The organism is Pseudomonas sp. PF05 (assembly GCF_056521845.1).
The window spans coordinates 172,894-272,369 of the sequence record NZ_JBWLPW010000010.1 but is presented as its reverse complement, the minus strand read 5'-3'; the positions used below and the strand labels follow the sequence as shown (position 1 = coordinate 272,369).

General features: G+C 62.5%; 89 protein-coding genes (1 of these 89 running past the window's edge). 60 read left to right on the top strand and 29 right to left on the bottom strand.

From position 1 onward, the window contains the following. Positions 1 to 89 precede the first annotated feature (89 nt). Entirely contained in the window at positions 90 to 1,583 is a 1,494-nt protein-coding gene (locus tag AC09SL_RS18600) for a CoA-acylating methylmalonate-semialdehyde dehydrogenase (protein ID WP_058542944.1), read from the bottom strand. A 70-nt stretch (positions 1,584 to 1,653) separates the two neighbouring features. After that, on the bottom strand, positions 1,654 to 3,003 hold the full coding sequence (gene aptA, locus AC09SL_RS18595; protein WP_058542945.1) for an omega-aminotransferase AptA: 1,350 nt from the start codon (positions 3,001 to 3,003) through the stop codon (positions 1,654 to 1,656). A 121-nt stretch (positions 3,004 to 3,124) separates the two neighbouring features. Here aptA and AC09SL_RS18590 point away from each other — a divergent pair, with 121 nt between their 5' ends. The 6 genes from AC09SL_RS18590 to AC09SL_RS18565 all read left to right on the top strand — a co-directional run bounded on the left by AC09SL_RS18590 (position 3,125) and on the right by AC09SL_RS18565 (position 9,522). After that, on the top strand, positions 3,125 to 4,045 hold the full coding sequence (locus tag AC09SL_RS18590; RefSeq protein WP_058542943.1) for a LysR family transcriptional regulator: 921 nt from the start codon (positions 3,125 to 3,127) through the stop codon (positions 4,043 to 4,045). Positions 4,046 to 4,152: 107 nt separating this feature from the next. Beyond that, on the top strand, positions 4,153 to 4,803 hold the full coding sequence (locus AC09SL_RS18585) for a TetR/AcrR family transcriptional regulator (protein WP_058542942.1): 651 nt from the start codon (positions 4,153 to 4,155) through the stop codon (positions 4,801 to 4,803). Between the two features lie 7 nt (positions 4,804 to 4,810). After that, on the top strand, positions 4,811 to 5,392 hold the full coding sequence (locus AC09SL_RS18580) for an IMPACT family protein (protein ID WP_064107022.1): 582 nt from the start codon (positions 4,811 to 4,813) through the stop codon (positions 5,390 to 5,392). A gap of 532 nt (positions 5,393 to 5,924) precedes the next feature. Continuing rightward, positions 5,925 to 7,478, top strand: a complete 1,554-nt coding sequence (locus tag AC09SL_RS18575; protein WP_058545032.1) for an ABC transporter ATP-binding protein — start codon at positions 5,925 to 5,927, stop codon at positions 7,476 to 7,478. A gap of 11 nt (positions 7,479 to 7,489) precedes the next feature. After that, positions 7,490 to 8,596 carry an ABC transporter permease gene (locus AC09SL_RS18570; protein ID WP_058545033.1) on the top strand — a complete coding sequence of 369 codons (1,107 nt, stop codon included), beginning with the start codon at positions 7,490 to 7,492 and terminating at the stop codon, positions 8,594 to 8,596. Continuing rightward, positions 8,596 to 9,522, top strand: coding sequence for an ABC transporter permease (locus tag AC09SL_RS18565; protein ID WP_058545034.1), 927 nt, complete (start codon positions 8,596 to 8,598; stop codon positions 9,520 to 9,522). Before AC09SL_RS18570 ends, AC09SL_RS18565 begins: the two co-directional genes overlap by 1 nt. Positions 9,523 to 9,663: 141 nt before the next feature. Here the strand turns inward: AC09SL_RS18565 and AC09SL_RS18560 are convergent, their stop codons facing one another. Beyond that, positions 9,664 to 10,086: a hypothetical protein gene (locus AC09SL_RS18560; protein ID WP_064107021.1), complete on the bottom strand. Its 423-nt coding sequence runs from the start codon at positions 10,084 to 10,086 to the stop codon at positions 9,664 to 9,666. A gap of 81 nt (positions 10,087 to 10,167) precedes the next feature. Here AC09SL_RS18560 and AC09SL_RS18555 point away from each other — a divergent pair, with 81 nt between their 5' ends. The 3 genes from AC09SL_RS18555 to AC09SL_RS18545 all read left to right on the top strand — a co-directional run bounded on the left by AC09SL_RS18555 (position 10,168) and on the right by AC09SL_RS18545 (position 12,744). Then, positions 10,168 to 10,518, top strand: a complete 351-nt coding sequence (locus AC09SL_RS18555) for a MerR family transcriptional regulator (protein ID WP_058545036.1) — start codon at positions 10,168 to 10,170, stop codon at positions 10,516 to 10,518. Positions 10,519 to 10,543: 25 nt separating this feature from the next. Further along, positions 10,544 to 11,230, top strand: coding sequence for an SDR family oxidoreductase (locus AC09SL_RS18550; protein WP_058545037.1), 687 nt, complete (start codon positions 10,544 to 10,546; stop codon positions 11,228 to 11,230). 155 nt (positions 11,231 to 11,385) lie between these two features. Next, positions 11,386 to 12,744 carry an 8-oxoguanine deaminase gene (locus AC09SL_RS18545; protein ID WP_058545038.1) on the top strand — a complete coding sequence of 453 codons (1,359 nt, stop codon included), beginning with the start codon at positions 11,386 to 11,388 and terminating at the stop codon, positions 12,742 to 12,744. A 97-nt stretch (positions 12,745 to 12,841) separates the two neighbouring features. Here the strand turns inward: AC09SL_RS18545 and AC09SL_RS18540 are convergent, their stop codons facing one another. Continuing rightward, positions 12,842 to 13,933: a calcium:cation antiporter gene (locus AC09SL_RS18540; protein ID WP_058545039.1), complete on the bottom strand. Its 1,092-nt coding sequence runs from the start codon at positions 13,931 to 13,933 to the stop codon at positions 12,842 to 12,844. Between the two features lie 377 nt (positions 13,934 to 14,310). On the opposite strand from AC09SL_RS18540, the gene AC09SL_RS18535 reads away from it, so the two are divergent. The 3 genes from AC09SL_RS18535 to AC09SL_RS18525 all read left to right on the top strand — a co-directional run bounded on the left by AC09SL_RS18535 (position 14,311) and on the right by AC09SL_RS18525 (position 17,542). Continuing rightward, the gene (locus tag AC09SL_RS18535; protein ID WP_064107025.1) at positions 14,311 to 15,393 is read left to right on the top strand and encodes a BMP family ABC transporter substrate-binding protein; all 1,083 of its coding nucleotides are present in this window, start codon (positions 14,311 to 14,313) and stop codon (positions 15,391 to 15,393) included. A 146-nt stretch (positions 15,394 to 15,539) separates the two neighbouring features. Next, complete coding sequence (locus AC09SL_RS18530; protein ID WP_058543900.1) at positions 15,540 to 16,505, top strand: 2-oxoglutarate and iron-dependent oxygenase domain-containing protein; 966 nt, start codon at positions 15,540 to 15,542, stop codon at positions 16,503 to 16,505. An 83-nt stretch (positions 16,506 to 16,588) separates the two neighbouring features. Beyond that, positions 16,589 to 17,542, top strand: coding sequence for an adenosine deaminase (locus AC09SL_RS18525; protein WP_058543899.1), 954 nt, complete (start codon positions 16,589 to 16,591; stop codon positions 17,540 to 17,542). A gap of 54 nt (positions 17,543 to 17,596) precedes the next feature. Here the strand turns inward: AC09SL_RS18525 and AC09SL_RS18520 are convergent, their stop codons facing one another. From AC09SL_RS18520 to AC09SL_RS18510, 3 genes are all read right to left on the bottom strand, one after another. Beyond that, positions 17,597 to 18,979, bottom strand: a complete 1,383-nt coding sequence (locus tag AC09SL_RS18520; protein ID WP_058543898.1) for an MFS transporter — start codon at positions 18,977 to 18,979, stop codon at positions 17,597 to 17,599. A 111-nt stretch (positions 18,980 to 19,090) separates the two neighbouring features. Beyond that, positions 19,091 to 19,825 carry an ArsR/SmtB family transcription factor gene (locus AC09SL_RS18515; protein WP_058543897.1) on the bottom strand — a complete coding sequence of 245 codons (735 nt, stop codon included), beginning with the start codon at positions 19,823 to 19,825 and terminating at the stop codon, positions 19,091 to 19,093. A 141-nt stretch (positions 19,826 to 19,966) separates the two neighbouring features. Next, positions 19,967 to 20,896, bottom strand: coding sequence for a LysR family transcriptional regulator (locus tag AC09SL_RS18510; protein ID WP_058543896.1), 930 nt, complete (start codon positions 20,894 to 20,896; stop codon positions 19,967 to 19,969). 113 nt (positions 20,897 to 21,009) lie between these two features. Here AC09SL_RS18510 and AC09SL_RS18505 point away from each other — a divergent pair, with 113 nt between their 5' ends. Both AC09SL_RS18505 and AC09SL_RS18500 read left to right on the top strand, forming a co-directional pair. Continuing rightward, a complete protein-coding gene (locus AC09SL_RS18505) occupies positions 21,010 to 22,023 on the top strand; it encodes a zinc-binding alcohol dehydrogenase family protein (protein WP_058543895.1) in 1,014 nt (337 codons plus the stop codon). Positions 22,024 to 22,241: 218 nt separating this feature from the next. Further along, complete coding sequence (locus AC09SL_RS18500) at positions 22,242 to 22,412, top strand: hypothetical protein (protein WP_165826052.1); 171 nt, start codon at positions 22,242 to 22,244, stop codon at positions 22,410 to 22,412. A gap of 1 nt (position 22,413) precedes the next feature. Here the strand turns inward: AC09SL_RS18500 and AC09SL_RS18495 are convergent, their stop codons facing one another. Together AC09SL_RS18495 and AC09SL_RS18490 are read right to left on the bottom strand one after the other, a co-directional pair. Further along, positions 22,414 to 23,616: a multidrug effflux MFS transporter gene (locus AC09SL_RS18495; RefSeq protein WP_058543894.1), complete on the bottom strand. Its 1,203-nt coding sequence runs from the start codon at positions 23,614 to 23,616 to the stop codon at positions 22,414 to 22,416. An 85-nt stretch (positions 23,617 to 23,701) separates the two neighbouring features. Continuing rightward, complete coding sequence (locus tag AC09SL_RS18490) at positions 23,702 to 23,908, bottom strand: heavy-metal-associated domain-containing protein (protein WP_058543893.1); 207 nt, start codon at positions 23,906 to 23,908, stop codon at positions 23,702 to 23,704. 147 nt (positions 23,909 to 24,055) lie between these two features. Here AC09SL_RS18490 and AC09SL_RS18485 point away from each other — a divergent pair, with 147 nt between their 5' ends. From AC09SL_RS18485 to cueR, 3 genes are all read left to right on the top strand, one after another. After that, entirely contained in the window at positions 24,056 to 24,439 is a 384-nt protein-coding gene (locus AC09SL_RS18485) for a hypothetical protein (protein ID WP_058543892.1), read from the top strand. Positions 24,440 to 24,564: 125 nt separating this feature from the next. After that, positions 24,565 to 26,958 (top strand): heavy metal translocating P-type ATPase, encoded by a 2,394-nt coding sequence (locus AC09SL_RS18480; RefSeq protein ID WP_058543891.1) that lies wholly within the window; start codon positions 24,565 to 24,567, stop codon positions 26,956 to 26,958. After that, the gene (gene cueR / locus AC09SL_RS18475; protein ID WP_058543890.1) at positions 26,955 to 27,356 is read left to right on the top strand and encodes a Cu(I)-responsive transcriptional regulator; all 402 of its coding nucleotides are present in this window, start codon (positions 26,955 to 26,957) and stop codon (positions 27,354 to 27,356) included. The genes AC09SL_RS18480 and cueR overlap by 4 nt, the downstream gene beginning before the upstream one ends. Before the next feature lie 313 nt (positions 27,357 to 27,669). On the opposite strand, the gene AC09SL_RS18470 is transcribed toward cueR, so the two are convergent. Both AC09SL_RS18470 and AC09SL_RS18465 read right to left on the bottom strand, forming a co-directional pair. Beyond that, positions 27,670 to 28,563, bottom strand: coding sequence for a PA4780 family RIO1-like protein kinase (locus AC09SL_RS18470; protein WP_058543889.1), 894 nt, complete (start codon positions 28,561 to 28,563; stop codon positions 27,670 to 27,672). 240 nt (positions 28,564 to 28,803) lie between these two features. Continuing rightward, positions 28,804 to 29,595, bottom strand: a complete 792-nt coding sequence (locus tag AC09SL_RS18465) for an AraC family transcriptional regulator (RefSeq protein WP_058543888.1) — start codon at positions 29,593 to 29,595, stop codon at positions 28,804 to 28,806. Between the two features lie 79 nt (positions 29,596 to 29,674). Here AC09SL_RS18465 and AC09SL_RS18460 point away from each other — a divergent pair, with 79 nt between their 5' ends. Then, positions 29,675 to 30,703, top strand: coding sequence for a bile acid:sodium symporter family protein (locus AC09SL_RS18460; protein ID WP_058543887.1), 1,029 nt, complete (start codon positions 29,675 to 29,677; stop codon positions 30,701 to 30,703). Here the strand turns inward: AC09SL_RS18460 and AC09SL_RS18455 are convergent. After that, positions 30,690 to 31,967, bottom strand: coding sequence for an acetyl-CoA C-acetyltransferase (locus AC09SL_RS18455; RefSeq protein WP_058543886.1), 1,278 nt, complete (start codon positions 31,965 to 31,967; stop codon positions 30,690 to 30,692). The genes AC09SL_RS18460 and AC09SL_RS18455 overlap by 14 nt on opposite strands. Before the next feature lie 256 nt (positions 31,968 to 32,223). Between AC09SL_RS18455 and AC09SL_RS18450 the strand changes: the two genes are divergently transcribed. Both AC09SL_RS18450 and AC09SL_RS18445 read left to right on the top strand, forming a co-directional pair. Continuing rightward, positions 32,224 to 33,576, top strand: coding sequence for a 3-oxoacyl-ACP reductase (locus AC09SL_RS18450; RefSeq protein WP_058543885.1), 1,353 nt, complete (start codon positions 32,224 to 32,226; stop codon positions 33,574 to 33,576). Between the two features lie 2 nt (positions 33,577 to 33,578). Further along, positions 33,579 to 34,433 carry a MaoC family dehydratase gene (locus AC09SL_RS18445; protein WP_058543884.1) on the top strand — a complete coding sequence of 285 codons (855 nt, stop codon included), beginning with the start codon at positions 33,579 to 33,581 and terminating at the stop codon, positions 34,431 to 34,433. 104 nt (positions 34,434 to 34,537) lie between these two features. On the opposite strand, the gene AC09SL_RS18440 is transcribed toward AC09SL_RS18445, so the two are convergent. Genes AC09SL_RS18440 through AC09SL_RS18425 form a run of 4 tightly spaced genes read right to left on the bottom strand, consistent with a single transcriptional unit; the run spans position 34,538 to position 36,785 of the window. Then, positions 34,538 to 35,092, bottom strand: coding sequence for a DUF4136 domain-containing protein (locus tag AC09SL_RS18440; protein WP_058543883.1), 555 nt, complete (start codon positions 35,090 to 35,092; stop codon positions 34,538 to 34,540). Positions 35,093 to 35,112: 20 nt separating this feature from the next. Then, complete coding sequence (locus tag AC09SL_RS18435) at positions 35,113 to 35,721, bottom strand: DUF4136 domain-containing protein (RefSeq protein ID WP_058543882.1); 609 nt, start codon at positions 35,719 to 35,721, stop codon at positions 35,113 to 35,115. Positions 35,722 to 35,733: 12 nt separating this feature from the next. Beyond that, positions 35,734 to 36,483: a methyltransferase domain-containing protein gene (locus AC09SL_RS18430; protein WP_058543881.1), complete on the bottom strand. Its 750-nt coding sequence runs from the start codon at positions 36,481 to 36,483 to the stop codon at positions 35,734 to 35,736. After that, a complete protein-coding gene (locus AC09SL_RS18425; RefSeq protein WP_058543880.1) occupies positions 36,480 to 36,785 on the bottom strand; it encodes a MazG-like family protein in 306 nt (101 codons plus the stop codon). Before AC09SL_RS18425 ends, AC09SL_RS18430 begins: the two co-directional genes overlap by 4 nt. Before the next feature lie 164 nt (positions 36,786 to 36,949). On the opposite strand from AC09SL_RS18425, the gene AC09SL_RS18420 reads away from it, so the two are divergent. Beyond that, positions 36,950 to 37,243, top strand: coding sequence for a hypothetical protein (locus tag AC09SL_RS18420; protein ID WP_003197447.1), 294 nt, complete (start codon positions 36,950 to 36,952; stop codon positions 37,241 to 37,243). 272 nt (positions 37,244 to 37,515) lie between these two features. Further along, positions 37,516 to 38,865 (top strand): MATE family efflux transporter, encoded by a 1,350-nt coding sequence (locus tag AC09SL_RS18415; RefSeq protein WP_058543879.1) that lies wholly within the window; start codon positions 37,516 to 37,518, stop codon positions 38,863 to 38,865. Between the two features lie 3 nt (positions 38,866 to 38,868). Here AC09SL_RS18415 and AC09SL_RS18410 read toward each other — a convergent pair whose 3' ends face one another. The 6 genes from AC09SL_RS18410 to AC09SL_RS18385 all read right to left on the bottom strand — a co-directional run bounded on the left by AC09SL_RS18410 (position 38,869) and on the right by AC09SL_RS18385 (position 45,824). Continuing rightward, positions 38,869 to 39,666 carry a DUF4123 domain-containing protein gene (locus AC09SL_RS18410; protein WP_058543878.1) on the bottom strand — a complete coding sequence of 266 codons (798 nt, stop codon included), beginning with the start codon at positions 39,664 to 39,666 and terminating at the stop codon, positions 38,869 to 38,871. Further along, entirely contained in the window at positions 39,663 to 40,970 is a 1,308-nt protein-coding gene (locus AC09SL_RS18405) for a type VI secretion system Vgr family protein (RefSeq protein WP_058543877.1), read from the bottom strand. The genes AC09SL_RS18410 and AC09SL_RS18405 overlap by 4 nt, the downstream gene beginning before the upstream one ends. 559 nt (positions 40,971 to 41,529) lie before the next feature. Further along, complete coding sequence (gene speA / locus AC09SL_RS18400; RefSeq protein ID WP_058543876.1) at positions 41,530 to 43,443, bottom strand: arginine decarboxylase; 1,914 nt, start codon at positions 43,441 to 43,443, stop codon at positions 41,530 to 41,532. 211 nt (positions 43,444 to 43,654) lie between these two features. Continuing rightward, on the bottom strand, positions 43,655 to 44,026 hold the full coding sequence (locus AC09SL_RS18395; RefSeq protein WP_058543875.1) for a translation initiation factor Sui1: 372 nt from the start codon (positions 44,024 to 44,026) through the stop codon (positions 43,655 to 43,657). A 169-nt stretch (positions 44,027 to 44,195) separates the two neighbouring features. Continuing rightward, the gene (locus AC09SL_RS18390) at positions 44,196 to 44,753 is read right to left on the bottom strand and encodes an NUDIX hydrolase (protein ID WP_058543874.1); all 558 of its coding nucleotides are present in this window, start codon (positions 44,751 to 44,753) and stop codon (positions 44,196 to 44,198) included. Positions 44,754 to 44,756: 3 nt separating this feature from the next. Continuing rightward, a complete protein-coding gene (locus AC09SL_RS18385) occupies positions 44,757 to 45,824 on the bottom strand; it encodes a DUF2333 family protein (protein WP_058543873.1) in 1,068 nt (355 codons plus the stop codon). 284 nt (positions 45,825 to 46,108) lie between these two features. Between AC09SL_RS18385 and AC09SL_RS18380 the strand changes: the two genes are divergently transcribed. From AC09SL_RS18380 to accC, 5 genes are all read left to right on the top strand, one after another. After that, positions 46,109 to 47,779 (top strand): GGDEF domain-containing response regulator, encoded by a 1,671-nt coding sequence (locus AC09SL_RS18380; RefSeq protein ID WP_058543872.1) that lies wholly within the window; start codon positions 46,109 to 46,111, stop codon positions 47,777 to 47,779. A gap of 1,449 nt (positions 47,780 to 49,228) precedes the next feature. Next, positions 49,229 to 49,777 (top strand): methyl-accepting chemotaxis protein, encoded by a 549-nt coding sequence (locus AC09SL_RS18375; protein ID WP_413468846.1) that lies wholly within the window; start codon positions 49,229 to 49,231, stop codon positions 49,775 to 49,777. Positions 49,778 to 50,039: 262 nt separating this feature from the next. Then, positions 50,040 to 50,492: a type II 3-dehydroquinate dehydratase gene (gene aroQ, locus AC09SL_RS18370; protein WP_058543870.1), complete on the top strand. Its 453-nt coding sequence runs from the start codon at positions 50,040 to 50,042 to the stop codon at positions 50,490 to 50,492. Positions 50,493 to 50,539: 47 nt separating this feature from the next. Further along, a complete protein-coding gene (accB, locus tag AC09SL_RS18365; protein ID WP_003197423.1) occupies positions 50,540 to 51,004 on the top strand; it encodes an acetyl-CoA carboxylase biotin carboxyl carrier protein in 465 nt (154 codons plus the stop codon). A 17-nt stretch (positions 51,005 to 51,021) separates the two neighbouring features. Then, the gene (accC, locus tag AC09SL_RS18360) at positions 51,022 to 52,377 is read left to right on the top strand and encodes an acetyl-CoA carboxylase biotin carboxylase subunit (RefSeq protein WP_064107020.1); all 1,356 of its coding nucleotides are present in this window, start codon (positions 51,022 to 51,024) and stop codon (positions 52,375 to 52,377) included. Between the two features lie 80 nt (positions 52,378 to 52,457). Here the strand turns inward: accC and AC09SL_RS18355 are convergent, their stop codons facing one another. Continuing rightward, positions 52,458 to 56,429 (bottom strand): dermonecrotic toxin domain-containing protein, encoded by a 3,972-nt coding sequence (locus tag AC09SL_RS18355; RefSeq protein WP_058544594.1) that lies wholly within the window; start codon positions 56,427 to 56,429, stop codon positions 52,458 to 52,460. A gap of 195 nt (positions 56,430 to 56,624) precedes the next feature. On the opposite strand from AC09SL_RS18355, the gene prmA reads away from it, so the two are divergent. From prmA to AC09SL_RS18315, 8 genes are all read left to right on the top strand, one after another. Beyond that, a complete protein-coding gene (gene prmA, locus AC09SL_RS18350; RefSeq protein WP_058544595.1) occupies positions 56,625 to 57,503 on the top strand; it encodes a 50S ribosomal protein L11 methyltransferase in 879 nt (292 codons plus the stop codon). Between the two features lie 30 nt (positions 57,504 to 57,533). Further along, complete coding sequence (locus AC09SL_RS18345) at positions 57,534 to 58,760, top strand: DUF3426 domain-containing protein (RefSeq protein ID WP_058544596.1); 1,227 nt, start codon at positions 57,534 to 57,536, stop codon at positions 58,758 to 58,760. 185 nt (positions 58,761 to 58,945) lie between these two features. After that, a complete protein-coding gene (gene dusB, locus AC09SL_RS18340) occupies positions 58,946 to 59,953 on the top strand; it encodes a tRNA dihydrouridine synthase DusB (protein ID WP_058544597.1) in 1,008 nt (335 codons plus the stop codon). Further along, positions 59,950 to 60,270, top strand: a complete 321-nt coding sequence (fis, locus tag AC09SL_RS18335) for a DNA-binding transcriptional regulator Fis (RefSeq protein WP_003186237.1) — start codon at positions 59,950 to 59,952, stop codon at positions 60,268 to 60,270. Before dusB ends, fis begins: the two co-directional genes overlap by 4 nt. 83 nt (positions 60,271 to 60,353) lie before the next feature. Then, complete coding sequence (purH, locus tag AC09SL_RS18330) at positions 60,354 to 61,961, top strand: bifunctional phosphoribosylaminoimidazolecarboxamide formyltransferase/IMP cyclohydrolase (protein ID WP_058544598.1); 1,608 nt, start codon at positions 60,354 to 60,356, stop codon at positions 61,959 to 61,961. A gap of 151 nt (positions 61,962 to 62,112) precedes the next feature. Then, entirely contained in the window at positions 62,113 to 63,408 is a 1,296-nt protein-coding gene (gene purD / locus AC09SL_RS18325; RefSeq protein WP_058544599.1) for a phosphoribosylamine--glycine ligase, read from the top strand. Between the two features lie 99 nt (positions 63,409 to 63,507). Further along, positions 63,508 to 66,282: a hybrid sensor histidine kinase/response regulator gene (locus tag AC09SL_RS18320; RefSeq protein WP_058544600.1), complete on the top strand. Its 2,775-nt coding sequence runs from the start codon at positions 63,508 to 63,510 to the stop codon at positions 66,280 to 66,282. Between the two features lie 62 nt (positions 66,283 to 66,344). Continuing rightward, the gene (locus AC09SL_RS18315; RefSeq protein WP_058544601.1) at positions 66,345 to 66,941 is read left to right on the top strand and encodes a MarC family protein; all 597 of its coding nucleotides are present in this window, start codon (positions 66,345 to 66,347) and stop codon (positions 66,939 to 66,941) included. A gap of 17 nt (positions 66,942 to 66,958) precedes the next feature. On the opposite strand, the gene AC09SL_RS18310 is transcribed toward AC09SL_RS18315, so the two are convergent. Next, positions 66,959 to 67,783 carry a hypothetical protein gene (locus tag AC09SL_RS18310; RefSeq protein ID WP_058544602.1) on the bottom strand — a complete coding sequence of 275 codons (825 nt, stop codon included), beginning with the start codon at positions 67,781 to 67,783 and terminating at the stop codon, positions 66,959 to 66,961. Between the two features lie 224 nt (positions 67,784 to 68,007). Between AC09SL_RS18310 and AC09SL_RS18305 the strand changes: the two genes are divergently transcribed. Beyond that, positions 68,008 to 68,655 carry a hypothetical protein gene (locus AC09SL_RS18305; RefSeq protein WP_058544603.1) on the top strand — a complete coding sequence of 216 codons (648 nt, stop codon included), beginning with the start codon at positions 68,008 to 68,010 and terminating at the stop codon, positions 68,653 to 68,655. Positions 68,656 to 68,772: 117 nt separating this feature from the next. Here the strand turns inward: AC09SL_RS18305 and cobJ are convergent, their stop codons facing one another. From cobJ to cobG, 4 genes are read right to left on the bottom strand one after another with little or no spacing between them, the layout of a single operon-like run. Beyond that, positions 68,773 to 70,470, bottom strand: a complete 1,698-nt coding sequence (cobJ, locus tag AC09SL_RS18300) for a precorrin-3B C(17)-methyltransferase (protein ID WP_058544604.1) — start codon at positions 70,468 to 70,470, stop codon at positions 68,773 to 68,775. Continuing rightward, a complete protein-coding gene (locus AC09SL_RS18295) occupies positions 70,470 to 71,201 on the bottom strand; it encodes a precorrin-2 C(20)-methyltransferase (protein ID WP_058544608.1) in 732 nt (243 codons plus the stop codon). Before AC09SL_RS18295 ends, cobJ begins: the two co-directional genes overlap by 1 nt. Beyond that, positions 71,201 to 71,827, bottom strand: coding sequence for a precorrin-8X methylmutase (locus AC09SL_RS18290; protein ID WP_003197389.1), 627 nt, complete (start codon positions 71,825 to 71,827; stop codon positions 71,201 to 71,203). Before AC09SL_RS18290 ends, AC09SL_RS18295 begins: the two co-directional genes overlap by 1 nt. Next, positions 71,820 to 73,139 carry a precorrin-3B synthase gene (gene cobG, locus AC09SL_RS18285; RefSeq protein WP_058544605.1) on the bottom strand — a complete coding sequence of 440 codons (1,320 nt, stop codon included), beginning with the start codon at positions 73,137 to 73,139 and terminating at the stop codon, positions 71,820 to 71,822. Before cobG ends, AC09SL_RS18290 begins: the two co-directional genes overlap by 8 nt. Positions 73,140 to 73,417: 278 nt before the next feature. Here cobG and AC09SL_RS18280 point away from each other — a divergent pair, with 278 nt between their 5' ends. The 24 genes from AC09SL_RS18280 (at position 73,418) to ureC (ending at position 96,385) form a co-directional block, all read left to right on the top strand. Beyond that, positions 73,418 to 74,629, top strand: a complete 1,212-nt coding sequence (locus tag AC09SL_RS18280) for a bifunctional cobalt-precorrin-7 (C(5))-methyltransferase/cobalt-precorrin-6B (C(15))-methyltransferase (RefSeq protein ID WP_058544606.1) — start codon at positions 73,418 to 73,420, stop codon at positions 74,627 to 74,629. Next, a complete protein-coding gene (locus AC09SL_RS18275) occupies positions 74,622 to 75,719 on the top strand; it encodes a cobalt-precorrin-5B (C(1))-methyltransferase (RefSeq protein WP_058544607.1) in 1,098 nt (365 codons plus the stop codon). Before AC09SL_RS18280 ends, AC09SL_RS18275 begins: the two co-directional genes overlap by 8 nt. A gap of 11 nt (positions 75,720 to 75,730) precedes the next feature. After that, positions 75,731 to 76,459: a cobalt-precorrin-6A reductase gene (locus AC09SL_RS18270; protein ID WP_064107024.1), complete on the top strand. Its 729-nt coding sequence runs from the start codon at positions 75,731 to 75,733 to the stop codon at positions 76,457 to 76,459. Between the two features lie 192 nt (positions 76,460 to 76,651). Next, entirely contained in the window at positions 76,652 to 76,954 is a 303-nt protein-coding gene (locus AC09SL_RS18265; protein WP_024617343.1) for a type II toxin-antitoxin system RelE/ParE family toxin, read from the top strand. Positions 76,955 to 76,957: 3 nt separating this feature from the next. Beyond that, positions 76,958 to 77,248, top strand: coding sequence for an addiction module antidote protein (locus AC09SL_RS18260; protein WP_024617344.1), 291 nt, complete (start codon positions 76,958 to 76,960; stop codon positions 77,246 to 77,248). Positions 77,249 to 77,468: 220 nt separating this feature from the next. Beyond that, positions 77,469 to 77,867 carry a DUF2946 domain-containing protein gene (locus tag AC09SL_RS18255; protein ID WP_058543639.1) on the top strand — a complete coding sequence of 133 codons (399 nt, stop codon included), beginning with the start codon at positions 77,469 to 77,471 and terminating at the stop codon, positions 77,865 to 77,867. A 47-nt stretch (positions 77,868 to 77,914) separates the two neighbouring features. After that, positions 77,915 to 78,394 (top strand): copper chaperone PCu(A)C, encoded by a 480-nt coding sequence (locus AC09SL_RS18250; protein ID WP_058543638.1) that lies wholly within the window; start codon positions 77,915 to 77,917, stop codon positions 78,392 to 78,394. A gap of 57 nt (positions 78,395 to 78,451) precedes the next feature. After that, a complete protein-coding gene (locus AC09SL_RS18245; RefSeq protein WP_058543641.1) occupies positions 78,452 to 78,841 on the top strand; it encodes a DUF2946 domain-containing protein in 390 nt (129 codons plus the stop codon). Positions 78,842 to 78,924: 83 nt separating this feature from the next. After that, complete coding sequence (locus AC09SL_RS18240) at positions 78,925 to 81,051, top strand: TonB-dependent copper receptor (RefSeq protein WP_058543637.1); 2,127 nt, start codon at positions 78,925 to 78,927, stop codon at positions 81,049 to 81,051. A 202-nt stretch (positions 81,052 to 81,253) separates the two neighbouring features. Beyond that, a complete protein-coding gene (locus tag AC09SL_RS18235) occupies positions 81,254 to 82,633 on the top strand; it encodes a PepSY-associated TM helix domain-containing protein (protein WP_058543636.1) in 1,380 nt (459 codons plus the stop codon). A gap of 232 nt (positions 82,634 to 82,865) precedes the next feature. Further along, entirely contained in the window at positions 82,866 to 83,654 is a 789-nt protein-coding gene (locus AC09SL_RS18230) for an ABC transporter ATP-binding protein (RefSeq protein WP_058545698.1), read from the top strand. Beyond that, positions 83,651 to 84,598 carry an ABC transporter substrate-binding protein gene (locus AC09SL_RS18225; protein WP_058545697.1) on the top strand — a complete coding sequence of 316 codons (948 nt, stop codon included), beginning with the start codon at positions 83,651 to 83,653 and terminating at the stop codon, positions 84,596 to 84,598. Before AC09SL_RS18230 ends, AC09SL_RS18225 begins: the two co-directional genes overlap by 4 nt. After that, on the top strand, positions 84,595 to 85,605 hold the full coding sequence (locus AC09SL_RS18220; protein ID WP_058545696.1) for a FecCD family ABC transporter permease: 1,011 nt from the start codon (positions 84,595 to 84,597) through the stop codon (positions 85,603 to 85,605). The genes AC09SL_RS18225 and AC09SL_RS18220 overlap by 4 nt, the downstream gene beginning before the upstream one ends. 405 nt (positions 85,606 to 86,010) lie before the next feature. Further along, positions 86,011 to 87,276 (top strand): urea ABC transporter substrate-binding protein, encoded by a 1,266-nt coding sequence (gene urtA, locus AC09SL_RS18215; protein ID WP_058545695.1) that lies wholly within the window; start codon positions 86,011 to 86,013, stop codon positions 87,274 to 87,276. Positions 87,277 to 87,402: 126 nt separating this feature from the next. Next, on the top strand, positions 87,403 to 88,899 hold the full coding sequence (gene urtB / locus AC09SL_RS18210) for an urea ABC transporter permease subunit UrtB (RefSeq protein WP_058545694.1): 1,497 nt from the start codon (positions 87,403 to 87,405) through the stop codon (positions 88,897 to 88,899). After that, positions 88,899 to 89,975 carry an urea ABC transporter permease subunit UrtC gene (urtC, locus tag AC09SL_RS18205; protein ID WP_058545693.1) on the top strand — a complete coding sequence of 359 codons (1,077 nt, stop codon included), beginning with the start codon at positions 88,899 to 88,901 and terminating at the stop codon, positions 89,973 to 89,975. Before urtB ends, urtC begins: the two co-directional genes overlap by 1 nt. Further along, positions 89,975 to 90,847: an urea ABC transporter ATP-binding protein UrtD gene (gene urtD, locus AC09SL_RS18200; protein ID WP_064107023.1), complete on the top strand. Its 873-nt coding sequence runs from the start codon at positions 89,975 to 89,977 to the stop codon at positions 90,845 to 90,847. Before urtC ends, urtD begins: the two co-directional genes overlap by 1 nt. Positions 90,848 to 91,015: 168 nt before the next feature. Next, positions 91,016 to 91,714: an urea ABC transporter ATP-binding subunit UrtE gene (gene urtE, locus AC09SL_RS18195; protein WP_058546576.1), complete on the top strand. Its 699-nt coding sequence runs from the start codon at positions 91,016 to 91,018 to the stop codon at positions 91,712 to 91,714. 31 nt (positions 91,715 to 91,745) lie between these two features. Continuing rightward, the gene (locus AC09SL_RS18190) at positions 91,746 to 92,588 is read left to right on the top strand and encodes an urease accessory protein UreD (RefSeq protein WP_058546575.1); all 843 of its coding nucleotides are present in this window, start codon (positions 91,746 to 91,748) and stop codon (positions 92,586 to 92,588) included. Between the two features lie 277 nt (positions 92,589 to 92,865). After that, the gene (gene ureA, locus AC09SL_RS18185) at positions 92,866 to 93,168 is read left to right on the top strand and encodes an urease subunit gamma (RefSeq protein WP_003197350.1); all 303 of its coding nucleotides are present in this window, start codon (positions 92,866 to 92,868) and stop codon (positions 93,166 to 93,168) included. Between the two features lie 9 nt (positions 93,169 to 93,177). After that, positions 93,178 to 93,711, top strand: a complete 534-nt coding sequence (locus tag AC09SL_RS18180; RefSeq protein ID WP_058546574.1) for a GNAT family N-acetyltransferase — start codon at positions 93,178 to 93,180, stop codon at positions 93,709 to 93,711. A 7-nt stretch (positions 93,712 to 93,718) separates the two neighbouring features. Further along, the gene (locus AC09SL_RS18175) at positions 93,719 to 94,252 is read left to right on the top strand and encodes a GNAT family N-acetyltransferase (RefSeq protein ID WP_058546573.1); all 534 of its coding nucleotides are present in this window, start codon (positions 93,719 to 93,721) and stop codon (positions 94,250 to 94,252) included. Further along, on the top strand, positions 94,249 to 94,557 hold the full coding sequence (locus tag AC09SL_RS18170) for an urease subunit beta (protein ID WP_064107018.1): 309 nt from the start codon (positions 94,249 to 94,251) through the stop codon (positions 94,555 to 94,557). Before AC09SL_RS18175 ends, AC09SL_RS18170 begins: the two co-directional genes overlap by 4 nt. Before the next feature lie 127 nt (positions 94,558 to 94,684). After that, on the top strand, positions 94,685 to 96,385 hold the full coding sequence (gene ureC / locus AC09SL_RS18165) for an urease subunit alpha (RefSeq protein WP_058546571.1): 1,701 nt from the start codon (positions 94,685 to 94,687) through the stop codon (positions 96,383 to 96,385). A gap of 105 nt (positions 96,386 to 96,490) precedes the next feature. Here ureC and AC09SL_RS18160 read toward each other — a convergent pair whose 3' ends face one another. Beyond that, positions 96,491 to 99,476, bottom strand: the 3' portion of a protein-coding gene (locus tag AC09SL_RS18160) for an NEL-type E3 ubiquitin ligase domain-containing protein (protein ID WP_058546570.1). The gene runs 2,066 nt beyond the window's last position; only the last 2,986 of its 5,052 coding nucleotides appear in the window; its start codon lies off the right edge, out of view — the gene reads right to left on this strand; it ends in the stop codon at positions 96,491 to 96,493.

Sequence of the window (99,476 nt, the reverse complement as noted above, 5' to 3'; positions counted from 1 at the left end):
ACCTATTTTCATAATTCTGTCACATCAGCCTAAAAGCCCCGTAAATGCAGAGGCCGGCACCCAAGGGCGCCGGCCTCTTCACTCTCCGTTTACAAGCTGGGGAAAGCGAACTGCGAAGCCTCGTGGCTTGCACGCTGCGGCCAGCGCTGGGTAATGGCCTTGCGACGCGTATAGAAACGCACACCGTCCGGGCCATAGGCGTGCAGGTCGCCGAACAGCGAGCGCTTCCAGCCGCCAAAGCTGTGATAGGCAACCGGCACCGGCAATGGAACGTTGACGCCGACCATGCCGACTTCGATCTCATCGCAGAACAACCGCGCCGCCTCGCCATCGCGAGTGAAGATGCAGGTGCCGTTGCCATACTCGTGATCGTTGATCAACTGCATCGCCTCTTCCAGGCTATTGACCCGGACGATACACAGTACCGGCCCGAAGATCTCTTCCTTATAGATGCGCATCTCAGGGGTCACACGATCAAACAGGCAACCACCGAGGAAGAACCCTTCCTCATGCCCGGTCACACTCAATCCGCGACCATCGACAATCAGCGAAGCGCCAGCCGCCACACCGTCTTCTATATAGCCACTGACCTTGTCGCGATGCTGCCCTGTCACCAACGGCCCCATGTCCAGCCCACAGGATGTACCTGCGCCAATCTTCAACGACTTGATCTGCGGCACCAGCTTGGTCACCAGTGCATCCGCCACCTGGTCGCCGACACACACCGCCACCGAAATCGCCATGCAGCGCTCACCGCACGAACCATACGCCGCGCCCATCAGTGCGCTGACGGCATTGTCCAGGTCCGCATCCGGCATCAGCACCGCATGGTTCTTTGCCCCACCCAGCGCCTGGACGCGTTTGCCGCGCCGAGTGCCCTCGGCATAGATGTACTCGGCAATCGGCGTCGAGCCGACAAAACTCAGCGCCTTGACTTCCGGCGCTTCGATCAGTGCGTCCACCGCAGCCTTGTCGCCGTGCACCACGCTCAATACGCCCTTGGGCAAACCGGCTTCCAACAACAACTGGGCGATCAGCAGCGTCGAACTCGGGTCACGCTCGGACGGCTTGAGAATAAAGCAGTTACCGCAAACGATCGCCAGCGGATACATCCACAGCGGCACCATCGCCGGAAAGTTGAACGGAGTGATACCGGCCACCACACCCAAAGGCTGGAAGTCTGACCAGGCGTCGATGTTCGGTCCTACGTTACGGCTGTATTCGCCTTTCAGGATTTCTGGTGCTGCACAGGCGAACTCGACGTTTTCGATGCCACGCTTGAGTTCACCGGCCGCATCTTCCAAGGTCTTGCCGTGCTCTTGGCTGATCAACTGCGCGATGCGCGACTCGTTCTGCTCCAGCAATTGCTTGAAGCGAAACATCACCTGCGCGCGCTTGGCCGCCGGTGTATTGCGCCAGGTAGGGAAAGCCGCCTTGGCGGCGTCGATGGCCTGCTGGATGGTCGCACGATCAGCCAACGGCACTTTATGGATGGCCTGGCCAGTGGACGGGTTGAACACATCGGCGGTGCGAGCACTGTCGCTCAGCAGTTCGCCATTGATCAAATGCGGGATGAGGCTCATGGGGACTCCAGAATTATCCACAAGCGCCCGTGACCGGACGCCCGTTATGAAAGCTATATAGAAGGACGTATCAGTCGAGCTTGTTCAGCACTTCACCGACCGCGTCGAACAGGCGATCCAGATCCTGCGGCTTGCTGTTGAACGTCGGCCCGAACTGCAGGGTGTCGCCGCCAAACCGCACATAGAACCCAGCTTTCCACAACGCCATGCCGGCCTCGAATGGACGCACGATTGCATCGCCGTCGCGCCCGGCGATCTGGATCGCGCCGGCCAGGCCATAGTTGCGAATGTCGATGACGTTCTTCGCCCCCTTCAAGCCGTGCAATGCGTTCTCGAAATGCGGGGCGATCTCGGCCACGCCCTGTACCAGGTTTTCCTTCTGCAGCAGGTCCAGTGCCGCCAGGCCAGCCGCGCAGGCCACCGGGTGTGCCGAGTAGGTATAGCCGTGGGGAAATTCCACCGCGTACTCGGGCGTCGGCTGGTTCATGAAGGTCTGGTAGATCTCGGAGCTGGCAATTACCGCCCCCATGGGGATCGCGCCATTGGTGACTTGCTTGGCGATGCACATCAGGTCCGGGGTCACGCCAAAGCTGTCGGCACCGAACATCGAACCGGTGCGGCCGAAACCGGTGATCACTTCGTCGAACACCAGGAGAATGCTGTGCTGGTCGCAGATTTCCCGCAGGCGCTTGAGGTAACCCTCCGGCGGCACCAACACACCGGCCGACCCTGCCATCGGCTCGACGAACACCGCAGCGATGTTGGAAGCATCGTGCAGTTCGATCAGCTTCAACAGCTCATCGGCCAAGGCGATGCCACCCTCTTTCGGCATGCCACGGGAATAGGCATTGCTGGCCAGCAAGGTGTGAGGCAAGTGGTCGACATCCATCATGGCCTGGCCGAACAGTTTGCGGTTGCCGTTGACACCGCCGAGGCTGGTGCCGGCGATGTTCACGCCGTGATAGCCACGGGCACGACCAATCATCTTGGTCTTGGTCGCCTGGCCCTTGAGACGCCAGTAGGCGCGGACCATCTTCACCGCTGTATCGGCACACTCGGAGCCGGAATCGGTAAAAAACACATGATTGAGATTGCCCGGGGTCAGGCTGGTGATTTTTTCCGCCAACTGGAACGACAGCGGATGACCGTATTGAAACCCCGGCGAGTAATCGAGGGTGCCCAGCTGCTTGGCGACCGCCTCCTGGATTTCCTTGCGGGTGTGCCCGGCGCCGCATGTCCACAGGCCCGACAGCGAGTCGTATACCTTGCGCCCCTTGTCATCCACCAGCCAGCTGCCTTCGGCAGCGACGATCAGGCGCGGATCACGCTGGAAATTGCGATTGGCGGTGTAAGGCATCCAGTGGGCATCCAGCTTGAGCTGGCTGGCCAGGGAACCGGCAGCGTGTTCGGGCATGTTCATCGACAAAACCTCGCAGGTCATAAGCGATAGGGATCGAAAGCGTTCTTGCAGCTAAGTTGCCACGGCGATAAAGTCGATGAAATCCAACTTTTGTAACCTTCAGTCGGTGGATCACTAAACTATGAGCGTTCGTCGTCCCGATCCACTGGCCCAAGTCAGCGACTTTGATATTCGCCTGCTGCGCATTTTCCGCAGCGTGGTGGAGTGTGGTGGGTTTTCCGCCGCTGAGACCGTGCTTGGCATCGGCCGCTCGGCCATCAGCCAGCAGATGAGCGACCTTGAGCAACGCCTCGGCCTGCGTCTGTGCCAGCGTGGGCGCGCGGGCTTTTCCCTGACCGAGGAAGGTCGCGAGGTGTATCAATCGGCGTTGCAGCTATTGAGCGCACTGGAAAGCTTTCGCACCGAGGTCAACGGATTGCACCAGCATTTGCGCGGTGAATTGATCATCGGCCTGACCGACAACCTGGTCACCCTGCCCCACATGCGCATCACCCACGCCCTGGCTCAATTGAAAGAGCGCGGGCCCGACGTGCAGATCCAGATTCGCATGATCGCCCCCAACGAAGTCGAGCAAGGCGTGCTCGACGGACGCCTGCATGTCGGCGTAGTCCCCCAGGCCAGCGCCCTGTCCGGGCTGGAATACCAACCGCTTTATAGCGAACGTTCGCTGCTGTACTGCGCGGTCGGGCATCCACTGTTTTATGTCGATGACCAGCAACTCGAAGATGCTCGCCTCAATAGCCAGGACGCCATCGCCCCTACTTTCCGCCTGCCAGCCGAGATCCAGGCCCACTACCAGGTGCTCAATTGCACCGCGAGCGCATCGGACCGCGAAGGCATGGCATTCCTGATCCTCACCGGGCGCTACATCGGTTACCTGCCCGATCACTATGCCAGCCTCTGGGTCCAGCAAGGTCGGTTGCGCGCCTTGAAGCCCTGCGCACGTTTCTATGACCTGAGCCTGGCGTCGGTCACGCGCAAGGGGCGTCGGCCTCATCTGGTGCTGGAGAGTTTTCTCCAAAGCCTGGCGGCAACCCGCTAATCCTGTGGGAGCCATCAAGAGGCTTTTAGTGTAATGGCACTTGTCGGATTGATGCCGGTGCGCTATCAACGCATTTGCTTGCCCACAGACCCAGCCCGGAAACGCCCATGACCTTTGAAGTCCCTGCCCACGGTGGCAAGCCCACCAGCCGCATTCGTCAAAAGAACGAAGAGACGATCCTCAAGGCCGCCGAAGATGAATTCGCTCGTCACGGGTTCAAAGGCACCAGCATGAATGCCATCGCCCTCAAGGCCGGGCTGCCCAAGGCCAACCTGCATTACTACTTCACCAACAAGCTCGGGTTGTACGTGGCGGTGTTGAGCAACATCATCGAATTGTGGGACAGCACCTTCAATACCCTCACCGCCGAGGATGATCCGGCCGAAGCCTTGACCCGCTATATCCGCGCCAAGATGGAGTTCTCTCGTCGCCAACCCCAGGCGTCGCGACTGTTTGCCATGGAAGTGATCAGCGGTGGCGAATGCCTGACCGAGTATTTCAACCAGGATTATCGCGCCTGGTTCAATGGCCGGGCGGCCGTATTCCAGGCCTGGATCGATGCCGGCAAGATGGACCCGATCGACCCGGTGCACCTTATTTTCCTGTTGTGGGGCAGTACTCAGCATTACGCCGACTTCGCCACCCAGATCTGTCGCGTGACCGGGCGCAGCAAGTTGACCAAGCAAGACATGATCGAGGCTGGCGACAACCTGATCCGCATCATTCTCAAAGGCTGCGGCCTGACACCAGCCCTATAAGATCGCCATGCCCTTTACCCTTGCCGGCTTTTGCGAGTATCGCGAAGAAATTCGCAAAAGCCGCTTCATCACGTTCGCCGCGCCCATTACCAGCCCCGCCGACGCCCAGACCTTTATCGACCGGCATAGCGACCTGAATGCCTCGCACAATTGCTGGGCCTGGAAACTCGGCGATCAATACCGCAGTAACGACGATGGTGAGCCAGGTGGCACCGCCGGGCGGCCGATCCTGGCCGCGATCGAAGCACAAGCCTGCGACCAGGTCGCGGTGCTGGTGATCCGCTGGTACGGCGGGATTCAACTGGGCACGGGCGGGCTGGCCCGGGCTTATGGCGGGGGCGCGAACAAATGCCTGCAAAACGCCGAGAAAATCGAATTGATCAGTCGCGTGGCGCTGCGCTGTTCCTGCGGATTCGCCGAACTGGCCCTGGTGAAACTGCGCGTCGCCGAATGCGGCGGGCTGGTCAATGAAGAACGCTTTACGGCCAATGGCGTAGACCTTCAACTGGCTGTGAGCCAAGCGCAGATCGAAACATTGCAAACGCACCTGGCCGACCTGAGCCGTGGACGGATTCTGCTGGCACGTTGAGATCAGCGTGCGATCTTTCAGGGCGCCCCGCAAACGTTCAACTTGCCCACATCCACTGTGCACCCGACTGTGGATAACCTGAGCACATCCCTCTGTAACCCTTCTGTCATGCGGGTTTGAGCGGGTTGCTCATTTTTCAGCCAAAGTCCCGCCAAACCGCAAAATCCATCCACAAAACAAACGCTTGCGACGGTTTATCACCTTTAGAAGAAAGCCTTGCACTGCTTATGCCCGAGTTCCCGGCTTGCACACAATAACTGTGGAGCAACCTGTGGATAACCCGTTCATGGCTCCTGCCACCCCAAGAAGGGCATGGCTCGCAGCCGCTTGATCAATTTTTAACCACCCATTTCAGGGCAAACCGATGCCTGCGCAAAACTTGCGCGCTCCAAGCCGGTGCAAAATTTCCTACGGTGGGTGCCCAGACTACATCCAGAGAGCCTTGGCGATGCGGCTCGAGGCGATTTCCTGACCTGATGGCCAGGAAATTGCTTTATCCACAGGTATTCCTGTCCATCGGCCCGAGCCTGTCATGTCCAACCCCGATTCCATCGCGCGCCTGCAATTGCGCAACATCAGCAAACGCTACCCCGGTTGCCTGGCCAACGACGCCATCGACCTGAGCATCCAACCCGGCGAGATCCACGCCCTGCTCGGAGAAAACGGTGCAGGTAAAAGTACCCTGATGAAAATTATCTACGGCGTCACCCCCGCCGATTCAGGCGAGGTGATCTGGCAAGGCCAGCGCGTCAACCTGCGCAACCCGGCCCAGGCCCGCAGCCTGGGAATCGGCATGGTGTTCCAGCATTTCTCGCTGTTCGAAACCCTCACCGTTGCGCAAAACATTGCCTTGGCAATGGGCGCGGCAGCCGGTACGCCGGCGCAGCTGGAACCCCGGATCCGCGAGGTTTCCCGGCGCTACGGCATGGCGCTGGAGCCGCAGCGGCTGGTCCACAGCCTGTCGATTGGCGAGCGGCAACGGGTCGAGATCATTCGCTGCCTGATGCAGGACATTCGCCTGCTGATTCTCGACGAACCGACCTCGGTGCTCACGCCCGTTGAAGCCGAAGAACTGTTCGTGACCCTGCGCCGCCTGGCGAGCGAGGGCTGCAGCATCTTGTTTATCAGCCACAAGCTCGGGGAAGTGCGAGCGTTGTGCCACAGCGCCACAGTGCTGCGCGGCGGGCGGGTATCGGGGCATTGCACGCCGGCGCACTGCTCGGACCGGGAACTGGCGCAACTGATGGTCGGCGAAGCGGCCGGACTGATCACGGACTACCCCAAGGTCAGCGCAGACAAAGCCTTTCTGCAGATCAACAAACTGTCCTGGCACAACCCGGACCCGTTCGGCTGCTCGTTGCGGGATATTGACCTTGAGGTCTGCAGCGGCGAAATCGTCGGCATCGCCGGGGTGGCGGGCAATGGTCAGGACGAATGGCTGGCGTTGCTCAGCGGAGAAACGCAGCTTGCCCGCCGGCAAGGCGAAACAATCCGATTCGACGGGCAACCTGTCGCTCATCTGCGCCCCGACGCTCGTCGCCGGCTCGGGCTGGCATTTGTCCCCGCCGAGCGCCTGGGCCATGGCGCCGTGCCGCAATTGAGCCTGGCGGATAACGCCTTGCTCAGCGCTTTCCAACAGGGCTTGGTCAGCCACGGACTGATTCGACGCAGCAAGGTCGAACACTTGGCCGAAGAGATCATCCGTCGCTTTGGCGTGAAGACACCCGACACCAAAACCCCGGCGCGCAGCCTCTCGGGAGGCAACCTGCAGAAATTCATTCTCGGCCGGGAAATCCTCCAACAGCCGAAGCTGCTGGTGGCCGCTCACCCGACCTGGGGCGTGGACGTCGGCGCGGCGGCAACCATCCATCGCGCCCTGATTGCCCTGCGCGATGCAGGCGCGGCGATTCTGGTGATCTCCGAAGACCTCGACGAACTGTTCCAGATCAGCGACCGCCTCGGCGCCTTGTGCGGCGGGCGCCTATCGGCCTTGAGGCCCACGGTCGAGACCCGGCTCAGTGACGTTGGCGGCTGGATGGCCGGCCAATTCGACGCCCCTCAATCCCCGGCCCCCGCACCGGTTTAACGGAGTTCTACATGCTGCTTTCTCTCGAACCTCGCGGCCAGCAATCGCGCCTGATGCTCTGGTGTTCGCCGCTGCTGGCCGCCGTGTTGACCCTGATCTGTGGCTCGCTGCTGTTTATCGCCCTGGGGCACGACCCGTTGCAAACGTTGTACACCCTGTTGATCGCCCCGATCAGCGATCTGTACGGCGTGTCCGAGTGGCTGGTCAAGACCTTGCCGATCCTGCTGTGCGCCCTTGGCCTGGCAGTGGCCTATCAGGCGCGTATCTGGAACATCGGCGCTGAAGGCCAACTGCTGCTGGGCGCCCTGGCCGGCAGTGCCTTGGCGGTGAACATCATCGACATGCAAAGCCGCTGGGCACTGGTGCTGATCCTGCTGACCGGCACCCTGGCCGGTGCCGCCTGGGCCGGGCTCACGGCGTGGCTGCGCACGCGCTTCAATGCCAATGAGATCCTGACCAGCATCATGCTCAATTACATCGCCCTGAACCTGTTGCTGTTTTGCGTTCACGGGCCGTTGAAAGACCCCGCGGGTTTCAACTTCCCCGAGTCGGCGATGTTCGGCGAGGCCAGTCGCCTGCCGTTGCTGCTGGAGGATGGTCGGGTCCATGCCGGGCTGTATTTCGCCCTGCTGGCGCTGGTGGCGGTGTGGGTGTTGCTGCAGAAAAGCTTCGTTGGCTTTCAGATCAAGGTGCTGGGCCTCGATGCCCGCGCCGCCGGTTTCGCCGGTTTTCGCCAGAAACCGTTGGTGTGGCTGGCGTTGTTGATCAGCGGGGCACTGGCCGGGCTGGCCGGCGTCTGCGAAGTGACCGGGCCGATCGGCCAACTGGTGCCGCAGGTGTCGCCGGGCTACGGCTATGCGGCGATTACCGTGGCGTTCCTGGGTCGCCTCAATCCCATTGGCATTCTGTTTTCCAGCCTGTTGATGGCGTTGCTGTACATCGGCGGCGAGAGCGCGCAGATGTCGCTGAACCTTCCCCAGGCCATCACCCAACTGTTCCAGGGGATGATGCTGTTTTTCCTGTTGGCCTGCGACGTGCTGATCCTTTACCGGCCACGCCTGAACCTGCGCTGGGCCCGGCGCACCCGAACCACCGCCGTACAGGCAGGAGCGCTGTGATGGATATCGACCTGTTGAGCAATATTTTCTACGCCATGGTCCGCTGCGGTACGCCGTTGCTGCTGGTGGCCCTGGGTGAATTGGTCTGCGAAAAAAGCGGCGTCCTCAACCTGGGCCAGGAAGGCATGATGCTGTTCGGCGCAGTGATCGGTTTTATCGTCGCGTTCAACAGCGGCAACCTCTGGCTCGGCGTACTGCTGGCGATGGCCGCCGGGATGCTGTTGTCGGCATTGTTCGCGCTGGTGGCACTGGTATTCAACGCCAATCAGGTCGCCACTGGGCTGGCGTTGACGATTTTCGGCGTAGGCCTGTCGAGTTTTGTCGGGGCGGCCTGGGTCGGCAAACCGCTGGCGGGATTCGAGCCGCTGGCGATTCCTTACTTGAGTGACATACCACTGATCGGGCGGATGCTGTTTGCCCAGGACCTGCTGGTTTACCTGTCGTTCGCCTTGTTTGCCCTGGTGGCGTGGATGATTATGAAAAGCCGCGCCGGATTGATCATCCAGGCCGTCGGGGAAAACCCCGATGCCGCCAGCGCCATGGGCCTGCCGGTGTTGCGGGTGCGGACCCTGGCGGTATTGTTTGGCGGCGCCATGGCGGGGTTGGCCGGCGCCTATCTGTCGCTGGCCTACACGCCGATGTGGGCCGAGAACATGAGCGCCGGGCGCGGCTGGATCGCCCTGGCGCTGGTGGTGTTCGCCAGTTGGCGGGTGTGGCGCCTGCTGCTGGGCGCCTACCTGTTCGGCCTCGCTAGCATCCTGCACCTGGTGGCCCAGGGGCTGGGCCTGGCGATTCCATCGAGTCTGCTGGCGATGCTGCCGTATGCCGCGACCATTGTGGTGCTGGTGCTGCTGTCCCGGGATGCGGTGCGCACCCGGCTGTATGCGCCAGTGTCCCTGGGGCAACCTTGGCAGGCGGGGCATTGAGAACCCTGTGGCGAGGGAGCTTGCTCCCGCTCGACTGCGCTGGAGCTGTGTAGGAGCTGACGAGTGCAACGAGGCTGCGATCTTTCCAAAGCCACTTGAATCCCAAGCGAAAGATCAAAAGATCGCAGGCTTCGCCAGCTCCTACAGAGCCCAGCGGGAGCAAGCTCCCTCGCCACGGACGGGCAGTATCTGCATGACGCCCCACACCACCTCGAAAAACAGGAAAACCCACAACACCGCACTGGCCCCATGCAGCAGCGCATACAGCATCCAGGTTGCAAACAAAAACCGCCCCACCGCGTCATAACGCCCATACAGCGCCTGCGGATCCCGAATCCGCAGCACCGCCCACACGCAGACAATCGATCCCAGCAGATTCACCATCAGCACATGCGCCGGCGCAAACGGCGGCAGTTCTCCAGGCAGGTCAAATAGCTGAGTCATGCTCATCAACACACCATGCAGCGCGGCAAAGCTCCACGGCGTGACCAGCGCAGCCGACACGATCAGGTCGTACCAGGCGCTGCCAAGCACCACCCGGCGGTATTGCATCGAAGTCCACATACACCTTGCTCCAGATAATTGGGGAGCAAAGAGGCTAAAGCCTGGGGTATGCTCCAAGGTCAAGTCCTCTGGAGCTCCACAATGCGCATCGGTGAACTAGCCCAGGCCTGCGCCGTCAGTCGAGACACGCTGCGCTTCTACGAGCAGCGTGGCCTGATCGCGGCGACGCGCAGCGCCAATGGCTATCGCGACTACCCTGCCGACATGGTCCAACTGGTGCTCTATATCAAGACGGCCCAGCGCCTGGGCTTTACCCTGGGCGAGATCAGCGCCAGCGTCGCCGCCCTGTGGAACGCCCCCGACCCGGACTGCGCCGTGACGCAATTGCTGCAAGACAAACTGAACCTGATCGAAACCCGCATGACCGAACTCGACGCGTTGCGTCACGAGCTGAAACAACGGCTCGGGCAACGCTGTCCATTAAATCCGTGACCTTTTCCTATCAAGGATGCCCCTCATGAATTCGGCAAAAAACGCATTGATCATCGGCGCCTCCCGAGGCCTGGGCCTCGGTCTGGTGAAGACGCTGCTCAACGATGGCTGGAACGTGACCGCCACCGTGCGCAACCCACGGAACGCAGAGGCGTTGAAAGCACTGGGCCCGGTACGGATCGAAAAACTCGACATGGACGACCAGCAAGCGGTCATCGCCCTGAGCCAACAGCTCAAGGGCGAGACCTTCGACCTGCTGTTCGTCAATGCCGGCGTCAAGGGCCCGGACAACCAGAGCCCGGGCGGAGCGACGCTGGCCGAAGTCGGCCAGTTGTTCTTCACCAACGCCGTGGCCCCGATCAACCTGGCCCAACGCTTTGTCGGCCAGATCCGCGACGGCAGCGGCGTGCTGGCGTTCATGAGTTCGGTGCTGGGCAGCGTGACCATGCCCGACGCGCCGGAACTGGCGCTGTACAAGGCCAGCAAGGCGGCGCTCAACTCCATGACCAACAGCTTCGTCAGCCAACTGGGCGAGCAGTCACTGACCGTGCTGTCGCTGCACCCGGGCTGGGTCAAGACCGACATGGGCGGTGAAGGCGCGGACATCGACGTCGAGACCAGCACTCGCGGGCTGATCGATCAAGTGAATGCCTTCGCCGGCAAAGGCGGACATCACTTCGTCAACTACAGGGGTGAAACCATTCCCTGGTAAACACCGCCATTCCCTTGTGGGAGCGGCGGGCTCTGGAAAACTACAACACAACCTGAGTACACTCCAAACCTCGCCCCCACAGGCGACCCTGGATCAGCAGACAGGGCATCACTGAGCTGGCTAACCTGAACCCACTTTCAGAGGAGCCGGCCACCATGCCTGCGACCCGTACCTGGTTAAAAAATCCCCTCGCCATTTTCACAGCCAACGACCTCGATGCCCGTGGCGGCCTCGTCCTGCAGAACGGTGTGATCGTCGAACTGCTGAGCGCCGGCCAGCTACCCGCCCAGCCCTGTGACCATATCTTCGAAGCGAGCGAACATGTGATCCTGCCGGGGCTGATCAACACCCATCATCACTTCTACCAGACCCTGACCCGCGCCTGGGCGCCGGTGGTGAACCAGCCGTTGTTCCCCTGGCTGAAAACCCTCTACCCGGTATGGGCGCGGCTGACTCCGGAAAAACTTGCCCTGGCCAGCAAAGTGGCCTTGGCCGAGTTGCTGCTATCGGGCTGCACCACCGCGGCCGATCACCATTACCTGTTTCCACAAGGCCTGGAAAGTGCCATCGACGTGCAGGTACAGAGTGTTCGTGAACTGGGCATGCGCGCGATGCTGACCCGTGGCTCCATGAGCCTGGGCGAGGCCGACGGTGGCTTGCCGCCGCAGCAGACCGTGCAGCAGGGCCAGGTGATTCTCGACGACAGCCAGCGCTTGATCGCCGAGTACCACGAGCGCGGCGACGGCGCGCAGATCCAGATTGCCCTGGCGCCCTGCTCACCGTTTTCGGTCACGCCACAGATCATGAGCGCCAGCGCCGAGCTGGCGGAAAAGCTCGACGTACGCCTGCACACGCACCTGGCCGAAACCCTCGATGAAGAAGCGTTTTGCCTGCAACGCTTTGGCCTGCGCACCGTGGATTACCTGGACAGCGTCGGCTGGCTTGGCCCGCGTACCTGGCTGGCCCACGGCATTCATTTCAACCCGGATGAAATCGCCCGTCTCGGCGCCGCCGGCACCGGCATCTGTCACTGCCCAAGTTCGAACATGCGACTGGCTTCGGGCATTTGCCCGACCCTGGACCTGACCGCCGCGGGCGCTCCCGTGGGCCTGGGGGTAGACGGTTCGGCATCCAACGATGCCTCGAACATGATCCTCGAAACCCGACAGGCGCTGTACATCCAGCGCCTGCGCTACGGCGCGCAAGCGATCACCCCGGAGCGCGTGCTGGGCTGGGCGACCCAAGGCTCGGCGCAACTGCTCGGGCGCAGCGATATCGGCGAGCTGGCGGTGGGCAAGCAGGCCGACCTGGCGCTGTTCAAGCTCGACGAGCTGCGCTTCTCCGGCAGTCACGATCCAGTCTCGGCGCTGCTGCTGTGCGGCGCGGACCGGGCAGATCGGGTGATGATCGGTGGGCAATGGCGGGTCATCGACGGGCAGGTCGAGGGGTTGGATTTGAAAGGTTTGATTGCTGACCATAGCCAGGCGGCGCGGGAACTGATCGCCGGCACCTGACCCAACGCCATCGCGGGCAAGCCTTGCTCCCACAGGTCACAGAAAGTCTGTGGACACATGAATATCCGTGGGAGCAAGGCTTGCCCGCGACGCTCTTCTAGAGGCCCAGCAGGGACAACATGATGAACGTCGCAAACAACACAAAATGGGTCATGCCTTCGATAGCATTGGTTTCGCCATCGTTGAGGTTGATCGCGCTGACGATCAGGGTAATGAAGATCATCACCGTCTGCACCGGAGTCATTGCCATCTGGAACGGTTGGCCGGTATAGAGCGCCATGGCTTCCATCACCGGCACCGTGAGGATCACAGTCGATAGCGAAGCACCCAGCGCGATGTTCACCACCGACTGCATGCGATTGGCGAGGGCTGCGCGCAGGGCGGTGAGGATTTCCGGTGCGGCGGAGATGGCGGCCACCAGGATCGCCGTGACCACCGGCGGTGCCCCCGAGCCTTCCAGCCCCAGGTCGAGGGTCTTGGACATGACTTCGGCCAGGGCGCCGATCACCACCACGCCAAACACCAGTGCACCGATGGAAATCGTCAGGCTGGTGGGTTCCGGTTCGTTCCCCACCGGCTCTTTCTTGCGGCGTTTTTCCGGGTAGCTGTAGCTGAAGAAGTAACTGTGAGGCCCGACCTGCATGCGCAGGAACAAGGTGTACAACACAATCATCGCGCCGATGGTAAAAGCCGAATAGATTTTCCAGCTCTCGCGAGGAATGAACTCCGGCACCACCATCGACACGCCCATGGCGGTGAGAATCATCACGCTATAGGTGCGCGCCGAATCGTCGTTGTAAGCCTGCTCGCCATGCTTGATCCCGCCCATCAGCGCCGCGAGCCCGAGGATGCCGTTGATGTCGAGCATCACCGCCGAGTAGATCGTGTCCCGCACCAACGTCGACGACGCCTCGTTGCTCATCATGATCGCCAGGATCACCACTTCCACCAACACCGCCGACAAGGTCAGGATCATGGTGCCGTAAGGATCACCGACCTTTTCCGCCAGCAGTTCGGCGTGATGGGCCACGCGCATGGACGCCGCGACGATGAAACCGATCAGGACCAGGCCGCCGGCCAACGCCACCACCTGCCCGCTGCCCAGCAGCCAGTGCTCCAGCGGGTAGGCGATACACGCGGCGATCAGCGCCAGCAACAGCAGTTTTTCTTGCTTGAACAAAGTGAGCATCGCGAGCCTGTCACCGTGGGCGGGGTCATGAGTTACTGACTATAGGAGGCGCTGAACGTTTCGTTCGGTGTGATGCACCAGGGGGTGGCGTTTGCAGGCAGGGTGCACCTTTATTGTTCTCAAAGACCTCATCGCGGGCAAGCCTTGCTCCCACAGGTATTGCGTCGCACTTGTGAAGCAAGCTTGCCTTCCCATGAGGTTGGGCTGCCCCATCTGTCGGGGCAAGGCCTGATTCCACATGATTTGGCCTTGCACTTGTGGGAGCAAGGCTTGCCCGCGATGACGGCATCAAGGTGTCGAATATTTGTTGTCTTGTTGGTCAGCATTTTGCATTGATGCTGCACAGCCAACCTCACAACAAAATGGAGTTCGAGTTCATGCACAAACGCCCCTTGAAGAAGTTGCTTTGCGCCGTCGTCGCCGCCGTCGGCCTGGGCGCTGGCCTGAATGCCAGTGCCGCCGACCCGCTGAAGGTCGGTTTCGTCTACATCGGCCCGATCGGCGACCACGGCTGGACCTATCAGCATGAACAAGGGCGCAAGGAGCTGGCAGCGAAATTCGGCGAGCAGATCACCACCAACTACGTGGAAAACGTGCCGGAGGGCGCCGACGCCGAGCGGGTGATCCGCAACATGGCCAAGGACAAATACGACCTGATCTTTACCACCTCCTTCGGCTACATGAACCCGACGCTCAAGGTCGCCAAGCAATTTCCCAAGGTGATCTTCGAACACGCCACCGGCTACAAGCAGGACAAGAACATGGGCACGTACCTGGCTCGCACCTACGAGGGCCGCTACGTCGGTGGCTTCCTCGCGGCCAAGATGACCAAGACCAAGAAGATCGGCTACGTCGCCTCCTTCCCGATCCCGGAAGTCATCCGCGACATCAACGCCATCCAACTGGCCCTGAACAAGTACAACCCCGGCAGCGAGATCAAAGTGGTGTGGGTCAACTCCTGGTTCGACCCGGGCAAGGAAGCCGACGCTGCCAACGCGCTGATCGACCAGGGCGTGGACGTGGTGTTCCAGCACACCGACAGCCCGGCGCCGATCCAGGCTGCCGAGCGACGCGGCGTCTATGCGGTGGGCTACGCGTCGGACATGGCTCACTTCGGTCCCAAGGCGGTGCTGACGTCCATCGTCAATGACTGGGGCCCGCATTACATCCAGGCGACCCAGAGCGTGCTCGATCACAGCTGGAAATCCCAGGACTACTGGGGTGGCTTGAAGGAAGGCACGGTGAAACTGCCGATCAGCGACCTGGTGCCGGCAGCGGTCAAGGGCGAAGCCGAGCAGATCATCGCCGACATCAAGAGCGGCGCCTTCCACCCGTTCACCGGCCCGATCAAGGACCAGGCCGGCGTCGAGAAAATCCCGGCGGGCGTGAGCGCCACCAACGCGGAACTGGCCTCGATGAATTATTACGTCGAAGGCATGAAGGCTGAGATGCCCAAATAACCCTCAGGCTCAACACAACACCCAATGTGGGAGCGAGCTTGCTCGCGAAGACGGTGTATCAGTCGACATCAATGTTGAATGACACTCCGCCTTCGCGAGCAAGCCCGCTCCCACAGGGATCTCCATTTTTAAATCAGGAAAGCAGTATGAACAGCCTTCCCATTATCGACATCAGCCCGCTCTACGGCGATGAATCCGGCGCCTGGCAAGCCGTCGCCGAACAGATCGACCGCGCCTGCCGCGAATGGGGCTTTTTCTACATCAAGGGCCACTCCATCAGCCCGGCGCGCATCGCCGAGGTGCTGGACAGCGCCCAGCGTTTCTTCGCCCTGCCCGTCGAAGAAAAACTCAAGATCGACATCACCCAGACCCGCCACCACCGCGGCTATGGCGCCGTCGCCACCGAACAGCTGGACCCGACCAAGCCCAGCGACCTGAAGGAAACCTTCGACATGGGCCTGCACTTGCCGGCCGGTCACCCCGACGTGCTGGCGGAAAAACCCCTGCGTGGCCCCAACCGCCACCCCGACCTGATTGGCTGGGAAAGCTTGATGGAGCAGCACTACCGCGACATGCAGGCACTTGCCCAAACCCTGCTGCGGGCCATGACCCTGGCCCTGGGTATCGAGCGAGACTTTTTCGACACGCGCTTCAACGAACCGGTCAGCGTGCTACGCCTGATCCACTACCCGCCACGCCAAACCGCCAGTAGCGCCGAGCAGCAAGGTGCCGGTGCCCATACCGATTATGGATGCATCACCCTGCTCTACCAGGACGCCGCTGGTGGCCTGCAAGTGCGCAACGTCGACGGCCAATGGATCGACGCACCGCCCATCGACGGCACCTTCGTGGTCAACCTCGGTGACATGATGGCGCGCTGGAGCAACGACCGTTACCTGTCCACACCGCATCGGGTAATCAGCCCGCTGGGGGTGGACCGGTACTCGATGCCGTTCTTTGCCGAGCCGCACCCCGACACGTTGATCCAATGCCTGCCCGGTTGCCAGGATGACACCCACCCGCCAAAGTACCCAACCACTACCTGCGCCGAATTCCTGCTGTCGCGCTTCGCCGACACCTATGCTTACCGGCGTGAGCCACTCGCCGTGTAGTGGATCAGCCGGTCAGGTTTTACCCGACAAGGCAGCCAGCGCCTGTAGAATGCCCGCCATCGATTCACTGATGAGAAAAGACCATGTACGACTGGCTGAACGCCCTGCCCAAGGCTGAACTGCACCTGCACCTGGAAGGCTCGCTGGAGCCCGAACTGCTGTTCGCCCTGGCCGAACGCAACAAGATCGCCCTGCCGTGGAGCGACGTCGACACCCTGCGCAAGGCCTATGCCTTCAACAATCTGCAGGAATTCCTCGACCTGTATTACCAGGGCGCCGATGTGCTGCGCACCTCCCAGGACTTCTACGACCTGACCTGGGCCTACCTGTTGCGTTGCAAGGCGCAGAACGTGATCCACACCGAACCGTTCTTCGATCCGCAAACCCACACCGACCGTGGTATCCCGTTCGAAGTGGTGCTCAACGGCATCGCCGCCGCCCTCAAGGACGGTGAGCAGCAACTGGGCATCACCAGCGGCCTGATCCTGAGTTTCCTGCGCCACCTGAGCGAAGAACAAGCCCAGAAGACCCTCGACCAGGCGCTGCCGTTCCGCGAGGCCTTCGTGGCCGTGGGCCTGGACAGTTCGGAAATGGGTCATCCACCGAGCAAGTTCCAGCGCGTATTCGACCGCGCGCGCAACGAAGGCTTCCTGACCGTCGCCCACGCCGGCGAAGAAGGCCCGCCCGAGTACATCTGGGAAGCCCTGGACCTGTTGAAGATCCAGCGCATCGACCATGGTGTGCGAGCCATTGAAGATGAGCGACTGATGCAGCGGATCATCGACGAGCAGATTCCGTTGACCGTGTGCCCGCTGTCCAACACCAAGCTGTGTGTGTTCGACGACATGTCGCAGCACAACATCCTCGACATGCTCGAGCGCGGCGTGAAGGTGACGGTGAACTCCGATGACCCGGCGTACTTCGGCGGCTACGTCACCGAAAACTTCCATGCGCTGTACACCCACCTGGGCATGACCCAGGACCAGGCCAAGCGCCTGGCGCAGAACAGCCTGGATGCGCGGCTGGTAAAACCTTAAGCCCGACAATCCCCCGGTGGGAGCGGGCTTGCCCGCTCCCACCGGGGATCGTGTTTAATCGGCGACGCTCGCTTCGCTCAACTCCTCCAACGTCTTGCCCCGCGTCTCCATCCCGAACAACCAGACCACCCCCGCCGCCACGGCGAAGCACAACGCGCCCAGGGCGAACACGCCACCCTGGCCGGTGATGGGAAATACCAGACCGGTCACCAGCGGGCCGAGCAGCGAACCGACGCGACCGATCGCCGAAGCAAAGCCCGAACCGGTGGCCCGGGCCGAGGTGGGGTACAGTTCCGGCGTGTAGGTGTAGAGCACCGCCCACATACCGAACAGGAAAAACTGCATCAGCAAACCGGTGCTGATCAACAGCCCGACGTTGCCACCAAACACTGCGCTCTGCCCATACAGAAACGCCATCATCCCGCCGCCCAGCAGCGTGATGACGCACACCGGTTTGCGCCCCCAGCGTTCCACCAGCCAGGCCGCCATCAAGAAGCCGGGAATCCCGCCCAGGGAAATCAGCACGGTGTAATACACCGATTGGGTCACCGCGAACCCCGACTGCTGCAACAACGCACTGAGCCAGGATGTCAGGCCATAGAAACCGAGCAAGGCAAAGAACCAGACGCTCCAGATCATCATCGTGCGCTGGCGATACAGCGGTGACCAGATCTGCGCCAGGGCCGAAAAGAAATTGCCCGGCGTACTCTCAATCCTCGGCAGGCGAATCGGTTCCGGCAGGTCGCGACGCCCCAGCGAGGCGCGGACCTTGTCTTCGATTCGCTTGAGCACCGCGTCCGCTTCGTCCCCCCGACCGGCTTGTTCCAGCCAGCGTGGCGATTCGGGAATGAAGAAACGAATCGCCAGGACAAACACCGCCGGCACCGCCAGCACCAGAAAGATGTCGCGCCAGCCGACCACCGGCAGCAGGAAATACGACAGTATCCCGGCCGCCACGAAACCCAGCGGCCAGAACCCGTCCATCAAGGCGATGTAGCGGCCCCGACGCTTGGCCGGGATCAGCTCCGAGAGCATCGACTGGGCAATCGGAAACTCCATGCCCATGCCGATCCCCAGCAAGATGCGAAACAGCGTCAAGGTCTCGATGTCCTGGGCGGTGGAGCACAGGTAACTGGCAACGCCCCACAACACGATGCTCCACTGGAACACCGGCTTGCGCCCGAAACGATCGGCCAGCATGCCCGACAGCGATGCCCCCACCACCATGCCGAAGAAGCTGGAGCTGGCGAGCAAACCGGCCTGGGCGGTGCTCAGGCCGAACTCGGCTTTGATCGACCCCAACAGGAACGTCATCATCGCCAGGTCCATGGAGTCGAAGAAAAACGCCAGGGCGATAATGATGAAGATGACCCGGTGGTAACCGCTGATGGGTAACCGCTCCAATCGTTCCGCCGCGTTGTAGCCGTGAATGTCCATGCTGCCTCCCCAATCCGATAATTCCCCGGACCGAGTTTGCGCGAACCTTGCAGGCAGCTATTGCTGAATACGACCTGCCGACAGCCCTGAGCGACGCACCAGGAGCGTTCCCTATATCGCCATCTCAACCGCCTCCTGCCGGGCGAACCGGTGGATTTCCTGCTGGCCGAGCGTCGTCACCTGCAGGGCTCGCGAATCGTTGGGCAAGCTCAGCCAACCCGACTGCATGAACAGTTGCAACAGGGCTGCCCCCAGCGTGCCCCCCAAGTGTGGACGACGCTCGCTCCAGTCCGGGCAGGCGCAGGCGATGCGGGTGTTGCGATGGGCCAGGGCCTGGATGAACAAGCCACGCTCGGCCAACTGATTGGCGCCTTTGTGGGTGACGATCACCCGCTGTTCGAACTGCTCGATCCACCCGGCGTCCAGCAGGCGCTGGTACAGGTCCGCCGCCAGGGTTCCCCCCAGGTGATCGTCGCAAAGCCTGGCCCGCATCAACGAGGCAGGGGCCGACGGCGCCTTGGTCGGCAGGACCCGGCGCTTGAGGACGTCCGGAATCTGCCGCGGTGTACTGACCAGCGTCGCGCTGGCCAGCGCTTCGACGGCAGCGCCGATTTCAGGCGCTGCCAGGCGGAAAAACCGCTTGCGGCCCCGGGCTTCGACTTTCAACAGGCCTCCGGCGGACAAGCGCCCCAGGTGCGCATTGGCCGAGGACGGCGATAACCCGGCGAGCAACGCCAGCTCCTCGGCCTGCCGGGCCGTGCCGTCCATCAAGGCCCACATCATTGCGCTGCGCTTGGGGTCGGCCAGCAGCGTGGCGATCTGGCTGATGCAAGGTGCATGTTCCATGTATTCACTCCCTGTTGAATCATTCGTCTACTGCTCTGGCGCAGGCGGCCGCTAGTATAAGCGTGGCGATCGAGCTTTCCTGTCCTCCGGAAACCTTTGGAGGCGATTGTTCCTGAGGGAAAAGTCTCTATTTGCCCGCGACTAATGGCCGACTCCCGCCGAAAGTGGAAAACGAGCCGTCAACTCACCGCAGCGAGCCTGGAGCATGTCTCGCAAAAGGTTGATGGGCTTGCTCAATTGCGCCCGGTGGGCACACAGCAGATTGAGGGGTGCGCGTTCGCATTGCAGGTGCGGCAAGAGGATTTTCAAGCGCCCGGCCAGGACGTCGGTGGACACATCCAGCCACGATTTATAGGCAATCCCGACACCCGCCACCGCCCAGCGCCGCACCACATCGGCGTCGTCACTGAACCGGTCGCCACTGACGGTGAGGCTCATCTCCCGTTTGCCGTCATGAAAAGCCCATCGGTCATGAACCCGGCTGCCAAGCATGTACAACAGGCAGTTGTGCTGGGCCAGTTGTTCCAGTTGATGGGGTTCACCCTGGCGAGCCAGATAGTCCGGCGATGCGCACAACACCCGGCGGTTATCCCCGGCAATGGGCAGCGCGACCAGGCTCGAATCTTCCGGCTCGCCATAACGCAAGGCGATATCTACCGGCTGCTTGAACAGGTCGGCCATGCGATCGCCCAGCAGCAGCCGCACCGTCAGCCCGGGGTGCTCACGCTGGAACGCATCCAGCCAAGGCAGCAGCAGGTTGCGCCCCAAGTCCGACGGCGCGGACAACTGCAACACCCCGCTGACCTGGTCCTGGCCGCTGGTCAACAACCGCCGGCCTTCGTCAAGGCTGCTCAACGCGGCACGGGCATATTCGAGAAAGCCCTCGCCTTCGGCGGTCAGGCGCAAGCTACGGGTGGAGCGGGCCAACAGCCGCGCGCCGAGGTGCTGCTCGATCCGTTTCAACGCGGCACTGGCCACCGCCGCCGACAGGTCCATGGCCCTGGCCGCAGCCGAGAGACTGCCCAGGTCCGCCGCCCGGACAAACAACTGCAAGTCATCGAAGCGAAGCATGACGACTCCATTATCAAAAAATCATTGAAAGAGCCTGTTCTTTTAGCCGGTTTTATCTCGGCGATAAATAGCTAAACATGGCCGTCATCTCACTCACTTCACGGAGCCGCTTCATGAAAGCCATTGCCTACTACCACTCGTTGCCCATCACCGACCCGCAATCGCTCCAGGACATCGAGCTGCCGGAACCGGTCGCCGGTCCCAGGGACTTGTTGGTAGAGGTCAAGGCCATCTCGGTCAACCCGGTGGACACCAAGGTTCGCCAGAACGTCCAGCCCGAAGACGGCGCGGCCAAGGTGCTGGGCTGGGACGTGGCCGGCGTGGTCAAGGCGGTGGGCAGCGAGGTCACGTTGTTCAAGACCGGGGACAAGGTGTTCTACGCCGGCTCCATCGCCCGGGCCGGCGGCTACAGCGAGCGGCACGTAGTGGATGAGCGCATCGTCGGCCACATGCCCAAGACGCTTGGTTTCGCCGAAGCGGCGGCGCTGCCGCTGACGGCCATTACCGCCTGGGAGTTGTTGTTCGAGCGCCTGCAAATCCAGGAAGGCCAGGACGACCAGGGCCAAAGCCTGTTGATCGTCGGCGCCGCGGGCGGCGTGGGTTCGATCCTGACGCAACTGGCCCGCCAACTCACCGGGCTGAAGGTGATAGGCACCGCGTCCCGTGCACAGACCCAGGATTGGGTGCGCGGCCTGGGTGCCGACCTGGTGATCGACCACAGCCGGCCGTTGAGCGAAGTGTTGAAAGAAGCTGGGCAGTCTCAGGTAACCCACGTCGCCAGCCTGACCCAGACCGACCAGCACCTGGACCAGTTGGTCGAAGCCCTCGCGCCCCAGGGCAAACTGGCGCTGATCGACGATCCCAAGGCGTTGGACGTGACCAAGCTCAAGCGCAAGAGCCTGTCGCTGCATTGGGAACTCATGTACACCCGCTCGCTGTTCGAGACGGCCGACATGGTTGAACAGCACAAACTGCTCAACCGCGTGGCCGCCCTGATCGACACCGGCACGCTGAAGACCACGGTTGGCGAGCATTTCGGCACCATCAACGCCGAGAACCTGCGCCGCGCCCATGCCTTGCTGGAAAGCGGCAAGTCCAAGGGCAAGATTGTGCTCGAGGGCTTCTGACCCACGATATGGGCCTAGCGCTTGTGGGAGTAAAGCTTGCTCGCGATGGAGGCACCGCGGTTCTCTATAAGACCGCGTCACCATTTATCGCGAGCAAGCTTTGCTCCCACAAAAACCCATGCCGTCAGTCCGAGAATTGATCCTTGTCACAATTGCGATCACATTCAGGTCTACACTCGAGGCCTTTGCAACACAATCTTTTCGTGAGGAGGTCAGCAATGAAGATCCTGATAAAAGAAGTGGCAAAATCCCAATGGCAAGTGCGTCTTGACCAGCACGTCGTCACCTTCCGTACCGAGGCCGAAGCCCAAGCCTTCGCCAGCACCCTGCAAGCGCGGATCCTCGCCCCTCATCATTTCCCCGAACAACAGCAGCGCGCGGCCGGCTGAGTCAGCCCTCGCGACTGGCCTGGGCCAGGGCCCGGGCATTTTGCAGGCGACGGGTCAGCATCGCGGCGCTCACCACCAACAGCCCGCAAAGGCTGATGACCAGCGCCATTGGCACGGCGGTGCCGTCATGCAGCGCCGCCACCAACGCGGCGGCTCCGGCGGCCACGGAAAACTGCAAGCATCCCAGCATCGCCGAAGCACTGCCGGCCCGGGCGCCCTGCCCATTCATGGCGCAAGCCGAGGCGTTGGGAAGGATGCACCCCAGGCTGGCGATGCAGATAAACAGAGGGACCAGCAGCGGCCACAACTGCGCAGGTTGCAATGAACTGACGGCCAGCAGGCTCAGCCCCGCACCCAGGTAGACCCATACCGCGCGACTCAGCAGGAACGCTGGGCCGCGCTTGGACAGTAGCCGGGCGTTGACCTGGGCCACCAGGATGAAGCCCGCCGCGTTGGTGCCGAACAGCCAACCGAAGTGTTCGGCCGGAACACCGTAAAGCTTGATGAAGACGAACGGCGAACCGGCGATGTAGGCAAACATCCCGGCGATAGCGATGCCCCCCGTCAGCGCATGGCCGAGGTAGGCGGCGTCGGTCAATAAACGACCGTATTGGCGCAACGCCCCCGACAACGGTTGCCGAGGCACATGGTCCGGCAAGCTTTCCGGCAGCCACAAGGCCACCGCCGTCGACGCCAATGCGCTAAACACGGTCAGGGCAATGAAGATTGACTGCCAGCCATGCAGGTTCACCAGCAACCCGCCCAGCATCGGCGCGAGGATCGGCGCCAGGCCCATCACCAGCATCAACTGTGAAAACACCTTGGCCGAACCCACCGCGTCGCATTTGTCGCTGACCACCGCCCGGGAAATCACCATCCCGGCGCATCCACCCAGGGCCTGGACGAAGCGGGCGCCGATCAGCCATTCGAGGCTCGGCGCGTAGGCGCAGGCCAGGGATGCCAACGTGAACAAACCGACCCCGGTCAGCAATGGAATGCGCCGTCCGAAGCGATCCGCCACTGGCCCATAGGCCAGTTGCCCGATGGACAAGCCGAGAAAATAGGCCGCCAGGGTCAACTGGATGTGTTTTTCATCGGTGCCGAAGGCGGTGGCCATCGCCGGAAAGGCAGGCAGGTAGAAGTCGATCGCCAAGGGACCGAAAGCGCTCAAGGCGCCAAGAATCAGAATGGTACGGAAGTTCATCGGGCGTCCAGCTCAGGCGTCGTTCGACAGCCCGACAGTCTAGCCGTGCCGGGCGGTCTTGAACATTCCGGTAGGTCGCTAACGATTAAAAAACTTCAAGCAGAGCGGCCTCATAGCCCTCCTCCTTGATGGCCGCGAGCACGGCATCGGCCGGCAACGAACTCTGGACCTGGACAGTCTTGGCACCCAGGTCGATTTGCACATTGGCCCCCTGGTCCTTGGCCTTGACTGCCTGGGTGATGGCCTTGACGCAGTGACCGCAGGACATGCCCGGAACATTGAAAATTTGCATGAGATAACTCCTTGGGGTTGAGGTTGCCAGCAGTCTCAAGCTTGCCATCATGGCAAGGTCAAGTTCTGACGAAAACTGCCGGGCTGGCAATCGGCATCGCGCTCAGCCAAGCTGCACACATCAAGGATTAACACCGGAGGTTCAGCCATGCGCTGGTCAGCGTTCAGCCTGTTTTGCATGCTCGGTTTTTCAGCGGTGGCGCCCCAGGCATCGGCCGTCGGCGAAGACTACGGCGTGCTGATCATTTCTCGCGAGCGCCTGGAAGTGGCGACCAGTTGCGAAATCGGCATCTACATCCAGGATCAGCTCTCGGCCAGGCTGTTCCAGGAGCAAAGCACCTCGTTCAACCTGCCGCCGGGCCAGTTTTCCTTGCGCCTGAAATTGCTTCCGGGACAGGCACCGGGGTGCAATCCGGGCATGCTCGCGCCAGGGTCGCAGGACATCACGCTCAAGGCCGGTGACATTCTGAAGTTCCGCATCACCATGAATGAGCAAGGCATGTACCTCAAGCAGGCTGGGCTCGGTTACTGACACACCACTTGCACCGGTGGGCAAGCTTTGTGGGCAAGCCTTGCTCCCACAATTTGGATTGGCGCTTGACCTTGCCAACATGGCAAGGTTGATTCTGTAGTCATTCACTACAGGGAGCCTGACCGATGTCCGAATCCACCACATTCGATCTACCGATTGCCGGCATGACCTGCGCCAGCTGCGCCGGGCGGGTCGAGCGGGCCTTGAGCAAAGTCTCCGGCACGCGCGCCGTCAGTGTGAACCTGGCAACTGAACTGGCACGCGTGCAGGCCCCCGAAGGCAGCCTGCCGGCCTTGATGCAGGCCGTCGAACAGGCTGGCTATAGCGTCCCCGTACAAACCCTGGAGCTGAACATCGAAGGGATGACCTGCGCCTCCTGTGTCGGCCGGGTCGAACGCGCCCTGGGCAAGGTCGATGGTGTGAACAGCGTCAGCGTCAACCTTGCCAATGAGCGGGCCCACCTCGAACTGCTCGGCCAGGTGGAGCCACAAACCCTGATCGATGCGGTCAAGCGCGCCGGCTATGACGCCACTGTCTGGCAGGCCGAACAGCCCGCTGACATGCAGGCCAACCGTCTGAACCGTGAACGCCTGGTATTGGTGCTGGCGATTGTGCTGTCCGTGCCGCTGGTGCTGCCGATGCTGCTGCAGCCGTTCGGCGTGCATTGGATGCTCCCGGCCTGGGTGCAGTTCGCCCTGGCCACGCCCGTGCAATTCATCTTCGGTGCGCGCTTTTACGTCGCCGCCTTCAAGGCCGTGCGTGCCGGTGCCGGGAACATGGACCTGCTGGTGGCCCTGGGCACCAGCGCCGGCTACGGCCTGAGCCTTTATGAATGGGTGATCGCCCGTCCCGGTAGCATGCCGCACCTGTATTTCGAAGCCTCGGCCGTAGTGATTGCCCTGGTACTGCTGGGCAAATACCTGGAAAGCCGCGCCAAGCGACAAACCGCCAGCGCCATCCGCGCCCTTGAAGCCTTGCGCCCGGAACGGGCGATCCAGGTGGTCGATGGCCAGGAGCGGGACGTGGCCATCAGCGCCCTGCGCTTGAATGACCTGGTGCTGGTCAAGCCCGGCGAACGCTTCCCGGTGGACGGCGAAGTACTGGAAGGCCAGAGCCACGCCGACGAAGCGCTGATCAGCGGCGAAAGCCTGCCGGTGCCCAAGCAGCCCGGCGACAAAGTCACCGGCGGCGCCATCAATGGCGAAGGCCGGCTGCTGGTACGCACGCAAGCCCTAGGCACCGAGACCGTCCTGGCGCGCATCATCCGCCTGGTAGAAGACGCCCAGGCCGCCAAGGCCCCGATCCAGAAACTGGTGGATAAAGTCAGCCAGGTATTCGTACCGGTAGTACTGCTGCTGGCCCTGGCGACGTTGATCGGCTGGTGGATGTACGGTGCGCCGTTGGAAACCGCGCTGATCAACGCCGTCGCCGTACTGGTGATTGCCTGCCCCTGCGCCCTGGGCCTGGCGACGCCCACGGCGATCATGGCCGGCACCGGCGTGGCCGCTCGCCACGGGATTCTGATCAAGGACGCCGAGGCGCTGGAGCGCGCCCATGAAGTCGACACCGTGGTGTTCGACAAGACCGGCACCCTGACCTCCGGCACGCCGCGCATCGCCCACTTGACGGCCCTCGACGGTGATGAAGACGCGTTGCTGACAATGGCCGGCGCGCTGCAACGCGGCAGTGAGCACCCTCTGGCCAAAGCCGTGTTGGATACCTGCGCCGAGCGCGGCCTGGACGTGGCGGATGTCAGCGACAGCCAGTCCCTGGCTGGACGCGGTATCGCCGGCAGCCTCGACGGGCGTCGCCTGGCCCTGGGCAATCGACGCCTGCTGGATGAACTGGGCCTGGACCCCGGTTCGCTGGCCGAGTCGGCACAGGCCTGGGAAACCGAAGGCCGCACGTTGTCCTGGCTGATCGAACAAGGCACGACGCCTCGGGTGCTGGGCCTGTTCGCCTTCGGTGACACGCTCAAGCCCGGTGCCCTCGCCGCGGTACAGGCCTTGAATGAACAGCACATCGCCAGCCACTTGCTCACCGGCGACAACCAAGGTAGCGCCCGGGTGGTGGCCCAGGCGCTGGGGATCTCCAATGTCCATGCCGAGGTATTGCCAGCGGACAAATCCGCCATCGTCCAACAGTTGAAGCGCCATTCGGTGGTGGCGATGGTGGGCGATGGCATCAACGACGCACCCGCCCTGGCCGCCGCCGACATCGGCATTGCCATGGGCGGCGGCACCGACGTGGCGATGCATGCCGCAGGCATCACCCTCATGCGCGGCGATCCGCGACTGGTGCCGGCGGCGCTGGACATCAGCCGCAAGACCTACGCCAAGATCCGCCAGAACCTGTTCTGGGCGTTCGTCTATAACTTGATCGGCATCCCTCTGGCGGCGTTCGGTTTTCTCAACCCGGTGCTGGCCGGCGCGGCCATGGCGCTGTCGAGCGTCAGCGTGGTCAGCAATGCGTTACTGTTGAAGTTCTGGACACCCAAGCAGCTGGAGGACAAGCGATGAACATCGGCCAAGCGGCCCGCCAAAGCGGCCTGAGTGCGAAGATGATCCGCTATTACGAGTCCATCGGCCTGCTCAAGGCAGCCCATCGCACCGACAGCGGCTACCGGATCTACGGCGCCGATGACCTGCATACCCTGGCCTTTATCAAGCGCTCCCGGGACTTGGGGTTTTCCCTGGAAGAGGTCGGCAAACTGCTGACCCTCTGGCAAGACCGCCAACGCGCCAGCGCCGACGTCAAGGCCCTGGCCCGCCAGCACATCGAAGAGCTGAACCAGAAAATCCGCGAATTGGCCGAGCTGCGCGACACCCTGCAGGACCTGGTAGAGCACTGCCACGGCGACCACCGCCCGGATTGCCCGATCCTCAAGGAACTGGCGTCGGGGTGTTGCCAGAATTGATGCCCTGCGCCAATCCCCTGTGGGAGCGAGCAGGCTCGCTCCCACAGGGGACTGCGGTGGGCATGAGATTTTAGAGTGCCCACAAAAAACCGGCCAGGGCCTAATGCTGTTCACTTAAGGCTGTGGATCTTCAGTTTCGACCCATTGGGGTAAGGGTGTATATCCGTTACCGCAGAAATGGATATACACACCAACCCCAAAATCCCCCCAAAAAACGAAGCCAAAAAAACGGCGCCTTTCCATTTCTGAAAGAAGCGCCGTTTTTTCTAAGTGAACAGCATTACGGCCACTGGCCGGGTTTCTGTTCAACCGATCATTGCATCCATGGCGGCGGTGGCTCTTCGGTCTTGCCGGGTGGGGCATCGTCGGCGGCGCGGACGGCCTGGCGGCGTTCCTCGTCCAGGCGGGCGGCTTCGATTTCGCGCATGATCCCGCCGACATCCGCCAGCTCTTCCGGCTCGTCGAATTCGCCCGTCAGCACGCTGGCCGGGTGCAAGGTGCCGGCTTCATACAGCGCCCACATTTCCTTCGCGTACTTGGTGCGCCTGAGCTCCGGGGCAAACCGGCCAAAGTAGGACGCCATGTTGCCCACGTCCCGCTCCAGCATGCTGAAAGCATGGTTGTTACCCGCAGCATCCACGGCCTGCGGCAGGTCGATGATCACCGGTCCGGTTGGCGTGAGCAGGACGTTGAACTCCGACAGGTCGCCGTGCACCAGACCGGTACACAGCATCAGCACGATCTGGGAAATCAGAAACGCGTGGTATTCACGGGCCTGATCCGGCTCCAGCACCACATCGTTCAGACGCGGCGCGGCATCGCCATACTCGTCGGCCACCAGCTCCATCAGCAGCACGCCTTCAAGAAAGTCGTACGGCTTGGGCACGCGTACACCCGCGCCAGCCAAGCGGAACAGTGCCGCCACTTCAGCATTCTGCCAGGCGTCCTCGGTTTCCTTGCGCCCGAACTTCGAGCCCTTGGCCATCGCCCGGGCCTGACGGCTGTTGCGGACCTTGCGGCCTTCCTGATACTCGGCCGCCTGACGAAAACTTCGCTTGTTCGCCTCCTTGTAGACCTTCGCGCAACGTAGCTCGTTGCCGCAGCGCACCACATAAACAGCTGCTTCTTTACCACTCATGAGTGGGCGCAGCACCTCGTCGACCAGACCGTCCTCGATCAGGGGTTCAATGCGTTTTGGAGTCTTCATCAGCTTTTATTGTGGGTCCTTTATTACCAAACACGCGAATGACAGTCGTTATACGGCAATCTTTCCTCCACGGGGAGGGGTTGCCGACCTATGAACCTGTGATGCACACAATGTGCCGGATCAATCGACCGAGCCGAATCATAGCCGAGACCGGACCTGGCGTTGGCATCTCAATGCCCGGGCATTTGCGACAAGAGCTGACAGCCATGTCCACCGTCAGTTGCAGGCAAGTGCGACGACTCAATGCTTGAACAGCTCCCCCGGGGTAAACCCGAACATCCCCTTGAACGCCGCAATGAACGCGGACGTTGAATCATACCCACAGGACAACGCGGCGCTGGTGACGCTGTCGCCCTTCTCCAGCGACCCCAGGGACGACAACAGGCGCATGCGCTGGCGCCAGGCGCGGAAGCTCAGGCCGGTCTCGCGCTGGAACAGGCGCATCAGGGTTTTTTCCGAGGTGCCCAGGCGCTCAGCCCAGGCTTGCAGGGTGACGTTCTGCTCAGGCTGTTCGATCAATTCGTTACACAGCCCCAGCAGACGGGCATGTCGCGGCAGCGGCAGGGAGAATCCTACCTCCGGCAGGGTCGCCAGTTGGTCCAGCAGCACCTGCACCAGGCGTTCTTCCTGGGTATCACCCTGTGGATAATCGACCGGAAGCTGACAAAACACCTTGATCAACTCACGGGCCAGTGGCGTGACTTCCAGCACCCGACAGCGCTCATCGGCCCAGGGGCAGGCGTGGCGATGCACATACAGGCTGCGCATTTCCGCCCGGGTGGAGGTCACCACATGGTGTTCGAGGTCGGCCGGGATCCAGATGCCCCGTTGTGGCGGTGCAAAGAAGCTGCCCGCGGCGGTGTGTACACCGAGAACGCCACTGATAGCGTAGGAAAACTGCACCCAGTCATGACGATGGGCTTGCGTCCAGGAACCGGCGCTCAAGCTTTCGACACGGGCGTAGAGCGGCCTCGGCAATTGCGCCAGGTCGGGGATGCGGCGTTCGAGCTGCTGGTGTCCGTTAGGCGGCATTGATTGGCCTTATGTCGCAAGACGACTATTTGGGACGACGTTAGGCTAAGTCGACTTTTCTTACAACTTGCGGTGCCCTATGCACATCCTCAGACACCTCAAACGCATGGTGACCGACTGGTTCCTGTGCGGCATGTTGCTCGCCACACTGTTGGCGTACTTCTTTCCATCCTTTGGTGCCACGGGCGGTGCCATGCATGCCGAATGGGTGGTCAACATCGGCATTTTCGTAGTGTTCTTCCTGCACGGGGTCAACCTGTCCGGCGAACAGATCCGTCACGGTTTGAAGAACATCCGGCTGCACGTAATGGTGCAGGCGTTCACCTTTGGCGTGTTTCCGTTGCTCTGGCTGATCAGCCATTGGCTGGTCGGCAGCCACGTGCCAGCGCTGCTGATGCTGGGGTTCTTCTACCTGTGCGCCCTGCCCTCGACCATATCCTCCTCGGTGGCCCTGACCGGCAGTGCAAAAGGTAACGTGCCGGCGGCGATTCTCAACGCGAGCCTGTCCAGCGTACTGGGGATTTTCCTGACCCCGCTGCTGGTCAGTTTAGTGGTCGGCAGCGGCGCCGGTGGCATCGACCTCGGTTCGACCCTGCTCGACCTGTGCATGATGTTGCTGTTGCCACTGGTGCTGGGGCAGTTCCTGCGGCGTTGGCTGGCCGGCTTTTTCGGCAGGTACAAGCGCTACACCAGCATCATCGACAAGCTGGTGATCCTGCTGCTGGTCTACGCGGCGTTCTGCAACTCGATGGTGTCCGGCATCTGGCAACAGCAAGGCAACGGTGTGCTATTGAGCGCAGTGCTTGGCAGTGCCGTGCTGCTGGCGATCATCTTGTGGGCGACCACCCGCACCGCTCGCGTCCTGAAATTCAGCAGCGCCGATGAAGTGGCCGCGGTGTTCTGTGCCAGCAAGAAATCCCTCGCCGCCGGGGTGCCGATGGCGGCGTTGATTTTTGGCAACCATCCCGGCCTGGGGCTGATCCTGCTGCCGATCATGATCTATCACCCGCTGCAGTTGATCGTCTGCTCGGTCCTCGCCGAGCGCTACGCCAGTCATCACCGGGAACTGGCGTCCCGCCAGAACGGCGCCGTCCTCAGCGCTCGATAATCGCCGTCACGCCCTGGCCCGCTGCGGCGCAGATGGAAATCAAGCCGCGACCTCGCCCGGCGGCATCGAGCAACTTGGCGAGGTTGGCGACAATGCGCCCGCCCGTGGCGGCAAACGGGTGTCCGGCGGCCAGGGAACTGCCCTTGACGTTCAACCGACTGCGGTCGATGGCCCCCAGCGGCGCGTCGAGGCCCAGGCGGGTCTTGCAGTAGTCCGGGTCTTCCCAGGCCTTCAGTGTGCACAACACCTGGGCGGCGAAGGCTTCGTGGATCTCGTAGTAATCAAAGTCCTGCAAGGTCAAACCGTTGCGCGCCAGCAATCGCGGCACGGCGTAGACCGGGGCCATCAATAGCCCTTCGGCGCCATTGACGAAATCCACCGCGGCTGTTTCACCGTCGCGCAGGTACGCCAGGATCGGCAGCCCCCGGGCCTTGGCCCAGTCTTCACTGCCCAGCAGTACCAACGAAGCGCCATCGGTCAGTGGCGTGGAGTTGCCTGCGGTCATCGTGCCCTTGGCGCTTTTCTCGAAGGCTGGCTTGAGGGTGGCGAGTTTTTCCAGGGTCAGGTCCGGGCGCAGGTTGTTGTCCCGGGTCAGGCCAAGAAACGGTGTCATCAAGTCGTTCTGCCAACCTTCGGCATAAGACGCGGCCATTTTCTGATGGCTTTCCAGGGCCAACTGGTCTTGCGCCTCCCGGGGGATCTGCCAGGTCTGGGCCATCAATTCGCAGTGCTCACCCATGTTCAGACCGGTGCGCGGTTCGTTGATGCGCGGCAGGTCGGGGACGAGGTGCTGGGGACGCAGTTGCAGGAAGGTCTTGATCTTGTCGGCGGTGGTCTTGGCGCGATTGGCTTGCAGCAGGATTCTGCGCAGCCCTTCATTGACCGCGATCGGTGCGTCCGAGGTGGTGTCCACGCCGCCGGCAATGCCGCTGTCGATCTGGCCCAGGGCAATCTTGTTGGCCACCAGCAGCACCGTCTCCAGCCCGGTGCCACAGGCCTGCTGCACGTCATAGGCCGGCGTCATCGGTGACAGCCGCGAGCCGAGCACGCATTCGCGGGTCATGTTCATATCCCGGGAGTGCTTGAGCACCGCACCGGCAGCCACCTCGCCAATGTGCAAGCCGTGCAGGTTGTAGCGTTCGATCAGCCCCTCGAGGGCAGCCGTCAACATTGCCTGGTTGCTGGCGGTGGCATAGGGCCCGTTGGAGCGGGCGAACGGAATGCGGTTACCACCGATGATCGCGACGCGGCGTAGTTGTGTCATGAAGAACTCCCCTGTAGGTCTATGCACCGATAAAACTCAACTGTCCCCTGTGGGAGCACAGCTTGCTCGCGATGAACGATGACGCAACCCACCCTGAAAAACGCGGTGCCTGCATCGCGAGCAAGCTTGGCTCCCACAGGGATTCGGTGCCCTGGAAAAACCGCTCCCGCTCAAGCTTAGGCTTTATCTCGCCAATCGAACGACTGATTGCCAATCATGGTCCACACTTGGAACCTCATCAGCCGGAGTGTGTTCCATGTCTGACCGTTATATCGACTTTGCCAACTCGCCCATTGGCCGGCGCATGGTCGGGTCCCTCGGCCTGCCATCGCCGGTGCGCCTGGAACGCTGGCAGGCTGGGCGCCTGCGGCCGATCGAAGGCGCATTGCTGCTGGGCGGCGGGCCGTTGACCGAGCAGATCGGCACGTTTGCCAAGCGCCTGACCGACACCATTTTCATCTACGGCGGCGAGCCGACCCTGGCCACCGAGTGGATCCCCGGCCATGGCCCGAAAATCAAGGCAGTGGTGTACGACGCCAGCCACCTGGTGCAGGCCGACCAGCTCAAGCAGTTGCGGGAATTTTTCCAGCCACTGATGAAAAACCTCGACCACAGCGCCCATGTCGTCATCCTCGGTCGCGCGCCGGAAAGTCTGGCCGAGCCGTTCGCCGCCAGCGCCCAGCGGGCATTGGAAGGTTTCAGCCGCTCCCTGGCCAAAGAGTTGCGCCACGGCGGGACGCTGCAATTGCTGTACGTCGGCGACGGCGCCGAAGCCCAGCTGGAAGGTGCGCTGCGGTTTTTCCTGTCGCCCAAGAGCGCCTTCATCTCCGGGCAGGTCATTCGCCTCAACGCCTGTGACACCCAGGTCCAGGACTGGACCCGACCGCTTACGGGGCTCAAGGCGCTGGTCACTGGCGCAGCCCGCGGGATCGGCGCCTCCATCGCCGAAACCCTGGCCCGCGATGGCGCCGACGTGATCCTGCTGGACGTCCCACAAGCCAAGACCGACCTTGACGCCCTGGCGGCACGCTTGAACGGGCGCAGCGTCACGCTGGATATCTGCGCCGAAGATGCCGCCGCCCAGTTGATCGAGCACCTGCCCGACAGCGTCGACATCGTGGTCCACAACGCCGGCATCACCCGGGACAAGACCCTCGCCAACATGACCCCGGAATTCTGGGATGCCGTGCTGGCCGTCAACCTCAACGCCCCGCAAGTGCTGACCAAGGCCCTGCTCGACAGCGGCACCCTGCGCGACAATGGCCGGGTGGTTCTGCTGGCGTCCATCAGCGGTATCGCCGGCAACCGTGGGCAGACCAACTATGCGGCGAGCAAGGCCGGGCTGATCGGCCTGGCCCAGGCCTGGGCACCGCTGCTGCAAACACGCGGCATCAGCATCAACGCCGTGGCGCCGGGCTTCATTGAAACCCGCATGACTGCCGAGATCCCCTTCGCCTTGCGCGAAGCCGGGCGGCGCATGAGTTCCCTGGGCCAGGGCGGCCTGCCCCAGGATGTCGCCGAAGCCGTGGCCTGGCTCGCGCAACCGGGCACGGGCGCTGTGACCGGTCAAGCCCTGCGGGTATGCGGGCAAAGTCTTCTGGGAGCGTGACCATGACGATCCAATGGCACGAAGTCAGCAGCCCGCCATCCATGTCCGGGCTTTATTCGAAAGCGGCGACACGGCGCAAGGTCACCGGGACGACCTTGCCCGAGGAAGGCCTGCGCCAGATGCTTCAAGTCGACCCGCAACGCTTGGCGGCCTATCGCAAAGTCTGCGGTTTCGCCGACAACGGACTGCTGCCGCCGACCTATCCCCACGTCTTGGCGTTTGCCCTGCAAATGCAATTGCTCACCGCGCGCAATTTTCCATTCCCACTGCTGGGGCTGATCCATTTGAGCAATCGCATTCGCGTATTGCGACCCATGGGCGGGGTCGGCCAGGTGCGGGCCAGCGTCAATGTCGAGAACCTGCAAGCCCACCCCAAGGGCGCGGTGTTCGACCTGGTGACCCGCCTTGATGATCAGTTGGGGCCGTTATGGGAGGCCCAAAGCCAGATGCTTTGCAAAGGTGTCCAGCTTGACGGGGCTCTCGTGGAAGACTCGCCGCAGGCCAGCCTGCCATTGGTTGAAGTCGCGCGCTGGACCGCACCGGCTGACATCGGTCGGCAATACGCCAAGGTGTCCGGCGACTACAACCCGATCCACCTGAGCGGCATCAGCGCCCGGTTGTTCGGTTTCCCCTCCGCCATCGCCCATGGCCTGTGGAACAAGGCCAGGACCCTGGCGGCGTTGGATGACCACCTGCCCGAGGCCAACATCGAGATCGATGTGACCTTCAAGAAACCGGTGCGCCTGCCCAGTGAGGTGGTACTGCTGGCGAGTGCGGCGGGGTCCAGTGGACAACTGCAACTGGTGGGGGCTGGGGGTTTGGAGCATATGGTAGGAGAGTGGCGGCCGGTGGCCTGAGCAGGTCGACGGCATTCACCGTAAATCCCTGTGGGAGCGGGTGTTCACAGAGCTGGTGTCCGCCACAAAATCCTTGCTCGCGATGGCGGTGGGTCACGCCGCGATCAGCGAGGTGGGTAGTTGGACAGAATCCGCCCAACCGTCTCGCGCACGGCCGTGTTGCGGTCAGTCGGGTTGGGAGAGTTGCTGAGCAGTTGTTCGTCACTGCCACGCCACACCAGCTTGCCGTCCTTGCCATCGAGCAGGTCGATCTGCACGGTGGCGACCTTGTAGCTGATGTTGCGGGTTTCGTTGTACATCGGCCCGCCCCAATAGCCATTCCACGGGCCGCCCCAACCACCGCCGTAGTTGGTGGTGACCTGTTGCTGGCGATCCTCGACGATCAGATAGGCCTGGACCAGCACATCGCCGTGCCCACTCGCCGCCGGACGCAGGCCGCGTTGATCGAGTTGATCGGCCACCGCCTGGCGGATCCGCTGTTCGGTCAGGTCGCTCTTGATGCGTGGGTCATCGGGGCGATATTGCAGCGCCGGGTCTTTCCAGCTCCAACTGCGATACGCCGCGAAATCGCGGCTGGTGTCAAAGTCATGGTTGACCTGGTTAGAGGCACAGGCGCCCAGCAACAGGGTGAAGGCCAGTAGAGCAAGACGGCGAAACATGGTTTTTCTCCGTTGCGTAATCAACTTGGTGGATACGCCGACAGGGCTTTTTCCACTGCTTGGCGTATGGCATCGGTGCGCTCGCTCTGACTGCCACGCTGGCCGGTTTCGGCACTGGCGCTCCACACCGGTTGCCCCGTGCGGGCATCGAACAGGTCCACCCGAACCACCACGACCTGTTCCCGATACGTGCGCACCATCGGCACCGGATGGTACATGCCATAACCCGGACCATAACGGTTGTAGCCGCCGTAGTAGCCAGCATCATAGTCGTCCCGGACCTGGCGCACGCGGGTTTCCAGGCGCAGGTCGGCACTGACGAACAGGTCGGCGGGCCGGTTGTCATGCAACGGGCGCAGGCCACGCTGGTCCAGGGCATTGCTCACCGCTTCGGCCACCTGGGCCGAATCCGCCCAGGCGGAACCCGATGGCAGGCGCCCGTCGCGCCAGGCCCAACTGCGATAGCGCCCATAGTCACGGGGCGGCGCGGGGTAAGCGCTGCGGTCGAATACCGTGGCGGCCTCGGGCGGCGCCGGCGGCAGCGGATTGGACGTGGCGACATAGGGGTTACTGCCCTGGCAGGCCGCCAGTCCCAGGCACAGCATCAACAACCCTGAACGACCTTTCATTTCACGCTCCGGTCACACTGGACGGCAGATCCAGTGCAGATAACGTCCCAACCCGGCAAACGCCGGATGGCGACGATGGGCCAGTTCCATTTCCAGCAACTGCGCAAGTTCCACGCGTGCCTGGAACTCCACCGGCATGTAGTCATGGAAAACCCGCACGCCACTCTGGTTTTCGACCTGCCACAGGCCTTCAAGTTGCGCCGCCAATTCCCGCGGATCAAGAGGCTGTTGCGGCGTCAGGCTCTGTTTTTCGCCGGCCATGTCGTTTTTGCGCAACTTGCGAAAATGCCCCTTGAGCAGGTTGCGATAGACCAGCGCGTCGCGGTTGTAGAACGCCAGGGACAGCCAGCCGCCCGGGACCGTGAGTTGATGCAGCACCGGCAGGATCGCATAGGGCTCGGCCAGCCACTCCAGCACCGCGTGGCACAGCACCAGGTCGTAAGGCTCGGTGAGCTGGCCGGGCAGATCCTGCCACGGCGCCTGGATGAACGTGGCGCTCTGGCCCGCCTCGGCAAAGCGCTGGCGGGCGCCTTCGAGCATGGGTTCGGCCGGCTCGGCCAGGGTCACCTGATGGCCGCGCTCGGCCAGCCACAACGACATGTGGCCCAGGCCGGCGCCGATGTCCAGCACGCGCAACGGGCGCTGTGGCAAGCTTTCCAGCAGATCGGCCTGAAGCACCGCCAGGCGGATCGCGCCCTTGGCCCCGCCGTAGATTTTTTCCGCGAAGCGCGTGGCGAGCTGATCGAAATGACGGTCGCTCATTGGCCGAACCGCCGCTCGCTGTCGGCCAGCTTGCTGCGCACCACGGCGTCCATGTCCAGGCCCAGTTCGCTGCAAAGCAGCAACAGGTACAACACGATGTCACCGACCTCCTGCCCGGCGTGGGCCAGTGTGTCCGCCGGCAACTGGCGCGACTGGTCCTCGGTCAGCCACTGGAAAATCTCCACCAGTTCGGCCATTTCCACACTGGCAGCCATGGCGAGGTTTTTCGGGCTGTGGAATTGCCGCCAGTCGTTACGGTCACGAATGGCATGCAGGCGTTCGGTCAGTTCAACAAGGTTCATCGGGTTCTCCTGAATACGCATAGCTTCAGGGGGATGCCCGGGGAAGGCAAGCGTCTCGGTACGAAGCGACAGTTTGCCCCATAATCGAACCAACTCGGCCGCCACAGCTCCTACAATCAGGAGCCAGCGGCTCAGCTCAGATCCCCTCCCATCAGGATGCACGTATGCAGGTAGAAAGCTTTTTCGAATGGCTCGGCCAGGCGCTCGGTTCGGTGATCCGTTTCATCGTCGACCTTCTCAGCGGTCTCTTCAACACCCTGGCCAACGCTGGCGGCAACTTCGTCGACGGGTTGTCACGCACCCTGGGCATGGACACCTCGATCATCAGCATCATCGCGCTGATTCTCGGGCTGATGCTGCTGTACTCGGCAATCCGCGCCTTCATGCGGGCCTCGATCGTCATGGGCATCATCTGGCTGGTGCTGGGGTTGTGGTTGTTGAGCTGGATCATTCACTGAAGCCCCGGCGATCCCTTGCCTGACACCAGTGTGGTGAGGGGATTTATCTCTGTAGGAGCTGTCGAGTGCAACGAGGCTGCGATCTTCTCAACGCTCATTAAGTCAAGAGCGAAAGATCAAGTTCAAAAGATCGCAGGCTTCGCCAGCTCCTACAAAACCCAGCGGGGCGGTGCGACGTTTCGCTAAATCCTCTCGCGACAATGAATCCCAAGTTCCGCAGGGAACGATCAATGCGAGAACCCGCTACAATCGCGCTCCATCAAGGAGCCCGCATGTCCAACCTGACCACCGACTGGCGCGACCGCCAGACCCATCGCCGGGTCTGGGCGCTGGCTGCGCCAATGATTCTCTCGAACATTTCCGTACCGCTGGTGGCCTTGGTGGACAGTACCGTCATCGGCCATTTGCCCCATGCCCATCAGTTGGGCGCGGTGGCGGTCGGGGCGAGTTTGTATACGGTGCTGGCGTGGGCCATGGGGTTCTTGCGCATGGGCACCACCGGGTTCGCTGCCCAGGCTGCCGGGCGCAGTGACGGGGCGGCATTGCGACAAGTGTTGGTGCAAGGACTGTTGTTGGCGATGGGGTTGGCGGTGCTGCTCGGCGCCGTCGGCGTGCCGTTGAGCGACGTGGCGTTGCACTTCATGCAGCCGTCCGCCGAGCTCAACCAGTTGACCCGTGACTTCTTCCACACCCGGCTCTTCGGCTTGCCGGCGGCACTGGCCAGCTATGCGCTGGTGGGCTGGTTCCTCGGCGCCCAGAATGCGAGGGCCCCGCTGGCGATCCTGCTGGCGACCAACCTGGTCAACATCGCCCTGAACCTGTGGTTCGTGATCGGCCTGGACTGGGGCGTGACCGGGTCGGCCCGGGCGTCGGTCATTGCCGAGTGGACCGGGGCACTGGTCGGCCTGGCCCTGGCCCGCAACACACTGCGCGCCTGGCCCGGGCAGATCGCCTGGGCGGCCCTGGGGCTGTGGCACAACTGGCGCCCGCTGCTGGCGGTGAACCGGGACATTTTCATCCGCAGCCTGGCGCTGCAAGCGGTGTTTTTCCTGATCACCGTGCAAGGCGCACGCCTGGGGGATGCGACCGTGGCGGCCAATGCCCTGCTGCTCAACGGCCTGCTGCTGACGGCCCATGCTCTGGACGGCCTGGCCCATGCCATCGAAGCGCTGTGCGGCCATGCCATTGGCGCCCGCGACCGCCTGGCCCTGCGCCGCTCGCTGGTGGTGGCGTGCGGCTGGTCGTTGATCGCAAGCCTGGGCTTTGCACTGCTGTTCCTGCTCGCCGGCCACCTGTTCATCGACATGCAGACCGACATTCCCGACGTGCGCGCCACCGCTTATCTCTACCTGCCTTACCTGGCGACCCTGCCACTGATCGCCGTCTGGAGTTACTTGCTGGACGGGCTGTTCATCGGCGCCACCCGTGCCCGGGAAATGCGCAACGGCATGCTGCTGACCCTGCTGCTGGTGCTGCCCATTGCCTGGGCGCTGCAAGGCTTGGGCAACCATGGGCTGTGGATCACCTTCCTGCTGTTCATGGCCTTGCGCAGCCTGACCCTCGGTGCTTTCGCCTGGCACTTGCAGCGCAGCGACCGCTGGCTCGGCGCATCAGCCCACTAACGTTCAATCCTGGCTGCCCTGCCAGCGCCGGCGCAGATGCTCGAGCCGCTCGCGCTGCGAACCGCCCACCAGGCCAGGGCCTGGTCGGGTATTGGGGTATTGCAGGCGCAGCCACAGCCAGTCATCGAGCACCGTCCGCTCGGTAAACCCCAGCGCCAGGCCCTGCTGCAAATCCTCCCAGAGCCTACGGTAATCACACGCGGTAGAACGGGACCATTGCCAGGCGTGGCGCTCCAGCAGGCATCGTTGCAACTGGCCCTGTTGTCGGGCACTGAGGCCGTGCTCCTTCTCCAGCACCGCCACCGACAGCCCCGGGTTTGACAGCTGCTGCCAACCCTGGCTGCCGATCGCCCGGTCGGCCCAGGTGCCACCAAACCAGCGCAACAAACTGATCGGGCCCAGCCAGCAACTGAGCTCCTGAGGGTCGCAACCGTCGAAGAAATAGCTGGCGATGTGCGGGTTGTAGTAGCTCAACAAGGCTTTGTGATGCAGGCCTAGCGTCACCGTCAACATGCGCCGCAGATGCGCCAGCAATTGCGTAACGGGCGATGGGCTGACCAACAACAATCCCGGCCAGGAACGTGGGTCCAGATGGCAGAGGCTGACCAGCGCAGGTGAGTGGCGCAGATCCACCAACAGCGGACCGTGCTCTCGCAACCCATGCAGCTCGGTATTTTCAAACAAGGCAAAACACCGGGCCTCGGCGAACTGCGCGTGCACAAGCCGCGCGGCGTCAGGCGCACTCGGTACGTCGAGCAGCAGCCATTGCGGCGTTGATCCAGACAGGGCCGCGGCATTCATCGAGTAACGCCCACACCGCGCCCCATGAGCATACGGCAGGTGCATAGTGGCTGGGCGCAAGGGTTGAAAGGCCCGCCTTCGGGCAACAAGCACAACAAGACCAGCGGTTCGGCATCCCGGATTGCAGACAACAGGACCGGATCGGCAACCGACGGCCCCCGTGTTTCGCCTGCAGATGAATCATTCATAACCTCCACCGAGTCAGGCACGTCCAGAAATGCACTGATCAATGGTCGATCCGGATCGCCTTCGATAAAGCTCACCAGCACCTCGGTACCGTCACTCAAGACGCCCGCCCCGCCCGTGGTCAGTTCGGGTGCCAAGGGCAGCCAACAATGACTGGCGCTGGCGCCTTCGCCCTGGTAGACCCAGTCAAACTGCACCGCCACACGCCCCGCCCCCAGCTCCGACGGCTCGTCCACTGCCACGACCCAGCCGCGTTGCCGGCTCACCATGCGCGGCTTTGCCGGGACCTCGTCCGGCACGAACAGCACGCCCCGGGGAATGGCCTTGAAATGATTGCCGTACACCCCCGCCTGTGCGCGGTGCTCGACCTTCGTCAATAGCCAGCGCCGGTCCCAGCCGGCAAACGGATGGGCCATCAGCGTCAGCACCTGACCACCGTGCAGGTTCATCAAGTCGCTGCGCCCCTGGGCGGTCTGCTCCCCCGACGCATCGGTTTGCACGCTGAAGGACCGCACTGCGGCAATCGGGCCGTCGTCCGCATAGACCGCCTTACCGGCAGGGGGGAAGCTGTGTGGATTATCAGCGAACACCAGGCAATGCCCGTCCCGGGTGTGTTCAAAATGAAAGTGGATACCCGCCTGGGCGCATACGCGCTGCAGGAACTGCAGGTCCGACTCTCGATACTGGGTACAGAAATCCTGCAGTGGATAATCGCCACTCAAGTCCAGGCACAGGCTGCGGCCACTGATGCCATGGGCCTTGAGCACCTGGCGAATGATCTGCGGCACCGAACGGGCGCTGAAGACCCGCTGGCTGAAGCGCTGCGCCAGACAGGCCAGCTTCGGCCCGATACGCACCCGGCAGCCGGCGCCATGACGGTGTTGAACCAACTCATGAAGCTGCCCATGAATGCCCCGGCCTGGGGCCCCGAAACTCAGCCAGACGCTGCGGTACAACAGGCCCGCCAGGTCCAGGTTCGCGTCGCGCAACAACAGCTGCGCTTCATAGACGAAGGGTTCGCTGATCGCTTCGCTACCCGTGAAGGCCACGACGTCAACAGGCTCGGGCAGACCGGCTATCTCCAGACGAAAGACTGGCTCGCTGGCTGGATCGGACATCGGCGTTTCTCTACAGGAGGGGCGGTCGGGGATTTTCGCCGAGAGCCATGGCCGAGTAGAGGGGCCAAGTACAAGTTAGGAAAGGGACTACACGAAATAAGGACATCGCCGGTTAAATGCACCGACGGAGAGAAATAACGACGGCACAAATAAAAACGCCCTCCGGGACCGTCCGAAAAAAACCGCAGCGTGCGGTGCATTTTCTGACAGCCCCGGCGGGCGGTGCCGATCAGCCCAAAAGATAGAGCTGATGTAATCCCATGGCGAGCTCAGCTGTGCAGGAGCTGTGTAGGAGCTGTCGAGTGCAACGAGGCTGCGATTTCTCCCCAGACGCTTGAGCCCCAACAAGCGAAAGATCAAAAGATCGCAGCCTTCGGCAGCTCCTACAGGGCACAGCCGGGAGCTGTCGAGTGCAACGAGGCTGCGATCTCTCCCCAGACGCTTGAGTCCCAACAAGCGAAAGATCAAAAGATCGCAGCCTTCGGCAGCTCCTACAGGGCACAGCCGAGCACGAGCAAGCTTGCCTCACCACATTGCCCGGAAGACGTTCACTTCCCCATCAAGAAGACAGATAAGACGAACGCGTCAGCCCCAGGCGCAATGCATCGAGGAACTGGGTACGTTCAGCGGCACTGATACGGGCGCTGGCACACTTGTCGCGGTAGTGAGTCATCAACTCCTCCGGCGACAAGTGCACGTAACGCAGCATGTCTTCGATGGTGTCGTGGGTTTCGATACCGGCGTGGTACACGCTGCCGTCGGCGTTCTGGTAGATGTTCACCGAGTCGGTGTCACCGAACAGGTTGTGCATGTCGCCGAGGATTTCCTGATAGGCGCCCACCAGGAAGATGCCCAGCAGGTAGTCTTCACCCGGGTTGAGGGCGTGGACCGGCAAGCTGGTCTCGATGCTCTGCTCATCGACGTACTGCTTGATCTTGCCGTCGGAGTCGCAGGTCAGGTCTTGCAGCACGGCACGGCGCAGCGGCTCTTCGTCCAGGCGATGCAGCGGCAGGATCGGCAGCACCTGGCCGATGGCCCAGGTGTCCGGCAGGCTCTGGAACACCGAGAAGTTGCAGATGTATTTGTCGGCAAGCTTGTCATTGAGCTCATCCAGCACCTGGCGGTGCGAGCGCTGGCGCGCCTTCAACGAGTTGTGCAGGCGACGGCACACGGCGAAGTAGCACTGCTCGGCCAAGGCTTTTTCGGCCAGGGTCAGCTTGCCGTCGGCGTACTGGGCGGCCACGTCGCTCATGTAGTGGGTGGCGCGCCAGTAAGTCTCGGTGACCATCTCGATATCGGTCGGGCCCAGCAGGTCCACCAGCCATTGCACGGTTTCCGGCAGTTCCTGCTTGTTGTCGATCACCGGCACGTCGTCGTGGTGTTTCTCGACATCGGTCACCTGCACCACCAGCATCGCGTGGTGGGCGGTCAGGGAGCGGCCGCTTTCGGAGAAGATGTGCGGATGCGGCAAGCTCTGGGCATCGCAGAATTCCTTGAGCATGCCGACCACGACACCGGCGTAATCGTCCATGTCGTAGTTGATCGAGCTGGCATTGCGCGAGTGCGTGCCGTCGTAGTCCACGCCCAAGCCACCGCCGACGTCGATGTGATCCACCGGCAGGCCGAGGTTGCGCAGTTCACCGTAATACCGGATTGCTTCCTTGAAGCCGTGCTGGTAGTCCGCCAGGTTGGCGATCTGCGAACCCATGTGGAAGTGCAGCAGGCGAATGCCTTGGTCGAGGCCGGCAGCGCGGAAGCGCTCGACCACCGACAGCAGTTGCGCGGCCGACAAGCCGAACTTGGACTTCTCGCCACCGGTATCGGCCCACTTGCTCGACGCCAGGGACGACAGGCGCACGCGCAAGCCGACCTGTGGCTTGACCTTGAGCGCTGCGGCCTCTTCGATCACCAGGCCGACTTCGGACTCTTTCTCGATGACGATGAAGACGTTGTGACCGAGCTTCTGGCCCATCAGCGCCAGGCGGATGAACTCGCGGTCCTTGTAGCCGTTGCAGACGATGGTGCCGCCCTTCGGCGCCAAGGCCAGGACCGCCAGCAGCTCCGGCTTGGAACCGGCTTCCAGGCCGATGGAGACGTTCTGGGTGGCGATGATGTTCTCGATCACCGCTTCCTGCTGGTTGACCTTGATCGGATAGAGCGCGGTGTACTGGCTCTGATACTCCAGACGCGCGATGTTGCTGTCGAACGCGCCGGTTAGCTGGCGCACACGGTCTTGCAGGATGTCGGGGAAGCGCACCAGCAAGGGCAGCGACAGGCCGCTCTGGCGCAATTGGTCGACTTGTTCGAACAGGTCGATGGGCGAGCTGTCGGGACCGTTCGGACGGACTTCGACGCGACCGGCTTCATTGATCGCGAAATACCCGGCCCCCCAATGGCGAATCCCGTAAACACTGCGGCTGTCCGCAACTGTCCATTGGCTGCCATCGTCTTTGCGTGTGCGTCGTACGGACATCGAAGTCCCCTATAAAGAAGTCAAAATGCACCATCCGGTCGGAGGCTGGGGCAGTCTAGAGAGTGAAAATGACGAATTGCCTGTTAGCAAGGTAGACCCTGCTCCCAGCGATGAGTTTAGAAACCCGTTCAGAACAGGCTCTGTGAAAACCATGCGGGCGACCTCGAACGTGGGGTTCGGGTCAAGCCGAGGGTGGTTTTCACAGAGGCTGCTAGCCGCCGGATTTCTTGGCTTTGAAGCCGTGCTTGACCAGTTCCGCCAGCAGCAGCTCGACGTGATCGCCCTGGATCTCGATGATGCCGTCTTTCAACGCACCACCGGTGCCACAGCGTTTCTTCAACGTGGTGGCCAATTCCTTGAGCGCGTCTTCGGCCAACGGCACGCCGGTGATCGTGGTCACCGTCTTGCCACCGCGACCTTTGCTTTCACGGCGCACGCGCGCAATGCCGTCACCTTCCGGGATGGCGGTCTGTTTGCAGATGCAGGCATCCACCGGCTGACGGCAATCAGGACAATGACGACCGGCGTCGGTAGAAAATACCAGGCCGCCCAGGGCGGCGAAGGATGCGGCTTTTTTGGCCACCGGCAATCCTCTTGGGAGGACAAAGACTGGTCGAGGACAGAACGTGCCTCGACCGCGAAACCCCACTCAGGCAGGGGCAGCGCTACTGAACCGCAGACGCGGTTCAGCTTGAAAAGTCGCGCAGTGTAACGGCAAAAAGCCGACTTGCTAAGGGCCAATCAGCGCCAATTTATAGCTTCTTTGCGACGCTGCCACCATGGACCCGCAAATAGCGTTCAAGCGCCGCCAGAGAGTCCGGGCAGTAAGGCTTGTACTGGATTTCATCGAGCACCTGCTCGAGGGGCAGGAAACGCGCTTCGAGGACTTCTTCGGGTTGCAGGACCAATGGGCCGTCCCACACTGCCGAGAACGCCGAGCACCACAGGCGAATGCCAGGGTCCTCGAAATAAAAATGGTCATGGGCGGTCAGTTCCACGCCGCTCACGCCCAGCTCCTCCGCCAGCTCGCGAGCAGCCGATTCGGCGTAGGTCTCATCGGCCTGCACCATGCCGCCCGCCGCCACGTCCCAGAAACCGGGGTAAATGGCCTTGCTCAGGGTGCGCCGGTGAACACACAGCTCACCGGACGAATTGAACAGCATGATGTAGGTGCCGCGTCCGATCAGGCCACGCTCACGCAGTTCTGAACGCACCAGGCTGCCGAGCAGGTTGTCCTGCTCGTCGACCCACGCAATCAGCTCGGCATCCGAGGCCACTCGGTGAGCGTCCTCCCGGGGGCTTTCACTCATGGATCAGCCCTGGTTCAGCAATTGCCGCAAATCGATGACCGCTGCGTTGGCCCGGGAAATGTAGTTGGCCATGACCAGCGAGTGGTTCGCCAATACACCGAAGCCGCTGCCGTTGAGGATCATCGGGCTCCAGACCGGTTCCTGGGACGCTTCCAGTTCACGAATGATCTGCCGCACGCTGACCGTGGCGTTCTTTTTCGCCAGCACATCGGCGAAGTCCACTTCGATGGCGCGCAGCAAGTGCGACAACGCCCACGCCTGGCCACGGGCCTCATAGAACACGTTATCGATTTGCATCCACGGCGTCTCGACCACCTCCTCATCCACCTGCGGCACCTGGCCCGGGACCGGGACTTCGGTTTTCAGCGAGGTGTTGAGCTTGACCCGGCCAACGCTGGCCGACAGGCGCTGGGACAACGACCCCAGGCGAGTGCCGACATCCCCCAGCCAGTTGTTCAGGTTATCGGCGCGGGCGTAGAACAGCGCGCTTTTCTGGTTTGGGTCGGACAGGCGCGCCTGATAGCGACTCAGCAGAGTGATGCCTTCCTGGTACTCCGACTCACTGGAGGGCAGCACCCAGCTGCGGTTATCGAAGTTGAAACGCGGCTCGGCCTTGGCCAGGTCGGCGTCCTCGGCGGACTGCGACTGGGAACGGGCGAAGTCCTTGCGCAGGGCGCGGCTCAGGTCGCGGACCTGCACCAGCACGCCATATTCCCAGCTCGGCATGTTGTCCATCCACAGGCCAGGCGGGAAGCGGTCGTTGGAAATATAGCCACCCGGCTTGGTCAGCAAGGTCCCGGCCACCGTCTTGAGCGTCTCGACCGTGGTGTAGCCCAACACCATCTGCCGGCCATCTTTCTCGGCCGCGGCCTGGGCGTTCTGCTGCACTGGAAACAGCGCGGGCTCCTGGCTCCAATACCAAGCGACGGCGATGGTCACCAGCAGGTAGAGGCCGATCAGCGTGGCCAGTGCGCGGCTGAAAAAAAGCCCACCCAGGTAGCTGCGGGTGGCCGATTTCGGCTCGGCGGCACGTTCAGGCGCGCTGCCCGCGCGGTTTTTCCAGTCCAGCATGGCGATATCCCTTCAATCACTTGAGTTCTCGGTTCGACCACAACCCTACGCCATCGTGCCTGATTTGAAACGCGATAATGCGGCCCCAATCATGCCGGGCGCGACAGGGCAATCGAACAGCACTATAAAGGAAGCGTGGCCATCGGCCTACGAGACTGTCCGGTCACGAACTGAATTTCGCGACAGGACAGATTATTGACGTATGACACTCATGCAAAGGAAAAGAGGTGCTAGCATAGAGCCACCAGTCGATCTCAGCATGCACCCTAACTAGTAGTCAGGATATGACCGAGCCAGAAGACCCCAGCCGTGAGCGCCTCAAGCACCACTTTGCCCAGCGGGTAATTCATCAGGCTCGTCAGATCCTGGAGATTTGGCAGCGCCTGCAACGCAGTGAGTGGACAAGTACCGACCTGTCGGAGCTCAGCGAAGCCAATCTGCGCCTGCTGCGCTTTGCCGAGCGCTTCGAACAGCCCGAGCACTCCCAGTTGGCCCAAGGCATCAGCCAGTCGCTGCAAGCGGTGGACGCCAATCGCGGGCGCCTGAGCAGCCACCTGATCACCGAAATCAACCGCCTGATGCAGCGCTTGTCTCGTACCGGCCTGCGCCATGGCGACCAGCTCGAACAAACCTTCCTGCCGCCGCTGCGCAAGCCCATCTACGTGTTGCTGCAGGACCATGACCGCGCCGAGCGCCTGGCCAAGCAGTTGGAGTTCTTCGGCCTCAGCGCCCAGGCGCTGGACAGTGTCGCGGCGTTCCGCGCCTCGATGGTCGAGCGCCTGCCGGCGGCGATTGTCATGGATGTGGATTTCAGCGGCCCCGGCGCCGGCCTGAAACTGGCCGCCGAAGCCCAGGAAGGCCTGGAACAACCGCTGCCGCTGTTGTTCTTCAGTTTATTGGAAACCGACACGCCGACACGCCTGGCCGCGGTACGCGCCGGTGGGCAGGAATTTCTCACCGGCACCCTCGAAGCCTCGAGCCTGCTGGAAAAGATCGAAGTGCTGACCTGCGTCGCCCAGTACGATCCGTACAAAGTACTGATCATCGATGACTCCCGTGCCCAGGCCATGCACACCGAGCGCCTGCTCAACAGCGCCGGCATCATCACCCGCACGCTGATCGAGCCGATCCAGGCCATGGCCGAACTGGCGGACTTCCAGCCCGACCTGATCATCCTCGACATGTACATGCCGGCCTGCACCGGCACGGAACTGGCCAAGGTGATACGCCACAACGACCGCTACGTCAGCGTGCCGATCATCTACCTGTCCGCTGAAGACGACCTGGACAAGCAACTCGACGCCATGAGCGAAGGCGGCGACGACTTCCTGACCAAACCGATCAAGCCCCGGCACTTGATCACCACGGTACGCAACCGTGCGGCCCGGGCGCGCAATCTCAAGGCACGGATGGTGCGCGACAGCCTCACCGGCCTGTACAACCACACCCATATCCTGCAACTGCTCGAGGATTGCAGCTTCCGCGCTCGTCGCGAAGGCAAGCCCCTGAGCTTCGCCATGCTCGACATCGACCATTTCAAACGGGTCAATGACAGCCACGGCCACCCCATGGGTGACCGCGTGATCAAGAGCCTGGCGCTGTTTCTCAAGCAGCGCCTGCGCAAGACCGACTTCATCGGCCGTTACGGCGGCGAAGAGTTCGCCATCGTCATGCCCGACACCGACATCGACGCCGCCTGCAAGGTGCTGGATGAAATTCGCCAGCGCTTTGCCGAAATCCACTACCCGGCCCAGCCCCACGATTTGTGGTGCACCTTCAGCGCCGGCGTGGTGGAAATGAGCGATGACTTCGACAGCCTGATGATGGCCAGCCAGGCGGACGAAGCGCTGTACCGCGCCAAGCACGCCGGGCGCAACCGGGTGCAGAGCGCTCGCCAATCAAAGCAAAGTGCCACCTTTTCATCGGAATCGACTGATTCGGTCATAAACCTGTAACTCAAGCGCAATAAATTCAGGCACTTACGATTCTGCCCCCGGTAGACCTTGATGCGCCTGAAGCTGCTGACCAATCTCAACACCCTCCTTTTAGTTGCCGTGTGCCTGGGCCTTGGGGCCACCTTATGGTGGTCGCAGATCGCCCTGGAACGGCCCTACCTGCTGATGGAACGCTACCTGGGCCTGTCGCGGCAGTTCCAGGGCGAGGTGGCGCGCAACATCGAGGACTACCTGGCCAGCGGCGACGCCTTGCGCCTGAGTGCCGCCACCCAGGCCCTGGAGACCCTGCAAAAAGACCTCGATCAGTTCCCCCCTGCACTGGCCAAGCCCCTGCGCCCGAGCCTGTCGAACCTCGACAGCTTCAGCAAGACCGACCTGCTGGCCGCCGGCAAACTGGCCGGCGACCCCCAGGCCTTGCTGCTGCAGGCCGAGCGTGAGCTGAGTGCCAGCCTCGACCAGTTGGCCCAATATGCCAACGGGGCCCCGGCCTACTTGCCACCGTTGTTTGTCGCTTCGCAGCACCTGGGCCGGTTGTCCCTCACGCGGGACAAACTGGTCAGCAGTGGCCGCAGCGAATTGGCCGCCGACGTCGAGCGGGAACTGGCGAGCATCCGTGTAGAGGCCGAACGCCTCGACAGCCTTCCACTGCTGGGCGTCACCGACAGCAGTGAATCAGGCAGCGATGATTTCGCCGCGCTGATGGGTTTGCAAACCCAGGAAAAAACCAGCGCCGAAGATGCTGGCATCGCCCTCAAGCGCGAACTCAACAGCCTGCTCGCTCGTTACCCGGCCGAATTGGCCCGCACCCGTGACCTGATCCAGAAACGCACCGAACTGAGCAGCGCCACGCACCTGAAAATCGCCGATGTGCAACAGGCGATCGATGCCATGGAACCGGCGGTACGGGCCCAGCATGGACAGATCCAGGGAGAGGTTCGCTTGATCCAGGGGGTGATGATTGGCCTGATCCTGCTGATCGCGCTGCTCATCGACACCTTGCAGCGGCGCCTGGCCCGTACCTTGACGCACCTGGCGCCAGCCCTGTCGACCTGGGCCGAAGGCGACTTCAGCCGTGATATCCACGTGGGCGCCAGCAACCGCGAATTGAAAGATATCGAGGCTTCGCTCAATCGTCTGCGCGCTTATCTGGTGGACCTGGTGGGCACCATTCGGGTGAACGCCGAACAGGTCGCGGGTAGCAGCCGGACCCTGGCCGAGCTGAGCGGCGACTTGCACAGTGGGGCCGAGCATCAGGCCGGCGACACGGCGCTGATCCGTGACTCCCTCAGCGAACTGGAGGCGACGATCCAGCAAGTGGCCGGCGATGCCAGCCAGGCCGCGGACGCCAGCCGCAGCGCCGGGCACGCGGTGGAGCAAGGGCAGAAAGTCATCGGCCTGAGCCTCACAGGCCTGCATGCGCTGGTGGGAGAAGTACAAGGCAATGCGCAGATGATCGAACAACTGGCCGAGGAATCGGCCACCATCGGCGGCGTGTTGACGGTGATTCGCTCGATTGCCGACCAGACCAACCTGCTGGCCCTCAACGCCGCCATCGAAGCCGCCCGCGCCGGGGAAATGGGCCGAGGGTTTGCGGTGGTGGCCGAGGAAGTCCGCTCCCTGGCCCAACGCACGGCCGGCGCCACCGCCGAAATCCAGACGCTGATCGCCCGCCTGCAACAGGCGGCGCGCCAATCGGTGGACGGCATGCGTGCCCAGGTCGAACACGCCGAAGCCACCGCCAACCAGGCGCAAGCAGCCGACGGCGCGCTGGATGAGATTGTCGGCGCCATCCAGACCATCTCCGACACCGCGGTTCGCATCGCCGACATTACCGCCCAACAAAGCGGCGCCGTCAGCGAAATCCGCGATCACAGTGAGCGGATTCATCAATTGGGTGGGGACAACCTGGTGCGTATCGGCCAGGGCCGGGAACAAGGCGACAACCTGCTGGTGCTGGGTGGGCGGTTGCATACGGCGGTGCAGGCGTTTCGGGTTTAGCACCACAGATCCATTGTGGGAGCGAGCTCGATAGCGCCAGCTCAGTTCGCATCGATGTTGAATGTACCGCCCCCTTCGCGAGCAAGCTCGCTCCCACAGGGGTTCGGTACCAACCATATGACCGGATCAGAGGCCTGGGTCACAAATTTCGCGCAAACATCGGTCATCGTGCTGGCTATTGCAGAGAACTGGACAGTCACAAAGGCTTTGCGGCATAGTCGCCAGGTTCTGATACCTGCTCACAGATAACAAGGAACAGCAGATGGCGACCCTATTGGTCCTGCACGGACCCAACCTGAACCTGCTGGGCACCCGCGAACCGGGCGTCTACGGCGCCGTGACGCTGGCGCAGATCAACCAGGACCTGGAGCAGCGGGCCCGCAACGCCGGCCATCATTTGCTCTATCTGCAAAGCAACGCCGAATATGAATTGATCGACCGTATCCATGCCGCACGTGGCGAAGGCGTGGATTTCATTTTGATCAATCCAGCAGCTTTTACACACACAAGCGTCGCATTACGTGACGCGTTGCTGGCGGTGAGCATCCCATTCATCGAAGTGCATTTGTCCAACGTGCACAAACGCGAACCTTTCCGCCATCACTCCTACTTCTCGGATGTAGCAGTGGGAGTGATCTGCGGCCTTGGCGCCAGCGGTTACCGACTGGCCCTGGAGGCCGCCCTAGAGCAGCTTGAAAGACAGGCAACAGCTTGAAAACAAGCGTTAAACGCCCCTGACCGACCCTTGGGAGTTGATGATTCATGGATATCCGTAAAGTTAAGAAATTGATCGAATTGCTGGAAGAGTCCGGCATCGACGAGCTTGAGATCAAGGAAGGCGAAGAGTCCGTACGCATCAGCCGCCACAGCAAGACTCCGGCCCAGCAGTTCTATGCACCGGCACCGATGCACGCTCCAGCCGCCGCGCCTGCTCCAGCAGCAGCGCCGGTTGCCGCAGCAGCGCCAGCCGCACCGGCTGCGCCAGCGCTCAACGGCACTGTCGCCCGTTCGCCAATGGTGGGCACGTTCTATCGCAAGTCTTCGCCATCCTCGCCGTCCTTCGTTGAAGTCGGCCAGACCGTGAAGAAAGGCGACACCCTGTGCATCGTCGAAGCCATGAAGATGATGAACCACATCGAAGCTGAAACCAGCGGTGTGATCGAGTCCATCCTCGTCGAAGACGGCCAGCCGGTTGAGTACGACCAACCGCTGTTCACCATCGTTTGAACCGCGGAGAGCCTTTGATGACTGCGAAGTTGGAAAAAGTCCTGATCGCTAACCGCGGTGAGATCGCCCTGCGGATTCTGCGCGCCTGCAAAGAGATGGGCATCAAGACCGTCGCCGTTTACTCCAAGGCCGACAAAGAACTGATGCACCTGGGCCTGGCGGACGAATCCGTCTGCATCGGTCCGGCGTCGGCTGCGCACTCCTACCTGCACATCCCGGCGATCATCGCCGCTGCCGAAGTGACCGGCGCCACCGCCATTCACCCTGGCTACGGCTTCCTGGCGGAAAACGCCGACTTCGCCGAACAGGTCGAAAATTCCGGTTTTGCCTTCATTGGCCCGAAAGCCGACACCATCCGCCTGATGGGCGACAAGGTCTCGGCCAAGCACGCCATGATCGCGGCGGGTGTACCGACCGTCCCGGGTTCCGACGGCCCGCTGCCTGAAGACGAAGAAACCGCTTTGCGCATCGGTCGCGAAGTCGGTTATCCGGTGATCATCAAGGCCGCTGGCGGCGGTGGTGGTCGCGGCATGCGCGTGGTACACAAGGAAGAAGACCTGATTTCCTCGGCGAAACTGACCCGCTCCGAAGCTGGCGCGGCGTTTGGCAACCCGATGGTCTACCTGGAAAAATTCCTGACCAACCCACGTCACGTCGAAGTCCAGGTGCTGTCCGACGGCCAGGGCCAGGCGATCCATCTGGGCGACCGCGATTGCTCGCTGCAACGTCGTCACCAGAAGGTCCTCGAAGAAGCACCGGCACCGGGCATCGACGAGCAGGCTCGCCAGGAAGTCCTGGCGCGCTGCGTCAAGGCCTGTATCGACATCGGCTATCGCGGCGCCGGCACCTTCGAGTTCCTGTACGAGAACGGTCGTTTCTACTTCATCGAAATGAACACCCGTGTTCAGGTGGAGCACCCGGTTTCGGAAATGGTCACCGGTATCGACATCGTCAAGGAGATGCTCAGCATCGCCGCCGGCAACAAGCTGTCGTTCACCCAGGATGACGTGGTCATCCGCGGTCACGCGCTGGAATGCCGGATCAACGCCGAAGACCCGAAAACCTTCATGCCAAGCCCAGGCACGGTCAAGCATTTCCATGCCCCGGGTGGCAATGGCGTTCGCGTCGATTCGCACCTGTACAGCGGTTATGCCGTTCCGCCGAACTACGATTCGTTGATCGGCAAGCTGATCACCTACGGGGCGACCCGTGACGAAGCCATGGCGCGCATGCGCAATGCTCTGGACGAAATCGTGGTAGACGGGATCAAGACCAACATCCCGCTGCACCGCGACCTCGTACGTGACGAAGGCTTCTGCAAAGGCGGCGTCAACATCCATTACCTGGAGCACAAGCTGGGCAACCAGCATTGATGCTTCAAGTGATGTAAAAATACCCCGGCCCATTGGCCGGGGTATTTTTTTGCCTGTCGCTCACGCTGCTGGCAAGGGCATCAGCTCAGCGTCACCGTAGTGAACTCCTGCAAGGCAAGGTGCGCCGCCGTCGCCCGTCGGCCCTGCTGGGTGCGAACGGCACCGTTGGCATTGGCCACCAACGGCTCGCTGCGCAAGCGCGTCATGAACCTGCGTGCACGCACCGATACCGGGTCAGAAGCCAGCTTGGCCCTCGCCAACACCGGTTTGTAGTAGCTCTCCACTTGACCACGAGCGGTCTTGAATACCGAAGTGACCCCGCTGCGCAGATCCAGTGACACACCATAGGTATTGCCGAAACAGGAAGAATACGACCAGTGATTCCAGGTCGGTTGCAGCCCATGCTGCCTCATCACCACCCTGACCGGCTCGCCGATGTCGGCCCCCGTCAGCCAGTCCCCGCCGACCAAGGTGACGCGAATGTCCTTGGCCGAGCCCCCCAGGCGCCGCGTCACATCGCGGACACTGCGCTCGATCAGCGGGCGGATGTTGTGGTCGAAATGAATGACCGCGCCAACCTTGGTGGCCGGGTTGTACAACGAAGCTATCACACACGTCTGCGCATTCAGCGAGAACAGGTAGTTGTCTGCCCCTTCGCTGAACTTCGCCACCACGGCCTCGCCCTGCAACGCCCCCCTTGTCACGTCCGGGACGACATGCCCGGGAAACGCCTCCCGCAGATCACCCACCCGTCCGAGGTTGCGCACATGATCATTGCCGCCTCTCAAGCCGACCTTGTTATGGGTCCATTTTCCATTCGCCATCCTCCGTATGGGCATCTTGTACAACGCACCGGGACGCCTGGCATCCACCAGGCACAACCCGCCGAAGTAGGGATCCTCCATCACCTGGTAGTACCGGCCCTTGCTCCGTATGTAATGAGCGCTTCGCGGTTGCGCTGCGCTGGGCGGGCTGCGATAGGTGCCCAAAAAAATCCCCTCCTCGGTCACCGGCTGCAGGTATTCCGGTACTTTGCTGACCGCCTGCTGCGGCTTCAGGCGTATGGGCGGGGTCACCGGTCCGGCCTCCCTGGCGACGGCCGATGTCGCGCGTCTCAAGCGTTGAGCGGACAACGACAGAGGTTTCACGACAAGCTTCAGGCTCCTGGCCGCGCGCCCCAGCAGCGTGGCCATGCTTGCGGCGCCGAGTGTGGCGAACAGCGCCCCCCAGGTCGCGGCCAGCCAGTGACCGAGCGCCCCTTCCGAGTCGCCCTGCGCATGCGCCTCGACCGCCTGCCTGGCGCTGACAGCCACCATGCCGATATCCAGCAACAAGGCAAATGGGGGATAGACCATGCACACAGGAAGCGCCGCGAAGATCAGGCCCTTGAATACCTGATCCCTGATCATTTCGGCACGACTTGTGGTGATGTCCTCCACATCGGTGACAGCGCGCTCGATGCAGGCATCGAATTCAGCGCTGATATCCATCACCCGATTGAGTTCGCGCAATGTATCGACACGCGTGTTCCCGGCGGCCAGAGCCACCAGCGAACGCCCTACAGCGGCACGCGCGGTGAGTACAACCCGCTCCAGTACGTAACCATGCAGTTGTGCTGCGACGCTCCCGGAAAAATCCAGGTACTTGCGAAACAGGACCCCATCCGGAGCGTCGGGGGTGTACAACCAATAAAAGGCCTTCGGATCGAAGTAGGTGAAAACGTAGACGCCTTGCACGACATGACCGCCGACCGTCAACTTGATGACACCTTCGCGCGTCACGGCAGCGCCGGGGTGCGTGGCGCCGTTCGCAGAGTTCCCATCGCTCAGCAACGTGACTTGCCGGGTGAGCCACTGGAATTCATCGGTGTTCAATATCGACTTGCCATGGGCCACACGCAGGTCACGGTCCATCCTGGCCAACAGCATGTAACGGTAAGCCTCACGGCGCCTCGGATACTCCGTGGCCTTGGCATCGAGGAAACTGGCGCGGATGTGCCTGGCGTATCGCTCCCCCAGGTAAGCCGCGCGAATGTATGACGCCAGTTCGGCGCTGCGAACCTGCCTCAAGTCCTGCCCGACAGAAGAACGCACGCCTTTTGCGGGGTCGTCGATATCCGCGTTGTGCTCGTATCCGAAGATGGCAAGGTCCAGCAGGCTGGCCGTTTTTTTCTCGGCGGCCAGCCCCGGGCTGTAGTCAATGAAGACCGTGGCCGGATCGACCGCTTCAAGCACCCCCTTGCTATGCAGGTAAGGCGTAATCGAATGGGCGAAGGTACGCTTGGCGAAGTCGATGAAGACTTCATAGTCGGCCAGTTGCTCATCGAATACCTGCCGCTGAACCAGAACCTCCTGGTTCAAGCCGCTGATGTTGCGCCGGGACTCAAGGGGCAACGCCGAGTACCAGCGAGGCGACTCGTTCAGCTCCACCTGCGCCAGGTTATTGGCCAGGCCGGTCAAGACCGCGTTTTGAAGACAGGCCCTGAAACCGGTGAACGCTCCCCTGAGGTCTTTGCCCAGGTCCCAGGAGGCTGGTTTCTCCACCACGCCGGCAAAGTACTCCCGGGCCCGACCATGATCGGTCGCAGAGAGTTGTTGCAGCAGGTACTCGCGACCGGCTTCGTTTTGGGTCCAGGCACCCACCTCCCCGCTCAACGCCCGGAGCGAGGTCAATTCGACCCATTCCTGGCCATCGGGTTTGCCGGGGGCATACAGCAGCAGGGCGCTGACGTCATCGCGCACGTCTTCGCGGTAGAACAGCAGAAGATCGGCACACTTCAGGTCATTGGGCAGAACAAGGCTGGCGACACGCAGCACGCTGGAGGCTGGCGTCGCAACATCGTTCTCCCATAGGGCACTGAGCGCGTCATGGCCGGCCGTCGACAACTGGCCCGCACAACGCGCAACAAATGCACTGTGCTGCAGCCGCGCCAAAAACCAATCGAGCATGGCGTCTTTCAGGTCCCCGCGCTCATATCGCTCGACCAGTGCTGGCAGGTATCCGGCAGGTGCATCGACGTTCGCCAACAATCGACCAATGAAGGCGGGTGAAAGAGACTGGTTACGCAGCATGCCGCCATTTTCCACCAGGAACACCGACACCGCGTCCGGCCTTATCGGACCGGCCGCCACCAGCTCACTCAGGCTGTAGGTGTGCACCGGCTGCCCCATCACCGTTCGCCACTGCAACTGCACGCGAATACCGTCAGGCTCGACCGCTATGTCCAATTCATCCCGGACATAGTCCCTGGCCAGTTGCCGAGCGAAAGCGCGCAGCGAACCCAGGCCATCGACCAGTTCATCGACCTGTGCCTGCGCCAGCGCGGCCTGCCTTTCAAAAGTGCGCAGCCGTTCACGATCCGGATGGCCCAGACTCCGTAGCCAATACGGCAACTGCAAGCGCGCCACCGCTCCAAGATCCCGGCGCTCGCGCGTCGTTGCCAACGCCGTCAAGCGACTCGTCCGGCGCCAGGCGTCCTGGAGTTCTTCGATCTGTTCTCGCAATTCATCGACGTCCAGGCCGGCCAGATGGTCCGGCTGGAAAACCCCGTCGACAGAGACCTGATGCTCATCGAGCTTTTGCCTGATCAGCGCCTCGAGCGCGGCATCCTGCGAAGCCATTCGCCAATGTCGCCGCAGATAGTCCTTGTAGTGACTGACAAACCTCGACGCGGCACTTTCCACCGCAAGGGCAACGGACTCCCGGCGCTCGGGGGCAAAACCCAGGTCTACCCCCTCAGGCCAACGGTAAGGTGAATCCTGCTCTTCGTCATAAGCCACAGGCGCCTGGTCGATCATGCGCTGCAACACCGTGTCGAGCAGGGTGTCAATGAAGTGCGGGTCGATGTTGCCTTGGTAATAATGGGTGCGCAGCTCGACCAGCAGGTACTCTTCCAGCACCTCCAGCAAGCTCATCTGGGTTTGCAGCCGCGCATCGATAGCCACCTGCCAACGCGTCAATTTCTCCAGGGTCACTTGCGCAGTCGCCGCCTGCAAAGAAGAGAGTGGCCCGGTGTACCCCATGTTGCCTTGCCGTTCGGCAGTGATGTCCATACACATTCCTCCTTGTTGTGTGGACCGGCACCTTATCCTCCCGGCGATACGCCCATGGCATACATATATATATTCGAAACACCCACCCGAACGGCACGAGACTCGCTTATCCACTTTGGCGGCGACCTGGCGTACACTGCGCGCCTTTGCAGCCCTGCGCTGCCCCCTGTAGATTTTTTTCCAAAGGTGCCCGCCATGCCTTGGCTGCAAGTACGTCTGGCCATCAGCCCGGAACAAGCCGAAACCTACGAAGACGCGTTTCTTGAAGTAGGCGCTGTATCGGTAACCTTCATGGACGCCGAAGACCAGCCGATCTTCGAGCCGGAGCTCAACACCACCCCGCTGTGGTCCCACACCCACCTGCTGGCCCTGTTCGAAGACGGCACCGAGGCGACCAGCGTGCTGGCCCATCTCGAGCTGCTGACCGGCAGCCCGCTGCCCGAGCATCACAGCGAAGTGATCGAAGACCAGGACTGGGAACGCAGCTGGATGGACAATTTCCAGCCGATGCGTTTCGGCCAACGCCTGTGGATCGTCCCGAGCTGGCATGCCGCGCCAGAACCGGACGCAGTCAACCTGCTGCTGGACCCGGGCCTGGCGTTCGGCACCGGCACCCACCCGACCACCGCACTGTGCCTGGAATGGCTGGACGGCCAGGACCTGAAAGACTGCAACGTACTCGACTTCGGCTGCGGCTCGGGGATCCTGGCGATTGCCGCGCTCCTGCTGGGCGCCAGGGAAGCGGTCGGCACCGACATCGACGTCCAGGCCCTGGAAGCCTCCCGCGACAACGCCGGGCGCAATAACATTGCCGAAGCCCTGTTCCCGCTGTACTTGCCGCAGGACTTGCCACAGGTGCAGGCCGACGTGCTGGTGGCCAATATTCTCGCTGGTCCGCTGGTGTCGCTGGCGCCGCAACTGTCGAGCCTGGTCAAGCCGGGCGGACGCCTGGCGCTGTCGGGCATCCTCGCCGAACAGGGTGAAGAAGTCGCCGCCGCTTATGCCGCGGACTTTGACCTGGACCCGATCGCCAATCGCGATGGCTGGGTGCGCATCACCGGACGTCGGCGCTAGAATGAGCGCCTGTATCCACCGGATTGCCGCATGACTGACAGCTTCGTCACCCAGTGCCCGCATTGCCACACCCGTTTTCGCGTCAGCCATGCTCAATTGAGCGTGGCCCGCGGGGTGGTTCGTTGCGGCTCGTGCCTGCAAGTGTTCAATGCCGCACGACAGTTGCTGGAGCAACGCACTGCCAAGCAAGCGGAGCCTGCCGTCGTGCCACCCTCCAAGCCTGCCGTCGAAGCACCGCCCCGGGCGATCAGCCAAAAGCAATGGAGCGCCGCCGAGCTGGATCTGGATGACCTGGACAAGGAACTGGCGCGCCTGGAGCGACGCGACAATCGCGCACCAGGAAATGCCGGTCGGCGCCGGGAAGACAACCTCAGCGCGCAACGCGACTCGCTCTCTGGCGAACAGCAGGCCTGGCCCGACAGCCTGTACAGCGAAACCTTGAGCGAACGCGCCGAAGCCATCCTCGATACCCCTGTCGAACCATTCGAACCCCACGAACCGGCCCGGCCACCGCGCACCGAGCCGTCCCTGTCCCTGGCCCTTGAACCATTGGAACCGGACGACGAGCCTGTCGCCCCCCTCCACCTGGCGCCAGACGATGAGCCCGACGAACACCTCGAACGCCTGTCCGCCACCGACGACCACGACGACGAACCCGAGCCACCGGTGCCGCTGCGCAAGTCACGGGAACGCCAGGAGCCGGGAATACGCGCCGAAGCCCTCCACGACCTGGACGACGACCCGCTGCAACTGGACTGGCGCAAACGTCGCTCGCCCTGGGGTCGACGCATGTTATGGGGCCTGCTGATAGTGCTCGCCGCCGCGGCCTTGGGCGGCCAGTACATCGCCTACCATTTCGAAGAACTGGCCCGCCAGGACCAGTACCGGCCGTGGTTCCTGCAAATCTGTCCGACCATCGGCTGCGAAGTACCGTCCAAGGTCGACATCGCCAAGATCAAGAGCAGCAACCTGGTGGTGCGCAGCCATCCGGAGTTCAGCGGTGCCCTGGTGGTGGACGCGATCATCTACAACCGTGCGCCCTTCTCCCAACCTTTTCCGTTGCTGGAACTGCGTTTTGCCGACCTCAACGGACACCTGATCGCCAGCCGTCGCTTCAAACCCGGGGAATACCTGGGTGGCGATCTCGAGGGCCGCGGCGAAATGCCGCCCCAGACGCCCATTCACATCGCGCTGGATATCCTGGACCCTGGCCCCAAAGCGGTGAACTACAGCCTGAGCTTCCATTCCCCCGAATGAAGCCGGCCAGGGTCGGCCAGTTGACGGCAGCTTTCTGACTGACCCCACCCAGACCAAACCGCTGGCGATAACAAAATAGCTGTTCAGATTTTATCCAATTCGATCTTTATCCAGTCATCGAGAGCGGGTATCATGCCAACCCTTTTTCGAAGTCTCATGATCCGGCCCCACTTCAGGGAAGTCCTATGTCGGCGGTACGCATCGGCCCATATACATTGCAGAACGGCCTGGTTCTCGCCCCTATGGCGGGCGTCACCGACCAGCCCTTTCGTCAGCTGTGCAAGCGACTGGGTGCAGGATTGGTGGTTTCGGAAATGGTCACCAGCGACATGAGCTTGTGGAACACCCGCAAATCGCGTCTGCGCATGATCCACGAAGGTGATCCCGAGCCCCGCTCGGTACAGATCGCCGGTGGCGACGCACAGATGCTGGCGGAGGCGGCCCGGGCGAACGTCGAGCTGGGGGCGCAGATCATCGACATCAACATGGGCTGTCCGGCGAAGAAGGTCTGCAACAAGGCCGCAGGCTCGGCACTGTTGAAAGATGAAGCGCTGGTCACCGAGATCCTGCAGGCAGTCGTCGCCGCAGTGGATGTGCCGGTGACCCTGAAGATCCGCACCGGCTGGGACCGGGAGAACAAGAATGGCCTGGTGGTGGCGAAGATCGCCGAACAGGCGGGCATCACGGCGCTGGCGGTCCACGGCCGCACCCGTGCCGACCTGTACACCGGCGAAGCCGAGTACGACACCATCGCCGCGATCAAGCAGGCGGTGTCGATTCCGGTGTTTGCCAATGGCGACGTCGATTCGCCCGAGAAGGCCCGGTACGTGCTGGACGCCACCGGTGCCGATGGCCTGTTGATCGGCCGGGCCGCCCAGGGGCGGCCCTGGATTTTTCGTGAGATCGAACACTACCTGCGCACGGGCGAAAAGCTCGCTGCGCCACAGTTGTCCGAGGTGGAACGTATTCTGCTAGAGCATCTGGCCGCGCTACATGCCTTCTACGGAGAAGTCATGGGCGTACGCATCGCTCGCAAGCATGTGGGCTGGTATCTCGCAACCCTGCCGGGCGCCAGGGAGTTTCGCGCCCGTTTCAATCGTTTGGATGGTACGCAAGCACAATGCGCCGACGTTCAGGCGTTCTTCGCTGAGCGTTACAAGAGCCTGACAGGGGACGAAGGGGTGGCCGCATGACGATGATGACCGAGACTTTAGTGAGTGGAACAACACCCGTGAGCGACAACGTGAATTTGAAACAGCACCTCAATACGCCCAGCGAAGAAGGCCAGACCCTTCGCGGGAGTGTCGAGAAGGCGCTGCACAATTATTTCGCCCACCTTGAGGGCGCTGCCGTCACGGATGTGTACAACCTGGTGCTTTCCGAAGTCGAGGCGCCTCTGCTCGAAAGCGTGATGAACTACGTCAAGGGCAACCAGACCAAGGCCAGTGAGCTGCTGGGCCTGAACCGCGGCACCCTGCGCAAGAAACTCAAGCAGTACGATCTGCTGTAAGCATTCAATCAAACCAGAAAGGCGCCCGCGTAAAAAACGGTCGCCTTTTTTGCTGACTTCCCTTGCTTTTGATGGAAATTGAAATGACCGACCAGACCACCCGCCTGCCGATCCGCCGCGCTTTGATCAGCGTCTCCGACAAGACCGGGATCCTCGAATTCGCCCGCGAGCTGCAACAGCTGGGCGTCGAGATTCTCTCCACCGGCGGGACCTTCAAGCTGCTGCAGGACAACGGTGTCGCCGCAGTGGAAGTCGCGGACTACACCGGTTTTGCAGAAATGATGGACGGTCGGGTCAAGACCCTGCACCCGAAAATCCACGGTGGGATCCTGGGCCGTCGCGGCATCGACGACGCCATCATGAACGAACACGGCATCAAGCCGATCGACCTGGTAGCGGTCAACCTCTACCCGTTCGAAGCCACCATCAACAAGCCTGGCTGCGACCTGCCGACCGCCATCGAGAACATCGACATCGGCGGCCCGACCATGGTCCGCTCGGCGGCCAAGAACCACAAGGATGTGGCCATCGTGGTCAACGCCAGCGACTACGCCAGCGTACTGGATAACCTCAAGGCCGGTGGCCTGACCTACGCCCAGCGTTTCGACCTGATGCTCAAGGCCTTCGAACACACCGCTGCCTACGACGGCATGATCGCCAACTACATGGGCACCGTGAACCAGGCCGCTGAAACCCTGTCGACCGAAGGCCGCAGCGAATTCCCGCGCACCTTCAACACCCAGTTCGTCAAGGCCCAGGAAATGCGCTACGGCGAGAACCCACACCAGAGCGCGGCGTTCTACGTGGAAGCCAAGCCTGCCGAAGTCGGCATTGCCACCGCCACCCAACTGCAAGGCAAGGAACTGTCGTTCAACAACGTGGCCGACACCGACGCCGCGCTGGAATGCGTGAAGAGCTTCGTCAAGCCTGCCTGCGTGATCGTCAAGCACGCCAACCCGTGTGGCGTGGCCGTGAGCCCGGACGCCGAGGGCGGCATCCGCCAGGCCTACGAACTGGCCTACGCCACCGACACCGAGTCGGCCTTCGGCGGCATCATCGCCTTCAACCGTGAACTGGACGCCGAGACCGCCAAGGCCATCGTCGAGCGCCAGTTCGTCGAAGTGATCATCGCCCCTTCGGTCACTGAAGAAGCCCGCGCCATTGTCGCTGCCAAGGCCAACGTGCGCCTGCTGGCCTGCGGCCAATGGTCGGCCGACCGTGCGCCGGCCTGGGACTACAAGCGCGTCAACGGTGGCCTGCTGGTACAGAGCCGCGACATCGGCATGATCGGTAGCCAAGACCTCAAGGTCGTGACCAAGCGCGCTCCGAGCGAGCAGGAAATCAACGACCTGATCTTCGCCTGGAAAGTCGCCAAGTACGTCAAGTCCAACGCCATCGTCTACGCCAAGAATCGCCAGACCATCGGTGTCGGCGCTGGCCAGATGAGCCGCGTCAACTCGGCCCGCATTGCCGCCATCAAGGCTGAACACGCCGGATTGCAGGTACAAGGCGCGGTCATGGCCTCTGATGCGTTCTTCCCGTTCCGCGACGGTATCGACAACGCGGCCAAAGTCGGCATCACCGCCGTGATCCAGCCGGGTGGTTCGATGCGTGACAACGAAGTGATCGCCGCGGCCGACGAGGCTGGCATCGCCATGGTATTCACCGGCATGCGCCACTTCCGTCACTGATACACCGCTCCCCTTGTAGGAGCTGACGAGTGAAACGAGGCTGCGATCTTTTGATCTGGCTGTGAAAGCAAAATCAAAGATCGCAGCCTCGTTTCACTCGTCAGCTCCTACAGGGGATTGCAGCGCCTCCCACAGTTTTGAGGTTTTTGAAATGAATGTTTTGATCATTGGCAGCGGTGGCCGCGAACACGCCCTGGCCTGGAAAGTGGCCCAGGACCCTCGTGTGCAGAAGGTTTTCGTGGCCCCGGGCAATGCCGGCACCGCCATCGAAGCCAAGTGCGAAAACGTCGCCATCGACGTACTGGCCCTGGAGCAACTGGCCGACTTCGCCGAGAAGAACGTCTCGCTGACCATCGTCGGCCCGGAAGTGCCGCTGGTTGCCGGTGTGGTCGATCTGTTCCGCTCCCGTGGCCTGGACTGCTTCGGCCCGACTGCCGGCGCCGCGCAGCTGGAAGGCTCGAAAGCGTTTACCAAGGATTTCCTGGCGCGTCACAAGATCCCGACCGCCGACTACCAGAACTTCACCGAAATCGAACCGGCCCTGGCGTACCTGCGCGAGAAAGGCGCACCGATCGTGATCAAGGCCGACGGCCTGGCCGCCGGTAAAGGCGTGATCGTTGCCATGACCCTGGCCGAGGCCGAAGACGCCGTGCGCGACATGCTCGCCGGCAACGCCTTCGGTGACGCCGGCTCCCGTGTGGTGATCGAAGAGTTCCTCGACGGCGAGGAAGCCAGCTTCATCGTCATGGTCGATGGCAAGAACGTCCTGCCAATGGCCACCAGCCAGGACCACAAGCGTGTTGGCGATGGCGACAGCGGCCCGAACACGGGCGGCATGGGCGCGTACTCTCCGGCCCCGGTGGTGACCGCCCAAGTCCACCAGCGCGTCATGGACCAGGTGATCTGGCCGACCGTGCGCGGCATGGCCGAGGAAGGCAACGTCTACACTGGTTTCCTCTATGCTGGCCTGATGATCGACAAGGCTGGTAACCCAAAAGTCATCGAATTCAACTGCCGTTTCGGCGATCCTGAGACCCAGCCGGTGATGCTGCGCCTGCAATCGAGCCTGGTCCTGCTGGTCGAGGCCGCGCTGGCCCAGGCACTGGACAAGGTCGAAGCCCAATGGGATCCGCGCCCAAGCGTCGGGGTTGTATTGGCGGCAGGCGGATACCCGGGCGACTATGCCAAGGGTAGCGCGATCCAGGGTCTGGACGCCGCAGCCCGGCTGGACGGCAAGGTCTTCCACGCGGGCACCGCGTTGAAGGATGGGCAAGTGGTTACCGCCGGCGGTCGTGTGCTTTGCGCCACCGCCATGGGCGCCAGTGTCGACGAAGCTCAGCAGCAGGCCTACAAGCTTGCCGCCGAGATCGACTGGGAAGGTTGCTTCTACCGCAAGGACATTGGCTACCGCGCCATTGCCCGCGAGCGTGGCGAAAATCTGGAATAACCCAGCCATTCAGCCAGGCAAGGGTCTGCGGCCCTTGCCTGACTGTTCCGGCGCCGCGCATAGTTATAATCTGGCATCAACCTACGAAGGGATTTCGCCGTGCGCTGGCTCAGGATCGCCATAGGCCTTACCGTCACCCTGCTGACGCTGCTCTGCATGCTCCCGGCCCAGGCCGCGCCAGGCAGTGGCTGGGCGGTATTGCTCGACGAACAGGGTGACCTGACGCTGAGCGACATCCGCTCTGCCCGCTACACCAATCAATTCAGCCCCATCGACCTGGACCGCCTCAAGGCCGCCGAGCCCGACGGGGCATTGTGGTTGCGTTTCCGCCTGGCCCCCGACAGGCACGAACAGATCCTGCGCATCTTTGCGCCCGACCTGTCACGCCTGAACCTCTATGTGCTGGATGGCGACGCCCTGGTTGACCAGCAAATCAGCGGCAATGCCACGCCGCACACCGAACCGACGGTGCCCAGCAGCGATTTCATGCTGCCCCTGCCGCGCAGCGATAAATCACTGGACGTCTACCTGCGACTGGCATCGCGCTACGAACTGCGCCCCTACGTCACGTTGCAATCGGCCGTCGCGGCGGCAGCCGATCAGAACCAGACGCTGATCTATGGCTTGCTGTTCGGCTGCATCGCCATGCTGATCCTGCACAACCTCACCCGCTACGCCTACACCCGCTCACGCAGTTGTCTGTGGCTGGCAGCTTGTGAAGGACTGCTGATGCTCAGCCTGGTGCTGTTGCTGAACCTGGCCGGGCCTTGGCTGCCCGACTGGCCTGCCGTCCAGACGCCCGGGGCCTACCTGGCCTTGCTGCTGACGGCGCCCTGCGGCCTGATGTTCGCCTACCGTTTCTTCGCGCCCCTGGGGCCGCATCCGTTGAACCGGCTGCTGCTGGGGGACATTGTGCTCGTCATGCTGTGCAGCCTGTTGCTGTTGTTCGTCAACACGCTGCCGCTCAATGTCATGACCTATGCCCTGGTGGCCCTGGCCGGCCTGAGCATGCTGCTCGTCAGCGCCTGGCACTGGCAAAAGGGCTACCGCCCGGCCCGGCTATTCGTCGCGGCCATGGTGGTCTTCAACCTGGGTACGCTGATCATCCTTCCGGCGCTGCAGGGGCTCACGGAAGTTCCTCCCCAGGGCTTGATCATCACCCTGCTGGTCTTCATCTGCATCAGCGGCCTGTTGATGAGTGTCGCCCTGGGCGAGCGCCAGCGCTCGATCAACGAAAGCCGGTTCAGCATCAGCCGTGACCTGGCGGCGAGCAATGCCGAGATCAATGCCAAGGCCGAGTTCCTGGCCAAGATCAGCCACGAGATCCGCACCCCGATGAACGGCGTGCTGGGCATGACCGAGCTGCTCCTGGGCACGCCGTTGTCGGTCAAGCAACGCGACTACGTGCAGACGATCCACAGCGCCGGCAATGAGCTGCTGACCCTGATCAACGAGATCCTCGACATTTCCCGGCTCGAATCCGGGCAGATCGAACTGGACGACGTGCAGTTCGACCTCAATGCGCTGATCGAGGATTGCCTGAGTATCTTCCGTGCCAAGGCCGAACAGCAGAATGTCGAGCTGATCAGCTTCATCCAGCCCCAGGTCCCGCGCGTGATCAGCGGTGACCCGACACGGCTGCGCCAGGCGCTGCTGAGCCTGCTGGAAAACGCGCTGAAGAAGACCGACGAAGGCGAAGTGCTGATCGTCGTCGCCCTCGACGAGCGCAGCCATCAGCCGCGCCTGCGCATCGCCGTGCAGGACAGCGGGACGCCGATGGACGCTGAAGAGCGAGACACGCTGATGCACGCCGAGCTGCACAGCAAGAATTTCCTGTCGGCCACGCGTCTGGGGGGCAATCTGGGCCTGGTCATCGCCCGTCAGTTGATCATCCTGATGCACGGGGAATTCGGTATCAAAAGCGGCAGCAACCAGGGCAGTACCTTGTGGCTGACCCTGCCGCTGGACCCGGATCGCCTCGAACATCCGACTTCCGACCTCGATGGCCCGCTGCAAGGGGCGCGGGTGTTGATCGTCGACGATAACGACACCTGCCGCAAAGTGCTGGTGCAACAGTGCAGTGCCTGGGGCCTGAACGTCAGTGCGGTGCCATCGGGCAAGGAAGCCCTGGCGCTGCTGCGCACCAAGGCGCACCTGCGCGATTATTTCGACGTGGTGTTGCTGGACCAGAACATGCCGGGCATGACCGGCATGCAACTGGCGGCCAAGATCAAGGAAGACCCGAGCCTGAACCACGACATCCTGTTGATCATGCTCACGGGTATCAGCAACGCGCCGAGCAAGATCGTGGCACGCAACAGCGGGGTCAAGCGCATCCTTGCCAAACCGGTGGCCGGCTATACCCTCAAGACTACCCTGGCGGACGAGCTGAACCAGCGCAACAGGGGCCAGGCGACGAATGTGCAGGTAAACGCCGGCCCGCCCATTCCGGTGAAGGTGCCAAGCGATTTCCGCATCTTGGTGGCCGAGGACAACAGTATTTCCACCAAGGTCATCCGCGGCATGCTCGGCAAGCTCAACCTGCAACCCGACACCGCCAGCAACGGCGAGGAAGCCCTCAAGGCCATGAAGGAACGGCGCTACGACCTGGTCCTGATGGATTGCGAAATGCCGATCCTCGACGGCTTTTCCGCCACCCAGCAATTGCGTGCCTGGGAAATGGGCAACCAGCGCACCCGCACGCCCGTGGTGGCGCTCACCGCGCACATCCTGGCCGAGCACAAAGAGCGCGCCCGTCAGGCCGGGATGGACGGCCACATGGCCAAGCCCGTGGAGCTGTCACAGTTGCGCGAACTGATCGAACATTGGGTGGCCCAGCGCGACCAGCAGAACCGTACGGCACAGACGTCCTGAGCCGACAGACGCAGCAGCGCCTGATAGACTCCCGTCGTCCTTCTCCGTCCTGAGACTCGACCATGCTCCATGTGCTGTTCAGCGTTTACCTGAAGATGTTGGTGCTCTACAGCCCCTTCTTCGTACTGTCGTGCTTTATCAGTCTGACGCGTGGGTATTCACGCAAGGAACAACGTCGCCTGGCCTGGAAGGTCGCGACCGCTACGCTGGTGTCCAGCGTATTGCTGTACTTGTTTGGCCGGGTGATTTTCAGCGTATTCGGCATCACCGTGGATGCGTTCCGTATTGGCGCCGGTAGTGTGCTGTTCATCTCGGCCCTGGGCATGGCCCAAGGCAAGTCGGCCGTACAGACCGACAATGTCCAGCAGGACGTAACCATCGTCCCGCTGACCATTCCCTTGACCGTCGGCCCCGGCACCATCGGCGCCCTGTTGGTGATGGGCGTGAGCCAGCCGCACTGGGACGACAAACTCATGGCCATCATCAGCATCGCCCTGGCCAGCTTCACCGTCGGCGTGGTGCTGTACCTGTCCAGCCGCATCGAGCGAATTCTTGGCGACCAGGGCTTGCAGATTGTCAGCCGCCTGATGGGGCTGTTTGTCTGCGCCCTGGCCGCACAAATCATCTTTACCGGCGTGAGAGGCTACCTGGCGCCATAACCTCGGTCGCGGCTGCCTCAAGTGCGCTTGCGGCGGCTGAAACGCTTGCTCAGAACGTCCTTGCGATGCGCGCCCAGGTACTCTTCGATTTCCGGCCGGAAGTCTTCATAACGCTCAGGGTTGAAGGTCACGAACGACTTGCCACGGAAAATCTCTCGTGCCGATGCGCTCCAGTTCACAAAAAGAATCCCTCCGTTATTCGAAGAGCCGGTCTGTTTTATCGAACTGGAGGATGCGATCAGCACACCATTGGATAGTTGTTCGCAGGGAATGACGGACAGACGCGCGCCATCGGCAGATTTGGCCTGGGTGCCAAACAGATCGAAGGTTCCTTTGTCCTGCTTCAAACCATCAATTGTGGTGTTGACCACCGTCCCCAGTACTGCCGCAGCCGGGACACTGGCTTTGGCGCCCTCAATGACGCCTTTGACGATATCGCTGAGCACATTGTCCATGTCCACCTGCATGGCACTTTCGGAATAACGCGAATAACCATCATCCGCCACGAAACAGCCGAGTTCCTGTAGGCATTTAATGAACTCCCTATACCATTGATGGGTATTCTTCCCTCCGGGCACCAGATCGTTGGCCTCCAGGATCGCCATGGTCATGACGTTCTCCATGATCGCCATGTTATTGGCCGACATGTTATTGCCATAGCCCACGAGAGCATCGCCCAGCATGACCGCATCCATGTCCTTGGTAGGGTTGTCCTGTACCCATTGCGCGACGGACCTGCGCATACGCCGACCCGATGAAATCTGCGCCTTGCGCCTGTCGATACGCGCTCCAACCAACTTGATACTTTGCGCAATGCTCACTTCACTTTCAAACTCGTTCATAACACGTCCTTGTTAATTGAATGACCGCGCCTGCGGACAGACAACAATCTAGAGCATTGAAAGAAAAATGAATAACCCAAACCAAATACAACATATGTAAACCCGACAGAACAAATAACCCATTCAAACATCCCGCAACCAACCGCTCAATCAGAACACTTGATAAGTCCAACCATTACTGAATCCATATAACGTCCAACAACCCACATGGACATATATCAAACATGGATGACTCACTAACCGGCCTGGTAACAGGCCCGAACGTGCTCTCCTATATAGGCGAGCTTACCCTTCACGATCACAATGACATTGCCGATTGCAACAATCTCGCGACCCGATCCGCCGACTTCGGCCATCATCGCTACACCCAACCCGAGGACTGGTTCCAGGAGTACGTCTTCACCTTGCGCTACTTCGGCTGGGAGCTGTATGACGGAGCCATCTTTAAAAGCACCCAACATGACGTCTCGGGCTCTTTGGCGAACTTCCTGGTAGAGAGCGCCGACACCATGAAGGACTCTCAACAGGCCAATGCGCTGATCGATACACTGGAAACGTTGAAAACCAACGATCCGGCCATGCTCTCGTTCGATACGGAAACCCGACAAGGCGAGTCATTTCAAGTTGTCCCGGCGCGCTACGACGCAAAGGGCAATCTCCATATCGCTCTGTTTAAACTTGAACTCAGCGTCAATGTAAAAAGGAGCAGGTTCCTGTTCTGGGACTGGGAAAAACACTGCGCCAGCCTCATCCAGCGCAAGGCATACCTGAGGCTGGACAGAGACGCACTGGACAGAAGAAGAGCTTTGATGAAGAAAAAACTGCAAGAGCAGACCATGAGGCGATTTGACTTACGAAAGCATCGTCTCTAGCGCTAGTGGAAGGTTGCGACGGCTACTGTACAGGACAGGGCTGCCCCGCAGCCCTGTCCTGAAACACCCGAGGACAACAATCATTGGATCGAACGTGGCGAATGTCGAGACCGGTGCTCAGACAGGTTTGTCGCCATACCAGCGCGGCGTGTACACCCACTCGCCACCTTCGGCGCGAGGGAATACGCAGGTCGTGGAAGAGCCGATCAGCACCATGGTGCGCATGTCCACCTGCTCGGCCGTGAGTTGCCCCAACGTGGTGACACGCAAGGTCTGGCCCGGACGACCGATATCACGCCCCAACACCACCGGCGTCTGCGGCGTGCGGTGCTGGCCGACGATCTCCAGCGCACGTCCCAATTGCCACGGCCGTGCACGGGAAATCGGGTTGTAGAAGGCCAACGCCAGATCGGCTTCGGACGCCAGGTCCAGGCGTTTTTCGATGATCGACCATGGCTTGAGATTGTCCGACAGCGACATCACGCAGAAGTCATGCCCCAACGGCGCACCGGCCTGGGCGGCGGTGGCGAGGGAGGCGGACACACCGGGCAGGATCTCCAGGTCAACCTGGTGCCAGGCGGGGTCGCTGGACTCGTGCAACGCTTCGAGCACCGCCGCCGCCATGGCGAATACACCTGGGTCGCCGGACGACACCACGATCACCGAACGGCCTAGGGCGGCCAACTCAAAGGCGTGTCGGGCACGCTGCATTTCTTCGCGGTTGTCGGTGCAGTGCAGCACTTGATCGTCGCGAAACGGGCCGGCCATGCGCACATAGGTTTCGTAGCCGAGCACATCGGTGGCCTGCGCCAGTTCGGCCTTCACCGCCGGCACCATCAGTTCGGCCGCGCCCGGCCCCAGGCCGATCACCGCCAGGCGTCCACGCGGACGACCGATTTGAGCCACCTCCAAGGGCTGCGCGGCAACGGCGATGGCCAGGTTGTCCGTCGCCGAAAAGATGTTCGCCGCCGGCACAGAACTGCGCGCCAAGGTGGCGGCATCGCCGGTCATCGCCACAAAGCGCAGCGCCACCCCGAGTTCCAGCGCCGCTTCACGCAAGGCCGCACTGGCCATCAGCGTATCCGCCGCCACTAGGCACGCAAGGCTCTGAACCGCCACTTTCGCTTGCTGCAAAGCGGCACGAATGGCGCCCGGCAGATCAGCCGCCTCGGCGCTCACCACCACCGCGACACTGCGCGGATAAATCAACAGTTCGTGAGTGCTCGCCTCACGCTCGGCATGGCCGACATGAATCGTGCACCGCGCCTGCGGGTCTTGTGGCAACTGCGCCTGATCCAGCCACGGCGCCGCGCCTTCGATGCGCACCGGTTCACCGGCCAACAGGTCGGAGACGAAACGCTTGCCCTGCTCCAGGTCGCCGAGGCTGTAGCCGCTTGGCGGATTGAGCAGGCAGGTGCCGAAGCGCAATTCGCCGCTGGTGGTGATCGCCGGCGCGACGTGCAGCGTTGCCGCGATGTCCCGGGCCATGACATTCACCCCGCCCAGGCCGCCCAACAGCGGCACCACGGCGCTGCCATCCTCGGCCACCGCCAGCACTGGCGGCTCGACGCCTTTTTCCAGCAGCAACGGCGCCAGGGTGCGGATGACGATGCCGGCCGCGCACAGGGCGATGATCGGCGTGTCCTGTTGGTAGAGTTCGCGCAACGTGGCGCCGAATTCCAGGTATTGACGATCAGCTTCGACCCGCCCGGCCAGGCCGTGGATCAGGGCGTCTGGGTAGCGCTGCTGGATCCGTCGGGCCGTCGCCAGGCTACCCGGGCCGAGGATGACGATGGCCGGCGTCTTGGCGGCCATCAACCCTGCCACCGTTCGCCCGGCACGATAATCAGCGAGAAGTACGGCGAAGACATCGGCTCGACTTCATCCAGCGGCACGATTTTCTGGTTGGCCATGGTCGCCCGCTCGACGTACAGCGCCCGTCCGTCCAGGCCCAGTTCCTGAAGCACCTGGCGAACCTTGGGAAAATTGCGCCCCAGCTTCATGATCACCGCCGCGTCGGCGTCGGCCAGGCGCCGCTTGAGATCGTCGTGGGGCAAGACGCCGGAGAGCACCGACAGGCTCTGGTTGCGATAGACCAGCGGCGCACCGAGCACCGAGGCCCCGCCGAGCATCGAGCACACGCCGGGAATGACTTGGGCTTCATAGCGCTCGGCCAGGCGATCATGCAAGTACATGTAGGAGCCGTAGAAAAACGGATCGCCCTCACAGATCACGGCCACGTCGCGACCGGCATCCAGGTGCACGGCCAACTGCTCGGCGGCGGTGTCGTAGAAGTCGGCGATCACCTGTTCATAGGACAGCGGCGCCGGCAACGCTTCGGTGGTGACCGGGTAGACCAGTGGCAGCAACGTCTGCGCGTCCTGCAAATGGGCCTCGATGATGCCGAAGGCGTTGCCCTTCTTGCCCTTGGCGACGAAGTACGCCACCACGGGCGATTCGCGCAGCAGGCGCAGGGCCTTGACCGTAATCAGTTCCGGGTCACCGGGGCCCACGCCGAGGCCGATCAGACGTCCAGGCTGCTGCATCATTCAATCTCCGTAGCGAGGGCGTTGACGGCGGCGGCAGCCATGGCGCTGCCGCCCAGGCGGCCTTGCATGATCACGAACGGCACGCCGCGGCTGTTGGCCGCCAACATCGCCTTGGACTCGGCGGCACCGACGAAGCCCACCGGGAAACCGAGGATCAGTGCCGGTTTCGGCGCGCCGGCATCGAGCATTTCCAGCAAGTAGAACAGCGCGGTCGGCGCGTTGCCGATGACCACGACACTGCCTTCCAGGTGCGGGCGCCACAACTCCAGCGCCGCTGCCGAACGGGTGTTGCCCAACTCCAGGGCCAACGCCGGCACGCTTTCGTCGCGCAAGGTGCAGATCACCGGATTGTTGGCCGGCAGGCGAGCCCGGGTCACGCCTTCGGAGACCATCCGCGCATCGCACAGGATCGGCGCACCGGCGGCCAGTGCCTGGCGCCCGGCCGTGCCCGCGCCCTCGGAAAACTGCAAGCCATCGATGGCCTCGACCATGCCGCAGGCGTGGATCACCCGCACCGCGAGTTTTTCCAGGTCGGCCGGAATGCGCGCCAGGTTGGCTTCGGCGCGGATGATCGCGAAGGAGTTGCGATAGATCTCCTGACCGTCGCGGATGTAATCAAGCATCAAGGGGGCTCCGGGGGCGAGCGTCGAGCCAATGGCCGAGCGCTTCAATAGTCAGATTGTGTGCCTGCAACGCGCCGAAACCCGGCAGCGTGGCATCGCGAAAATACAGGTCGTAACGACCGGGGGCGACCGCCAGCAAGGTGGCAGGCGCGATATGGGCCGCCGCGCAGGAACGCGGGCAGCCCGACAGATGAACCTTCAGGGCACTACCCTGGCGTTGCAGCAACTCGGCCAGTTGGTGGGCGTCGGCCTTGGTGTCGGCCAGGGCTTTACCGCAGCCACTGGAGCCGGTGCAGGCGATGAGTTGCGCCAGCGGCTGATCGACCGAACACAACAGGCCCAATCCCTCAAGCCGCGCCAGCACTTCGTCGGCGTCCTCGCGGCGCACGTTGGGCAGCAACAGGCTTTGCCAAGGGGTGAAACGAAGGCTTGCGTCGCCCTTCTCCCGCGCCAGTTGCGCCGCTCCCCGCAGCATGCCGGCGTCGAGCCGACCCAGGGGCGCAGCCGCGCCGACGTAGACGCGGTCGTCGTGCTGTGGATGAACGCCGATGTGCAGTCCGTCGATGGACGCCCCCCGCTGCCAATCCAGGCAAGCTTGCACCGGCATGCGGCGGCCCAATCGGCTCATGAATTCATCGGCGGATATTTCAGCCAGCAAGTGACGCATGCGGATCTGGTCCGGGCGGGCCAGGTCGAGGAACAGCTCCAGCACCGCCACCACCAAGGCATGCCCCTGGGCCAGGGGCACCCTGCCCGCCGGTTTATCCAATGGCGAACCGGCCAAGCCGAAGGCCAGCCAAGGCTCGCCATCACGGACCAGGGCCGACAACCACAGGTCGTGGTGATGTTTGAGCATCGCCAACGCTTCGCCACCGTCCAGTTGCACGGCGAACTTGGCCGACAACTCTGGGAAGCGTTCATGGGTTTGCAGGGTGAGGAGGATCTGCGCCGCCAACGGGCGCGTATCGAACAGCATCTGTCGGTCGATCCCGGCCGACGGGCTGAGCATCAGGTTGCGCACGTCATCGCCGGCCGGCTTGCGCGGGCCAAGCCCGGCGGCCAGCAACGGCTGGATCAGCGCGTCGTGCCCAGGACCGATCCCACGGATTTGCAGGTTGGCCCGGTTGGTCGCCTCGATCACGCCCCCGGCGAACCGCTCGGCCACTGACGCCACGACGTCGGCCTGATCCGCCTGGATGGCACCGCCATCGAGCTTGATCCGACAGATCCCACCGTCCAGCGCCTGGACGACACGCAGCAACCCCGGGCAACCGGAGGGGCGTACGACGTTGGAGGATGGACGTTCGTTCAAGGGAAAACCGGTAGATAGGCACGCCACATCGGCGAAGGAGCGCCATTATGCCTGCTTTGCCGGGGGTCATGAAAAGCTTGCCGGTCGGATTGCTGACGGCGGACACACAATTTCCGAACGCCCCCATTCCAAACTGTGTGCGAGCCTGCTCGCGAAAGCGGTCTGGCTGCGAAGATGATGTTGCGCAGGCGCCTGATCCTCCGGGGCGCGGTATGATGGCGGCCCGGTTCGCGGCGGCAAGACGCCTGTCGATCAACCCAATTATTCGAGGAACAGAGATGACCCCCTGGCTGACCGTAGTGGGCATCGGTGAAGACGGCTTCAAGGGCCTGGGCCGAACGGCTCGCCATGCCTTGCTGCGGGCGTCACGCATTGTCGGCAGCGACCGCCAACTGGCGCTGCTGCCGCTGTGCATCCGCGGCCAACGGGCGCTGTGGCCCAGCCCGTTCTCCCTGGAACCGCTGCTTGCCCGGCAGGGTGAACCGGTGTGCGTGCTGGCCAGCGGCGATCCGATGTTCTACGGCGTGGGCGCCAGCCTGGCGAAACAGGTGCCGAGTGATCAGATGCTGGTCATCCCTGCGCCCTCCTCCTGTTCTCTGGCCGCGGCACGCATGGGTTGGCCGCTACAGGACGTGGTCACGCTGTCGTTGGTGGCCCGGCCCCTGGCGGCGCTCAATGTCCACTTATCCACAGGTCTCAGGCTATTGCTGCTGAGCAACGATCGCCAGAGTCCTGCCGCCGTGGCGACGTTATTGCGCGAGCGGGGATTCGGCCCGAGCGCCATGACTGTGCTGGAACATTTGGGTGGCGCGGCAGAACGACGGATCGACGGTTTCGCCGCGCAGTGGTCCGATGACACCTTCGCCGACCTGAACCTGATCGCCATCGAATGCCGGGCCGAACCGTCGACACCGCGCCTGTCACGCCTGGCCGGCTTGCCGGACACCGCTTTCGAACATGACGGCCAATTAACCAAACGCGATGTGCGCGCCATCACCCTCGCTCGCCTCGCCCCCACACCCGGCGAGCTGCTCTGGGATGTCGGCGCCGGCAGCGGCTCCATCGGCATCGAATGGATGCGCGCCCACCCCAGCTGCCGGGCCCTGGCCATCGAGGCCGACGAAGGCCGCCAACGCTTGATCGAACGCAACAGTGACACCCTCGGCGTGCCCGGTTTGCAACTGATTCGCGGCAAAGCCCCCCAGGCGCTGGAGAACCTGGAGCGGCCGGACGCGGTGTTCATCGGTGGCGGCGTCACCCGCGAAGGCGTGCTCGACGCCTGCTGGGCCCAACTCAAGCCCGGCGGTCGACTCGTCGCCAACGCCGTGACCCTGCAAAGCGAAACGACCCTGATGCACTGGCGCGAACGTCACGGCGGTGAATTGACCCGCATCCACATCGCCCAGGCCCAGCCCTTGGGCGAGTTCGACACCTGGCGCCAGGCCTTGCCGATCACCTTGCTGGACCTGACGAAACCTCTCGATGCGTGACGAAACCGCCGAACAACCCGCCCCCTTGCGCAGCGGCCTGACCACCGGCAGTTGCGCCACGGCCACCAGCCTGGCGGCGGCTCGATTACTGCTGCGCGGTACCGAAGCCGATGCCGTGGAAATCGTATTGCCCAAGGGCAAGCAAGTGCAGATGCGCCTGGAGTTCTGCCGGCTGACCGAACAAGGCGCCGAAGCCGGGACGATCAAGGATGCGGGCGATGACCCGGACGTGACCCACGGTGCCCTGTTGTTTTCCCAGGTGCGCTTGCTTGCTGAGCCCGGGGTGCGTTTCGTCGCGGGTCGCGGCGTCGGCACGGTGACGCGACCGGGGCTGGTGCTGGGCGTCGGTGAACCGGCGATCAACCCGGTGCCGCGCAAAATGATCAACGAACACCTGGCCCGGCTGGCCGAGGAAAGCCGTTACACCGGCGGTTTCGAAGTCACGGTCAATGTCGAGGGTGGCGAAGCCCTGGCGCTGAAAACCATGAACCCGCGACTGGGGATTCTTGGCGGCCTGTCGATCCTCGGCACCAGTGGCATCGTCCGGCCGTTCTCCTGCGCGGCCTACATTGCCTCGATCCACCAGGGCATCGACGTGGCAAAAACCAACGGCTACCTGCACATCGCCGCCTGCACCGGCAACGCCAGCGAAGACACCATGCGTCGGGTCTACAACCTGCCGGAAATCGCCCTGATCGAAATGGGCGATTTCGTCGGTGCCGTGCTCAAGCATGTGCGCAAGGTCCCGGTGGAAAAGCTCAGCCTTTGCGGCGGCTTTGGCAAAATCAGCAAACTCGCCGCCGGCCACATGGACCTGCACAGCCGTCACTCGAGCATCGACCTGCCACAACTGGCCGAATGGGCCGCCGCCATCGGTGCCAATGAGGCGTTGCAGCAAGGCATCCGAGAAGCCAACACCAGCCAACAGGCCCTGGCGATGGCCAGCGCCGCCGGCATCGCCCTGGGTGACGCGGTGTGCGCGCACGCGCTGGCCTTCGCTCGCAGCGTGGTGCCGGCCCAGGTCCAGGTCGAAGTCTTCGCCATCGACCGCCAAGGCGGGATCGTCGGCCACGCGGGAGCCTTGTCATGAAGAGTCTTGAAATGAAACGTATCCTGCTGCTGGGCGGCGTCACCGAAGCCCTGGCCATCGCCCGCACCCTCGGGCCCCAGCACATCTACAGCCTGGCCGGCATCGGTCGCATCCCCACCGACCTGACCTGCCAGGTGCGCGTCGGCGGCTACGGCGGCGCCGAAGGGTTGGCGCAATTCATCCGCGCCGAGGACATCGACCTGCTGCTGGACGCCACCCACCCCTACGCCGCCCAGATCAGCCACAACGCCGCCCACGCGGCCCGCGCCTGCGCCATCCCCTGCTGGGCGCTGCGCCGCCCGGCATGGCAGCCCCAGGCCAGCGATGACTGGCGCGAAGTGGCCGACTGGGCCGAACTGATCCAGGCCCTGAAACCCTTCCACCGCCCCCTCTTCACCCTAGGTCGCGAACCCCTGCAACATCTGCATGAAATTCCGCCCGAGCAATTCTGGACCTTGCGTGCCCTGGACGCTTACCCCGGTAATGAGCGCTGCGAAGTGATTGGGGCCCGTGGACCGTTTCACATTGACGGTGAACGCGAACTGTTCGAACGGCGGCGGATCGATGTGCTGGTGAGCAAAAACAGCGGCAGCACGGCCACCGAGCCGAAGCTGGAGGTGGCGCGGGAGCGGGGGGTGCCGGTGTTGGTGTTGAAACGGCCGGTGTTGGCGGGGGTGGATCGGGAGTTTGGAGCGATCAATGAAATGCTGGACGCTTTATCCGTACAAAACGGGTTCTGAATTCAGCACATTCGCGCGACATTTCTGACAAGTTTTCAAGACGAAGCCGGCTGTTTCGTCCAAGACGTTCGATTCTATAGTTCCGCTCCTTAATACCCACCGCAGCACCTGGCAGTCATTAAGCATGAGCGACCCGTCTCGTGCCGAGGAAAGTGCTGCTTGCCAATGTGTATCCCAAGGAATACGATCCGAATGATCGAATTTGAACAGTCCCGAGTATTCTCAAGCTGGCTTAACGGGCTGAAGGACATTGCTGGGAAAGCTCGCATCATTGCTAGGCTCCGATCGGCAGAGCATGGAAATTTTGGTGATTGCGAACCGGTGGGTAACGCAGTGTATGAGATGCGTATTCACTCGGGTCCGGGCTACAGAGTGTACTTCTCCCGTCAAGGCTCCGTGCTTTATCTGCTGCTTGTGGGAGGTGACAAATCGACTCAGAAACGGGATATCGCACGCGCTGTTCAAATGGCGCAAACCATGGGTAATGAGGAGTGAATCATGACTGAAGAATTCACACGTTTCGATGCAGCCACTTACCTCAAGACGCCTGAGGAAATGGCCGCTTATCTGGATGCCTGTTTTGAAGAGGATGCGGGTGACGGCGTACTGGTTCGAGCAGCTCTTAACGATATTGCCAGGGCAAAGGGCATGACGCAGATTGCTCGTGATGCAGGCCTGGGGCGAGAGAGTCTTTACAAAGCACTGGGGAGTACGGGCAATCCAGAGTTCACAACTATCATGAAAGTCATGAAAGCTTTGGGCTTGAGGTTACATGCGACGGCCATTTGACAGAGGTTCCCTTCCCTCCTGTATTGGAGTGATTGAATACCGATTGATCAAAAACACACGACGAGGCAACTTGCTCCCTCGCCACAAAAGCACTCACTTGAAGATCTGTTGCTACTGTTAACACCAGCCCTGCGACCCTATACCGCACGTGGCCTTTTTACTTCTCAACCCCGATCAGGCTAAATACCGCCACCTGATCGCCCATCGAGCGGATTCGCCCATGTCCCGACAACGGCTTGCATTTGCCTGGATCGCCTGCTTCGCAGTGCTGTTCAACATGCTTGCCATGCCGCTTTCCAACAGCGGTGGCGCAACCGCCAATTCGCCAGCCGAACAACTGCTGTGGGGCAGTTTCTGCTCCTCCAGCGGCACGAAGATGCTGGCGATTTCCCTGGGCAAACTCGAACAAGACACACCGCAGAAAGACAATCACTCGACCATGCAGCATTGCTGGTGCTGCTCAGGCTCAGCGCCGTTGGTGGCACTCACCGGGCATGTCCCGCAGTTGTATCTGGATGCACAGCTGGCCCATCGCAGTGCCGTCCATTCCAAACTCGACAGCCCCACGCCACGCCGGCAATGGCCCAGCCTCAATCCCCGCGCCTCGCCTCTGGCCTGATTCTTCCCGCATAAAACTGCGCCCCTGAATCGTTCCGGAGAATTGCCATGTTGAACAGACTTATCCTGCTGGCTGCCCTATTGCTTCCCGTCGGCTTCGCCCAGGCTCACCAGTACAAGGTGGGCGAGCTTGAGATCGCCCACCCGTGGTCCCAGGAGTTGCCGCCCAACGCGCCAACCGTGGCCGCGTACTTCGTGATTCACAACGGCGGCACCACCGCCGACAAGCTGCTCAGCGTCGACTCGCCGATTGCCGGCAAGGCCGAGCTCCATGAGCATGTGATGCAAAACGACCTGATGAAAATGCAACCGGTGCCCGTCGTGGACATCGCCCCTGGCGCCACCGTCACCTTCGCGCCGATGGCGTATCACGTGATGCTGCTGGACCTGAAGGACCGCAGCCTCCTCAGCGATGGCAAACGCTTTGCCATGACCCTGCATTTTGAAAAAGCAGGGGATGTCACGGTCGACGTCGCGGTGCAGAAAAAAGCCCCCGACGGCACCAAGACACACATGCACGACCAGTAGTCGTAGCCGCCCGTGCAACCACTTCGCGCCAGGCCGTCCATGCCCAGCCGTCAGCCCATGAGCCTGACACGCGGCAGTTGGATCAGCCTGTTCGCCATGCTGATGATCTTTATCGGTCCGCTGATTTCCCAGTCGATGCCGATGGGTCAGCGCATGTCCATGCCTGTGTCCATGGACATGAACATGGAGATGAGCATGGACATGTCGGCGCACGAAGCGCCGGCAGCCGAACACTGCCCGCCCCAGAGCGAGCACCATGCGTTGTGGGAAAAATGCGGCTATTGCAGCCTGCTGTTCAATTGTCCCGCGCTGCCTGGCGGCCACACGTTCGCCGTTTTCGACACACCCCACACCAACACCTACACCAGTCCTTCCCCACGCCTGGGCCATGCCCAGCCGGCGTTCTTCCCGGGTGCCCGCACCCGCGCACCGCCCTTCGACGCGTAAACCCGACACTTACCCAACCCGGTCGCATAAGACAGCCCCAGGCTGCCCGACCGTGTCGTCTACGTCTGTTCGATGGAATTATCATGTCCAGGTTTTCTGCTGGTACCGCGTTGGGCTCTGCCCAAGTTCGCTGCCCCCTGAACGAGCCACGGGTTCGTTTGCGCCAAACCATCGCCGCACTCTGCGGCCTGCTGCTCACCCCACTCTCGCTGGCCGACGAGCACGAGCAGCATGACCATCAGGTCGAAGAACTGAGCCCGACGGTCATCACCGCCATCGCCCCCAGTTCGCCCCTGACCGTCGTCACCAACCCCAAGGACCCGCGTCAGCCAGTACCGGCCAGTGACGGCGGCGACTACCTCAAGACCATCCCCGGCTTCGCCCTGGTGCGCAACGGCGGCACCAATGGCGACCCGGTTCTGCGCGGCATGTTCGGCTCGCGGCTGAACATCCTCACCAACGGCAGCATGCTGTTGGGTGCTTGCCCAGGCCGGATGGACGCGCCGACGTCCTACATATCGCCGGAGACCTACGACAAGCTCACGGTTATCAAAGGCCCGCAAACCGTGCTCTGGGGCCCCGGCGCATCGGCCGGGACGGTGCTGTTCGAGCGCGAGCCGGAACAGTTCGGCGAACTCGGCACCCGGGTCAACGCCAGTGTGCTGGCCGGCTCCAACGGTCGTTTCGACAAAGTGGTGGATGCCGCCGCCGGTGGGCCGCTGGGTTATGTACGGGTGATCGGCAACACGGCGCATTCGGACGATTACCGCGACGGTAACAACGACACCGTGCCGTCGCGCTATGACAAGTGGAATGGCGACGTCACCCTCGGCTGGACGCCGGATGCCGATACCCTACTGGAATTGACGGCCGGCAAGGGCGACGGTGAAGCACGCTACGCCGGGCGCAGCATGGACGGCTCGCAGTTCAAGCGCGAAAGCCTCGGGCTGCGGTTCGAGCGTTCGAACATCGGCGAGGTGCTGGACAAGATCGAGGCCCAGGTCTACTACAACTACGCCGACCACGTGATGGACAACTACACGCTGCGCACCCCCTCCGGCACCGGCATGATGGCCGGGCCCATGGCCTCCAACGTCGACCGCCGTACCCTCGGCGCCCGCATCAAGGCCACCTGGCGCTGGGCCGATGTGCAGCTGATCAGTGGCCTGGACGCGCAGACCAACGAGCATCGCCAACGCAGCAGCATGGGCGTGGACACCTATAAGGACCTGCCGTACACCAAGGACGCCGACTTCCACAATTACGGAGTGTTCGGCGAACTGACCTGGTACGCCGCCGACCGCGACAGAGTGATCACCGGCGCCCGGCTCGACCGTGCCTCGGCCAAGGATTACCGCCAGAGCATCGGCTCCGGCATGTCGGCCCGGCCCAACCCCACCGCCGATGACACCCGCGCCGACACCCTGCCCAGCGGTTTCGTCCGCTACGAACACGACCTGGACGACAGCCCCACCACCCTCTATGCCGGTGTGGGTCACGCGCAACGCTTCCCGGACTACTGGGAGCTGTTCTCGGCGAACGTCGGCCCCAGCGGTTCACTGAATGCCTTCGACGCGATCAAGCCGGAGAAAACCACCCAGCTCGACTTCGGCCTGCAGTACAAGACCGAAACCCTCGAAGCCTGGGCGTCGGGTTATGTCGGGCAGGTGCGCGACTACATCCTGTTCGATTACACCCCCGGGATGATGGGCACCACCTCCCGGGCCGAGAACATCGATGCGCGGATCATGGGCGCTGAACTGGGCGCAGCCTATCAACTGACCGAGCGCTGGAAAGCCGACGCCACCCTGGCCTACGCCTGGGGCAAGAACAGCAGCGACGGCAGCGCCCTGGCGCAAATGCCGCCGCTGGATGCACGCCTGGGCCTGACCTACAGCGAAGACCGCTGGAGCGCCGGCGCACTGTGGCGTGTGGTGGCGGCGCAGCACCGGGTCGACGAGAACAAGGGCAACGTGGTCGGCAAGGACTACGGCAAGAGCTCGGGCTTCGGCGTGTTCTCGCTCAACGGCGCCTACCGCATCAACAAGCACTGGAAGGTCAGCAGCGGCGTCGACAACCTGTTCGGCAAAGCCTACGCCGAGCACTTGAACCTGGCCGGCAACGCCGGGTTCGGCTACCCGGCGAGCGACCCGCAGGCCATCAACGAACCGGGGCGCACGCTCTGGACCAAGGTGGACATGAGTTTCTAAAAGCATCGCGGGCAAGCCTTGCTCCCACAGGTATCTCATTGCTGAGGGGGTAAGCACTGCTCCCATAAGCATCTCATTGCTGTGGGGGCACAACTTGTCCCACAGCATGACAAATACTGTGGGAGCAAGGCTTGCCCGCGATCGGTTGCGCAGCAACCGCCAAAAACATAACAACCCAATTAGCCCTGCGGAGCGCTTTGCAATGAGCCAACCGAAACCCAATTTCTACAACCTGGCCTGGCGCTGGCATTTTTATGCCGGGCTGTTCGTGGCGCCGTTCATGGTGATGCTGGCCCTGACCGGCATCATTTACCTGTTCAAGCCGCAACTCGATCCGCTGATGTACGGCAGCCTGTTGAACGTGCCGGCCGGGCATCACACCCTGGCGGCGGACGACCTGCTCAAGCAGGTCCGCCAGGCCTACCCCCAAGGCCAGGTCAAACAATACCTGCCGCCGGTCAACGCCGAGCGCAGCGCGCAATTCGTGGTGATCGACCAGGGCCGGGAACTGAACGTGTTCATCGACCCGTACCACGGCGATGTCCTCGGCGAGCAGGATGCGAAGAACAACCTGCAGGCCATGGCCCGGGCCATCCACGGCGAACTGCTGATCGGCACCGTCGGTGACCGCTTGGTGGAAATGGCCGCCGGCTGGGGCGTGGTGCTGGTGGTCTCCGGGCTGTACCTGTGGTGGCCGCGCGGGCAATCATCGGCCGGAGTGCTGTGGCCGCGCTGGAGTGCACGCGGTCGGCTATTCTGGCGTGACCTGCACGTAGTCGTTGGCTTCTGGGGCGCGGCATTGCTGCTGGTGATGCTGCTCAGCGGCATGACCTGGACCGGTTTCTGGGGCAAGCAATACGCCAATCTCTGGAACCGCTTCCCCGCGGCGATGTGGAATGACGTGCCCAAATCAGATGTCGAGGCCGGCAGCCTCAACAACGCCCACCGTCAGACCGTGCCATGGGCTGTGGAAAACACGCCGATGCCGATGTCCGGCGACCATGCCGAGCACATGGGCCACGGCGGCATCCACGAAGGCCCCGCCGCCCCGACTGTCAGCCTGCAAGCGGTGCAGAACATCGCCACTGAACGCCAGGTCACGCCCGGCTACAGCATCACCCTGCCCACCACTTCCAGCGGTGTGTTCACCATCGCCGTGTTCGCCGACGACCCGCGCAACGACGCCACCCTGCACGTCGACCAATACACCGGCAAGGTCCTGGCCGATGTGCGCTGGGAACACTACGGCGTAGTGGCCCGCGCCACCGAAACGGGCGTGATGCTGCACGAAGGCAAGATGTTCGGCCCGCTGAACCAGATCATTGTGCTGCTGATTTGCCTGATGATCCTGCTCAGCGCCGTGAGCGGCCTGGTGATCTGGTGGAAGCGCCGGCCTGAAGGCAAGTTCGGCGTGCCGCCACTGCGTCACGACCTGCCGACCTGGAAGACCGGCGTATTCATCATGCTGGCCCTGGCGGTGGTGTTTCCGCTGGTGGGGGCTTCGCTGGTGGGGGTGTGGTTGCTTGATCGCCTCATCCTCCGACTCAAGCGCCAGCCTGAGATTGCCTCATCTTCAAGCTGAAGACAGTGCGTTAACGGAAGGCGGCGCGAAACCTCTACAATCGCGCCCGCTTTCCAAACCACGAACACAGTTCAAGCTGTGGGAGCGGGCTTTGTGGGAGCAAAGCTTGCTCGCGATCCAGGCGCTGCGGTCCTCAAGAGACCGCGGCGTTTTCATCGCGGGCAAGCCTTGCTCCCACAAAGCCCGCTCTCACAAAGAAACTTGTGTTTCAAACCAAATGCCGAGTAGCTGCATGACCTCCCTGACCCTCTCCCACCTCGCCTGGACGCCCCTGGGCCATGGCCACTGCCATCACCAGTTCCAGCTGCGTGACGTGACGTTGCAGGTGGCGGCCGGTGAGTTTGTCGGGTTGATCGGGCCCAACGGCAGCGGCAAAACCAGCCTGTTGCGCTGCGCCTATCGCTTCAGCCGCCCGGAACATGGCGAGGTGAGACTCGAGCATCACAACGTCTGGAAACAGTCCTCGCGCTGGTGCGCCCAACGCATCGCCGTGGTGCTGCAAGAGTTTCCCGACGCCTTCGGCCTGACGGTCGAGGAAGTGGTCGCCATGGGCCGCACGCCCCACAAAGGCCTGTTCGACGGCGACAATCACGACGACCGTCGGCTGGTGCGCCAGGCCCTGGAATCGGCCGGGCTCGCAGGCTTTGGCGACCATGCATTCGCCACCCTCTCGGGCGGTGAAAAGCAACGGGTGATCCTCGCCCGGGCCCTGGCCCAGCAACCGCAGTTGCTGATCCTCGACGAACCGACCAATCACCTCGACCCCCACTATCAATTGCAATTGCTGCAACTGATCAAGGGCCTGGGCATCGGCACCCTCGCCAGCCTCCACGACCTGAACCTGGCCGCCGCCTTCTGCGACCGCCTGTACGTGATCGAACACGGGCGCATCGTCGCCAGCGGCACGCCCAAGGATGTCCTCACCGTCGAGTTGTTGCGCGAGGTGTTCGGCATCGACGCGCTGGTGGATGAACATCCCCTGTCTGGCTACCCACGAATCACCTGGATAACCCAACCATGACCTTGCGTTCCCTGCTGTTGCTGCCCCTGCTGCTGGGCAGTGCCCACGCTCTGGCCGAAGCCACCCACTACCCGTTGACGATCCAAAGCTGCAACCGCCAGGTGGTGTTCAACGAGGCACCTCGGCACGCGGTCAGCCACGACATCAACATGACCCAGATGATGCTCGCCCTGGGCCTCAAGCCGCGCATGGTCGGCTACAGCGGCATCAGCGGCTGGAAATCGGTGACGCCCGAGATGGCCAGGATCCTCGATGGCCTGCCGGAACTGGCCGCCAAATACCCCTCGGTGGAAACCCTGCTCAATGCCAACGTGGATTTTTTCTTCGCCGGCTGGGACTACGGCATGCGCGTGGGCGGCGACCTGACCCCACAGACCCTGCAACCGCTGGGCATCAACGTGTACGAACTGACCGAATCCTGCGCGTTCGTGATGAAGCGTCCAGCGGCCTCCCTGGAGGACACCTACAACGACCTGCGCAACCTCGGGAAGATCTTCGACGTGCAAGATCGCGCCAACGCGCTGATCACCACGATGCAGGCCCAGGTGGCCGAAGTGCGCAAGCACCTGCCCGCCCAGCAACCGCGCGTGTTCCTGTACGACAGCGGCGAGGACCGCGCCATGACCTCCGGGCGCCTGGGCATGCCCCAGGCCCTGATCGACGCGGCCGGTGGGCGCAATATCCTCGATGATGTGGAAACCAGTTGGACCCGGGTGAACTGGGAGAACGTGGTCGAGCGCAACCCGCAGGTCATCGTGATCGTCGACTACGGCGAAGTCAGCGCCGAGCAGAAGCAACAATTCTTGTTGAACAACCCGGCCCTGCAATCGGTGGAGGCGATCCAGCAACGGCGCTTCATTGTAATTCCCTACGTGCAGGCCACCCCGGGCATCGATAACGTGCTGGCGGTGCAAACCCTGGCGCGGGGTTTTCACGGCCAATGAACGGTCGTCGCTACGGCGCCCTGCTGATGTTCCTCGGCGCACTGCTGCTGGTGTCATGCGTGGTGTCCCTGGGTTTCGGACCGGCGCGGGTGCCGCTGGCCGTGGTCTGGGACATCCTGCTGAACAAGGCCTTCGGGGTGGGTGACGTGCATTGGACGCCCGGCCAGGAGCATATCGTGTGGCTGATCCGCGTCCCGCGGCTGCTGCTCGGTGCCCTGGTCGGCGCCGGGCTGGCGTTGATCGGTGCGGTGCTGCAGGCGGTCACGCGCAACCCGCTGGCCGATCCGCATTTGCTGGGTGTCACGTCCGGCGCGACCTTGGGAGCGGTCATCGTGGTGCTGCATGTCGGCGAGATTGTCGGCCTGCTGACCCTGCCGCTGGCGGCGTTCATCGGTGCGCTGCTGAGCATGCTGCTGGTGCTGACCATCGCTGCCCGCCAGGGCCGTCTGGAAAGTGATCGCCTGTTGTTGTGCGGCGTGGCGGTGTCCTTCGTGATGATGGCGGCGGCCAACCTGCTGTTGTTCCTCGGTGACCATCGCGCCAGTTCGGCGGTGATGTTCTGGATGCTCGGCGGCCTGGGCCTGGCCCGCTGGGAATTGCTGGTGGTGCCAGCGGCCAGTGTGGTGCTGGGGCTGGTGTTGCTGCTGGGCATGGCCCGGCCGCTGAACGCGCTGATGGCCGGCGAACAGACCGCCGTGACCCTGGGCCTGAACGCGGCGAAGGTGCGGTTGTGGATCTTCTTGATCGCCTCGCTGATGACCGGCGTGCTGGTGTCCATCAGCGGCTCGATTGGTTTTGTCGGGCTGATGGTGCCGCACATTGCCCGGCGCCTGGTGGGCGCCGAGCATCGGCGGTTGCTGCCGGCTTGTGTGCTGCTTGGCAGCCTGTTCCTGGTGTGGGTGGACGTGGCGGCGCGGACGCTGATTGCGCCGGAAGACTTGCCGATTGGGATCGCGACAGCCGCTATCGGCGGACTGTTTTTTATCGGTCTGATGCGCCGTCGCTGATACTTATCAACACCCCTTCCCTGTGGCGAGGGGATTTATCCCCGCTGGACTCTGTAGGATCTGCCGAAGGCTGCGATCTTTTGATCTTGAGCTTTCATTCGCGACTCAATTGCCTGGGACAAGATCGCAGCCTCGCTCGCTCGACAGCTCCTACGGCCCAGCGGGGATAAAATCCCCTCGCCACAATTGAACTGTAACCGACTTGCAACTCTCTCGCCCCAATGTGGCGCACCCCTTCGCACCAGCCCCCATGACGCGTTCGCTCATGGTGCACTGCTCTGCTCCCCCTGTGCGCTACTCCCGTGTTTCCTGGCCTTCCCCCAACCGGGCACACCCCTTGCAAAAGCGCTTTCAGCGTTTGCATCTGCCCTCGAAAAAAACTCAAAAGACCACGGAGATCGCACAATGAAGCGTCGTAGCTTGATCAAGGCTTTTACACTCTCGGCAAGCATTGCCGCGATGGGCATGGCCTGGACCGTCCAAGCCGCCGAGACCATCAAGGTCGGCATCCTGCATTCGCTGTCCGGCACCATGGCGATCTCCGAGACGTCCCTCAAGGACATGGCGTTGATGACCATTGATGAGATCAACGCCAAGGGTGGTGTGAACGGCAAGCAGCTTGAAGCGGTGGTCGTGGACCCGGCGTCGAACTGGCCGCTGTTCGCCGAGAAGGGCCGCCAGTTGCTGACCCAGGACAAGGTCGCCGTGGTCTTCGGCTGCTGGACGTCGGTGTCGCGTAAATCCGTGTTGCCGGTGTTCGAAGAACTCAACGGGCTGCTGTTCTACCCGGTGCAATACGAAGGTGAAGAGATGTCGCCAAACGTGTTCTACACCGGTGCGGCGCCGAACCAACAGGCGATTCCGGCGGTGGAATACCTGATGAGCGAAGAAGGCGGCAGTGCCAAGCGCTACTTCCTGTTGGGCACCGACTACGTCTACCCGCGCACCACCAACAAGATCCTGCGCTCGTTCCTGCACTCCAAAGGTGTGGCGGACAAGGACATCGAAGAGGTCTACACCCCGTTCGGCCACAGCGATTACCAGACCATCGTGGCCAACATCAAAAAATTCTCGGCCGGCGGCAAGACCGCGGTCATTTCCACGGTCAACGGCGACTCCAACGTGCCGTTCTATAAAGAACTGGCGAACCAGGGCCTCAAAGCCACCGACGTACCGGTCGTGGCGTTCTCGGTGGGCGAAGAGGAACTGCGCGGCATCGACACCAAGCCACTGGTAGGCAACCTGGCGGCGTGGAACTACTTCGAATCCGTGGATAACCCGGCGAACAAGAAATTCGTCGATTCCTGGAAAGCCTACGCCAAGGCCAAGAACCTGCCAGGCGCCGACAAAGCAGTGACCAACGACCCGATGGAAGCCACTTACGTCGGCATCCATATGTGGGCGCAAGCCGTGGAAAAAGCCAAGTCCACCGACGTCGACAAAGTCCGCGAAGCCCTGGCCGGCCAGACCTTCGACGCACCGTCGGGCTACACCCTGACCATGGACAAGACCAACCACCACCTGCACAAGCCGGTGATGATCGGCGAGATCCAGGCCGACGGTCAGTTCAACGTGGTCTGGCAGACCGAAGGCCCGATCCGCGCCCAACCGTGGAGCCCGTTCATCGAAGGCAACGACAAGAAGCCTGACTATGCGGTGAAGAGCAACTGAGCCTGGGAACAAGCCCCTAACTCCGTGGGAGCAAAGCTTGCTCGCGATCGCGGTCATCCAGACACACCGTCATCGCGAGCAAGCTTTGCTCCCACAGGGTCCGTCGTCGCCTTACAGGACGTAGCTATGTCCCTTTATCGTTTGTTCCTCCTAGCATGTTTGCTGCTACCAATGGCCGCCCACGCCGGCGACGCCGAAGACTTCGTCGCCGCCAACCCGACCCAGCAGGCCAAACTCCTGCAATCCTGGGCCGCGCAACCGGAACCTGAGCGTGTCGAACTGATCAACGCCTTGCAACAAGGCCAGTTGACCGTCGACGGCCAGCCCAAGACCCTGCGTCTGAACAATCGCTTGCGAGGGCTGATCGAAACCGCCCTGGCCAGTCATCAACTGCTCGCCGCCGACGCCAATGCGCGCCTGGCCGCCGCCCAGCAACTGCAAAAAAGCGCGCGCCCGGCCCAACTGGCCTTTCTCGACCGGCAACTGGCCGGCGAGCAAGACGAAGACGTGCATGCCGCCCTGAGCCTGGCCCTGGCGAACCTGCAACTGGTGGACACCAACCCGAACGTGCGCCTGGCCGCCGTCCGCCTGCTGGGGGAAACCGGCGATCCACTGGCCCGCACCCGCCTGGAAGGTTTGCTCGAACCCGGCGTCGAAACCGATGCCGCTGTGCGCACCGCGGCCGAAACCAGCCTCAGCCAGGTCAAACGCAAACTCCTGGTGGGCGAGTTGCTGGGCCAAGCCTTCAGCGGCATGTCCCTGGGTTCGATCCTGCTGCTCGCCGCCCTCGGCCTGGCCATCACCTTCGGCCTGCTGGGGGTGATCAACATGGCCCATGGCGAGATGCTCATGTTGGGCGCCTATTCCACCTACGTGGTGCAGTTGCTGTTCCAGCGCTTCGCCCCGAACGCCATCGAGTTCTATCCGCTGATCGCCCTGCCGGTGGCGTTTTTCATCACCGCCGTCATCGGCATGGCCCTGGAGCGCACGGTCATTCGCCACCTCTATGGGCGCCCGTTGGAAACCCTGCTCGCCACCTGGGGCATCAGCCTGATGTTGATCCAACTGGTGCGCCTGCTGTTCGGCGCGCAGAACGTCGAAGTCGCCAACCCGGCCTGGTTGTCGGGCGGGATCCAGGTGTTGCCGAACCTGGTGCTGCCGTACAACCGCATCGTGATCATTGCCTTCGCGCTGTTCGTGGTGGTGTTGACTTGGCTGCTTTTGAACAAGACGCGCCTGGGCCTGAACGTGCGCGCCGTGACCCAGAACCGCAACATGGCCGCCTGCTGCGGCGTGCCCACCGGCCGGGTGGACATGCTTGCCTTCGGCCTCGGCTCGGGCATCGCCGGGCTCGGTGGCGTGGCCCTGAGCCAGATCGGCAACGTCGGTCCGGACCTGGGCCAGAGCTACATCATCGACTCGTTCCTGGTGGTGGTGCTCGGCGGCGTCGGCCAGTTGGCCGGTAGCGTGTTCGCTGCGTTCGGCCTGGGCATCGCCAACAAGATCCTCGAACCGCAAATCGGCGCCGTGCTCGGCAAGATCCTGATCCTCGCGCTGATCATCCTGTTCATCCAGAAGCGTCCGCAAGGCCTCTTCGCGCTCAAAGGACGGGTAATCGACTGATGAACCAGCCCCTGATGCTCACGGCCACGCAAAAGGCCGGTCCCAAAGTCACCCTCGTCGTCGGCGCGGTGATCCTGGCAGTGCTGCTGAGCCTGCCGTTGCTGTCGCTGCTGGCAACGGACCATCCGCTGCACGTCTCGGCGTATACCCTGACCCTGGTGGGCAAGATTCTCTGCTACGCCATCGTCGCCCTGGCGCTGGACCTGGTCTGGGGCTACGCCGGTCTGTTGTCCCTGGGGCACGGCCTGTTCTTCGCCCTGGGCGGCTACGCCATGGGGATGTACTTGATGCGCCAGGCCGCCGGCGATGGCTTGCCGGCGTTCATGACTTTCTTGTCGTGGAACGAGCTGCCCTGGTACTGGGCCGGCACCGACAGTTTCCTCTGGGCCATGTGCCTGGTGATGCTGGCGCCCGGTTTGCTGGCGCTGGTGTTCGGCTTTTTCGCGTTCCGCTCGCGGATCAAGGGTGTGTATTTCTCGATCATGACCCAGGCCCTGACCTTCGCCGGGATGCTGCTGTTTTTCCGCAACGAAACCGGGTTTGGCGGCAACAACGGCTTCACCAATTTCCGTTCGATCCTGGGCTTTGGCATCACTGAGCCGGGCACCCGGGCGGTGCTGTTTTTGGCCACGGTGGTGTTGCTGGTGGCGAGCCTGTTCATCGGCTGGCGCCTGGCCCGCAGCAAGTTCGGCCGAGTACTGACCGCCCTGCGTGACGCGGAAAACCGCCTGATGTTCTGCGGCTACGATCCCCGTGGTTTCAAGCTGTTCGTCTGGGTATTGAGCGCGGTGTTGTGCGGCCTGGCCGGGGCGTTGTACGTGCCGCAGGTGGGCATCATCAACCCCAGCGAAATGTCGCCGACCAACTCCATCGAGGCCGCCGTGTGGGTCGCCCTCGGCGGGCGCGGCACGCTGATCGGGCCGTTGCTGGGTGCCGGCGTGGTCAATGGCATGAAGAGCTGGTTCACCGTGGCGTTTCCCGAATATTGGCTGTTCTTCCTTGGCGCACTGTTCATCGTCGTGACCTTGTATCTGCCCAAGGGTGTGATCGGGCTGCTGAAGAAAAGGGGCGAATGATGCGAATCACACCAACGGCGGATTTCATGCTCGAACCCATCCTCGAACCCCCTGTCGATGCCAATCGGGACCAAGGCAGCAGCCGCGACGCCATCGGCCTCGGCCAGGCAGCCGGCGTGGGCCTGAACACCCGTCACGGCACCATCCTGACCCTGGAAGACATCAGCGTCAGTTTCGACGGTTTCAAGGCCTTGAACGCTTTGAACCTGTACATCGGCGTCGGCGAACTGCGCTGCATCATCGGCCCCAACGGCGCCGGCAAGACCACGCTGATGGACGTGATCACCGGCAAGACCCGCCCCAGCCATGGCAAGGCCTGGTTCGGCGAAACCCTGGATCTGACCAGCATGAGCGAAGTGGCGATCGCCCAGGCCGGCATCGGTCGCAAGTTCCAGAAGCCCACGGTGTTCGAAGCGCTGAGCGTGTTCGAGAACCTGGAGCTGGCGCTCAAGACCGACAAATCGGTGTGGGCCAGCCTGCGGGCCAGACTCACTGGCGAGCAACACGAGCGGATCAACGAAGTGCTCGAGACCATCCGCCTCACCTCCTCAGTCAACCGCGCCGCCGGGCTGCTGTCCCACGGGCAAAAGCAGTTCCTGGAGATTGGCATGCTGCTGGTACAAGACCCGCAACTGCTGCTGCTCGACGAGCCGGTGGCAGGCATGACCGACGCCGAAACCGAGTTCACCGCCGAGCTGTTCAAGTCCTTGGCGGGCAAGCATTCACTGATGGTGGTGGAACACGACATGGGCTTCGTCGGCGCGATTGCCGACCACGTCACCGTGTTGCACCAGGGCAGCGTGCTGGCCGAAGGGTCGCTGGAGCAGGTACAGGAAAATGAGCGGGTGATCGAGGTGTATCTCGGGCGGTAGACCTGCAAACACACTCCCCCTGTGGGAGCGCGCCTGTGGGAGCAAAGCTTGCTCGCGATGAACGAAAACGCGGTCCTTCTGACAGACCGAGGTGCTGTTATCGCGAGCAAGCTTTGCTCCCACAGAAAGCCATTACTTCCACAGGGGACTTGAGGGGGGATTCAAGACATGCTGCAAGTCGACAAACTGCACCAGTACTACGGCGGTAGCCACATCCTGCGCGGCCTGTCGTTCGACGCCAAGGTCGGCGAGGTGACCTGCCTGCTGGGGCGCAACGGCGTGGGCAAGACCACCCTGCTCAAATGCCTGATGGGTCTGTTGCCAGCCAAGGAAGGCGTGGTGAATTGGGAAGGCAAAGCCATCACCACCTTCAAGCCACACCAACGGGTGCATGCCGGCATTGCCTACGTGCCCCAGGGCCGGGAGATTTTCGGGCGGCTGACGGTGGAAGAAAACCTGCTGATGGGCCTGTCGCGCTTTCCCGGCTCCGAAGCCAAGGAGGTGCCGGCGTTTATCTACGAATTGTTCCCGGTGCTGCTGCAAATGAAACAGCGCCGTGGCGGCGACCTGTCCGGCGGCCAGCAACAGCAACTCGCCATTGGCCGGGCCCTGGCCAGCCGTCCGCGCCTGCTGATTCTCGACGAGCCCACCGAAGGCATCCAACCGTCGGTGATCAAGGAGATCGGCGTGGTCATCAAGAAACTGGCGGCCCGGGGCGACATGGCAATTTTGCTGGTGGAGCAGTTCTACGACTTCGCCGCCGAGCTGGCCGATCAGTACCTGGTGATGTCCCGGGGCGAGATCGTGCAGCAGGGGCGCGGAGAAAACATGGAAGCCGAGGGTGTGCGCGGGCTGGTTACGATCTAGTCTGTAGCGTCCTGACGATAATCAGAAAATCATGAATCTACCTGTTTCGCCATCCGCCCTGTTCACCCCCAGCTGGCACGCCGAGCTGGACTTGGGTTACGCCCGCTTCGGCGAGTGCACACGCCCGGTACAGCGCCGTCATAAAGGCCCGCTGCGGGTGCAGAAGCACCTGTATGCCGAAGGCCCCGAGGTGTGCCAGCACATCATCGTCCACCCGCCCGGCGGGATTGCCGGCGGTGACCGACTGGACATCTCGGCCGACGTCGGCCCAGGTGCCTGGGCGCAGTTGACCAGCCCCGGCGCGGCCAAGTGGTATCGCGCCGCAGGCCCTGCGTACCAGCAGTTGACCCTGAGCGTGGCCCCCGGCGCGACCCTGGAATGGCTGCCCCAGGAAACCATCGTCTTCAGCGCGGCCCAGGCCGAACTCAGCACCTGCATCGACCTGCAGGGCGACGGGCGCCTGTTCTACTGGGACATGGTTGCCCTCGGCCGACCGGCCAGCGGCGAGCGGTTCGACCTGGGGCACTTCCAGTCACGCCTGGACATTCGCCGCGACGGCCAGTTGCTGTGGCACGAGCGCCAGCGCATTGTGGGCGGTGATGGGTTGCTCGATTCACCCATCGGGCTGGGCGGCGATCCGGTGTTTGCCACGTTGTTGGTGACCGGCGAGATCGACAGCGAGCTGCTGGAGCGATGCCGATCCCTGGGCCATGACGTACGTGGCGACCTGACCCAATTACCCGGCCTGGTCGTGGCCCGCTGCCTGGCGAGCGAGGCGCTGCTGGCGCGGGGGTGGTTGATTGAATTGTGGCGTTTGCTCAGGCCTGCGTTGCTTGGACGAGAGGCCCTGCCACCGAGAATCTGGAGTACCTGAATTTGCTTTTCTGTGGGAGCGATACCATGCAAGTCGAAGCAATGAATTTCTGTGGGAGCAACGCTTGCTCGCGATGAACGATAACGCGGTCCTTCTGATCGACCGAGGCGCGGCTATCGCGAGCAAGCTTTGCTCCCACAGGTTTGCTTTCACAGGGTTTGCTTTCACAGGGTTTGCTTTCACAGGCTTTGCTTTCACAGGCTTTGCTTCCCCTGGCCCGCCCCCACAGGGAAATGGGTTTACAGCGAATTTTTTTATCTGCCCTTATGGATTGCACATGGACCTGACCCCACGCGAAAAAGACAAGCTGCTGATCTTCACCGCCGGCCTCGTCGCCGAACGACGGTTGGCCCGTGGCTTGAAGCTCAACTACCCGGAAGCCATGGCCTATATTTCCGCGGCCTTGCTCGAAGGCGCCCGTGACGGCCAGACCGTGGCCGAGCTGATGCATTACGGCACCACGCTGCTCAGTCGCGAGCAGGTGATGGAAGGCATCCCGGAAATGATCCCGGAAATCCAGGTCGAAGCGACGTTTCCCGACGGCACCAAACTGGTCACCGTCCACCAACCCATCGCCTGAGGCCGCGGCATGATTTATCACATTCGTGACGCGCGGCCTGCCGACCTGCCGGCAATCCGCGACATCTACAACGACGCGGTGCTCAACACCACGGCGATCTGGAACGAACAGACCGTCGACCTGGGCAATCGCCAGGCGTGGTTCAGCGCCCGGCAATCCCAGGGCTATCCGGTGCTGGTGATCGTCGATGCCGATGAAAACGTGCTTGGCTATGCCTCGTTCGGCGACTGGCGCCCCTTCGATGGTTACCGGCACACCGTGGAGCATTCGGTCTACGTCTGCCGCGACCAGCGCGGCAACGGCCTCGGCCCACGGCTGATGAGCGCGTTGATCGAGCGCGCCAGGGCCTGCGGCAAACACGTCATGGTCGCCGCCATCGAAAGCGGCAACACGACGTCGATTCGCCTGCACGAGCGGGCCGGTTTCGTCACCACCGGGCAGATGCCCGAGGTGGGTACCAAGTTCGGCCGCTGGCTGGACCTGACCTTCATGCAGTTGAACCTTAACCCCGGGGCGCTACCGCCTGCCGTCAACAAGGAGTGAAAAGCCAATGAACGCCGCCCAGTTGCGTCGAGTCCACGCCGAAAGCTTTGCGCATTATCGCCAGGGTCTGATCGATCTGTTGCTCGACGCCGTTGGGTACGGCGCCAGCGTGGGGTTCATGGCCGATCTCGATGCCGTCCAGGCCCGTGCCTATTTCGACGAGGTCCAGGCCAGCCTCGACCAGGGCCACTTGCTGCTGTGGGTGGTGGTCAAGGATGAACAGGTGCAGGCCAGCGTCCAGCTTGCCTTGTGCCAGAAACCCAACGGCCTCAACCGCGCCGAAGTGCAGAAGCTGCTGGTGCGCGGCGAGGCCCGTCGCCGGGGCCTGGGCCAGCAATTGATGAGCGCCCTGGAGCTCGGCGCCCGCCAGCACAAGCGCGGCCTGCTGTACCTCGACACCGAGGCCGGTTCCGAGGCCGAGGCGTTCTACCGCGCCATGGGCTACATCCGCGTCGGCGAACTGCCCGACTACTGCCAGAGCCCGGACGGGACCTACACACCGACCGCCATTTACTACAAGACTTTGGGGCAACCGCAATGATTCCAGGGCAATACCAGGTCCAGCCTGGCGACATCGAACTCAACGTCGGCCGCCGTACGCTCACGCTGAACGTCGCCAACAGCGGCGACCGGCCGATCCAGGTTGGCTCGCACTATCACTTTTTCGAGACCAACGACGCCCTGACCTTCGACCGCGCCGCCAGCCGTGGCATGCGCCTGAACATCCCGGCCGGCACCGCGGTGCGCTTCGAACCAGGCCAGAGCCGCGAGGTGGAACTGGTGGACCTGGCCGGGCATCGCCGGGTGTTCGGGTTTGCCGCGCGGGTCATGGGCAACCTGGATTAAAGATCAAAAGATCGCAGCCTTCGGCAGCTCCTACAGGTGTACACATTTCCCCTGTAGGAGCTGCCGAAGGCTGCGATAGCGAGCTATGCGAGCGGTCCAACAGTCAATTGAGTTTCAAGGCGAGCACATGAAGATTTCGAGACAAGCCTACGCCGACATGTTCGGCCCCACCGTCGGTGACAAGGTCCGCCTGGCCGACACTGAGTTGTGGATCGAAGTGGAAAAAGACTTCACCACCTACGGCGAAGAAGTGAAGTTCGGCGGCGGCAAGGTGATTCGCGACGGCATGGGCCAGAGCCAGCTGCTGGCCGCCGAGGTCGTCGACACGCTGATCACCAACGCGCTGATCATCGACCACTGGGGCATCGTCAAGGCCGACGTCGGCCTCAAGGACGGGCGCATCGCTGCCATCGGCAAGGCCGGCAACCCGGATATCCAGCCCGACGTGACCATCGCCATCGGCGCCAGCACCGAAGTGATCGCCGGCGAAGGCATGATCCTCACCGCCGGCGGTATCGACACCCACATCCACTTCATCTGCCCGCAGCAGATCGAAGAAGCGCTGATGAGCGGTGTCACCACCATGATCGGTGGCGGCACCGGCCCAGCCACCGGGACCAACGCCACCACCTGCACCTCCGGCCCGTGGCACCTGGCGCGCATGCTCCAGGCTGCCGACGCTTTCCCGATGAACATTGGCTTCACCGGCAAGGGCAACGCCAGCCTGCCAGAGCCGTTGATCGAGCAGGTCAAGGCCGGCGCCATCGGCCTGAAACTACACGAAGACTGGGGCACCACACCCGCGGCCATCGACAACTGCCTGAGCGTGGCCGACCAGTATGACGTGCAGGTGGCGATCCACACCGACACCCTCAACGAGTCCGGTTTTGTCGAAACCACCCTCGCCGCGTTCAAGGGCCGCACCATCCACACCTACCACACCGAAGGCGCCGGCGGCGGTCATGCACCGGACATCATCAAGGCCTGCGGCTTGCCTAACGTGCTGCCCAGCTCCACCAACCCGACCCGACCGTTCACTCGCAATACCATCGACGAACACCTGGACATGCTCATGGTCTGCCATCACCTGGACCCGAGCATCGCTGAAGACGTGGCCTTCGCCGAAAGCCGCATCCGCCGCGAGACCATCGCCGCCGAAGACATTCTCCATGACCTGGGCGCCTTCTCGATGATCAGCTCCGACAGCCAGGCCATGGGCCGCGTCGGCGAAGTCATCACGCGCACCTGGCAGACCGCCGACAAGATGAAGAAGCAACGCGGCGCCCTGCCCGGCGATGGCGAAGGCAACGACAACTTGCGCATCAAGCGCTACATCGCCAAGTACACCATCAACCCGGCGATCACCCATGGCATCAGCCATGAAGTGGGCTCCATCGAAGTGGGCAAGTGGGCCGATCTGGTGCTGTGGCGCCCGGCGTTCTTCGGCGTCAAGCCGACCCTGATCCTCAAAGGGGGGGCGATTGCCGCCAGCCTGATGGGCGACGCCAACGCCTCGATTCCGACGCCGCAACCGGTGCACTACCGGCCGATGTTCGCAAGCTACGGCGGCTCGCGGCATGCCACCTGCCTGACCTTCATCAGCCAGGCCGCCGCCGAGGCCGGTTTGCCGGAACAGCTTGGGTTGAAGAAGAGAATCGCCGTGGTCAAAGGCTGCCGCGACGTGCAGAAGACCGACCTGATCCACAACGATTACCTGCCAAGCATCGACGTCGACCCACAGACCTATCAGGTCAAGGCCGACGGCGTGCTGTTGTGGTGTGAACCGGCGGATGTGTTGCCGATGGCGCAGCGCTATTTCCTGTTTTGATCCTGTGTGGGAGCTTGCTCGATAGCGGTGGTTCAGCTTGCATACGTGTTGAATGTGCCGCCGCCATCGCGAGCAAGCTCGCTCCCACATTTTTTCGGAGTCGTCTTACAGGTCCGTGCTTTCCACCTGCGCGTCCAGCTCTTCTTTGGTCAACGACTGGATCAGTTCTGCTTCCTTGACCTTGTGCTGCAAGCCCAGCGCCTCGGATTGATGGACATAGTCAGCCTCCTCCAGGTTTCCGGCCGCGCTCGCCTCATCCAGCTCGAGTTGGTTGGCGATGAGTGTGTCAGTGAGCGCCTGGAACGATGCCCGGTGCTGTTGCTTGATGTACTCGATCCAGAAATCCCGACCGACCAGCGCCTGTAGCTCCCTGGGGGAATCGTCCAATGCCAGGACCCGGGTTGCCGCCGCCTCGAGCATGTCCGGCGTGACACCGGCCATCTGAATGAAACGCCCGCCCTCCGGTTGCCCCGGCAGCGCCAATCGATCCTTGAGACCGACACGGTAGGCCAGGCGCACCTCCACTTCCTCGATCTGCCTGATCTGCCGGTTCTTTTGCGCAGCGGTGAGATCCTGACGGGCGTTGATCGCGCCACGCCGCTGTTGGATATCCTGCAGGGCAATGCTCTCCACTTCATCGAGGTGAAACAACCCCTTGGCCAGGCGGATCAACGTCGCACTCTCGTGCTCCCCGGCCGCCAGCGCCTTGGCGTTGTGAATCATCAAACGGATTTCCAAATAGCTGAAGGACAACGCGGCGCGATCTTCACACGCCGGAGCACCGGCCAGGTCGAACAGTTCTCGACGCAACTCGGTGGACGCACCGGCCGCCTCGAGCATCTGCCAGACACGCGCCTGCAGGTCGGAATAATGCTCCGCCCCCTGGTAGGACTCGGCCAACCGATTCAGCAGCTGGAAAAACTCCGCGGAACTCGCTTCAGCCTCCAGGTTTTGCCACAAGGTGGTTTTGTCCGGCAACTGTTCCCTGGGCACGTCTCGCAACCATTGCTGCACCGTGGAGGGGGCCTGTACCTCGACCGCTTCAAACGCACCGGGCCAACGCAAGGCCACCCACTCGGGATGCGACAGCAAAAGATTCGCCCAGTATTCACGCAAGCGCTGCTGGGTCGCCTCGCTCAGCGGGTTGCCTTGAAGCAACGTCACGCCATTGAGACGTGCCGTGGCATGAGCGCGCTCAGCCGGCGGATCGGTCAGCTCTGCCGGCACATCGGTCAGTAAGTTGCCGCGCAAATCGATTTGCTCCAGCGGCTGATCGCGCAACCCTGTCGGCCACGTGTCGATCCACGCGCCCCTAAGGCTCAGTCCCCGTAAATCAACCAGGCTGCTGAAGTCCGGCAACCGGCCTAGAGGATTATTGTCCAGGACGAGGATCTTGAGGCTGACACGTTCCTCCAGGATCCGGATGCTGCGGGGTGTCAGCCTGATCTGATTCGCCCTCAATTGCAGCCGGGTCAAACCATTCATACTCCCCAGCGATTCGGGGAGATCGGTCAACCGGTTGTTGGTCATGTCCAACCAACGAACAGAGGAAAACCCTTGGAGGAAGCGGTCGCAAGACAGCGGTGACAAGTTCATGTCCCGAAGATTCAGCGAGGCCACATGGCTGAAGTCAGCCGTCAGGGTTGGCAGCGTACCTACGTCCTGTCCGCCCAAGTCAAGCACATATCCGGCCCGGGTTCCGTCCACCGTCACTGCCATCGTGGACTGACGCCTCCAGCACCGCTTGATGCGTTCAGCCACGCCTTGCCTGACGGCCTGCGGCACCCGCACGACACGATCCCCACCGATATCCAGCACCAGGGGAAGACCGGCCCAGCGGTCCAGATCCCGACGCAGCGTTTCCAATTCGACTTTACGCCGCTTGAGCTCCGCAACGGCGTCATCTCCCAGGGACCGCAACAAGGTCTGGACCTGCTCGACCGTATAGTCCGGGTACAGATCCAACACCCGCAGCTCCGGCGACCGGCCCAGGCCCAAACGTTCCCGTATGCCACTCATGGGATAGCCGAGCTCGCCCGAGGCCAGGCGCATCGGCGACTTGAAGGACGGCTTTGACGGCTGCATCTTCAAACGCCTGGCCAGCGCGTCGCGGCTCAGTGGCGTCGCCCCGATCGCCTTCTGCAAAAGGTCGCCCTGATGAATCGAAGGCCGGCCCATGGCCTGGCGCTCGGCATCCGGGAGGGCATGCTGCAAGGCTACGTAGAGGCTGTCCCAGAGGCTCAGGTCGTTGCCCTTGTCGTCGAAGGCCATATAGCGCTCGCCATCCTTGACCACCACCTTGGTCTGCGATGCGTCTGGCGATCCGATGCTGTCGATCAAGGCACCCGAGACGTCTTCCTCGCGCACTTCGATGCGCACCGAGTCGTTCCAACCAGGCAAGGTCTCCAGGGTCGCCAAGGCCAGTCGAGGCGTGTCAACTGTGGCCAGCGCTTGCTGGTAGAGCCCTTCGTAAGCCCGGTTCAAACGCAACGCCTTCTGGTAGTCACGCAGTTCTTCGACGATACGCAACGGGATGGGTTTGGTCTGGGCGGCGTCGGCGAAGTTCCAGGCGGCCATCTGTTGTTGCTCGGCGGGGCTGGCACACGCCACCAGTTGTTCGACTGCCGCCGCAGGAACCGAGGGAAAACGGAACTTGATCAGCGCCGCACGCGGGTCACTCGCCACATCCGTTCTGGCATAGTGATCGTTCAACAGCTGCACCTTGTTACGCTCCACCAGGGCCACCAGATTTTTGCGCAACTGCCGGACCCGAGCGTCGATAGCGTTTTTTGGAATCGCCGGACTCGTACCAGCCAGCAGGTCGCCCCCGACGACGTCCACCGACTCGATCAGGTTTTTCAGCACGTGAGGCGTGCGGATTTTCGTCTCGGCGAGAACAACATCGCGGTCGCCGCCTGCCGTTTGCGATGGCCGAGTGTATTCCCAACGCGTCTTGCCGGCGCCGTCGACCACTTTCAGCCTCAGCCCCTTCGGCCAAGGCCCGTAGCCCGCCAGCAGATGCAACTGGGTCATCGGATCGGCTTGTTCAAATTGCTCCGGGTCTTCGCTACGCAGTTGCCCGATAAATGTG

Coding starts and splice junctions, on each gene's coding strand:
- AC09SL_RS18295 (WP_058544608.1), bottom strand. CDS start 71,201: ATGCAGCAGCCTGGACGTCTGATCGGCCTCGGCGTGGGCCCCGGTGAC.
- fis (WP_003186237.1), top strand. CDS start 59,950: ATGACGATGATGACCGAGACTTTAGTGAGTGGAACAACACCCGTGAGC.
- AC09SL_RS18265 (WP_024617343.1), top strand. CDS start 76,652: ATGATCGAATTTGAACAGTCCCGAGTATTCTCAAGCTGGCTTAACGGG.
- cueR (WP_058543890.1), top strand. CDS start 26,955: ATGAACATCGGCCAAGCGGCCCGCCAAAGCGGCCTGAGTGCGAAGATG.
- ureA (WP_003197350.1), top strand. CDS start 92,866: ATGGACCTGACCCCACGCGAAAAAGACAAGCTGCTGATCTTCACCGCC.
- purH (WP_058544598.1), top strand. CDS start 60,354: ATGACCGACCAGACCACCCGCCTGCCGATCCGCCGCGCTTTGATCAGC.
- AC09SL_RS18170 (WP_064107018.1), top strand. CDS start 94,249: ATGATTCCAGGGCAATACCAGGTCCAGCCTGGCGACATCGAACTCAAC.
- AC09SL_RS18600 (WP_058542944.1), bottom strand. CDS start 1,583: ATGAGCCTCATCCCGCATTTGATCAATGGCGAACTGCTGAGCGACAGT.
- urtA (WP_058545695.1), top strand. CDS start 86,011: ATGAAGCGTCGTAGCTTGATCAAGGCTTTTACACTCTCGGCAAGCATT.
- urtE (WP_058546576.1), top strand. CDS start 91,016: ATGCTGCAAGTCGACAAACTGCACCAGTACTACGGCGGTAGCCACATC.
- urtC (WP_058545693.1), top strand. CDS start 88,899: ATGAACCAGCCCCTGATGCTCACGGCCACGCAAAAGGCCGGTCCCAAA.
- AC09SL_RS18425 (WP_058543880.1), bottom strand. CDS start 36,785: ATGAACCTTGTTGAACTGACCGAACGCCTGCATGCCATTCGTGACCGT.
- AC09SL_RS18545 (WP_058545038.1), top strand. CDS start 11,386: ATGCCTGCGACCCGTACCTGGTTAAAAAATCCCCTCGCCATTTTCACA.
- AC09SL_RS18465 (WP_058543888.1), bottom strand. CDS start 29,595: ATGCCGCCTAACGGACACCAGCAGCTCGAACGCCGCATCCCCGACCTG.
- cobJ (WP_058544604.1), bottom strand. CDS start 70,470: ATGGCCGCCAAGACGCCGGCCATCGTCATCCTCGGCCCGGGTAGCCTG.
- AC09SL_RS18430 (WP_058543881.1), bottom strand. CDS start 36,483: ATGAGCGACCGTCATTTCGATCAGCTCGCCACGCGCTTCGCGGAAAAA.
- AC09SL_RS18505 (WP_058543895.1), top strand. CDS start 21,010: ATGAAAGCCATTGCCTACTACCACTCGTTGCCCATCACCGACCCGCAA.
- AC09SL_RS18575 (WP_058545032.1), top strand. CDS start 5,925: ATGTCCAACCCCGATTCCATCGCGCGCCTGCAATTGCGCAACATCAGC.
- AC09SL_RS18515 (WP_058543897.1), bottom strand. CDS start 19,825: ATGGAACATGCACCTTGCATCAGCCAGATCGCCACGCTGCTGGCCGAC.
- AC09SL_RS18275 (WP_058544607.1), top strand. CDS start 74,622: ATGCGTGACGAAACCGCCGAACAACCCGCCCCCTTGCGCAGCGGCCTG.
- AC09SL_RS18585 (WP_058542942.1), top strand. CDS start 4,153: ATGACCTTTGAAGTCCCTGCCCACGGTGGCAAGCCCACCAGCCGCATT.
- AC09SL_RS18440 (WP_058543883.1), bottom strand. CDS start 35,092: ATGTTTCGCCGTCTTGCTCTACTGGCCTTCACCCTGTTGCTGGGCGCC.
- AC09SL_RS18280 (WP_058544606.1), top strand. CDS start 73,418: ATGACCCCCTGGCTGACCGTAGTGGGCATCGGTGAAGACGGCTTCAAG.
- accC (WP_064107020.1), top strand. CDS start 51,022: ATGACTGCGAAGTTGGAAAAAGTCCTGATCGCTAACCGCGGTGAGATC.
- accB (WP_003197423.1), top strand. CDS start 50,540: ATGGATATCCGTAAAGTTAAGAAATTGATCGAATTGCTGGAAGAGTCC.
- AC09SL_RS18245 (WP_058543641.1), top strand. CDS start 78,452: ATGAGCCTGACACGCGGCAGTTGGATCAGCCTGTTCGCCATGCTGATG.
- AC09SL_RS18380 (WP_058543872.1), top strand. CDS start 46,109: ATGACCGAGCCAGAAGACCCCAGCCGTGAGCGCCTCAAGCACCACTTT.
- AC09SL_RS18590 (WP_058542943.1), top strand. CDS start 3,125: ATGAGCGTTCGTCGTCCCGATCCACTGGCCCAAGTCAGCGACTTTGAT.
- AC09SL_RS18230 (WP_058545698.1), top strand. CDS start 82,866: ATGACCTCCCTGACCCTCTCCCACCTCGCCTGGACGCCCCTGGGCCAT.
- AC09SL_RS18345 (WP_058544596.1), top strand. CDS start 57,534: ATGACTGACAGCTTCGTCACCCAGTGCCCGCATTGCCACACCCGTTTT.
- AC09SL_RS18420 (WP_003197447.1), top strand. CDS start 36,950: ATGCAGGTAGAAAGCTTTTTCGAATGGCTCGGCCAGGCGCTCGGTTCG.
- AC09SL_RS18405 (WP_058543877.1), bottom strand. CDS start 40,970: ATGTCCGATCCAGCCAGCGAGCCAGTCTTTCGTCTGGAGATAGCCGGT.
- AC09SL_RS18525 (WP_058543899.1), top strand. CDS start 16,589: ATGTACGACTGGCTGAACGCCCTGCCCAAGGCTGAACTGCACCTGCAC.
- AC09SL_RS18220 (WP_058545696.1), top strand. CDS start 84,595: ATGAACGGTCGTCGCTACGGCGCCCTGCTGATGTTCCTCGGCGCACTG.
- AC09SL_RS18415 (WP_058543879.1), top strand. CDS start 37,516: ATGTCCAACCTGACCACCGACTGGCGCGACCGCCAGACCCATCGCCGG.
- AC09SL_RS18175 (WP_058546573.1), top strand. CDS start 93,719: ATGAACGCCGCCCAGTTGCGTCGAGTCCACGCCGAAAGCTTTGCGCAT.
- AC09SL_RS18250 (WP_058543638.1), top strand. CDS start 77,915: ATGTTGAACAGACTTATCCTGCTGGCTGCCCTATTGCTTCCCGTCGGC.
- aptA (WP_058542945.1), bottom strand. CDS start 3,003: ATGAACATGCCCGAACACGCTGCCGGTTCCCTGGCCAGCCAGCTCAAG.
- purD (WP_058544599.1), top strand. CDS start 62,113: ATGAATGTTTTGATCATTGGCAGCGGTGGCCGCGAACACGCCCTGGCC.
- AC09SL_RS18555 (WP_058545036.1), top strand. CDS start 10,168: ATGCGCATCGGTGAACTAGCCCAGGCCTGCGCCGTCAGTCGAGACACG.
- AC09SL_RS18235 (WP_058543636.1), top strand. CDS start 81,254: ATGAGCCAACCGAAACCCAATTTCTACAACCTGGCCTGGCGCTGGCAT.
- AC09SL_RS18540 (WP_058545039.1), bottom strand. CDS start 13,933: ATGCTCACTTTGTTCAAGCAAGAAAAACTGCTGTTGCTGGCGCTGATC.
- AC09SL_RS18355 (WP_058544594.1), bottom strand. CDS start 56,429: ATGGACATCACTGCCGAACGGCAAGGCAACATGGGGTACACCGGGCCA.
- AC09SL_RS18180 (WP_058546574.1), top strand. CDS start 93,178: ATGATTTATCACATTCGTGACGCGCGGCCTGCCGACCTGCCGGCAATC.
- AC09SL_RS18560 (WP_064107021.1), bottom strand. CDS start 10,086: ATGTGGACTTCGATGCAATACCGCCGGGTGGTGCTTGGCAGCGCCTGG.
- AC09SL_RS18510 (WP_058543896.1), bottom strand. CDS start 20,896: ATGCTTCGCTTCGATGACTTGCAGTTGTTTGTCCGGGCGGCGGACCTG.
- AC09SL_RS18445 (WP_058543884.1), top strand. CDS start 33,579: ATGACGATCCAATGGCACGAAGTCAGCAGCCCGCCATCCATGTCCGGG.
- AC09SL_RS18565 (WP_058545034.1), top strand. CDS start 8,596: ATGGATATCGACCTGTTGAGCAATATTTTCTACGCCATGGTCCGCTGC.
- dusB (WP_058544597.1), top strand. CDS start 58,946: ATGTCGGCGGTACGCATCGGCCCATATACATTGCAGAACGGCCTGGTT.
- AC09SL_RS18570 (WP_058545033.1), top strand. CDS start 7,490: ATGCTGCTTTCTCTCGAACCTCGCGGCCAGCAATCGCGCCTGATGCTC.
- AC09SL_RS18240 (WP_058543637.1), top strand. CDS start 78,925: ATGTCCAGGTTTTCTGCTGGTACCGCGTTGGGCTCTGCCCAAGTTCGC.
- AC09SL_RS18310 (WP_058544602.1), bottom strand. CDS start 67,783: ATGAACGAGTTTGAAAGTGAAGTGAGCATTGCGCAAAGTATCAAGTTG.
- ureC (WP_058546571.1), top strand. CDS start 94,685: ATGAAGATTTCGAGACAAGCCTACGCCGACATGTTCGGCCCCACCGTC.
- AC09SL_RS18520 (WP_058543898.1), bottom strand. CDS start 18,979: ATGGACATTCACGGCTACAACGCGGCGGAACGATTGGAGCGGTTACCC.
- AC09SL_RS18535 (WP_064107025.1), top strand. CDS start 14,311: ATGCACAAACGCCCCTTGAAGAAGTTGCTTTGCGCCGTCGTCGCCGCC.
- AC09SL_RS18450 (WP_058543885.1), top strand. CDS start 32,224: ATGTCTGACCGTTATATCGACTTTGCCAACTCGCCCATTGGCCGGCGC.
- AC09SL_RS18580 (WP_064107022.1), top strand. CDS start 4,811: ATGCCCTTTACCCTTGCCGGCTTTTGCGAGTATCGCGAAGAAATTCGC.
- AC09SL_RS18375 (WP_413468846.1), top strand. CDS start 49,229: ATGATCGAACAACTGGCCGAGGAATCGGCCACCATCGGCGGCGTGTTG.
- AC09SL_RS18490 (WP_058543893.1), bottom strand. CDS start 23,908: ATGCAAATTTTCAATGTTCCGGGCATGTCCTGCGGTCACTGCGTCAAG.
- AC09SL_RS18260 (WP_024617344.1), top strand. CDS start 76,958: ATGACTGAAGAATTCACACGTTTCGATGCAGCCACTTACCTCAAGACG.
- AC09SL_RS18255 (WP_058543639.1), top strand. CDS start 77,469: ATGTCCCGACAACGGCTTGCATTTGCCTGGATCGCCTGCTTCGCAGTG.
- AC09SL_RS18410 (WP_058543878.1), bottom strand. CDS start 39,666: ATGAATGCCGCGGCCCTGTCTGGATCAACGCCGCAATGGCTGCTGCTC.
- prmA (WP_058544595.1), top strand. CDS start 56,625: ATGCCTTGGCTGCAAGTACGTCTGGCCATCAGCCCGGAACAAGCCGAA.
- AC09SL_RS18485 (WP_058543892.1), top strand. CDS start 24,056: ATGCGCTGGTCAGCGTTCAGCCTGTTTTGCATGCTCGGTTTTTCAGCG.
- AC09SL_RS18470 (WP_058543889.1), bottom strand. CDS start 28,563: ATGAAGACTCCAAAACGCATTGAACCCCTGATCGAGGACGGTCTGGTC.
- AC09SL_RS18305 (WP_058544603.1), top strand. CDS start 68,008: ATGGATGACTCACTAACCGGCCTGGTAACAGGCCCGAACGTGCTCTCC.
- AC09SL_RS18480 (WP_058543891.1), top strand. CDS start 24,565: ATGTCCGAATCCACCACATTCGATCTACCGATTGCCGGCATGACCTGC.
- AC09SL_RS18290 (WP_003197389.1), bottom strand. CDS start 71,827: ATGCTTGATTACATCCGCGACGGTCAGGAGATCTATCGCAACTCCTTC.
- AC09SL_RS18530 (WP_058543900.1), top strand. CDS start 15,540: ATGAACAGCCTTCCCATTATCGACATCAGCCCGCTCTACGGCGATGAA.
- AC09SL_RS18495 (WP_058543894.1), bottom strand. CDS start 23,616: ATGAACTTCCGTACCATTCTGATTCTTGGCGCCTTGAGCGCTTTCGGT.
- AC09SL_RS18225 (WP_058545697.1), top strand. CDS start 83,651: ATGACCTTGCGTTCCCTGCTGTTGCTGCCCCTGCTGCTGGGCAGTGCC.
- AC09SL_RS18270 (WP_064107024.1), top strand. CDS start 75,731: ATGAAACGTATCCTGCTGCTGGGCGGCGTCACCGAAGCCCTGGCCATC.
- urtD (WP_064107023.1), top strand. CDS start 89,975: ATGCGAATCACACCAACGGCGGATTTCATGCTCGAACCCATCCTCGAA.
- speA (WP_058543876.1), bottom strand. CDS start 43,443: ATGTCCGTACGACGCACACGCAAAGACGATGGCAGCCAATGGACAGTT.
- AC09SL_RS18455 (WP_058543886.1), bottom strand. CDS start 31,967: ATGACACAACTACGCCGCGTCGCGATCATCGGTGGTAACCGCATTCCG.
- AC09SL_RS18550 (WP_058545037.1), top strand. CDS start 10,544: ATGAATTCGGCAAAAAACGCATTGATCATCGGCGCCTCCCGAGGCCTG.
- AC09SL_RS18500 (WP_165826052.1), top strand. CDS start 22,242: ATGAAGATCCTGATAAAAGAAGTGGCAAAATCCCAATGGCAAGTGCGT.
- aroQ (WP_058543870.1), top strand. CDS start 50,040: ATGGCGACCCTATTGGTCCTGCACGGACCCAACCTGAACCTGCTGGGC.
- AC09SL_RS18390 (WP_058543874.1), bottom strand. CDS start 44,753: ATGAGTGAAAGCCCCCGGGAGGACGCTCACCGAGTGGCCTCGGATGCC.
- AC09SL_RS18315 (WP_058544601.1), top strand. CDS start 66,345: ATGCTCCATGTGCTGTTCAGCGTTTACCTGAAGATGTTGGTGCTCTAC.
- AC09SL_RS18460 (WP_058543887.1), top strand. CDS start 29,675: ATGCACATCCTCAGACACCTCAAACGCATGGTGACCGACTGGTTCCTG.
- AC09SL_RS18190 (WP_058546575.1), top strand. CDS start 91,746: ATGAATCTACCTGTTTCGCCATCCGCCCTGTTCACCCCCAGCTGGCAC.
- AC09SL_RS18385 (WP_058543873.1), bottom strand. CDS start 45,824: ATGCTGGACTGGAAAAACCGCGCGGGCAGCGCGCCTGAACGTGCCGCC.
- urtB (WP_058545694.1), top strand. CDS start 87,403: ATGTCCCTTTATCGTTTGTTCCTCCTAGCATGTTTGCTGCTACCAATG.
- AC09SL_RS18435 (WP_058543882.1), bottom strand. CDS start 35,721: ATGAAAGGTCGTTCAGGGTTGTTGATGCTGTGCCTGGGACTGGCGGCC.